The organism is Chitinophaga eiseniae, from assembly GCF_900167135.1.
Lineage (GTDB): Bacteria > Bacteroidota > Bacteroidia > Chitinophagales > Chitinophagaceae > Chitinophaga > Chitinophaga eiseniae.
Window position 1 is genome coordinate 57,672 of the sequence record NZ_FUWZ01000004.1, and the last position, 115,343, is coordinate 173,014.

The window sequence follows — 115,343 nt, forward strand, 5'->3', positions numbered from 1 at the left end:
TCAGCGCGTTGATCATATTGAGGAAAGGGAAACGTTTGCCCTGGATAATATGTTGTTCAAACAACAGCCCGCAGGCGATCATCTCTTCCAGCATTTTTTCGAGGTCCCGGCGGGTCATCTCATCGCGCCCGTTGGAAGAACGCAGCAGGGGAGAAAATCCTACGCTGTGAAAACCCATGCTGATGAATGCCTGTAAGGTGTCGGTCAGTTGTTGCTGTGCAGGCGTTACCGTTACCCGTGCGGATACCTGCATCTGTCGCTGTTGTGTTAGTAACGGCTGAATTTTTTCCAGGATACGCTCGTAAGACCCGGCGCCGTTTTTCATAGGGCGCTGCCGGTCATGCTGTTCTCCGATACCATCGAGACTGATTGTTACTGCGAAACCGTGTTCTTCAAAAAAGGTTGCGTCGTCCGGTTTCAGTAAGGTACCGTTGGTAGTCAATGAGAAGTTTACCTGCACGTCTTTTGTTGCTGCAACGGCAAGAGCGTATAGCGTGGCTTCCCGCAACGATTTCCGGTTGATCAGCGGTTCGCCGCCGAGGAAAGTCACCTGCACCTTATCGCCGGGCGTACAATCTTTCAGTAACAGGTCTATGGATTGCCGGGCGGTGGCCATGTCCATATTTTTCGCCGGACCGCCGAAATCGCCCTGGTCAGCATAACAGTAAGTGCAGCCCATATTGCACTTCTGGGCGATGGCCAGCGAGAGGGCATGTACCCGCGGACTTTTTAAGGGGATGTCGTCGATGAACGGCGTCGTGTCGATACCCATGGCCACCAGCTCCTGCCGGATGGCGGCTTCGTTCTTCCGGGCGATCAGGTGGCGGAAGCGTTGCTCCGCTTCCGGGCCGAGCTTATGCAGCCTGCTGCCGTTGGTGACCAGCAGTTGTGTCCTGCCACCGCCGGATACGAGGTGTACCTGAGAAGAGCCAGGCATGGACTGCCTGGCTATCTGTGACGTTAATTGTGTAGCGATGGTATATAAGGAGGAATGATCTAACATCATGTGGACCTATAAGTTATTAATAGTAGTGTCGCCGTTGCTGGTGAGGGCATCGTTTCCTTTAACGATGAAGTTGAGTTCTCCTTCCCAGTTCTGGAACAGATCATTATAGGAAGCGAGCCGCGTGTCCACCCGGTTGTCGGGGACATATTCACCCGTACGTTGTTTGGACAGCCACATGTCGCCTTTACTGAGCCCGTTCTCCCCGGGTTCCACGTTTACGTAGTCCGGACGGGTAGCTGCCCAGTAGTAGCAGGCGCATTCGCGGTAGTCATTCTGCCACGGGGAACAGAGGCTGCGGGTAAGAAAACCATCGCTCACCAGGTGTGGATCTATTTCGCCGCCCGTGGTGCCTTTGCTGGTGAAGAAATTGGCCATGGTGGTGGCGTATGAAGGATAGGTACTGCCTTTCAGGTCATTTTCCGTTACCAGCACAGGAAAGGTAGCTTTTTCTTTGGTGAACTGCAGATGTACGGTGGCTCCCGGTTGTATGCCCAGTGAGGCGATGAGGTTAGACCATTCCATGAATACAGCGCCGTTGGGGTTGTCGCTGGTGGCCAGCGGCACGTTGTCGCCGCCGGGGAACACAGGGCCCTCTGCGGCTACCATGGTCGGTTTGCCGTTGATACCAATGAGCCGGTGGCCGGTCATGTCTACGTTACTGACTTTTCCACTGATGACGTAGTTGTCATTTTCACTCATCACCAGCCCGGTGAAAACGTTCACCCAGATATTCCGGAAGTCTGATTCCAGACCGGGGAAACAATTGGAAATAGCGGCTCTTGAAATAACGCTGTAGGGGTTGCCCGGAGAGCGGTAATTGAGTTGAGCGATATAGTCGTCTTTATGAATGGTGCCGGTAGCCGGAGCGGGCGGATCGGTGGTGTTATCATTGAAGAGTGCATTGGCGGCGGCCTGTATAACGGTATTGATCATACGCCAGGTGAGCGTTAGTGCGCGTCCGTCGGCGCCGCGCATCAGTCCCGGCATTTTGCGTCTTTCCTTGTCGGACACGTCCCCGATTTTATCTGGCCGGCGCAGTGCATCGGCAAACCATGCGGCCATGCCGGTGCTCAGTCCGTTGAACACTCTTTCGTGCAACATACGCAGCGCCAGGTTATCTACCAGCGAATCGGCCATGATAGGCTCATACAGCCGTCCGAGGTCGTTGGTGTCCTGCCGCACCATGGTGCTGGCCACATTCCATCTGCCGTTGATAGGATTGCCATTCATCACGCTGGTGTTCATCAGCACGATGGATTCCAGCGCGCGGCGTACAATTTCCTCCGCTTCCTCTATCGGCACGGCATCTTGCCGGTCGGGCCCGAGGTATACCTGTTCCAGTTCATCGGCGATGGTACGTACAGGAAGGATATCGGGCGCGAATGCCGGTGGGCCGGCGCAGATGGTGGCCCGGGCCACCAGCGGACTGGCGCTGTTGATGTCCAGTTCCACGTAGCCGTCACACTCATCGTCGATATAGCCCCAGCTGTATTGGTTGCCTTTATCGTCTGAGTAACCGGCGAAGATCTGTGCAGGCATGGTGTAATTGGGATTAAAATCCGGCCCTTCCACGTATTTGGCCCAGGGTTTACTGGGGTCGTAGATCACCTGTGTTTTGGGGTCCGTGATGTTAGGGTCTTTTGTGGCCGTCTGTCCGTAGGCTTTGACGCTGTCCACAGCGCATCCGTATACTTTTCCGGGGCCGGGCGTATAACGCAGCCTTATCTGGGGAAAGTCTGTGGTAGGCTGAATAAACTGGACGGTGCCCAGTGGCAGGGATTGACCTGAGATGAAATTATTACAATGACCGATCACCGGTTTCGGGGTGTAATCACCGCCTTTGATGTCTACGGTGGCGTGGATAGCATCATTGGGATCTCCCGTTCTGCGTTGTATTTTAAGGTTGCCGAGCCTTATTTTCCAGACAAAATCATTGATTTTGATATTGGCGTCGTCCAGCATTTTCTGCGTTAGCGGCACCAGTACGTCCGGTTTGTCGGTAGTAAGGGCGAAAACTTCGAGGAAAGGGGCTACCGGCCGTATTTTCCCCGTTTTATCGGTAATGGTGGTGACGTTGTCTTTAAAGATAACCGACGGGGGAGCGGCGCCCACGCTGATTTTACCGGTAGACGGGTCCACGTCGTAGGAGGGCTGCGGTACCATTTGCCGGAAGCCCACCGGTTTGTCTGCGGCTATCTGCAGATCATAAGGTGTTTGAGGTACAGATGAAGATCCCAGCCGGGCAATGGCAAAGGGGGGTAATATCCTGATAGCAGTGATAGACATGTTCATGATTTTGGGTGAGAGATTAGGCGTTCACGGCGAGCATATCCTGGATGATCTGTTCCAGTTTGGTGTCCGCTTCTTTCAGCGAGTACAGGTAACGATGGTGGCCGATGTCGCTGTCGCTCAGCATGGCATCGATCAGTTTGCCGGAAGCCTGTAGCAGATCGGCATGTACCCTCCAGCGGTTATGCTCGCCGGCAGGTAGCTCCATCGTGTACGGGATGAGAAAGGGTGGTCCCGCCAGTTTATTGTTGGAGCCGGTTTTAAGAGGCAGCTTCACCATCTCGGAGGCGATGGCCCGCAGGTTGTACATCTCACCGAAGGTGGAGTTAATAATCAGTCCCCTGGGAGTAATAGCGCCGGCTACATTGAGTCCGTCTACCAGTACAAAGCTGTGGGTGAGGAAGTTCAGCAGCATACGGTAGCGGAGGTTGAACAGATGGCCCCACTGCTGCGCGGTAGAATTGGTGATCGGATCTCTCGGATCGCTGTTGTCCTTCTGGCCTTCGGAAGGAGAGGCGTTAGGGTCTTGCACGTCTTCCTGTATGTAGGGATTGACGGCCAGCGGGCGGGAGAAAGGCACGCCTGTCATGCCCCGCATTTCTGTGTAAATGGAAAGAAACCGTTCAAAGTGGGAAGGCATGTCGGTGTTGGCTTTGGTATTGTCTTCCCCTTGTTCGGCTATAGCGTTGAGGGCATTGTAGGCGTCGTCGCGACTGGCCAGCGGCATCACCAGCACATCCGGGCTGCCCGGTTGGCTGCCGCCTTTTGTGTTACCTCTGGCGCCACCTTTATATCCGCGGCCCCATTCGTCGAACTTCGCCTGGAAAGGATAAGTATTCGCCTGGAACACTTCATCGCCGATCACCTTCGGGTCCTTTATCAGTTGCAGCAATACAGAGAACAAGGCGCCGACGGTATTTGGATTGGACACATCAGCGTTCACCGTGGCCACAATCTCTTTTGCAATAGGATCTTCGCTTGTCAGGAACGACTCCGGGGCTTCTGCATACACATACTTGGCCAGCGACGCGAGGCTCAGCGGCTCCAGTTTGAAAGGGAACGGGTAGAACGGCGTATCCCACGGATAGTCCTGTCTTTCGAAATGCAGCGGCGCTCCGATCAGCTTCAGTACATTCTGTACAGATACGAAATGCCCCATCTCTTCTTTGGCAATACCCAGGATCATTTCCTGCCATTTGCTGACGGTGGCCTGGTTGCCTTCCGGCACCTGCGGCCCGCCCAGGCTGTAAGCGGCGTAGAGGTATTGGATCATCAGCCCGTGTTCAATCTCTGCATCGATGTGCAACAGGAAAGTAACATAATCCTTGCCGTTGAATTCAGGAGGGATGACAATCTGTGCGGCTTCAGATATAACAGCTTCTTCTGTTCCTTCTGTGATAAATGTTTGGAGTCCTTCTTTACCGCCAATAATATTTTCTTGTCGTGGAGGTACTTCCCGGCGATTTAATGCGCGGGCGCGCGAAAAAACAGGACCCAAAAAACGCTTGTAGTTCGGTTGCATGAGGGTTTTGGATTATGGTTATAATAAAAAAGACTGGAATCTCTTTTGAAGGAAATGGTCATTCAGAGGTCACCACTGGTTACTGTCAGATAAAATAACTTCTTTTTTGTCAAACAGAAAAAAATTTTTACCTGTAATGCGCCGGGAATTTTCCCGGGTCCTGTTCTGATCAACACGCTACAAAGTCTGTTTAACCCCGGTAGAAAACAGCCGGCAGTTGGTAGTTTTGATACATAAAACATCATCCTGCAGCAGTGTTGGTTGCATGAATTCAGGTGCTTTTTTTTGTACGGCATTCAGCTTGGACGCTATTGGCTGATGTACCGGGAGAGAAAGAAACCGGCTTCATCGATCACGAGGCTGCAAAGGACGAAGAAGAAATTACATTGATACCGTACGGATGCACGAATCTGCGGATATCGCAGGTGGGTCAATAAACCGGGGCGATGCCCATAAAAAAGACGTCTCAGCCAATTGTGGGACGTCTTTTTTATGATGTCCTGCTACTACTTTTGCAATACCTGCAATGGAATAAACAACTCGTCTTCATAATCCGGGATATCGGGACAACGATCGTCCTGCCAATGTGCGACATCCGTTGCTGTCCCGGCCCGTATCAGCGCTTCCAGCGGCCCCGTCAGCCCCGCTTCCTGCAGCATCTCAAACATAGGGCGGTTGATAAGTTCGTGCGGAGATAGAAAAGAGGTCTTCACCAGCCATACCAGTCCGAACAATGCCGGCTGATGTAGGTTGACGGCGAACTGCATCGCCTGTTCCATAAAAACATGAGCGAATTCCAGCCCTTTCTGTGGGGTGATATATTTGTGCTGTACTTCAGGATGACCATGGTCTGCCACGGCATTCATCCACCATGCCGGTTCTACAATGCGGGCGGCAGCTTTCAGAAAGTCTCTTCCAAAAGAAACGTCCAAAGCAGGGCGCTGTTGCAGCATTGTTTGCAACAATGCCGCCTGCATGGCCGCGATAGTCATTCCGGTACCATGGATAGGGTCAAAAGTGCAGAAGGCGTCGCCGATGGCCAGCAGCCCGCCGGGCCATGATTCCATCTTTTCATAATGCCGCAGGGTGACGTCTTTGATGCGGTAACCGCGTGGTGCTTCCAGCGGTGTTACCTGTTGGAGCACTTCCTGTAGTGGAGGGATATTCAGCAGCTGCAGCACCGTTTCAAAGCCGTCGCTGTCTGTAGGCGGATATTGCCCGCCGATGTTCCCCAGGATGACTTCGAGTACATTGTTTTCCATGAATGATACCACACAGGTGGGCACCTCGGGCTGCTCGGGGTTTTCGATATGTAACAGGCTCCAGGGAACGGTCGGCGAAGCGGGGAAAGCGTAATGCCGCGTACTATACCCCAGAAGGGTGGTCAGTATTTCCGGTTCAGGAATCGTATAGCCCTGCCTGTTAAGCCACTCACCCAGATGGGAATGGAAGCCGGTTGCCACCACCACCATATCTGCATGTAGTTGTATTGTTTCATTCCCGCGCGTGGCGGTAACGCCATATACCTTGTTGTGGACTTTATCTGTCAGCAGGTCGTTGACCGTTGTTGCGGGAAGTAATTGTATCGTTTCTTTTTTCAGTACCCGTGACCGGATATGCCATTCGAGGAAAGCGCGGCTGCAGGCCGCTTCGTTGGAGGGTTCGGGAATGTGCAGGTCGCCGAAAGGGTAGGAGAACCAGATCTCTTTGCCGAGGCTGGAAGCAGCACCGTTTTGCAGCAGTTCGTCGTTTAGGCCGGGAAACAGCTGCTCCAGGATCATGCGTCCCCGGGGTGTAAGGTGATGCGGATGATATGCCTGCGGCGTGCCGGACCGTGTTACCGGTCCGGCTGGCAGTACGTCTCTTTCAATAATCAATATCTCCGGACAGTAATCCGCCAGCACGTGGGCTGCAGTTAATCCGGCTATACCTCCTCCGATGATGATTACTTTTTGCATAGCGTCTTTTTAGGACTAAGCTCATCTTTTCGGCTGCCTGTCTGTGGTATTGGCGGGATTAACTTTTATACCAGCGGGATTTTTGTTGGATGTGAAAGTTTTAGTGGGCCAGCTCCTGACACGGAAAAATACAATGCGGCTTTGTTCTCCTCTCCCTTAATATTCCGCTTGGAACGGTTGCTGGCATGTATCCACAGTTCCCATAACGAATTGCCGCTCATGGCGGAACCCTTGGAAACATTATACGAAAGTTTGTCCTTGCGGAAAAGGCAGGAAGGCATTGTCGCGCTGATAAAGGACCAGCTGGAGGGTGACCTCGGAAAGCAGGAAAAGCCGCCCCATAGGGACGGCCCTGCATTTATATCTCCAGCAACTGCCGGATAAACCAGCTATAGTCGCTGGTGCTGTGACCAAAGAAATACTGCTGATAGCCGCTTACATACGGAAATTGTACCTGGTAGCCTTTGTCCCACCGGCCGGCCTGCACCAGCACGCCCATCGTGCCGTCGGGATTCAGCTGGCGGATAAACCAGTTTTTGGATGCCATGTTTTGGCCGTAGAAGTATTGTACGCCTCCGAGGGAATACGGGAATTGCGTTTCATACGCTTCCGCCCAGGTGCCTGATGAGAGTTGTTGACCCATTTTTCCTTCCGGCAGCAGTTCCTGGATGAACCATGTTTTTTTAGTCATATTCTGGCCGTAGTAGAATACCCGGCTGCCGATCGTATAGGAGAACTGCACTTCGTAGGGGTTGCCCCATGTGCCGTTAGCCGTTTCCTTTCCCATTTTTCCCGCCGGCAGCAGTTCCTGGAGGAACCAGTACCTGGTGCTGGTGTTCTGGCCGTAGAAGAACACCCGGCCACCAATGGTGTAGGGGAACTGTACCTGGTAAGGGTGTTTCCAGGTGCCGGTGTCAGTGGTATTGCCTACTAGTCCGCCTGGCAACAACTCCTGGATGAACCAGTTGTTTTTTTCGAGGTTCTGGCCATAATAAAATACCCGGTCGCCGACGGTAAAAGGAAACTGTACTTCATAGGGGTTGTACCAGGTGCCCTTGGCGGTTATTTTACCTAAGGAGCCGTCGGGCAACAGCTCCTGTATATACCAGGCTTTGGATGCGGGGTTGTGCTGGAAGGCATAAGTCTGGCCGGCGATGACGAATGCAAATTCTACCGGGTATGGATTTTTCCATTTGCCACTGGCGGTCTGCGGCCCCATAGGTACACGTTGCTGTTGATATAAAGCCAGCATCCCGTTCGGGCTTTTATCGTCGTCAGACAATACGGTGTATCCCTGGTTGTCGCCGGCGCCCAGTTTGATGCTGTTGTCCTGCCGCCACAGCATGGTCCATACCTGCTGGTCGGCCGGATAACCGCCCCAGCCGGTCGCCGGAGCTGGGTAGTGCATTACCGACAGACGGTCATAGGCGGTGAGGTTGTTGCTGAAACGGTCTTTCACAAATTGTGTGTTGGACTGGCCACCATCGATATACTGCCACTGCATATCGATATGATCATCGCGGTCACTTCTGGAATGCTCATGTGCCAGACCGATCACGTGCCCCAGTTCATGCAGGGCCAGATCATGCTGGCTGATACCAACGACCTGTTTACCGCCTTTCATACCAATACTGCTCTCGTCAGTGGTAGCCGCCTGCTGGATGTACAGGTAGTTGGGCTCGTCGGTCCGTTGTACGAAAGTGACGCCGGCAGCCGTTTCCCACTGGTTCATCGCTGCGATGACTTCCTGTTGATAAGGGTATCCGTTTTCGAAGGTGAAAGGAATGGTGCGGTAAGCCCATAACGATACATTTGAGGGTGTAACTGACATGTGATATTTTTTAAAGTGAAAGAATAGGGTATCCGGTTTAGGTGTTTTGAGCAGTTATAAAGTTAGGATGACTAAATATATCTATAAAACGGGAAAATCCCCGGGTATGGCCCCGGGGCTATTGTTCTTTTCCGATCATGATCAGCAGCAATGCCAGCGCCGCACTTACGGCGCCGAAGAGATAGACCGCCTGGTAGCCGAAGCTGCTGGCGATCAGGCCGGCAACGGGCCCGGTGATGCCCAGGGCCAGGTCGGTAAAGGCGGTATAGGCGCCCATTGCACTGCCGCGTATTTCCGGGGACACCTTTTTAACGGCTTCTACGCCCAGGGCAGGGAATATCAGGGAGAAACCGGCGCCGGTGAGGGCACAGCCCACCAGGGCCACAGCAGGGGTGCCCGCGCTGCAAAGGATCAACAGGCCCGCGATCTCAATCACGACAGATATAACAGCAATAAGGTAACCGCCGTATTTGTCGGCAGAGGAGGCGAAGAACAAACGTACAAGAGTATACGTAGCAGCGAAGATACTCAGCGCCCAGGCAGCGCCGCTCCATTGGTTGGCCGTAAACATCAGCGCCACAAAAGAGGAGATGCAGCCAAAACCTGTCACCGACAGGGCAAGGGAAATACCCTGCCTGGAAATCAGGGATACTACCTTGTAGAAGGGTACGCCTGACTTTTTACCGCCGGGCGTTATTTCCGGGCATTTTAAAACAGGAAGGCTGCCGAGTACGGGTAACAGGATGATCAGCACGAACGCGGCCACTATGCCCATATGCTGCAGCACAAAATTACCGATGGGCGCTCCCAGGCCGATACCGGCATACAGAGAGATGCCCACCCAGGCCATGAGCTTACCCGCTCTGCCAGGACCTGCCAACCCAATGCCCAGCGTCAGCGCCCCGGTGATAAGGAAACTCTCTCCAATGCCGTGTAATATCCTGGCGGCGAGCAGCAGGCCCAGTGAAAGCATGGGCGGAAGACCGGTGATAGCCGAGCACACATAAACCAAACCAGCTACGGCGGTGGTGAGGATACCGCGTATTACACCAGAACGGGGGCCGCGGGTATCGGTATGGGTACCGGCATACATACGGGTGATCAGGGCGGTGGCGTTGGCCAGGCCAAGCACTACGCCTACCATCACATTGCCATATCCGAGTTGTTCGTGTACCAGTGCCGGCAATACCGCGTAAGAAACGCCAATCGTCAGGAAAATAGATAGTACGGAAAGTACTACCGGGGTAACAAGAGCACTAAAGCTTGCTGAGGGGCTTGTTCCAATATCGTGTTTAATAATTACACCCATAATTTTTTAGTTTATTATGAATGCAAAGCTAGTACGGGAGACCGGGGCCGGTGTTGACTGTTTAATGGGCATTCTTGGACAATTCATGGTTTTGTGTCCTGAATGCCAATGGTGTAACGCCGGTATGTTTTTTAAAAAGACGGGAGAAATAAGCGGCATCCTCGTAGCCCAGTTCAAAAGCGATCTGCCGGGCGTCGAGCCGCGTATAATATAACAGTCGCCGTGCTTCGAGCAGCACTTCTTCCACAATCCAGTGGCTGGCAGGGTATCCGGTGGTGGCTTTCACACACTCGTTCAGGTAGAGCGGCGTGATATGCAGTAACTGCGCATATTGCTGCACCTGCTTCACCTCGCGGTATTTCTTTTTCACCAGCTTCCTGAATTTTACCGTGATCGTCTTCCGTTGGTTATGCGCGGGGGTATGGGATAAATCATGCTGCAGCGCTTCTGAGGCAAACAACGCCAGTATGGCTTCCGACAGCGAGGAGACTACCTGTTTTTTTAAAGGATGACCGGGAGCATTCAGCACCTGCTGCAACAGCGGCATACTGTTAAAAGCAGCATGCGCCGGTGTAAGGGGAAATTGCTGTTGCGCCCGGAGATGGTTTTCAAAGATGTCGCGGTACTTTCCGCCAACAATCCCCGCATCGGCAAAGAAGAACCAGCCGTCACTGTTGTTGTGCCGGATATAACGGTGTACCTGCCCCGGCATAATGAAACAGAGCGCCGGCGCTTTGACATGCCATTCGGAAAAATCAATTTCCAGCAAAAACTCTCCCCGTTCCAGCACGAGAAATACATAGTGTCCGTCGCGGTGAATATGCCGTATGCTTTCATGCACGTACGTGCCCTGCTTCAGCTCCACGCCGAATTCCTGCAGCTCTTTACCATGGAGCGGAATAGGGGAATTGGATTTCATGCGTTCATTTTTGTAATTTAGTACGCTGCTAAGGTAACGATTGTTCATCCTAAATAAACGTATATGGCTTACAGTGAGCAACTGGCCGTAAAGCTCCGCAAGGCGCTGGAACAGGTAACTGCCGTAGAAGAGAAAAAGATGTTCGGCGGACTGGCATTCATGGTCAACGGTAAGATGTGCCTCACCGCAGGAGCAGACCGGATCATGTGCCGCATCGACCCGGCGCTGCATGAGGCGTCCATTGCCAGAAAGGGTTGCTCCACCGTCATCATGGGCGGTAAGGAGTACAAAGGATATGTACATGTGGCGGCGGACAGCCTGCGCTCTAAGGCCGACTGGGACCATTGGGTGACGCTGGCGCTGAATTTTAACAAGACACTGTAAAAAGAAAGAGAAAGCATGGATTTTGGCGCGAACTGGCAAATGTATGATCGGTTGGACCTGAGCCTGCCGGCCGATGCGTGGCCTACAGAAGCGGTATTGAATGGCGCTGCCGGAAATAGCGTGCTGAGGGTAGGTACCTCCGGCTGGAGCCGCAAGGAATATGCCGGCACTTTGTACAACAAAGGTATCAAAGACCCGCTGGCAGAATACAGCCGGCTCTTTAACTGTGTGGAGCTGAACGCCACACACTATAAAATCTATAGCCCCGACGATATCCGTAAATGGACAGAAAAGACCAAAGGACGTGATTTCCGTTTTTGTCCGAAAGTACCGCAGTCTATCAGTCACCATAGCTCTTTACTGAACGCCGGTACAGAAACGGCAGCTTTCCTGGAGAGCATAAGGGTTTTTGAGACGCAACTGGGACCGGTATTTCTGCAACTCAGCGAATATTTTTCGCCGGTGCGCAAACTCAATCTCTATAAATACCTGGAACAGCTGCCGCAGGACATCCGCTTTTTTGTGGAGATACGGCACCCCGACTGGTTCGAAAAAAACGCGGAGCGGGAAGAGTTCTTTCGCATCCTCCACCAGCTGGGCATCGGCGTGGTAATGACAGATACGCCCGGCAGACGGGATTGCCTGCACATGGCGCATACCATCCCGCACCTGTTTCTCCGGTTCGTGACCCAAGGCGGGCATCCGTTGGACCTTACCCGGCTGCAGGCTTGGAAGAAACGGCTGGATATATGGAAAGGGCAGGGGCTTCAGGACCTGTATTTTTTTCTGCATGTACACGACGGGAAATACGAGGCGGATTTTTACCAGGAAGTACGTACAGTATTCGGACTGGCCGGACAGCCCCAACAAACCCAGATGACGCTTTTTTAAGCAACCGCAACAATAGTGGCTATAACGTACGGATAACATTTGCTCCGCTTAAAAAGTGCGAAATTACAGCATAACCAAACCCCAAATGTTATGCGTACCCTACTCAAAGTCGTGATGGAGGTAACAGCATCCAATGCTGCCATCAAGAATGCCAGGCTCCCCGAAATTATCAAAGCCACTGTCGACAAACTGAAACCGGAAGCGTGCTTTTTCCTTGCCACGGAAGGCTGCCGCACCGGCATGTTTGTCTTTGATCTGAAAGATCCTGCTGAAATCCCGGGCATCGCCGAACCGTTTTTTATGGAGCTGAATGCTAAACTCGAATTTCAACCGGTGATGAACCTGGAGGATCTGAAGAAAGGATTGGCCGCCATCGGTCAATAAATGAATGCCCTTCCTGAGAAAGCATTAAAAAACAGCCAGTGTGAAACAGATCACACTGGCTGTTTTTTTAAGACAGGAAACTGAACTTCTCTTCAAAAAATTTCCCGATACCGGGAACGGGGCTGGTCGATTCATTGGAAGCGGCGATAATGCCGAAAATCATCAGGATCAATGGAAGAAGGCCGGCGACAGAAAGTATTCTGGCCAGGGAAGGGATAACCATACCAATGATGGTCAGGGCTACGGACAACACAACGGAGAAAATAATAATACCTAATGCCTGCTCAAGATGATATTTCACCAACGGGCTTTTTTCATCGCCGTTTTTATACTGGAAGTAGGCAATCAGCCATCCTATCAATGTGATGTAGCTGATGATGGCAATCGTCTTTTTTGTCATAATGCTTCGGTTTTTAGTACAGGGCAAAAGTAGGCCGCAGCGGCACCGTTCACCTAATTTTGCCCTACTACACAGCAACTACGGGTAGTCATCATCACTGTCTACAAAGCGTCTACAAATTTTGTTTTATATTGATTTTAAGTTTTTTATATAGATTTTGTGAATTTAATGTATTGTAGACCATTTCCAGAGAACCATTATTTTTGCAACATGAGGATACGCCACTGGTTCATTATTCTGTATCTGACAGGATGTCTGTTGCCCGCAAAAAAAGGAACAGCTCAGCGCCTGCTGATCGATTCCCTCCGGCATGAGCAGACGAAAGACAGTCGCCCGGAAAGCCGTATCATGACCACCGCCCGCCTGGCACGGGCCCTCTTTTATAAAGACATCCGGGAAGCCATTCAACTGGAGCAGCAGGCGCTGATGGAAGCTGCTCCCCTGAAGGACGGGCAGTACAAAGCCTTCACCTTCGCCACGCTGGCCTATCTGTACCCCGAAGTGAGAGACTATACGGCCATGTATGCGGCCATCGACAGTGCTGTATGGTATGCGGCCCATACACAGGACAAAGTGATAAAGGGGTTTGTGTACCTCCGGAAGGGGATCCTTGCCTTTTCGGCGGAGAAATACGACGAAGCCATGAGCAGCCTGCTGGAATCGCTCCGCTACCTCGAAGGAGAGGAAGCATGGCATTACGAGAACCTGGCCTACTACTACATTGCCGGCACCTACTGGGCCAATCATGACCGGGACAACTACAACCGGTATGCCCGCCTGAGCTGGCAGACAGCCCTCAAAAGCAAAAATCCGGACGACATCTGCCGGGCCTACCAATCCCTGGGCAGCACCTTTCTCGAACGTTATCGCACTGACAGCAGTCAGCGTGTGTTCCTCGACTCTGCGCTGTATTACAACGGCCTTAGCATCGGGGTGGCTGAACAACAGAGGGACCGGCTCGTATTTCGCAACACCGCCGCCGTGGCGGCGCTCAATAACGGTGACATCTACTTTGAATTTTATCCCGCCGCCCGTCGCGACAGCGCCGAAAAATATATCTATCTCGCCCTCAGCATCGCCCGCGAGGTACGGTATCCCGAAGTGGTGGCCAACAGTTATGGCCTCCTGAGCGAGTACGCTATCCGCGAAGGACGTTATGATGAAGCCGAGAAAATACTGCTCATGGGGCTTGCAAGGGCGGAAGAAGACTCCACCACGGCCGATTTTACCAAAGCACGGCTGTTTACCGCCCTGGCCGGTATTGCGGAAAAAAGCGGTAACCCCGCCAAAGCGCTGCGGTATTACAAAGACTATGTGCGCTATGATAAAGCCTACTTTGATGCTGGCAAACTAAATTCCATCCGAAAGCTGGAAGCCCAATACCAGTCAGATAAAAAGGAACAGGCCCTGGCGGCCATGGAAGAACGCGCCGCCTTCAACCGAAAACTCAATTTCTTCTACGCCTGCCTCATCGTCGCCAGCCTGCTGGCGCTCATATTCCTGTTCCGCTCTTACCATTTCCGGCTCAAAGCTTCCATGCGCCAGCAACAATTGCTCACCAAAGAAAAAGAAGATGCCGCCACGCAGGCCGACCTGCAAGCCCGCCTGCAGCAAGAGGAAGCGGCAAGGCTGCTGGCAGAGCAACAACTCATGCAGGAACGCCAGGACCGCCTCGAGAAAGAGCTGCTCGCCGGCACGCTGCGTTCTCAGGAGAAAAGCGGCCTGCTGCTAACGTTGCGGGATAAACTGAGTAAAGAGTCCGGCAACGTGCTCAAACAAATGGACCGGGTCATCCATGAAGACAAACGGCTGGACGAAGACTTCGAAATATTAAAATCCGATTTCACGGAAATACGGCCGGAGTTCGTAGCACGGCTGCAGCAACACGCACAGAACACACTCACCCGCCTCGACCTTAAATACTGTGCTTATATCTTAATGGGCTTATCTGGAAAAGAAATCGCTGCCCGCCTGCATGTAGCGCCAAAGAGTATCCGCATGGCACGCTATCGGCTCAAACAGAAGCTGGGACTGCAAAAGGAAGATAATCTCGACGGCTTCGTCCGCGGCCTTGCATAACTTCAAACTTTTATGATATTACTGTGTCAATACTCACCGTGCTAAGACCTAATTTTGCAGCGAATTGAATCATCAGCCTCTGTAAAATGACTACCAGCACTGTTAAACGCATCAAAGAGGGTAATGTCGGAATAGCCACCGTGCTTGCTTTTGCCATGATACCCATGTCGGGATTCGCTACCGACATTTATATCCCTTCCCTGCCCGGCATGACGACCGCACTGGGCATTTCCAGCAGCCAGGCCCAGTTAACGCTTAGCTTATTCCTGATCAGCTACGGCGTATCCCAGCTGTTTATCGGCGGATTGCTCGACAGCTACGGCCGCTACAGGATCGCACTGGTATCCATGTTGCTTTTCTGTATTTCCTGTGGTATCATCGCCAATACCCATAATTTATACGTGGTATATGCTATGCGGATTGTGCATGGCATCACCATTGCCGCCATGGTGGTGAGTAAAAGGGCGCTCTTCATTGATCTCTACTCCGGCGAAAAATTAAAACACTACCTGAGCTTCTTTACCATCATATGGTCCACCGGGCCCATCATCGCACCTTTCATCGGTGGTTATCTGGAAGAGACTTTTGGTTGGGAATCCAATTTTTACTTCCTCGGAGGATATGCTGCCCTGTTGCTGATACTGGAAGTGTTTTTCAGCGGAGAAACGATCAAAAGCACCACGCCGTTCCATCCGGCAAGGATTGTCTCCATTTACTATGAGATGTTGCGCACCAGCAGTTTTACGCTGGGTATCGGTATGCTGGGACTGGCATACACCATGGTGATGACCTACAATATGTCCGGCCCCTTTATTATTGAACATTATTTTAATCTGTCGCCGGTCGTAACGGGCTACTGCTCCCTCTTCCTCGGCTTTGCCTGGATGGTGGGTGGTTTCATTGGCAAAGGCACCGTTAATAGACCATTTGTACGGAAAATGAATATAAATATCTTGTTTCAGCTCGCGTTCGCGCTGACCTTGTTGGTTACTTTCCTGTTGTTCAACCAACTTTGGACGGTGCTCGTGTTTGCCTTCCTGGTACATGTGGGCGCCGGTTTTACCTATACCAACTACTTTACTTACTGTCTGCAACGATTCCCTAAAAATGCCGGTATCGCCGGCGGCCTTACCGGTGGCCTTGTTTATGTGATCGTATCCCTGCTCAGCGCCGGCATCACGTACGTGTTGCCCGCAAAAGACGGTCAGAACCTGTCTTTCAGCTATATGGCGCTTATCGTGACCAGCGGACTGGTAATGTACCGCGTACTGGTGGTGAACAGGCAGGAAGCCGCTGCGGTGGAACAGGAGAAGATGCAGACTGTGTAATGCCCGCTATTGTGGCAGGCTCTCTCTGTATCCGGAAATATTCACACCGGTGTACATTTTAAAGAACCGGCTGAAGTGCGCGGGGTTCTCAAATCCCAACTCATAGGCTATTTCCTTGGCGGTTTTATCCGTATAGTGGAGATATCGTTTGGCTTCCAGCACAATCCTGTTCTGGATTAGCCGGGAGGGGGCGGGTTGTTCCAGCAGGGCAAAGATATTGCTGAGCGTCTTGGCCGATTTGTTCAGTGCGTCGGCATAAAATTTTACACTATGTTCCTTTCTGAAGGAACATTCCAGCAGCAGCGAAAATTTTCGCACAATATCCATTTTCTCATCGGGGAACTGCAGGTAGCTCTCGCTCTGTTGCTTGGCAATACGGGTGGTTTTAATGATCAGGTATTTCAGTAACGTACGCAGCATTTCTCCCTGGAAACCATCTTTGGCAGGCCATTCCGCACAGAATGTCTGCTCCATGTACCGTATTTCGTCCTGCTGTGTTTTATTCAGCCTGATAAACATCGGGTGATGGATGCCATAGAACAGAAATCCCACACAGCCTACTTCTGCGTCATGGTCCACGATGCAGTAAAACTCGCGGTTAAATTGCCAGGCAATCAGCTGATCGGGCGCTTCAAACGTAAAATGTTGATTGGATACCAGCGGTAATATGGCAGCAGCAGGCATTTCATAGGCGATCTCGTCTATGGTTACCCGCTGCGCTTTACCTTTGTTGTAGACAAAAGTATTGATCGGCACGGTAGGCTTGTGCAGTCCCGCTCCTCTAAACCGGTCATTGTGAACGTGCATAATGAACCGTGCCGATGTTGCCTTTTCTTCGTATTCACATATCATATCTGTTTACTGAAGGGTTACCTTAATGATATTGGGTATTGCCGGCAGTGTGGTAAATGTATTGGGATTGGGGACCTCCATGATGTTTTTGTTTTCAGGTTGGGGAGTGCCGCCAAAGTTAGCCTGTGAGATACCGGCTCCCGGAAACTGATCGACAGCGGTGCCGTCGTCGAAAAGACCGACGGACCCGGAGATATCGCCTGTCTGGCTGGCGTCTGTACCATTCCCTTTGGAGGCAAAGAACCAGTCGTTGGATAAGCCATACATCGTAGCGATGGCTATTCTGTCGCCGGATGTGATACTCAGCTGCTGCGAAACCTTACCACCTGACTGTGTACCGGATTTGGGCAACAATACCGTCGTATTGGGCGCTGGCAACACATATACGTTTTTTACGCCTTTGACGGTTTTCAGGTAAGCCGCCAACTCGCCCGCATCCCCCGTCTGTGCCAGTTTTTTCAGTCCCTGCCCCCGGTCTTTTTCGCCTGTCTGATAAATCGGATTGTCAATGCCGTTGTATACCACCACCAATATAGGGGATAATGGCGTGAAAATACCGGTCTGCCCCTGGATATAATTTCCCAGTACGCTGTTATCGCCCATCTCGGCTATGTTGGTGAGCCCGTTGGCGCTGGGTTTGCCGGATTCATAAAGCGGGTTGGGACTCAACAGGTTGCCGCCCGCAGCATAAGAGACTGCCCACACTCCCGGACTGAAAGGCGTAGGATTGGAGGTGCCGCCGGAAGTGTTGGTGATCGTCAATGTAAAAATAGAGTTTCCGTTGTAATGAAGACTGGCCTTCATCAACGACGGCGCGGGAGCGTAGGTATTGCCCTGGCCGTCAGTACCGTTCACTTCAGTGATATTTTTGGCTGTTGTTTCCGCCGTTCCCGGATGCATAACAGACGCGCCGGGCGCCTGATTGATACGCGTACCGTTATCCCATAGCTTTATCTGAGCAGAAACATCTCCTTCTACCGGTGTGCCGTCGTCTTTGTATACTTTGATGCCAGGATTGTCCGGGGCGAAGAAAAGATCGTTGGACCATCCGTACATGGTGGCAAAAGAGACCGCCTGTCCTTTTCCTGCGGAAAACCGGATAGAGATGGATTCCCCCGGCATAATCACAGGTGAGCTACCGGTGTTCTTAAAAGTACCTGACTCCACCAGCGGTCGGGAATCCAGTACATTTTCGATGGTGATGGTGGGAGAAGAGGGCATATTCATATCGCCGTCGTCCTTATTGCAGGCGACTGCCAATAGGGATATACCTAAAAAAGATGCCCACACCGGTTGTTTGTTTTTCATACTGCTTTTTTTTATTAGGAATCAAAACAAAGGTAACCGGAGAGGCAGGGCATTTTGATATCTGATTTTCCCTGAGAGTTGACGAATTTTCCCGAGGTGGAGATAAAATAATAAACTGCGGCGGACCGGCTGTCTGCCGCAGTTTATTATTTTAAGCTGTACGAAATTTTTCTTCCAGCTGTTGTAACGTATTATTGATTACCGACAGTTGTTCTTTCACTTGCCGGGTATGCGGATATTGTGCCATCAGGTCTTTCAGCAGTTGATAACCTTCGGCCAGCTGACCGGCCTGCAAGGTTTTGGCGGCCTGCTGGAACAAGGCTGCGGCGGCTTCCTGGTCAGGATCGTACACCGGGAAGTTTTTGTAGGAAAATGCTTCCCACAGCTCTTCGCTCCATGGCCAGTGCTGATGCAGCAGGTCTTTGTTCATGCCTTTCAGTACCTGCGGGAACTGTTTATTTTTTACCACAGGGTCCAACTGATGCGTCAGCTGACATATGCCTGCATAGATGAGCGTGGCGGCATCGGCCAGTGCAGGCGGAATCGGCTGACTGTTGAGGCGGTTCACGTAGTCGTTCCATTTTTTCCAGAAGGTATACATCATACGGTCGCCCAGCGGATTGCGGGCGGTGAGCTGCTGATATCCTTTGAAAAGCAGCAGGAGGAACTGTTCCAGCTGCTGGTTGTCGCCGTATAACTGTTTCGCCCATACGCCGTTGCTATTGCGGAACAGGTGCTCCAACACAAGGTAGTGCAGGGTGGCGTTGTTATCTTCACCTGCCGGCAATTGGGAGAACAGCTGTGTGATCAGGTCTCCCGGCGCTATGGCAAATACCAGTTCAGCGATGGGCCATTGCGGGTAAGGGCATGTCCAGCCGCCGGCATATTCCCAGTCGTTGAAGGTCTGAATACGGCGTTTGGAATGTATCTGCGGCAGGCGGTATTGCATGAACCGTGTATATTGTTCGGGTGTAAAAAGGCGAAGCAGCCGTTCCCGGTATTCCAGGTCGATGAAGCCCACCTGTTCGAGGTATTTACGTACCACGTAGATGCCTTCCGTGTCCTGTGACGTGAGGATGTACCGGAGGCTGAGCGTCACCAGTTCGGGATTGACGAGCTTGCCCTGTTGCAGGATGCCGGTCACCTGCTGCAGCAGGCCGGAAGATTTGGGTGTTTGCAGCAGCATCCCGTACAGCGCGATGATCTCCGCTTTTTTGATGGTGCGGCTATTCCATGCGTCGTTGATCAGTCGCTGCGCTTCCATAAAGCTCTGCATGCCATTGTTTTTCATCATGGCATCTTTGAGCGTGGGCAGGAAAGCGCCGGTCTGATCGGTCTTTTCTGCGCCTTTCAACAGCCAGGTGGCGCCGGTGACAGACACTAAATAAGGAAGTTCTGCTCTTAGTGCAGGATGTTGATCGGCTAGTTGACCGATGAGCTGTACCCATTCATCCAGCGGCTGTTGCGGGTACCAGGCGATGTGCCGGTAGAGCGCCTGCAGCAGGGAAGGGGCCAGCTGGCTGAAATCAGCTTCCAGCGTTTTCAGTACGCGGTAGATGCGGTCCACCTCCCGGATATCTTTCGCCTGGTCCAGTAACAGGCCAAGGCTTTTGCGCAAATGAGGATCGTCGCTGTAGGAGAAGGTCTGCAGCCGCTCCATCACCTGTTGTTTGAGGGAGGTGGGATACCATTGTCCTTCCAGGACGTCGCAATACAGCTGCAGCAGCGTGGACTGGAAGCTGTTCTGGATGGTCACCTCACATGCGGCGGTGGCCAGCTGTATTTTCAGGTGATGGTCTGTTTCGGCAACGGCCAGTTCTACCAGCAGTCGGTCTGTTTCGGCCGCTTTACGGCCGGTTTGCAGGAGTGCCTGAACCATGGCGCTGCGCAGCGCTACCAGTGGCTCTTTGCGGATGGCTGCGGCCAGCACGGGTTCCATCTGTTCCTGCCAGGCGGCGAAACGCAGCGTGAGCAAAGGTAACGCGGCTTCTCTTACATACGGGTTGGCGTCTTCCAGTCCGCTGATGATCAGCTGTGGCAGCGCTGCCTGTTGTAATAGCCGGAGCAACCGGATCTTCAGACCTGCGGAAGGGGTGGTGGCGAACAACGCCACAAAGGAGTCCTGTAGTTCAGGATGGGCAGTGAGCCTGTCTGTCACGAGCGCCAGCAGGTCGGGAAGGTCCGGCAGCTGCTGTAACGCTTCGAATATATTTTTGAACAGCGCGGGGTCGACCTGCCGCGTACCCGCCAGCAGGCTGATAATGGCGGTACGCACGGGCAACGATGTTTCCACCGGTATCATGGCCGCCAGCTGTGATAATATATGCGCCGGCAACTGCGGCATCGCAGCGAGGAAACGCAAGGAGGAGAGCCGCAGTGACGTGGCTTCCAGCGGTCCGGTGAAATGTAATGCCATGTCCGCAGCGGCAGGCAACGGCAGTTGTGTTACCAATGCCAGCAGCGCTTCCCGGCAGGCTGCCGGCGCTTGCGGCAGGTAAACGCCTATCTTTTCGATGGTGGCGGTGGACTTACTGACGCTGTTTTGTAATCCTGTTATGCTGGCCAGCTGGATGTCTGTATCCAGGTCATGCGCCATGGTTTCGGCCAGCATCTCCTGTATTTCAGGGACGTGGGCGGCCAGCGCAGCCAGTGTGCTCACGGCCATATAACGCAGCGGACGCTCCGGATCGAGGCAGGCGATCAGTGCCAGCGTTGCTATATAAGCGGGATGTTCTGCTACACGGGCGCTGTCCAGCCCGCATAACTGTTGTAACATGGCCTGTTTTACGGCGGCGGTAGTCTCCGTCTGCACAGCACTGCACAGTTTCGTGATGCCTTCGGCTGCTTCCAGGAAAGGACGCAGCTGCGAGAGGGCCGTCAGCCGCTCTTCTGTACTGCGTTCTGTAGATAATAGTATATCGAATAGTAAGATTTCTTCTGACATATATTGTACGCTGAAGATGATGAAATAAAGTACCAGCCTGTTAATCGGCGAAACCGGGACCGTCTTCCCGGGGTGCAGGCGGCGGTGCGATGCTGCGCAGCAGGTCGTCGATATCTACACCGGCAGCGCGGCAGGCCCTTTGTAGTGCTTCTTTGAAGCTGCTGTCGGACAACATGCCCGGCAGTTGTGCTGCGTCTTTCAGCAGTGCCGGCACAGGTTCCCAGCTGTTGTTGGCTTCCAGGTATTGCAGGTACGGTACGGCGCCCGCAGCGGTGGTCTGTTGCAACAGATGCTGTCGGAAAACGTTTTCCAGCTGATCTTTCCATATGATACGCAGCAGTTCATCCAGCTGTATCATATTCAGATAGCGGCCTCTTTTTTCCAGCAGCTGCCACAGGCCTTCCCGCAGGTCCGCGCTGGCGGGGTTGCTCTTCAGCACCAACAGGTACCATTTGAATTTGGATTCGTTGCCCAGATCGGTGTGTAACAACTGGTTCAGGGCATAGCGGCTCATTTCATCGCTGACACCGGATTTGACGGAAAGGAACTGTAAAACTTCGATGTCGGTGACGCCGGATTGATACAGGCTGCCGCCGTTGGACGGATTGATAGCGGCGAACAGTATTTTGTCGGCCATCGTCGGATTGTCATCGTAGAAAAGCCATATATGCGGGAAAATACCGTTCAGGTCACCGGCTACTTCGGCTTTGTGCAGCCACTGTTCCCAGTTGACCTGCGCGCCGCCGTTATGTGCGATAGCTTTCTCCTGCACTTTGGTGGCGATACTTTGCAGCTCCCCGTCGTTGCTGTGGTCTGCCAGCTGACTGAACACCTGTACGGCTGCCGCCGGCAGCTGCGGGATACAACTGATTTTACGGGCGAGCAGCCGCTGTTGCCGGGGAGGCAGTTCCGGTTGCAATAACGCCGGCGCCGCAGCGGCGATGGTGCTGTTATTATCCGGTGTCAGCGGGAGATAGAGCATGGCTTGTACCGCCCAGCTTCTGATGGCGGCAGATGGTGCTTCCAGCGCGCGGAGATAAAACTGGTTCCAGCTTTCGCCGGTGTTCATAGCGCTGGTGATGGCTTTCAGGATCACCGCCTTGCAGGTATCGTGCTGTTCTTTTTCGTAAGCAGTCATGAACCGCTCCAGCAGCAATGGTTTTACAGGTACCAGCCGGCCGAGTATGTCGTAAATGGTGGCGGCCAGGTCAACGGCGATATCGCGGTCCAGCAGCTGCCAGAGCGCTTCGCTGAGCGCCTCGTTTTTTTCTGTATAGGGCGCCAGCAACTGCAGCAGTTGTAACGCCACAGGTATCTCTTTTTCTGTTTGCAGGCACAGTGCCAGATGTTCAATGGTGGCGGGCGTAAGCGTGAGGCTGTAAGCAAAAACAAACATAGCGGCCTGTCTTACGGCAGGATCGGGATCTTCCCGCAGCGCATGGAGGATGGTGTCCAGTACCTCGTTTTCACTGACGCCGTGTACGGCTAACAGCTGGATGCTTCCTCTGCGTATCGCCGGGTTTTTGTCTGAGCGTACCAGCCCGCAGAGTGCCGCGGGTAGTACGGTAGAGCGGTCAAAACAGAAACGCAGCACCATGTCCTTGATAACATCGGGCGTGGCTGGCTGTAGTTGTTGCGCTATCTGCTCAGGCGTCAGTTGATCACGTAACAGGAGGCGGTTGAGCAGCAGCAGTTTGTCATCGGTATCGGTGCTGTCCAGCAGGCTGTGATAGAACGAAAGGTCTGCTTCGGTGGCATGGACCGGTATCAGCAGCCAGGACAGGACCAGGCGGTTTACGTCGGCGTTGTGTTGTTGCCGGTAAAAAGCAATGAGCCGTTCCCTGGCAGGCGGGTAGGAGAGCGACAGCCTGCCCAGCAGCGGCAGGATGATATCCCGCGACTCGTCCTGTTGCAGCGCGTTGGCCAGCAGATCAGCGAAGGCCGCTTTGTCGGGAATCTGTTGCAGCCCTACGGCGGCGAGGCGTTGCAGCATATCAGCCTTCAGCTGTGTGTCTGTCTCCGCGGCAATGAGCGTTATCCATTGGCTGACCACAGCGGGATCATTCAGGTGATGCGCAGCAGTGGACAGCAGCGTGTATTTGTTGTCTGTATCGGAAAGCGGCACCATATTGAGCATCAGGAGCGCCTGTTCAGTGCCGGCGTTCCTGCGTTCGCGGATGGTGGCGATGGTTTGGCTAAGGTCCATATTGACGGTCTTTTATCAGGAAGTTTTTAACGTGCCGGGTTTCAGCCCGGACAGGGCGTTGGTCAGTGTCTCCTGCTGTTGTTCATCTAAAGAAAGTTTCAGGATGGCGTCCAGCGCTTTCTGCCTGGAAGCGGTGTCTATCAGTTCGTTTTTCACGACGTGAACAAGGACATCGAACTTTTTCTCCACGCCGGGACGCAGGTAACCGTCGAGGCAAAGGCGTACCAGCTCACGCTCGTTGTCATACAGCAGCACGTCTTCCAGCGCCGGTGGTATCTGCGGGTACAGTTCGGCCGCATTGGCGAGAATGCCGGCGCAGGTGACCCTGAAAGGCGATCCGGGTTCGGTGAGCTCGGCACAGAATATGTCCACCAGCTGCGGATGACGGGACACCGACAGGGCCTTGATCTGGTTGAACAGCACTTCGCGCAGCGCTTCATTGTGTTCCTGTGCGAACAGCTGCACCACGGGGTCCAGCATTTTTTCGAGGCTGATTTTTCCGATCAGCAGCTGCAGTATTTTCTGACGTTGGCCAGTGCCGGGCAGTCCTTTGATGCTCTGCAGCAGCAGCTGGCTGATGTTTTCATCACGGCCGGCGTAAGGCGCCAGCATATCGGTGAGCTGGTGAAATTCTTTATCGCTAAATACCCCGGGGTTGCCGGCAAAGGCTGTGGCGACTTTATTTCTGATGTCGGCGATGCGCATCACTGGTTTAAGCTGTTGCAGCAAGGTAAGCCGCACGCCTTCCGAGCGGTCGGATGCCAGCAGTGAGGCTATGCTGATCAATTGTTCGTTGGTGCGTTCGGGTTGTTCGCCCTGCAGCTGTAAAGCCTCGCTGCGGACGCCGGCGTCACCGTCATGGGAGGCGGTCCAGAGCAGTTGCAGCAGAATGGCCTCATTCCACGGTTTGATGCGTGTCAGCGCTGCCAGCGCTTCGTGACGGGCGTCTGTGTCATTATCGGTACGTAGTACCGGTATCAGCACGTCGGCATAGGCTGGTTCCAGCAGCCTTGCTGCCGCCAGCTTTTGCAGAATACGGAAACGGATACCGCGGTCGTTTTTTACATCGAGGTAGGGTTGCAGGCCGGCCACCATTTTTTCTGTCCACGAAGGACATTTCTCTGCGATCTCCACGGCCTGTAACTGTAATATCGTAGGGGCGTTCACGTTTTTGAGCAGTGCTGCCAGCGCAACGTCTTCCGTGATGGAGGGTAACGAGGACAGGGTATCCTGAACGGCTATACGCTCTTGTTCACTCAGTGTCTCCTGTCCGGACAGTTCCACGAAGAACACCGCCAGCCGCGGGTCCTGGTGGATACTATCCCGGAGCCGGTATAAGAGGGTGGTGCGGGTATCGCGGTCTTTCTCCTGCCGGTATACGTCCAGCAGCGCCTGGAACAAAGCACCGGTATCGGCAAATCGGGAGGTGTTCAGCGCGGAGAGGAAACGCAGCAGCTGGTCCCGCGTCTCTTTGTCTTTTGTGAGGGGCAGTACTTCCAGCAATGCGGTGGTCACTTCCGGTACATGCAGGTGCTGGGAAGCCATCTGGATGATCTGCGCTTTGATCACCTGCTCGGAATGAGGGCTGCCCAGTACTTTGCGGATAAGCCCGGGCAAGGCGTGCTCCGGGCGTTGGGTCGTATTTTCCATGCGGTCGTTTTTACGGTTTAAGAAAAGCATCAGCTGCCGCTGACGGCGTCAATTTTATCCAGCCGGACAAGCGTCTCCCGGCCTTCTTCCGTTCTCAGGGTTACACTTCCTGCGTCAATCCGGGACACGATACCCATGACTGAATGACAGGCAAAAAAAATACGGACGGGTAACTGTTCTTGTTTACTACTCTCGAGCATGACAAGGAATACATTCGGATCGGACATATGGTTAACATTTTTATATTGTTTCCCGGAGGGGTAAATATACGGGGTTTCCCGCAAAGACGCAAAGCTGTCACGCAAAGCCGTCACGCAAAGACGCTAAGCAGCGAAGGCGCAAAGGAGTATAAGAATTATAAGAAAGCAAAGGAGCGGAGATCAAATTTGATCTCCGCTCCTTTGCTTTCTTTGCCCGCTTATATTTTATTCTTCGTCTTCGCTGCTTAGCGTCTTTGCGTGATTTGCGAGCCCGAGGTACTGCAGGTATTTATCCAGCACGGCTTTATCAAACACCGGTTCGGGTATACCGGAACCCTGCATAAACTTATCTACGTTGTCGCGGTGCCATACATAGGTGTCCTGATAAAGTTCCACGGTGGAGAGGCCTTCGTGCATATTATCCCTGAAAAGGCTGGTGAGCGGGTACAGCCGGTTGGTGCTGTCGTCTTCCCACTGCTTGCGCCAGTCTTTGTAAGACAACGGTTTCAGGTTGAAACCATAGAGACTGATCAGGCGCTGGAAGAACTGCTCCAGCGTAAGATTGGTGTCCGGGGAGCAGATCAGGTTAAACTTCTGTCCGATGGCTTCCTGGTTTTTAGTGATATGCACAATGGCTTTCACCATGTAATCTACGGTAATGAGTCCTTCGCGCAGCTCGCGGAGGGTGGGGTAGGACGAATACTGTACACAGTTTTTCACCAGGCTGGCCCACCACTGGTAGGGGGCGCTGGCGCCGGACTGGCTGTGGCACATGGCGTAACCGAGGCGGTAGGTGATCAGCGGCACACCTGCTGCTGCTGCCAGGTCGGCCACCGCCTCCATCACCCATTTGCTTCTCACGTAGCCAATGTCTTTGCTTACCGCGAGCAGGTTTTGGGAGATGTCATCGCTCTCCTTCATGACAGTTTTATGGGTGAACACGTGACCCCAGCTGTACACCGAGATAGTGGACAGCAACGACAGGCACTTCATTTTACCGGTGGCAGCAAAACGAATGATCTCCCGCAGGCCGTCTACATTAGGTTTTTTCATGAAAGAATAAGGCTCAATAAAATTCACAGAGCTGCCGGAATGGTAGATCACCTCCACTTTGCCGGCCAGTTCCTGGTAGGCCTGGTCTGCAATGCCGAGGAACGGTTGCCCGAAATCGCCCACTACCGGCACGATACGATGCCGTGTGTTTTCCTGCACCGGGATATGATATGCAGCAAAGGCCTGATGGATTTTGTCGAGCGCATGATGCTCATCCCGTGCCCGTACAAGGCAGTATACGGTGGCGGCGGTATTGTCCAGCAGTTCCTGCAGGAGGTGGATCCCTACAAAACCGGTGGCGCCGGTGAGCAGCACGGCAGACTGACGCTGCAGTACGCTGGCGTCAAACGGTTGCCGGTATTGAATGTCGGGCAGCAGGTACGCATCCTGTTGCAGGGACACATAGGGTTCCACATCTTCTTCGGGGATGCCGGTTTCGCCTGTTTTGATCCTGTTGTCGATCATCGTGGCCAGTGTCCGCAGTTCGGGATACTGGTACAGGTCGCGCAGGTACATCTTCACCCCGAAACGGTCTTTTAATTTGGTCACTACAGTGGCCACCAGCAGCGAATCGCCGCCGATGTCGAAGAAGTTGTCGCTGTGGTGGATATATGGTCTTTCGAGGATATCCGACCATACTTCCGTGATGATACGTTCTGTTTCGCTCACGGGGCCGGCTGACTCCTGGTAGCTGCCTGTCGCCTGTGGAGAGAGTGCTGCCAGCGCAGCCTTGTCTACTTTGCCGTTGGCGTTTATGGGCAGTTCCCGGACCGCAATAAAGCGGGCCGGCACCATATAACCGGGTAGGTCCTGTTTCAACTGTTGCCTCGCCAGGGCGATACCTTGTTGTTCATTGGGATGGTCCTGTACGATAAAGGCCACCAGCTGTTTTTGCTGCCGGTTATTGTCTACCGTGATCACGGCGGCGGTTTTCACATGGGGGACCAGCAGCAGGGCGGCTTCTATTTCCCCCGGCTCCACGCGGAAGCCGCGGATCTTCACCTGGTTGTCGATACGGCCGAGGAACTGGATATCGCCATCCGGCAGGCGGCGTGCCAGATCGCCGGTGCGGTATAGCTTATGACCGGGAAGGAAAGGGTGCGGCACAAACTTGCTGTTGGTCAGCGCCGGATTTTTAAAGTAGCCCTGCGCGATGCCGATACCGCTGATACACAACTCACCTACGGCGCCGGGTACCAGCAGCTGAAGGTCGCGGTCGAGGATATAGGCCTGTGTATTGGCGATAGGCTTGCCGATGGTAGGAACGTACTGCCCGTTTACATCTGCCACCGGGCGATGGGTGGCGTACACGGTATATTCCGTAGGGCCGTAGTAGTCGATCAGCTGGTACGGCAGTCCGTTGGTCAGTACGGGTTTCATTTGTTCACCGCCGGAAAAGAGGTATTGCAGCGCCAGTCCTGGCGTCTGGCGGCTGAGCGCTATCAGCTCCGGCATCAGCACGGCGGGAGTGAAAGCATGCGTGAGCTGGTTTCTCCGGTAAAATTCCAGGAGCAGGCCGGCATGGGTCCTTTCCTCGTTGTCGGCGATAAAGAGGGCGCCTCCGGACAAGAGGGCCGACCAGCATTCCCATACAGAGATGTCGAATGCCAGTCCCGCTACGAGCGACAAACGACTGTTGCTGTTGACAGCATACTGTTGTTTGTGCCAGGTGATCAGGTGCTGGATGGACAGGTGGGTGATCATCACGCCTTTCGGTTGACCGGTAGAACCGGACGTGTAGATGATGTACGCCAGATCTGCCGGTGCCGGCATCTTAGCAGGCGCAGTAACGGGCTGGTCCTGGAGGATGGAGAGGCTGTCGAGGTACACTACGGCCGTGTTGTGCACCTGGAAGAGCCTGGAGCCGAGCGACAGCTGGGTGATGATTACTTTGGCCTCCACTTCTTCCAGGATGTAGGCTACTCTTTTACCGGGATAGACGGCGTCTACCGGGATGTAAGCCGCACCTGTTTTCAGGATGCCCAGTACTGCAATGACCCATTCGGCGCAGCGCTCCAGGTATACCGGTACGTAGCTACCAGTGGTGACGCCCTGCGCCAGCAGGTAATGCGCCAGCTGGTTGCTTTTCTCGTCCAGCTCCCGGTAGGTGAGCGTGTGGTCTTTGAACGATACGGCCAGGTTGCCGGGCGTGCGTTCCGCCTGTTGCCGGAACAGGGAGACCAGGGTTGCGTGGGAGTTGTAATCTTCCCACGCGCTGTGTGTCAATAAATCGGCAGGGTGTTGTGTGCCATCGGTTGCAACGGTATTTCGTTGCTGTCCGTGCGCATCGTGCAGGATCGCGTCCATAGGATTGTGGTTTAAATTGAGGGTGTAAAAAAGGAGTTTCTAAAGACTGGTCGTGTGTTGTGGTTTTAAAGTTCGGCAATAAAGAGGGCCGCCTGTCTGGTGTTGATAGTGACAGGACATACATGCTCACATGTCCGGTAATGGTGTGGTATGAAAGATCAGCAAAAAAGGTTCACTTGTTCTGTGGTGGATAGGTGTCTGTTTCATCGTGGATAGGTGTACGTTTAAAAATTAGCAAAAAGGTTTTCACATCGTAAAATAAATCGCGAATAGGTCAATGAAAGATCAGCAAAAAAGGTGTTCACATGTGCGGCGAGGGCCGGCTAAAGATTAAGAAATTAGGAAAAAGATTTTCTAAAGATATGCGGTTATTCGAAAAAATATACGAACAGGGAAAAGATTTGGATTGGCTACTTGTCGAAAAAAATGGTTACGGTGCTTTCCGGGTTCGAATGAGCAGTAAATTAGTTCCGGTCAACTGAAATACGACCGCAGTGAAAAAAAATGAATGATTGTAATCTAACAGGCTCATAATAAATCTCCTGTATGCCAGACCGGTACAGTTTGCAACGGGGGGCTTCCAGCGGTACCCGCTGGCAGACAGCAGTAAAAAGCGGGGGTGCGGGCATCGGGGATAAAAGGTATGACACCTTATTGGGTGTCATCGGCAGGCCTTCATTGGGTAAAATCCGGCAAGGCTGGCGCCGACGAAAAAGCGGATATTTTTGCCCGGTTGTTGTTGGAGAGCGCGTAGGGCAGCAAGCGGAGGAGCGGCCCTTACATGCTGAGGATGCTGAAGTTTTTTAGGAAGATCATACATTTAATAAAAACTTAAGCGGGGTGGATTGAACCAGTCAGCTTTCCTCTTGTTGTGTTAAAAAAGACGTACATGCGAAAACCGATCGTAGACATTGATCAACTGACAGCCGCGGTGATCAGTCATTATGGGAAGATTGACCATATGGAGCCGGTGCAGGACGGCATGGAATCTTTTGCCTTCCGGCTGGTCATCTCCGGGAAAAAATATGTGCTCCGCGTGAATCATCGGGTGGAAGGTTTTGAAAAAGACGATTTCGTCAACCGGCACCTGGCTGGTCCGGGGTTGCCGGTACCGGAGATAGAAGCCATTGGTTTGTTGGAGAGTGGCATCGCCTGGTGCTTGTCAGCCCTGGCGCCGGGCGTAACATTACAGGACCTGCCCGCAGCTTATCTGCCGGCGGTGACGGCGCCATTGGCCGCTGTCATGCAGGCGATGGCGGCGGCTCCGCTGGACAAAGTGACCGGCTTCGGTCCTTTTAACTCCCGGGGCGAAGGGCAGTATGCCAGTTGGAAGGCTTATTTGGAAAGCATTTGCGGGGACACGACCTACGACTGGCCCACCGCCGGCAAACGAGTGCCGATGAAACGCATCCGGCCTTTGCAGGAGCTGCTATTGCTGGCTATACGGGACATCCCTGAAGTACGGCAGCTGGTGCATGGTGATTTTGGTTCGAACAATGTGCTGACAGACGGGCACGTGATCACCGGCGTGATTGACTGGTCGGAAGCTATGGCGGGCGACAGCCTGTATGATATGGCCAATATTTTTTTCTGGCGCACCTGGTTGAATTGTATGGAACAGCAGGCGCGTTATTTCGAAGCACAGGGAATTGATAAAACGCGGCTGGCCGCTTACCAGTTGCGCATCGGTCTGGAAGAAGTATATCAGACGGCCGTCACCGGCGACATGGACGATATGGACTGGGCGCTGGTACGATGTGAACACCTGGCAGGTATCGCCCGCTGAATTGGGCGGCAAAAAAAATTCGTGTAATATTGTAACTTCATCGGTTTTCCTATTTGACATGCAAGACAAAGAACTTTGGTCCTGGTACAAATCCGGAGAAATCAGTGGCCTGGAAGGGTTGTATAATGCCTATTATATACCGCTTACCAACTATGGATTTAAATTCACGGAGGACAAATCATTTATTGAAGAGAGCATACAGGACCTCTTTCTGAAATTGTGGCGCAACAGGGATTCCATTGCCACTCCGCAGGTGGTGAAACAATACCTGCTTTTATCCTTCCGGCGCATCTTGCTGCGCAAATTGGAATACAGCCCATCCCGGCTGGAGGAAGCGTTTTCCGGAGAACATATTCCTTTTTATTTGGAACTGTCTTATGAGCATCCCCTGATCAGAGCAGAGCGTGCAGCGGAGTTGAAGAAAAAGGTTGATGCCTTAATGGATACGCTGACCCACCGCCAGCGGGAGGCTATCTTCCTCAAATACTACGAAGATCTGTCATATGAAGAGATTGCAGAGATCCTGCAAATCAACACAGGCGGCACCTACAAACTGGTTTACCGCGCATTGGAGCGCCTGAGAGAACAATTCGGCGACTTCTCCCTTCTGGTACTGTTATACCTGCTGCAACGCCGCTACTAAAAATTTTTTCAAATTTTTTTTTTGAAAATGGGATAATCCGGATGTCCTGTTGTGTCTTATGAGGTAATGAACAAAGACTATCGTGATTATCGGATGGAGGATTTCCTGGCGGACGAGTATTTTATCCGCTGGGTGAAGTTCCCCGACGCGGCAGCTAACGCTTTCTGGCAGCAGCTCTCCGCCGACGTGCCGGAGAAAGCCCCGCTGATACGGGAAGCCCGGGAGGTGGTGTATGCCCTGTCTACACCAGTGCTGGTAAAAAATGACCCTGCCCGCGAAAAGATATGGCAGGCGGTGCTGGACAATATTCAACAGACACCGGTGCGCCCCCTGCGGCGTTATCGCCGGCTATGGCTGGCAGCGGCCTCCGTGCTTTTACTGCTGGCGCTGGGCGCCACCTGGTATTTTACTTCCTCCATTACTGTCAGTACCGGTTATGGAGAAACCCGGGAGGTGATTTTGCCCGATCATTCTACCGTGATGCTAAACGCCCATTCCACGGCTACCTACGCCCGCAGCTGGCCCGTCACCGGCAAGAGGGAAGTAATGCTGGATGGAGAAGCCTTCTTCGATGTAAAACATACCGGCGATACTTTCCGTGTGCAAGCCGGGCCTGCACGTGTTACAGTGCTGGGCACCGCCTTCAATGTAAGACACCGGCAGGATATGATCGCCGTGGTGCTGCAACGGGGACTTGTACGCATCGACATGCCGGATGGTGAAGCAGTGCCCGCTTTCCTGCAGCCGGGGGAAGGATGGTCTTATTCCCATCAGCAGCCGCCGGTAGTCATGCAGGCTGTCGATACTTCCGCCGCCACCGCCTGGACGCGGCATGAACTCCTGCTGAATGCCACCAAGGTGAAGGAAGTCATCCACCTGCTCAAGGATAATTACGGCTATACGGTAATATTGGAAGACAGCACTATCGGCGAACGCGAAATTAAAGGAAGGATACCTATGCAAAGGGAGAAAGATCTCCTGTTCGTATTGTCCAGGATTCTGGATGTAGACATTCAACAGAAAAACGATACGCTTTTATTCACTACGAAGTAGTGATCGATTATTTATCAACCAAAAACCAACCAAACATCAATGATGACGAGAGCACAGTTGCGCAAAACTGCGGCGATGGTATGTTCATTCCTGTTCAGTATGCAGCTTGCGCATGCACAGATGAAAACGATGCCGGTCAGTGCAGCGCTGAAGGAAATTACCCGCCTCTATGGTACCAGCTTTGTGTATGAGAACAACCTGTTGGACAAAGTGACCACCACGGTGGATACGGGCGCTTTCCGTGGTAAAACGGTGGAAGCCGTGCTGAAAGAGGTGTTATACCAACGGGGATACCTCTTTCTGTATGTTAACGACAACACCTATACGATTATCAGGGATGTACGCCGGAAAGCTGCACCGGTCCCTGTTGCAGGTCCCGTTGCTGATGCAGACAATGACGGCGCAGCCGCAGACCCGTTGCTGGTCCGCGGCCGGGTGACAAATGAAAACGGTAACCCTTTGCCCGGCGTAACCATCAAACCCGCTTCGGGCCGGGCCGGCGCTTTTACCGACGCTAACGGTTCCTATATCGTTCGTTTGTCAAAGCCGGGTGAAATGGTGGTTTTCACCTTTATCGGTTACCGTATGCAGGCCGCCGCCGGTAAACCACGCCTCAATGTGGTATTACAATCAGACAACATCCAGCTGAAACAGGTGGAAGTATCTACCGGCTACCAGACCATTGCCAAAGAAAGAGCTACCGGCTCTTTCTCCCAGATACAGGAGAAAGATATGGAACGCAAGATCACCACCAACGTGGTCGACAAAATGGAAGGCATGGTGAGCGGTTTGCTGGTGACCAACAATCCGCCGGGTACCGATGGCCGCCCGTCTAAAAACCCGGTGTTCTCCATCCGCGGGCGGAATACCTTCAAAGCGCAGCAGGACCCGCTGATCGTGATCGACGGTTTCCCGTATGAAGGGGAGCTGTCTATGATCAACCCGGAAGACATCGCACGGATCACTTTCCTGAAAGACGCTGCCGCGGCCTCTATCTGGGGCGTGCGTGCGGCCAACGGCGTGGTGGTGATTGAAACGCAAAAGGGAAAACAACAACGCCGGCAGATCACTTTCTCCACCAACTTCACAGTGGGAGGTCGGCCCGACCTGGGTTACCGCCCGGTGGCCAGTTCAGCCGATTACCTCGACTTTGAAAGTGAAGCAGTGCGTAAAAACCTCATTCCCGATCCGAACGGTCGCACGCTGCCCGCTGTGAGCGCCGGCGCTGATATTTTCTACCGCTACAAACGCGGGGAAATCACTGAAGCGCAACGCGACGCGCTGGTAGCGCAACTGGCAGGCTACGACTATAAATCACAGTACCAGCAGTACCTGCTGCAACGCCAGCAAATACAACAGTACAACCTCTCTATGAGCGGCGGCAGTGATTTTGCGCAATACTTTGTTTCCGGCTCCATCAGCGATGAACTGCCGGTCGCCAAAGGGAACCGCAATACCAGGGTGACCATCAACTCCACCAACAGCTTCCGGCTGCATAAAAATCTGGATGCTAACCTGGGTATCATGGCCGTCATGAATACCGCCAAAAACAACGGTCCGGGCCTGTCTCCGCTGGAACCGGGCATCAATACGCTGCTGCCCTATGACCGGATCGTAGATGATAACGGCAAAGCCATCCAGTATGCCCGCGCTTTCAACGGCCGTGCGCTCGATTCCCTGCAACGCCTCGGTTACCTGCCGTGGAGATACGATTACCTGGCTGAACTGGCGAATGCAGACAACACCAGCCGCAATAACCTTTACCGGATCAACGCGGGTTTTAACTACCGTATTATCCCCGGACTGTCGGCCACGCTGAGCGGCCTCTATGAGCGCTCTTTCCAGCGCACCCGCAACTATTACAGTCCCGATACCTACATCGCCAGAAATACCGTTAATAACGCTACATCCACCGTGGCCGGCAATCCCGCCTCCCTGGTGTACGGGCTGCCCAGGGGCGGTATCCTGAACATCGCCAATGCAGAAATGGAGCATTACGATGTACGCGGTCAACTGAACCTGAACCGCCAGTTCGGAAAACGGCACAGGATAGATGCCGTGGCCGGCAGCGAAATACGGCAGGTATGGACCTCCAGCGCTTCCAGCCGCCTGTATGGCTACGATGATCAGACGCTGGCCTCTATGCCGGTGAACTATGATACTTATTATAAGACAGCCGTTTCCGGTAATCAGATCAAGCCGTCTATTCCTAATAGCCTGGGCGATATGAGGGACAGGTTCATGTCCTGGTACACCAACGCCAACTACACTTACAACAACCGCTATGTGTTCTCCGGCAGCGCCAGGCTGGACGATTCCAACCTTTTTGGCGCCAATGATAAATACCGCGCCACCCCACTATGGTCATTGGGAGGTATGTGGAAACTGGGAGAAGAGGATTTTATGCAGCTGGCTTTCCTTAACCGCCTCAATCTGCGTGTTACCTATGGCGTGAATGGCAACGTGGATAAAACGACCAGCCCGTTCCTGATTGCCGCAGTATCATCCTATCCGGGATATTATAACGGTCAGCCTTACGCCACGATCAGTAATCCGGCCAACCCACTGTTGCGCTGGGAGAAAACCAAAACCTTCAACGTGGGCGCTGACCTCTCTTTCTGGAATAGCCGCCTGGACGTAACGCTGGACGTATACCGCAAATACTGTTACGACCTGCTGGGCCCTGCGGAGTTTAATGCCACCTATGGTTTTACCACGCTGACCGTCAACACGGCGGAACTGCGTAACAACGGGGTGGATCTTAATGTCACCGCGGCAGTGATACAACGGAAAAATTTTTCGTGGAAAGCAAACATGAATTTCGGTTACAACGAAAACAAAGTGGTGTCTTCCAACCTGCAGCGGGAGAACGTGACGTACTACAGTAACAGCGGCACCGGCTCCAACCCGGTGAAAGGCAAACCAATTGAAGGCATCTACAGCTACCGTTATGGCGGCCTTGACAGCATCGGCAGACCCATCGTATTGTCCGGCGACGGCAAACGGAACCTGGCGAACGCAGATATTTCCGCCGATCTGTCTACGCTCACTTACAGCGGTACCACCGTGCCGCGGTTCTTTGGCGGGTTGACGAACATCGTCCGTTACAAGCAGCTGGAACTTTCATTCCTCATCACCTATAAGATGGGGTATGTATTCCGTCGCCCTACCGTGGATTACTTCAGCTATTTCACGCAGAAGTCTATCCACAGCGACGTGGCAGAACGCTGGCGGAAGCCGGGCGATGAAGCACGTACAGACGTGCCCGTAGTACCTGCTACCGGTGTCAACTATACGAACACCTGGTATCCGAAATCAGACAGGCTGATAGAAAGCGGTGCGCATATCCGCTTAAGGGAAGTAGCATTGACGTATGACCTGCCGTCGCAGGTGCTGCGCCCGTTGCATATGCAGCGACTATCGCTCATGGCTTATGGCCGCAACCTGGCGCTGTGGACCAAAAACAAGGCGGGCATTGATCCGGACTATATTCCCGGCGCCTACTATTCCCTGCTGCCGCCGGCACGGTCTTTTGCCATTGGCCTGAAAACAACTTTTTAATCTTAAAAATGTAGCCTGATGTTTCGCACTTTGATATATGCCGCCGCTTTGATGACCCTCGCCGGTTGTGGCAGGGACTATCTCGATATAAAACCCAAGGGAAAGGTAATCCCTTCTACGTATAAGGATTACCGTTTGCTGATGAATAACTCCAACGACCTGGTGAGTTCCTACGGAGCAGATGAAATGGCGTCTGACAACGTGGAATATTACGAACAGCAGGGGCTGGACTACCTGGGCACCGCTACCTTCCGGATACATACCTGGCAGGACGATGTCTGGATGTCTACCGACAACGATGCTCAATGGAGTAACCTGTATAAACAGGTGTACCTGGCTAATGTGGTGGTGGAAGGAATGAAGACGGTGACCGACGGTGCTGAAAAAGAACGCAACCAGCTGGTGGGAGAGGCGCTGGTACACAGGGCTTTCGCTTATCTGTCGCTTGTGAACCTGTACGCTGTACAGTATGATGCCTCCTCCGCCGCGTCTGACAAAGGCGTACCGCTGTTGCTGGCACCCACTACCGATGCCAAATTGAACCGAGCCTCTGTAAAAGCGGTCTACGACCAGTTGCTGGCTGATCTCAGTCAGGCAGCATCTCTGCTGGGCATCACCAGCACCAGTGCCTATGAGCCTACGCTGGCTGCCGCCTACGCGCTGCAAGCCCGTGCTTATCTGCTCAGAGGGGAGTACTCCGAAGCGCTGAAAGCAGCAACCAAAACGCTGGAGATCAAAAACAAGCTGACCGACTATAACACGGCGGTGGCGGACCCCCGCAACACCTTCCCGGAGAACAGGAGCAATCCTGAAACGATCCTGATGAAGACGGTTTCCAACAGCTACGCCTGGTTCTCCCTGAGCAAGGATTTACAGGCGGAGTTCAAAGATTCGCTGATCGATCTGCGGTATAAAATACTGTTTACCACGACCACCGATCCATTTAAGGGACACCTCTACTACTATGGTGAGTTCCTGTCGTTCGACGCAAGGCTGGTAGGACCAACGGTACCGGAGATGTACCTGGTCCGCGCAGAATGTAACGCCCGCCTCAATAACGTGGCGGCTGCCATACAGGACCTGGACCTCCTGCGAAAAATGCGTATAGCGACAGCTGCCTACGTGCCATCTGCGGCCGCCACGTCGGAAGAAGCGCTGCGGCTGGTGCTGTCCGAACGCCGGCGGGAGCTGTGTTTCAAAGGCCACCGATTGTTTGATATGAAACGATTGAATAAAGACCCGCGTTTTGCAAAAACAGTCACGCATACTTATAATGGTCAGACCTACACGTTGAAGCCTAACGACTACCACTATGTGTTTCCTGTTGCGCCGAAGCTGATACAACTGAACCCGGAGCTGGAGCCTAATGAAAGAAAATAGCTAACCACGAAGAAAACGGCGGACCTCCTGACAGGGGCCGCCGTCCTGTCTGAAAGCTGTCCCGCTGCGGAACATACACGCCACCGGGACCGTCTTTTGAACCGCTGGTAAAAAAACGGCGGCGCCAGGGATGGTGATATACGGGAAGACATTTAATTTGTAAATGTAAAAACCAAACCAACACATTAACGTATGATGAAAAAATTATTATTAATGCTGGTCAGCTGCCTGCCGTTGGCAGTACTGGCACAGGAAAAGGGTATTCACTTTGAGCATGAGCTCAGCTGGAAGGATATCCGGGCCAAGGCGAAAAAAGAAGGCAAGTTTATTTTTATGGATTGTTACACCACCTGGTGCGGCCCCTGTAAAATGATGAGCCGCGATATTTTCCCGCAGCAGATGGTCGGCGACTTCTTCAATGACAAATTTATTTCGGTAAAAGTGCAGATGGACAAAACCGCCAAGGACGATGATGCCGTGAAAAGCTGGTATAACGATGCCGACGCCATTGCCAAAGAATATAACGTGATGGCCTATCCGACGTTTTTGTATTTCGCTCCCGACGGGAGACTGGTGCACCTGGTGGTAGGCAGCGACAGCGCCGCCGCTTTTATTGCGGCTTCCGCGAAGGCACTGAAGCCGGAAACCCAGTACTACACCCGTATGGAAGTGATGGCCAAAAATGCGGGCAATCAACCGGATACGCTGAAACGACTGGCAGAAGAAGCCATGGAGATGTATGACGGCCGCTACTCCGCCCTGTTTGCCAGCCGTTATCTCCGCGCAGTACCAAGTGTATATACAACGGAAACGCTGCAGTTCCTGGATAAGTTTACCCATAGCAGCAGGGACACCGGTTTTGTTATCTTCCGGAAAAATCCGGCTAAAGTCAATCAGGTAATGGGGGCCAAGTATGCAGAAAAGAAAGTGGAACAGATCATCTTCGGAGAAGAAATCTATGCCAACCTGAAAGAAGGTATCACGCCCGATTTTAAGGTGATAGAAACGAAGCTGCAAAAGAAATATCCCGATCTCTCCCGTAAGCTGATAGATAAGTTCAGACTACAGTTCTACCAGGGCAAAGACTATGATCAGTTTGAAAAGGCGGTGAAAGGATACATCAGACAATATGATAAACAACTGGACCCTTCCGATCTGAGCAGCTTTGCCCGTACGGTAGCCCGTAAGGCTAAAGATACCGCTATGTTACGCACTGCACTTGCATGGAGCGAGCGCGCCGTAAAAGAGAACCCGGGCCCGGACGCTGTGAGCGTGCAAGCGATGCTGGTATACCGGTTAGGCGATACGGCAACGGCTATCCGCTTGCAGGAAGGCGTTATTAGTGAGCTTGCCGCAAAGGAGAAAAAATTTCAGAAGGAATATCAGGAGAAAGTGCTTGATAAGATGAAAAAAGGAGAAAGCCTCTGATAAAGTGAGCGTGGAACATTGTCTTGCCGGTATTTCATTTTAATAGGTTATCATTACGTTGTAAGTAACTAATTTATTAACGAATGAAACATTGTTTTTTCACGGTAGCCCTGATCACATTGCTAAGTTGTAACCAGCATCCGGCAACTACATCTTCACTGCCGGCAGACACCACAGATAGTATGACCAAAGATTCGATACGACTGGCAGCCGGTGAATACCGGCTGCTTCCTTCGTTAATCAGCCACTTGACAGAAAAAGAAACAGGGATCAATGATCCCGTCCGGAATGTACAGGAGCAGGACGATTTTTGTAGCCAGGCTCCGCTGATGGACGGTGGTTCGTGGCAGCAGGCAGATAAAGCCTACAGGGAATACGTCCGTCAGCACGCAGACCACCAATACATCAACGTGTTCCGGCAATATGGCGCCTATATCATTTTGGTGAAGCTGCACCTGCTGGCGGCATCTACGCCGGAAGCACCGGAGAATATCGCCTTTTATGCAGACGAACTGATAACATCCAATAGTATCAATGCAGCCCTGATCTCTTCTGCCCTTCGCCAGTTAGAAGCACATGGTTTTTCAGCAACAAAAATCCGGGAACTGGCTGTTAGCGCCGAAAAACAATTGCAGAACAACAGCGGCTACGCCGCTTTGAAAAAGAGCCTGCAGCAGTCCGTAAACCAGGCTATATCTGCGACCAGAGATCCTAAATACGCAGCTGACGACGAAAATATGATCAGGGTGTACCGGCTTACACAAGAAGGCGAAGCAACCATCCATGCTTTAGCGGCAGCCAGACAGTAGCGGCCAAAGCGGGTTTTGCCCGTTTCGCCGGATTTACCTACATTGCCGGGCTAATAACGTTATTTAACATACGACATGGAACTAACATCACTGGCCCCGCAGTCATTGTGGCAATATTTCAGTCAACTGAACGCCATCCCGCGGGCATCGAAGAAAGAAGAAAAGGTGATCGCCTTCGTGGAGGCATTTGGCCGTCAGCTGGGCCTGGAAACAACAAGGGACGCTGTCGGGAACGTGTGCATCAAAAAGCCGGCTACGGCAGGCATGGAAGACCGGCAGACGGTGATCCTGCAATCGCACCTGGACATGGTACACCAGAAAAACGGGGATACCGTGTTTGACTTTGACACCCAGGGCATCGAGATGTATGTGGACGGCGACTGGGTAAGGGCCCGCGGCACTACCCTCGGCGCAGATAACGGCATCGGCGTAGCCACCATCATGGCCATCCTGGCAGCGACGGACATACCGCATCCTGCCCTCGAAGCCATGTTCACCATCGACGAAGAAACAGGGATGACAGGCGCCATGCAACTGGACCCAGCCCCGTATACCGGCACCATATTGCTCAACCTCGACACCGAAGAGGAAGACGAGATCACCATCGGTTGTGCCGGTGGCCTCGATACCAATACCAAAGGCAACTATCAGCAGACACCCGTGGCAGCTGGCGGCGCTGCTTATGATATTACCATCAAAGGACTGCTCGGCGGCCACTCCGGTATAGACATCAACAAGGGCAGAGCAAACGCCAACAAACTGATGAACCGTCTGTTGTTCAACGCGCGTCAGTCTTTTGACCTGCAGCTGGCTTCCCTCGATGGCGGCAGCTTGCGCAACGCCATCCCACGCGAATCCCGCGCCACGGTAGTTGTGCCTGGTGCCGACAAAGCCCGCTTCGAGGCGGCCGTACAGGCATTTGCCACCATCCTGAAAGAGGAATACAAAACCGTGGAAACGGGTTTGACAGTGGAGGTTAAGCCCGCCGCAATGCCGGCTTCCGTGATGGCGCCCGCTTATTTCGATCAACTGCTGCGCGCCATCTACGCCGCGCCCAATGGCGTGTTCCGCATGAGCCCCGATATGCCGGGCCTCGTGGAAGCATCCAACAATATCGCCAAAGTGACCGTGAAAGATGGTCAGTTTATTACCCAGTCACTGCAACGCAGCAACGTAGACAGCACCAAAGAAGATGTAGCCCTCGCGGTACGTTCCGCCTTTGAAAATATGGGCTGCGAAGTGATACAGGCCGGCGGTTACCCCGGTTGGAAACCCAACCCGGATTCTCCCATCCTGAAGCTGATGCTGTCCCTGTATGGCGATCATTTCAAACATACCCCAAAAGTAGGCGCGATCCACGCCGGACTGGAATGCGGTATCCTCGGTTCACTGCTCAAAGGGCCGGACATGATCTCTTTCGGACCTACCATCCGCGGTGCGCACTCACCGAATGAAAGTGCACAAATCTCTTCCGTAGAGCGGTTTTACAAATTTTTACTGCATATTTTGAAAGAGATACCCAAGCGATAATCCTTTCCAAAAGATAATACCCGGGGCTGACCAACAGGTCGGCCCTTTGTTTTGTCTGTTGTTTGGTGCGATAGCATTCATTTTGCGAAACTGTCAGCCTGTAAGGGCACTCAGGCTGTCAGCGGGGGCAGGTAGCTCTGAGGGTCATTTTCGGCTGTTGCCTGTTGGCGGAACAGCGTAGAAGTACAAATTTTGCTGCTCTCCCGTATTCCAGGGTGCCATTGTTCGTTCCGGAGGCTATACGGGAAACCGTAAAATGTTGCATCATAGGATCGCTATTTTTGTCCGGTATCATCAAATAACCCTTAACAATATGGACAACCAGGTACACTGCCCCAAATGCAATTCCACACAGATTACCGCAAACAAGCAAGGTTTTAGTGTTGGCAAAGCCGCTGCCGGCGTCATTTTAACAGGCGGTATCGGGCTGCTCGCCGGGGGAATTGGAAGAAATAAAGTGATTATCACCTGTCTGGCGTGTGGTCATCAGTTTAAGCCGGGAGCGAAAAAGGAGACAGCCGTGGAAGCATATCAACGATTGAAGACCCATCGGGAGAAGATGGATGCCGAACGAAACAGGCAATTGGATGCGTCAGCGCTGGAAGAAGATCTCAGGAGAGACCTGGAACGACGGAATAACCCCGAAAAAAGAAAGGAGAGCAGAAATGCAGTCATTAAAACGGCAGGTCTCATAATGTTTGCAGGGGCTATCCTATGGCTGCTATGGCCAATCGGTGGGTGGTTCGTTATGGGATTCGGAGCGCTGTTATTTATTGCGGCATTTGTTTAGCCTGGAACAGCGCAGGGTTACGCCGTAAGACATGGTCATCGATGTACAAATTTTGCTGCTCTCTGATTTTATTTATATATTGCAAATAAGGTACTTGTATTAAAGCCGCCTATTGACAATTTGAATCCAAAGCAGCTTAGGTTTATCATCTGTATATCAAAATTTGACCAATCCTTATTGTAACACCCAAAACTGGTGCCCTCGCTGGTTTTTAACGATCATCATCTGAATGTATTATCCCATGTCCCAAAGAGCCGTTTCCTGTTTGATTGCAGCCATATCCGGATATACCCGGAAATTTTCCCCGTTTGATGATAATCGCAGGTTGTCTGTATTTTATGACCGTTAAGGATTCCTTACACGTATGGACGGTCTGACATTTACGACACAAGCTTTTGGCCAGGACTGGGTGGCCTACCTGGATGACTACGGTGTGCCGGTACCGGCGAACGACTGGCTGCAAAAGACCATTACCCAGGCTTTTGAGGCGATGGCACCCGAAGAAAAGGCGCTCTTGCACCAATGGTTTGCATTTCCGTCCCCTCAGCCCGTGGAGGTTATCCGGCGGTTACAGGAGCGGTTGTTCGATGCGATGCTGGAACCGCTGGTAACGCAGCGGCTGTCAGTCTTTTCCACCCGGGAGATATTCACCGGTGTTATCCGGTTCCGGAAGGAGCAGGAACTTTGTTTCCTGGAGGAACAAAGCAGCAGGGAAGCGGTGGTGGACACACCAAATACCGATGATGCTATCATCGATGTATCCGGAGAGCCGGTACCCATTGACTTTAGCACTGACAATGCTCCCTCAGGCCAGGCGGATGGACAGGCTTACGACGACAACTGGAAACTCGGTCATCAATACCAGGAAAAGCTGGGGCTGAATACACAGGAAACAGCATGGCTGAATAAATTCTGGAACCCCTGTAATGCTTTCCTCGAAGTGGAAGGATGTTGTGTACAGACGATCCGGCTTTATCTGCTCTGTTTGAAACAGCTGAATAAGGTGTTCGATAAAAAGGGAACGACCATTGCCCGCCAGGTAAAACAGTTTCAGGACCGATATGTCCAAGGTAATAACAACACCTACACCCTCAGTTATGAACGTCAGAACCTGGAGACGCATATCTACCTCACAATTTTTAAAAGATCGGAAAATACCGTCAGGGAAGTCTACCGGCATAAACGGAAAATCAGTAATGACTTTAACTACCCTGTATTTGCCAATGACTTTGAGCAGACTTTTGGAAGCACTGTTAATGAAATTCTGGCGGGGGCGGCAGCTACCATCGCACCCGCTGACGACGCCACAGAGCTGTTGTTGAACGAAATGAACGTTACCCGTTGGAAAACTTTTTTTGACGAGATCATCCCTGTCCTAAACAACAGTAACGCGCAACAGGTAGCAGAACAACTGGACTGGCTGGGGGCGATGAACGAGAAGAACCCTGCGCTGGAAAACATCTATTTCGAAGCATCCAGGGCTTTTGTGAAAGCAGATAAGGGGATCGCTATCAGTTTCTACCTGAAGTACCTGTACGCGGACCTGCACTCGGAGAAGATTGATAACCGGCAGTTGACAAAGTCCATCCAGAAGAGCCTCTTCGCGGACCAGGAACAGCTCGACGCCTTTGAAAAAATAGCCAACGGGCTGATCGCCACCCGCGATCTCCCTGCTGCACTGGCTGCGGCTGTAAAAATCTATGAAAAGAAAAGAAAGAAAATAGAGCTGAATGAGGGAGATATTGCTGCCGTGCGCTCACAGAGCGCGGAAACGGTAAGTCGTTTGAATGAAATCCTGCAGGACGAAGACGAAATAGCGGAAGGGTCTTCCGCCATCATCACCCTGCAACTGGGTACCGCCACGCCGGCTGCCGCGGTGCCACAGGACCCCGTCTTTATGGCCAGCGTGCAGCTCAGTATGCATCAGCAGGAATTACTATCGCTGTTTAAAGACCATCAGTATCATCTGACCACCACCCAGGTGACCACCTATGCCAAAAGCCGGAACCTGTTCAGAAACCAGCTGGTAGAGAGTATTAATGATTGTTGTTATGAAGAGCTGGATGATAATTTAATTGAAGAAACAGAAGACCGGTATGAGGTGAACGAATTTTATTATCAAAAAATAATTAATCTATGTTAGGTGACATCAAACCGAAAGAAGCTACGGCTGTGATCAATTCCCTCTTAGGCGGCGTCGTGCCTAAAATAGGTGTTCAGCATATTGCCGTAGGTCGTACGGCGGAAGTAAATGCGTTCCTCTCTGCCTTGGAGGATGTGAAAAATGGGCATAGTATGGTGAAGTTCTGGATCGGGGATTTTGGGTCCGGGAAGTCTTTTATGATGCATTTGCTGAATACGGTAGCGATCAAACAGAAGTTTGTAGTGGCCAATGCTGATTTTACACCGGAAAACAGGTTGTATGCCAATGATGGTAAAGCTGTTGCCCTTTACACAGCTATCATGGACAACATTGCTATCCAGACCCGACCGGAAGGTGGGGCGTTGGCGGTGCTGCTGGAAAAATGGATAGAACAGGCTATCGCGGGGGCCGCGCAGGAATCAGGACTGGCGCCGGATGTGGTCCGGCAGCCGGACCACACAGATGTGATCCGCCGGCATATTATGCGTACTATCAATAATATCACGGAAGTGGGTGGTTTTGATTTCGGGTTGGTCGTGACCAAATATTACGAAGGATATATACAGGACGATGAGCAGCTCCGGAAAAATGCATTGCGCTGGCTGAAAGGAGAGTACAGTACCAAAACGGAAGCGCGGCAGGACCTCGGCGTCCGGGAAATCATCGATGACCAGAACTTCTATGATATGCTGAAAAACTTCTGTAAACTGTTTGTCAGCATCGGTTATAGCGGTTTTATGATCAACCTGGACGAGGCCATCAACCTCTATAAGATCTCTACCGGAGCGATGCGGGAGAAAAACTACGAGAAGATACTGTCTATCTACAACGACTGTTTTCAGGGAAAAGTGGCCCACCTGTTTGTAAATATCGCCGGTACACAGGAGTTCCTGGAAAACGAACGGAGGGGGCTTTTCAGTTATCAGGCTTTAAAATCAAGACTCGAAACCAACAAATTTGAAACGGCCGGAGTGCGTGACTTCGCCCAGCCGGTGCTGCGCCTGCTGCCACTGAGCCACACCGAAATTTTTGTGTTGTTACAAAATCTTAAACAGATTTTTGACTTCAATTATAAAACCAGTATTCCGGTGGATGATAATGATATCCGGTTGTTTATGGAAGAAATATTCAACAAGCCCGGCGCCAGTGAATTCCTGACGCCCCGTGAAGTGATCCGGGATTTTCTGCATGTGCTGAGCATCCTTCGTCAGCACCCGGAGACGGATAAACGAAAGCTGATCAATGATATCGAAATCACAGATGAAAGACCGCAGGAATCTCTAAAGCACATTGAAGAAATATAATGGCATACGAACTGTTATCTGAACCGGTGCGCCGCTATATACGGGACAAAAAATGGGAAGCACTCAGGCCTATCCAGGATGCGGCGATAAAAGCGATCATGAGATCGGAAGGGCATTATATCCTGGCATCCCGCACAGCTTCGGGTAAAACAGAAGCGGCTTTCCTGCCTGTATTGTCGAGTGTCGATTTCAGGGAGAAAGGAGTACAGGTGTTGTATATCTCGCCCCTGATAGCATTGATCAACGATCAGTTTCAGCGATGCGAGGCGCTTTGCAGATATATGGATGTATTGGTGACCAAATGGCATGGAGAAGCCAATCAGTCGGGTAAGAAGCGGCTGCTGGCTGATCCTCAGGGAGTGATGCTGATTACACCGGAATCGATAGAAGCGATGCTGGTGAATCACCCCGGGAGGGCGAAATCACTTTTTTCCAATCTTAAATTTATCATCATAGATGAGATACATGCCTTTCTGGGAACGGACCGGGGAAGGCACTTGCAGTCCTTGTTGTCGCGGATCTGCAGCCTTAAAACAGGGGCGCCGGTGAGGATAGTAGGCCTGTCAGCAACGATTGGCGACGAAAATTTCCAGGTGGCGAAGCGGTTTCTTGACAATACGCTTCCGGCTAAAGTGTTAATTGACCGGACTGCAAAGGAAAACCATGTCAGTTTAAAATTCAGCAGGGAAGACGCTGAATTCTCCGTGGGATTTATTGAGTCATTGTACGAGTTGACAAAAGATAAAAAGGTATTGATCTTCCCCAATGCCAGGGGAAGGGCGGAAGAAATCGCTGTAAAGCTTTCAAAAACAGCCGCGAGGAGAAAAGGACATGCGTATTATTTTTCACATCATTCATCTGTGGACAAGGACTTGCGTGAATACGTGGAAAATTTTGCCAAGACCAACGAACGACACCCGTTTTGTATTTGTTGTACGTCGACATTGGAACTGGGGATTGATATTGGTACCGTGGATATGGTGGTGCAGATAGATGCCAGCAACAGCGTGGCGTCGCTGGTGCAACGAATGGGGCGCGCCGGCAGGAGAGAAGGCGCTACAAGTGAATTGTTGTTATATGGCACCCACCCGTGGGCAATGCTGCAATCACTTGCCTGTTGGCAGTTGTACGAAGAAGGGTTTATGGAGCCGATCGTGGTGACGGACAAACCTTATGATCTGTTGTTCCATCAGATACTGTCAATATTAAAAGAAACCAATGGTATCAGTCATGCTGCATTAACAGCGCAACTTACCGCCAATCATGCCTTTCAACAGATACCGGCAGCTACCATCAGCCAGTTGCTGGCGTTCATGATCCAGGCGGAATATGTGGAGGTTTTGGGCCGTGAATTGATTGTTGGTTACGAAGGAGAGAAGCTGACCAACTCCCGGGATTTTTACAGCGTATTTTTCACCGACCGATTGTTGAAGGTGATCCATGCTGGTAACACCATCGGAGAAATCCCTGATTCGGTTTCACTGGCCGAAGATGTCAATATCTATCTGGCGGCAAAAATCTGGAAGGTAAAACTGAAGGATATCCAGGCGGCTAAAATATTGGTGGAGCCGGCCCATGATGGCAAAAAGCCGATATTCGGAGGCGAAGGGCCAGCCGTGCAGCCCCGGGTGAGAGCCAGGATGCTGGAAATCGTTTACCAGGATTTACCCACCGGCATTATGGACGAGAAAGCTATTGCCGCCCTGGAGGAGCTGCGTTTTGAGTTAAAACAGGCAGTGCTGACACCCGGAAATATGGAGCGGCCGTATGTTGCCAAAGAAACCGGCTACCAGTATTATACATTTACAGGTTCTGTAATTAACAGGACGCTGATGGTACTATTGAAACTGGCTGATATCGACTCTGTTTTTGATGACGACAAGAGCATGTTCTCCATTGCCGACAAAACCTGGGAGCCGGCAAAACTGTGGCCGCATCTTGAAGCACAGCTGGCAGTGTTGTGTGGTCTTGATCTTGATAATTTGGAGAAGCTGGGATTATCCTGCGCCTTCTTAAAATGGGGACAATACCTGCCGCCATCGCTGCAGGAAGAACTGATCCGCAGCGCCCTCCTGGATATCCCCGGCACCACTGCCTTCCTGCAGCAGGTCAGATTCGTGACATGCTGATATATTACCCGCTACACATAATAATTCCGGCGTATGTAGCGACCGTTCTAATTAAAAATACTATCTTACCTACGTTTTAAATTTTTTGAAAATGGCTATTAACTTACAAAAAGGACAAAGGATTGATATTGGACTGTCCAGCATCAGCGTAGGATTGGGATGGGAGCCGAACGAAGGAACCGGCGCTGCTTTTGACCTCGACGCCTCTGCTTTTATGATCGATGATAACAGGTCGATCCCGGAAGAACGTTATTTTGTATTCTATGGCAATACCGACTCACCGGACGGCGCCCTGCATCATACCGGCGACGACCCTACGGGCGGCAACAGCGACGGCGGCGATGATGAAACCATCAACGTAGACCTGGCCAAAGTAGATCCCCGCGTGAAAGAAATCCTGTTCGTTGTCACCATCCACGACGCTATCGCCAGAAGGCAGAACTATGGCCAGGTGAGAGATTCGTATATCCGTATCGTTGACAACGCTACCTCACAGGAAATCGCCAAATACGAACTGGGAGAAGACTTCTCCATCGAAACCGGCGTGGAATTCGGCCGCCTGTATATCAAAGACGGTCAATGGAAATTCGAGGCTTCCGGTAAAGGTTACAAGGAAGACCTGGCATTTTTCCTCTCTAAATATTTTAAAGGACAGATCATTAAATAACCTATATATGGCGATCAATCTAGTAAAAGGTCAAACTATCGACCTCCGTAAAAATGATCAGGGAGAAGAGTTTGACCTCTCGACTGTCACTATCGGCCTCGGCTGGGACGTAAAACAGAAAAAGGCAGAAGGCGGCTTCTTCGGAAAAATTTTCGGCGGCGGACAGAAAGAAGAAGAATATGACCTCGACGCGGTGGCTTTCCTGCTGGACAATAACGGCAAAGTGGCCAACCTGGGCCGCACCGTACAAACCCGCGACGGCAGAAGCCAGGGACTGTACGAAGGCGACGTGGTGTTCTTCAACTCACAAAAACACCCTTCCGGCCATATCTGGCTCACCGGCGATAACAGGACCGGCGCCGGCGATGGCGATGACGAACAGATCATCATCAAACTGAACCAGATGGACCAGCGTTACGACAAAATCCTGTTCATGGTGACCATCTACCAGGGGCGCGCCAATAACCAGCATTTCGGGATGATCGAAAACGCGTTTATCCGTGCCGTAGACGCCAGAGGCAAAGAAATCGCCAAATTCAGCCTGTCCGGCGACAGCACCTATAACGGCATGTGCTCCATGACTTTCGCGGAAATTTACCGTAAAGACGGCGCCTGGAAATTCAGAGCCATCGGTAACCCCCACCAGTCAGACAGCTTCGTGGACGAACTGAAGAAAATGGTGTACTCCTGAGTAACCGGACACAAATAACTGTAGCAATGTTGTTAACCCTTATCAACAGCAGCGCTTTAACCAACTTATTTTATGAGAAGACTACCTGTATACCTCTTACTGGACACCTCCGGCTCTATGAGCGGAGAACCGATAGAGGCCGTGAAGAATGGCGTCCAGATAATGATCAGCTCATTACGACAGAATCCGCAAGCCATCGAAACCGCATTTATCAGCATTATCACCTTTGACAGCACCGCCAGGCAGGTCGTGCCCTTGACAGACCTGGCCTCCTTCCAGATGGCGGATATCCGCGCCACCGGCACCACCGCGCTGGGCGAAGCCCTGCAGCTGGTCAGCCAGTGCATGGACAAAGAAGTGGCCAAAACCACCGCCGAACAAAAAGGCGACTGGAAACCGCTGGTGTTTATTATGACTGACGGCGTGCCTACGGACAGCTGGCAGAGCGGCCTCGCCGCCTTCAAACAGCGCAAAACGGCATATACCGTCGCCTGCGCTGCCGGCCACGGCGCCGATACCTCCGTACTCAAACAGATCACCGAAAATGTGGTCAGCCTCGATACGGCCGACAGCGCCACCATTTCCCGCTTCTTCGCCTGGGTCACCGCCTCCATCGGCGTAACCTCCACCCGCGTGGAAGATTCCGGTAAAGAAGTCACCGGCCTGTCTGAACTGCCGCCACCACCCTCCGAATTGAATATTGTAGTGTAAGCCTTTAATGCACCTATATGCGACGACTACCGGTATACTTCCTGCTGGACACCTCCGGTTCCATGTATGGGGAACCCATTCAGGCATTGAATAATGCCCTGAGCGGGATGGTCAATAATCTTCGTATGGATGCCCATGCCCTGGACTCCCTCTGGCTCAGCATCATCACCTTCGACAGGGAAGTAAAGGAACTGGTACCGCTCACCGAACTGGTGAGCTTCCAGTTGCCCGAAATCACCTGCCCGCAGAGTGGACCCACCCATACCGGACAGGGACTGGAATATCTCCATGGCAAAGTAATGAACGACGTACAACGCGGAACATCCACCCGGAAAGGAGACTGGCGGCCGCTGTTATTCATCTTCACAGATGGAAAACCATCCGACCAGTTACTCTACCGGGAGATGATCCCCAAAATAAAAAGCCTCAACTTCGGCGCCATCGTAGGATGCGCCGCCGGTAAAGCGGCCGACAACGATATGCTCAAAGAACTGACCGATACCGTGGTGCACCTCGATACCGCCGACAGCGCCACCCTGCGCCAGTTCTTTAAATGGGTGTCCGATACCATCGAACAGGGCAACAAAAGCATGGGCACCACCTCACAGGTGGCCCTGCCTCCGCCACCCCAGGAAGTGAATTTAGTGATCTGATCAACAAATTATGAACGTAAAACTTATAGGGCACGACTTTAAAAGCCTGCAGGTAGAATTAACCCACAACGAGAAATTTTACTGTGAGAAAGGAGCCCTGATCTACTACGAAGAAGGTATCCATTCTTCGATCAACGTATTCGATAAAGGCATTGCCGGCGTACTGAAAAGAAAACTCACCGGCGAAAGCATTTTCCAGGTGGAACTCTGTAACACCAATATTAACCCGAAGAAACTCATGGTGGCCGGCAAGGTAGGTATGTTGCCGGTCAACCTGAAAAACATCTCCGGCGGCATCATCTGCAGGGCCGGATACTATGTGGCCTCCTCCGATAAAGTCGATATCGACGCGAAGCTGAACCTTACCTCACTCATCGGCGGCACCGGCCTCATTATGCAGAAAATCACCGGCTTCTGCACGGTGTTCCTCGATGTGATCGGCACTGCCACCACACTGGACCTGGCCGCCGGTCAAACGGTTTTTGTGGATGAGAAAAGTTTTATCTGTATGAATGCTGATATGCAAAACAGGATGTCGTCACACTTCTCCGGCAGTAACATGCTCGGCGGGGAAGGGCTTTCCATGCTCAAAATCACAGGGCCGGGCACCGTATACATCACCTCCGTAAACTTCAGATAATGAGAAGACTCCCCATTTATTTTCTGATAGACGTCTCCGAATCCATGGTCGGAGAACCGGTACAGCAGGTGGAAGAAGGCCTGTCACAAATTATTCAGGCGCTCAAAGCCGACCCCTACGCTATTGAAACCGTCTGGGTTTCTATTATCGTCTTCGCAGGACAAGCCAAAACACTGGTGCCCCTGCAGGAAATCATCAACTTCTACCCACCCCGTTTCCCCATCGGCGGCGGCACCTCGCTCAGCAAAGGCCTCGGACATCTGATGTACGAACTGCGCAAAAACCAGGTGAAAACCACCTACGAACAGAAAGGCGACTGGAAACCTATCGTGTTCCTGTTCACCGACGGAGTGCCCACAGACGATACCCGTGCAGCCATCGCCGAATGGAAACAGCACTGGCAACGCACCGCCAATATGGTGGCCATCTCCTTCGGCAACGAAGCAGATGTGCATGTGCTGAAAGAACTGACAGAGAACATCATCCACTTCAAAAACAGCAACGCCGCGGCATACAAGCAGTTCTTCAAATGGGTGACAGACTCCATCAAAACCAGCAGCGAAAGCGTAGAGAAAAACGCTTCCGGCTTTGAGCTGGCTAAAATATACGGAGATGATACCCTCAGCAAGGTAGACCTTACCAATCCCATCCCGCCACAGTCCTATATGGACAGCAATTACGCCGTGCTGGTAGGCAAATGCCAGAACCTGAACAGGCACTACCTGATGAAATACCGCCGCTCGGAAGAAGAAGCCAGGATCTACGGGCTGGATATCAACCGGCTGTCGTACAGACTGGTAGGCGCTTTCCAGGTAGACCAGACCTACCAGGAGCTGTCGGACGAGAGCGCCGGCCCTTCCCGCATCAATAGTGATGAACTGATCGGAAACCCTACCTGCCCGTGCTGCGGCAACCAGGTGGCCTTCGCCATGTGCGTCTGCGGCCAGATACACTGCATCGGAGAGGAGCAGATCAGCACCTGTCCCTGGTGCGGCAACAAAGGGACGTATGGCATCGGTGAGGGCGGTTTCGATGTTAACCGCGCCCAGGGCTAAAAAGGAACCAATAGCATGTCAAAAAAATATATCCGCGAACTGTTTGCCGCTAAAAATATTACCATTGCCGGCAGCAAACAACACCTGTTCGACGCTTTTGTAGATGATGAACAACATCAGCAAATAGCCCGGCAGATACTGGAAAACCAACAACGACTCATGGACATATGGCAGTATAAAAACAGGCTGGCCGATATCCAGCAACAGCCGGTCAGCATCCCGAACGCTACGGTGGGCAAGCCTTACCAGGCCACGCTCGATTTCCGGCAGCTGAACTGGTCCGACGTTACATGGACAGCCATCGAAGGACTGGAAGAATACGGGCTGCAATACGATCCTGCTACCGGCGGGATACAGGGTATCCCGGTGAAAAGCGGCGATATCCGCCTGAAACTGCAGTTCCGCCTTGCCGGCGGCGACGCCAGCGCTGCGGCGCACGAAAAGCTGCTGCCGCTGGTCATTAACCCTGACCCCCGCTCGCTCTGGAAAAGCATCCCCAGCGATATGGCCGGTCCCTTCTGGAAAGCAGACGACGTGGCCGAATTTGCCCCGCTGGGCGACCGCTTCGTGACCGTCGCCTCCAAACGCGGACGCTCCCACGCCAATGTGGGCTCCTTCCGGGATGACGACTATGCCTTCCGGCATCTTGAACCCTCCGGCTGGAGCGTGCTGGCCGTATCCGACGGCGCCGGCAGCGCCAAACTGTCCCGCGAAGGCTCCCGGCTGGCCTGCAACGGTATCGCCGACTATTTCGAGCAGTTCTTTAAGACCGCACCCACAGCCGATATCGATACCCTCTTCCAGGAACATGCCGCTGGTACCGGCACCGACACCCAGAAGAAAATCAACCGCCTCGTGTATGACACACTGGGCAAGGCTGCCTTCGCCGTGCATAAAAAACTGGAAGAATTTGCCGCCGCTCAACAGGTTTCCATAAAAGATCTTCATTCCACCCTTATCTTTGTGCTGCTGAAAAAGTATGCATTTGGCTATGTCATCATGAGCTTCGGGGTGGGAGACTGCCCCATCGGACTGTTAAACAAGGACTGCTCCGCTATCACGCTGATGAACCGGCTTGACGTAGGAGAATTCGGAGGCGGCACCCGGTTCATCACCATGCCTGAAATCTTTACGAGCGACAAATTCCCTACCCGCTTCGGTTTTAAACTGATTCCGGACTTCGCTTATCTCATGCTGATGACCGACGGTATCTACGATCCCAAATTCGTGGTGGAGGCTAACCTGGAGAAACTGGAGACGTGGAAAGCGTTTCTGGCGGACCTTAACGGTAACAACCCGGAAAACGTGGCCCTGCCACTGGGTGCCCACTCCCCGGAAAGCGCCGGCCGCCTGTCGGCCTGGATGGATTTCTGGAGCCCCGGTAATCACGACGACAGGACCCTGATGATCATCAGTTAATTGCATATTGATTAGGTAACACCATAACACCATGAACACTAAAACTGTCCATTCCGTCATTAACACAGGCAAGTCGTATCAGTATATCGATAACGGCGAACCGATGCGTGGTGGAATGAAAGACGTGTATTTCAGCCCCGATAAATCATATGTGGTGGCGTTTTACCGGGATGAACAGGATTTTAGCTCCCGCGAACGCCTGCGCAAAATTGTGACCGAATACTATAACAGCTTCTTTAACCGCGAAGGCGGCCAATACTACAAAGACCTGTACTGCTGGCCTACCGACATGGTGGAACTGGATAAAAAAGTAGGGCTCATCGTTCCCTGCTATAATCAAAACTTCTTTTTCAAAAAAGGATACGCTTCCAACGACCTGATCAAAGGCAAGGAAAAAGAAGGCAAATGGTTCGCGTCTCCCAAATTCAGGAACAGGCAGTTTGCCCTGCGGCTCGATGAAGCGGAACTGGGCAACTGGCTCAGCTATTTCCAGATCTGCGTCAATATCGCCCGCGGCGTAAAACGCCTGCATGCGGCAGGTCTGGCCCATTCCGACCTGTCTTATAAAAACGTGCTGGTAGACCCGGTCAGCAAATCGGCTGCCATCATCGATATAGACGGCCTCGTAGTGCCCGGCCTTTTCCCGCCGGACGTCATCGGCACCGCCGATTTTATTGCACCGGAAGTGCTGGCCACCAAACATCTCGACGTAAAAGACCCTAACCGCAAACTGCCCAACCGGTTGACCGACCTGCACGCACTGGCGGTGATGATCTATATGTACCTGCTGTACCGCCATCCCCTGAAAGGAGGTAAAGTACATGACCTGGACACCGAAAAAGACGACCTGCTGTCAATGGGCGAAAAAGCCCTGTTCATCGAACATCCGCAGGATACGTCCAACCGGCCGAAGCTGAACCAGCTGAATCCCAAAGAGCTGCCCTGGGCCGATATCACCAAACTGCCGTACACCATCACCGGCCCATACCTGAAGGAGCTGTTTGACCAGGCTTTCGTTACCGGCCTGCATCAACCCAATAACCGCCCGCCGGCGGAAATGTGGGAACAGGCGCTGCTGAAAACCACCGACCTGATGCAACCCTGCAGTAATACGGCCTGCGAACAGAAATGGTATGTATTTGATAATACCATTTCCCCGAAATGCCCGTTCTGCGGAACCCCGCATAAAGGCACCCTGCCGGTGCTGGACTTGTACTATGAATTTAAACCGACCGTCTGGAAACCGGAAAACCACCGGTTGATGGTCTACCATAACCAATACCTGTTTCAATGGCATGCCAACCGGAACATCATCCGCAATGAAAGGCTGACACCCGAACAGAAAGTGCCCGTAGGATATTTTACCTTCCATCAGGACAAATGGGTGCTGGTTAACCAGAAACTGACCTCTCTCAAAGATCTGACGGAAGACAAAGAGATACCACCCGGTACCATGGTGGAACTGACAGACGGTAAAAAACTCCTGCTCTCCCGCGAAGAAGGCGGCAGGGTAGTGGTGATCACAATGGCGAACAAATAAGAACCTATAAAAAACACACTGAAATGAATTTTGCAGAACTGTTCCAACAAATTCTTGACAATCCCATCCCTTCCCTGATCGTAGTGGGGAACCTGATTATCATCGAAAGTTTGCTTTCCGTTGATAATGCGGCGGTACTGGCCACCATGGTAATGGACCTCCCCGAAAAACAACGTGACCGCGCGCTCAAGTACGGTATCTTTGGCGCTTATTTGTTCCGTGGCCTTGCCATGCTGTTTGCTTCCTTCCTGATCCAGTTCTGGTGGCTGAAAGCGCTCGGCGGCCTCTACCTGCTTTACCTGGTGTTCAGCTGGGCAAAAGAAAAACGTGCTAAAGCGAAGGCGGCAGAAGAAGAGGAAGATGAGTCCATTGACAAGGAAAAAAACTGGCTGTATAAAATGACCGTAGGCGCTATTGGTCCCTTCTGGGCCACGGTGGCGCTGGTAGAGCTGATGGACATGGCCTTCTCTATTGACAACATCTTTGCGGCGGTAGCCTTCACAGATAATATTCTGCTGGTATGCTTGGGCGTGTTTATAGGTATCCTCGCCATGCGTTTTGTAGCACAGGCTTTCGTGAAACTGATGACGAAATTCACGTTCCTGGAAACGGCTGCCTATATCGTGATCGCTATCCTGGGACTGAAACTGTCGCTGTCGCTGTGGGAACACTATAACACAGAATCTCCGATCACTAAATTCCTGGAAAGCCACATCGCGGACGTATGGACTTCCATCCTGACGGTGAGCGTGTTTGTGGTGCCCATCGTGACTTCTGCGCTGTTCAATGTGCCCAAAAGAGGCGCTGCCCAGCTGGAAGGTGAGAAAGCATAAATTATTATATAAGTAAATACATCAGGATTGCATCAGTCTTCGGGCTGATGCAATTTTTTTTAGAAGGTATCGGTATTGAGCATCGTGCGCAGGATGTTGGTCTGCACATCGTAGTTGCCGATTTTCTGGAGGAAGTCCACTTCGGAAATTTTGTCATAATACTCCTGTAGCAAGGTGCGCACAGTGTCGGGGATGGCGGTTTTCAGGATGTTGGCCCTGCTTTCGAGCTGATCGTTTTTGTCGGTCATTTCCTGTATGATCCGCGCTTTTTTGGATAGGGAGTTGGTCCAGTCGATATCCGGGATCTCAGAAAGATCACAGAGGAGGAACAGGCTTTTGGAAGGGAAGAAAAGGTAGTGCCGGTCCACATCAAGGAAGCGGTATACCTCGGCGATCATGCCGCCGGTTTTGAGACCGCAGAAGAATTCGGTACGGAACTCATGTTTGCACAGGAGTCCCATGAGTTTTTTCTGGATGATGGCGTAGCTGTTCCTGTAAACGTCTGCCGTTTCATACTGGATGAGGTTCATCATCTGATCGGCGGAAATATCGTAATAAAAATCCTGGGAGAAGCGGCTGCTGAAGGTATTGATGTTTTTGGAAAACGGGTATTCGTCTGTGTTGTCAGACAGGGTCTGGTACAGTCTGCGGAGCGACAGGTTTATTTTCAGCGACTGTTTTTGTTTGTCGAGATCGTAGTTTTTTTCTGAAAAGACGGAGCTGTTCAGCTTCTCCATCATTTCCTTGTTGAGCTGCATTTCGTCATAGATCAGGCTTACGTTTCTTTCGTTGGAAGCCTTGATTTTTTTTAGCAGTTCGATGGCAGACGCGGTGTATTGCAGGTGGAACAGCTCCAGCTTATTGATGTCCAGTTCAGGATTGGTTTCGAATAATTTATGGACAACCTGGCTTCGGAGATATATTTTGTAAATAATCTCTTCTTCAAAAAAAGCGGACAGCAATTGCAGTTTGCTGTTGGTTTTATTTGAGTCATTTAATATAATCGCCAGGTTATCCTCCATTATTTATTGACGGTTAGCGCACGTTAGTTACATTTTTCTTCAGCTCTGTTTCCAGGTTTTGCAGTTCACCGTTGAGCACTTTACGGCTTTCGGCGCCCTGTTCGTGGATTCTCTTCACTTCATGCAACGTTTCGATCAGCGACTGGGTGGTGCGTTTGAGTGTTTCTACAGACACCACGGTTTTTTCGTTTTCCCGTGCCACGTCGATACTGTTCTGTTTGAGCAGGTCTGCATTTTTTTGCAGGATGGTGTTGGTGGTATCGGAAATTTTGCGCTGCATTTCCACGTTGGCCTTCTGGCGTTGCAGCGCCACCGCGATGGTGAGCTGGTTTTTCCAGACGGGGATGGTGGTGGAGATGATAGACTGCGCTTTTTCAGCGATAGAGGTGTTGTTGTTTTGCACCAGTCTGATCTGTGCCAGGGATTGCAGCATGATAAAGCGTACAATCTTCATGTCTGCCAGCCTTTTATCCAGACGTCCTACGAAATCCCGGAGGTCCGCAATCTCATAGTCGTTATAGTTGCCGGCGTTGGCTTCCATTTCGGCCAGTTTCTGTGTCAGTTCATTATACTTCAGTTGACCGGAGATGATCAGGTCTTCCATCTGTTTAATATAGTTGACATTGCTGTCGAACATGGTCTGCAGGGAGCTGTTGTCTTTCAGGGAGTTGATACGGCCCGCTTTGATCTTGTTGGTGATCTTGTCGATATTGGCCACTACGGTATCGTATTTCTGGAAGAGTTTCTGCGCATCCATGACGAGTTTCTTCAGGAACGGGACTTTGGAGAGAAAGCTCTTAAAGCCGCCCTGGTTCAGCTCATCCACGTCGATGTAGTTCAGTTCGCTGAGCAGTTCATTGATCAGGCCACCTACTTCTCCGGAGTTGTAGGTACGCACAGAGGTCAGGAACTCGTTGCTGTAGCGCTCCATAGAGCTTTGTACTTCAGCGCCGTAGTTCAGGATAGAGTTCACGTCGGTGGTGAGCAGCGACTTGTTGAGCTCATTATATTTCTGCGTTTCTTCGGGGGTAATGCGGGCGAGGTCGGCATTGCCGTCCTTGTCCAGTCTTACCACGGGAAGCGCCTGATCAGTAACATTCGGATTAGATTCCATAAGGTATCATGATTAGTGAGTGATAACATTACAAAGGTAAGGGCTACAGGTATTGCCTGGACACAGTGTCCACGGTTTCCTGTAATTTCCTGTCCCGGGTAGGTTCACCGATGGCGTTGAATTTCCACTCGCCGTTTTTCTTATAGAAAACACCCATCACCATAGAGGTATGGCCTGCGAAGCTGGTGTCGCCGGCAATATCGTAGGTGGCAAATACTTCATTCACACGGGAAGGGGTGCCTTCATAGATGCGGATGGAGGCGAAGGGGATGGTGCCGAAGTCGTGGCCACGGAAGCTGTTGAGCACAAAAGCTACATAGTTTACGTTCGGGTTCAGGCGGGACAGGTCTACGGTGATCACTTCGTTGTCGAGGCCGTCATTGCCGTTCATATCGCCGGTCAGGTCATCGCCGCTATGGTGGATGGAGCCGTCCTGGGAGCGCAGGTTACCAAAGTAAACGACCTCCTGCAGTTGTTTCTGCTCGCTGAACAGGGCGCAGCTGCCGTCCAGGTCTACGGCTTCCTTGGTTTTGGACATGCCAAAGAGGCCTTTCTTTTCGATGGCGCCCCAGTTGATGCCTACACAGATATTTTGCAGTTTGGTACCGTTGCTTTTCTCGAGGCTGATACGTTGGCCTTTTTGAAGATTGATTGCCATTAGTCGGGTAATTTATGGAATGGGTATGGAATAGGTCCGTTTAAATTAGTTGTATTTGTTCAGATAGTCCTGCAGACCGCCTTTCATGCCTACGCCTACTGCTTCGAACTTCCATTCGTCGCCACGTTTGTAGATACGGCCGAATTCCACAGCGGTTTCGATGGAGAAGTCTTCTTCCAGCTCATACTTCAGGATCACTTCGTTGGTAACCGGATCGAATATACGTACATAGGAATTCCTCACCTGGCCGAAGTTCTGTCTTCTGGTTTCAGCGTCGTGGATGGTCACTACCACGCATATTTCGGTGACCCTGGAATCTATTTTGGAAAGGTCGATTTTAACCTGTTCGTCGTCCCCGCCGCCTTCACCGGTGAGGTTATCGCCGGTGTGTTCCACACTGCCGTCCGGAGAAACGAGGTTATTGTAAAACACAAAGTGCTGATCGGACAGGAGTTTTTTGTTGTCACCCATCACAAAAATGGAGGCATCGAGGTCGAAACTGGCGCCGGTAGAGGAGGAGTTTACATCCCAGCCTAAGCCAATGGTGAACTTGGGTGCATTGATCGCCTGCCGTTGTCCTTTTTGCAAATTAATCGCCATGTTGTATGCTTTTATGTTTTCTATGAAAAATATAGTGTTTAATATACTGAAGATTTTGCTGATATGCCTCGATGGTGTGATAACCGTTGCCGATGGCCATATCATATAAAACATTCATAAACTGCTCTGACTGATTTTGCAGGAAAATACAAAATGAATCGAAATCGTAGTTCAGAATATATTTTACGATGCGGGTATTGATGGCAAACCGTTCCTCCCGGATGATTTTTTCGAGGTGGAAGATCGATTTGACAAAGTGATAGTTGAGGTAGTTCTCAAAGTTGGGATGGATACCGGTATTCTGCAGCTCCGCATAATACAGCAGGTACATCTCGTTGGTGAGGCCATAGGTGTTCACCATTTTGAGGATCATACGCTCGTGGCCGCCGGTGATGCGGATATCGTCCAGGAACACGACCGTTTTGCCGGCGAGAAATTCCCGGTCAATATGAAACGAATCGTTGCCGATCAGTTTCATCCGCTGTTCGGCGTCCAGTTCCCCGTAATCTTCTTTATAGGTGATGGTACGGTGTACTTTCGTTTCCTGTACGATCGGATGGCCATTGGCCGCCAGCCACCGGTTGAGCCGGAACACGAAGTGGTTCTTCATGGAGAAGGTGGCGGTGGGAATGAACGCATATGGGCTGGATACTACCACCAGTTGCGGCACGGTACGGCCTTTCAGGTGGCGATCAATAAACCCGTCGGCCAGTGTGGCACCGAACTTTTCCGCGACAAGGTCGTCACCGAATTTAAAACGGCTGTAGTCATCCGGGCAAAACCCGAACTGGCTGGTATCTGTGATTTTATGCAGGGAGTAAGTTGTTGTCATCAGTTAAGCAGGCTTGAAATACATTGATTGTTGGAATTGACCAGTAAAGAATGAATGCCGGCCTCGCTGGCGCCTTTGATATCTGCCTTTACGTTATCGCCTATATGTATGATCTGTTGAGGTTGGACGGCCTCCCCGTTCCTGGTGTTGGCAACGGAGCCCAGCATGAGCCGGAACATTTCAGGGTTGGGTTTGGACATGCCGGTTTCATCTGAATACAGCTGAAAATGCAGGTATTGGTCCAGTTCCAGTTCCTGTAATACTTTCCTGAGGGTGCGCCCTTTAATGAACGCGGTGTTGCTCAGGAGGCTGAGCGTACAGTTCTGCCGCTGGTGCAATGCACGCAGCACGCCTGCTGTGGCGGAGCAATATACCACTGGCCGGTGTTGAAGCACCAGCGCTTCCATTTCGTCGTACAGCGCCTGTAGGTCCACCGTGTCAAAGTCGTACTCATGATCGTTCATTTCACTGATCACCATCAGATGCAGGGTGTCCGTATCAATGTTGCCGCCGGTTTTTTCGTTGATGGCGTTGGTCATCACGTCGATCCGGCGGAAGATACGTTCCACTTCTTCGAGCGTTTTTTGCCGCTGGTTAAAATGATCGAAAAAGAATTTTGTCCGCTCCCGCTTAAAGGAAGGGTTGGACCTGATCAAGGTTAACCAGAGGTCAAAGGAGTAATGCTGGTATTTATTCATCAGTTGGTTATGGTGTATAATGCTCATGGACACCGCATATGACGGGATCCGCACAAATCAGGGTTAAACCTATTTATGGTCGCATAGTGTGAATATAAGTTTTGTTTACAAACAGGACATTCCTTTTTTAGTTACGCATGACTGAGCCGGGATAATAACAAAAAGCCTGCCGTAGTGTTCGCCGGCTAATATAACATATAATCCTGCACGGAGATGAAAAAATTGCAGTGTTAAAGGAAGGATAACGGCCTGTTTACCGTTTGGATTGCTGTCAAAATGACAACTTATCTAGTGGGAGGGCAAAAAGAAAGGCGCCGGGTTTACCGGTGCCTCCCTGGTGTTTCCTGCTTTCCTACGCTGGTATTATCCAGTTCAGGTTGTAAGGGTATATTCTCAGGTGTTGTTTTACCAAACCACCCCTTTTCAGAAACATCTTGCTGACCATAGTTAAAGAATCATGCCGGAAGATCGCCGGAAAGAAAAGCACTGATTTTCAATGAAAACCGCTATGGGCAATGTCTTTCATTGTAGCACCGATTGCACATTCCGGGGTACGTTCCGGGGGGATAATTGCCTGTCCGCTATCGGTGCTTTCCGGCTGTAATCCGCTGCAGTACATCGATAACCAAACCGGTAGGTTGTTTGTTTCCTGTATACACGCCGTATTGTTTCACCATTTAAAACTTTTATTATGGCTATTGTTAAAGTGATTGAGGTGATTGCCTCCTCCGAAAAAGGTTTTGAAGATGCTGTACAGAATGCAGTGCAGGAAGTCAGCAAAACCATCCACAACGTAGACTCCGTATTTGTAAAGGATTTTAAGGTGCATGTAAAGGATGGCAAAATCACTACCTACGGGGCAATCTGTAAAGTGTCCTTCCGGCTTGATGATAAACGTTGACCAGCGAACAGGGATTGGATTTGTCGGGGGGAACTCCTGGTAGGTTCAATCCCTTTTTCACCACAAGTAAAAGAAGATGATATGAAATCGATACTTATTCTGACAGACTTTTCCGATGCCGCCTTCCGGGCGGCAGAATATGCTACCAGCCTGGCGCCGGCGCTGGGCGTGGAACGCATGATCCTCTACCATGCCTACCGTACCATGGTGCAGGGCTCCGATGTGCCCGTACCTGCGCCTCAGATGGAAAATCTTGTATATGTGGAAAATATGGAAAAGCTGGCCGCTATACAGGACCAGCTGCGGATGATGACCGATGCCGATCCCAAATACGAGCTGCTGGCAGAAGATGCCTTTCTGCCCGATCAGCTGAACAAACTCTGCCGGGAAAAAGAAGTGGGGCTGGTGGTTATGGGCGTTGCAGGAAAAACAGCGCTGCAAGAGTTTTTTATGGGCAGTAACACCTCGCAGGTGCTGAAAGTAAGCGAATACCCTGTGCTGGTAGTGCCCAAAGACGCGGTAGTAGGGAAGGGGATCAGCAGCGTCGTCTTTTCCACAGATCTGCAAAACATCTCCAAAACGTCTCTGGAGCAGCTGTATCGCTTCCTCGACCTGTTCCACCCGGAAGTGCATGTGGTCAACGTGGAACCGCCAACGGCAGATAAATATTCCGACGACACTAAAAAACAGATCACTGCATTGCATAATGTCCTGGAACGGTATACGCCGGCTTTCCACTATATGACCGGTACTCATATTGCCGACAGTGTGTTGGAGTTTGCCCGGGAACACCACGCCTCTCTGGTCATCACCGTGCCCCAAAAACATTCCTTTATCTCTTCGATCTTCCATAAAAGCATTTCCAGGGAACTGGCCTATCATTCCCCGGTACCTCTGCTCTCAATACCGGTGCTGCCGGAATAGATCCGGAAGATGTTGAGGACAAGCCCTGGGGGACCGGAAAAAGGAAACCGCGCCGTTATGCTTTCACGGTATTCACCACCCCTTTAAAATAGCCAGCCGACTCAGCGATGCCCGGCAGGGGATCTTTCATGTCTTTTTCATATTCAATGCTGCAGATTCCCTGGTAGCGCACCTTGTCCAGCGCACGCACCAGGCTGGCGAAGTCGATAACGCCCCTGCCTATCTCGGTGGGCTTGCCGTCTTTGGAGGCGGCCGTAACATCCTTCAGATGCAGGTCAAACACCCTTTCCTGATAGGCCAGCACAGCCCTGGCCGGGTCTTCGCCGGCGCGGGTAGCGTGACCGATATCGATACACAGCCCCATGCGGGCGTCGCGGTGCCTGATATGCTCCCATGCATTGCGCGGACCGGGATACAAGGCGTCTTCCGGGCCGTGGTTATGGATGGCGAGGCGTATGTTGTGTTGTTTTACCTGTTGTTCGGCGTCATCCAGCAGTTCAGGCGTAGGTACGCCGACGATCATGGGAACCCCCACTTTTTTGGCGTACGCGAAAGCTTCTTCCACCGCCTGCCGGGTTTTCATGTAGATAACGCCTACCGCATAAACGTTAATGTCCGCATCGCGGAATTGTGAGCGCACGGCTGCTATCTGTTCAGGGCTGCTCTGCAGCGGCAGGTGTATATCTTTTACGGAGATATGGCGGATGTTGGCCCGTTGCATCATCGCAATGGCCTGGTCCAGCTTGAACCGGGCGAAGGTATATCCTGCTACGCCAACGGACAGACGGTCTTTCGCCGGCGGCGGTACAGCGGGACGTGCCGCAGCGGACAGCAAAGGAGAGAGGCCGGTAGCTGCCAGTCCCAGTGAGGCTTGCAGCAGGAAATTTCTTCTCGAAGACATAAGCATACGATTGGTATAAGGGCCAAGATCTTTAAATTTTCCGGCATTTTTGCCGCAAATATTACCTGCGGCTGGTGTTTTCTGAAGCGGGATGATTATTGGCCGGAATGTTTACTTTTGTTGGGCGGCCACATAGGTTGGAGTGCCGGTCGCACCATTAACCTATAAAACGAGGAAGATGAAACCACGTATGAAAGCCTATGCGCCACACCCTGCCCTGCGGGATTTTATCGCCAGCATCGGCGTCTATGAAGCCGATTTCTCGCAGCTGCCCGGGCTATCCAACATTTATCGGTTTGTGCCTACTTTCCAGCGGTACATCATGTTTTATGTCAAAGACCCGATTAAAGTGCTGCGGGTATACAACGATACTTATGAGACCAAGTCGGTGTCCCTGACGGTCGGACCGCTGGAGCGGGCCGTGACGCTGGACATGGGACGCCATCATATCGCCCTGGGCGTGGCTTTCAAGCCCGGAGGCCTGTTCCGCCTACTGAACATCCCTATGACCGAACTGCATGAACAGGATTTCGATACCAGCCTGCTGCTGGGCAGTGAGATAAAGGACATCAATGAACAGTTGCAGGAACATACGCACGACTGGGACAGGATGGTCCGTATTGTGGAGACTTACCTGCTCAAAAAAGTGTCCCGCCTGAAGCCGGTGCTGCCGGTCGACCTGGTGATGAGCAACCTGGTGGCGCATACCGGGAATATCACCATCGAGCAACTGGCTTCCGACGCCTGCATCAGTGTAAGGCAGTTTGAACGGAAAGTGGTGGAGCGCACCGGCATGTCCCCGAAACGGTATGCCCGGCTGATCCGCTTCTGCAAAGCCTATCACCTGAAAGAACTGCATCCCGAAGCCACCTGGACACGCATCGCCCACATGAGCGGCTACTACGACCAGATGCACTTTATCCGCGATTTTAAAGAGTTTGCAGGGATCACCCCTTCCTTTATCGACGAGGCATCACTGGTGAACACCATCCGGCTGCACCGGATGATGGCCCAGTAAAAAAGATGTCGCATTTGTACTATTCATCTACCGGTAATCACGATAATTTTGAAACCGGAAGAGGGGGTTCCCTTTGTCTGTCCTTTACCTAACCGTATGACTGACAGGGGTTCTCAGATAGCATCTTCTTCCGCCATTCTAATCTACGTCGTCTTAATCAGTATGTGCCATTGTTTGTTGTACCCCTCCCTTTTTGAAAGGTCCCGGATTCCCGGCCTTGCCATATAGTAGTAATTGGTTTGAAGTGAAAAAAGCCGCGCAGTCACCTGATTGCTGCGGTTCTTTTATTTACCAAAAAAGACAACGGACCTTTCCGGTCGTCCCATTTCTGTTAGGTTTATATAGATATTTTACTATTTTTCGGCCTGCCAGTAAATTCCGTGGAATGATCAATTTGAACCTGAAGGCCGAAGCGGCCAATACGTACGACGCAATAGTAGTAGGCTCCGGTATTACCGGAGGCTGGGCAGCCAAAGAGCTGTGTGAAAAAGGGCTGAAAGTGCTGATGATAGAAAGGGGCCGTCAGCTGGAACATGTGAAGGATTACGAAACCGCTACCGCCGCCCCCTGGGAAGTACCTCACCGCGGCGTGTTGACCAACGAACTGAAAAAAGGTCACCAGTTCCTGGTCCGCGAAAAAGTATATACAGAATTTAACCACAGCTACTGGATGAAAGACGGCGACAGTCCATATACCGAAGAAAAACGGTTCGACTGGCAGCGCGCCGACATTGTAGGCGGTCGCTCTATCATGTGGGGCCGCGGGTCATTGCGCCTCAGCGACCTGGACTTTGAAGCCAATGCCAAAGAAGGCATCGGCATCGACTGGCCGATACGCTATAAAGACCTGGCGCCCTGGTACTCCCATGTAGAAGCTTTTGCCGGTATCAGCGGTCAGGCTGAAGGACTGCCGCACCTGCCGGACGGCGTGTTTCAGCCACCGATGGAGATGAACTGTTTTGAGAAACATGTGAAAGGAAAGCTGGAAGCAGCTTTCCCCGAACGCCGGATGACCATCTTCCGTACGGCCAACCTCACGCAGGCTATCGGCGACCGCAACAAATGCCAGTACCGTGACCGCTGTTCCCGGGGATGCCCTTTCGGCGCTTATTTCAGCACACAGGCGTCTACACTGCCGGCAGCGGTGAAAACAGGCAATCTTACGCTGCTGACAGATTCACTGGTCAACAGTATCATTTACGACGACAACAAAGGCAAAGCTACCGGCGTGCGCGTCATCGATAAACATACCAAAGAGATGACCGAGTACCATGCCCGGATCATCTTCCTCAACGCTTCCGCGCTGGCCAGTACTTTTGTACTGCTCAATTCCACGTCGGCCCGCTTCCCGCAGGGGCTGGGCAACGACAGCGGCGTATTGGGCCATTACCTGATGGACCACCATTTCCACGCCGGCGCCAGCGGCAGCTCTGAAGAATTTGCAGATAAATACTACCACGGCCAGCGGCCTGCCGGCTTTTATATCCCGCGTTTTGCCAATGTAGGCAATGATAAAAGGGGCTACCTGCGGGGCTTCGGCTATACAGGCTACAGCAGCCGCACCGGCTGGGCGAGGGGTATCGCTGAACTGGGCGTAGGTGGTGCCTTTAAAGACTACATCTCCGAACCAGGGCCATGGCAGATGGGGCTGATGGGCTTCGGCGAGTGCCTGCCTTACAAGGAGAATATGGTCAGCCTGGACACCAGCGTAAAAGATGCATGGGGCCAGCCGGTACTGAAAATGAACTGCGAATTCAAGGAAAATGAAATGAAGATGCGCAAGGACATGGCCGCGGAAGCCGCCGCCATGCTGGAAGCGGCAGGATTGAAAAACGTGCAGGCTTTCGATCGTGCGTCCTATCCCGGTATGGCCATCCATGAAATGGGCACCGCCAGGATGGGCAGAGATCCCAAAACATCGGTGCTCAATGAATGGAACCAGGTGCATGCCGTGAAAAACGTGTTCGTGACCGACGGGGCCTGTATGACATCGTCTGCCTGCCAGAACCCGAGCCTCACCTATATGGCGCTCACCGCAAGGGCTGCCAATCATGCCGTGGAAGAACTGAAACGGCAATCCTTATAACGAATTTATTTTCATTAACTTTAAAGCGCACACAGCGCATAGAGGTGCTTCATCGGCCGATGAGGCACCTTCTTCTTTTTTTGTGTCAGATTTTTATAAGCCGGCCGGCGCCTGGCTGTCAACCTTAACTAAAACGCCTATGCATCCTTATTCTGAATGGACAGTAATATTGGTTTTTCTCGTCATTGAAGTGGCACTGATCGTGAAATATGGCGGGAGAGTGGTGGAGACCTACCGTCAATACCGGGAAAATGAGGTCCATGGCGTGATACTGGCCTTCAGGATCATTCTCTTCATGCTGCTGCTCACGGCTGCAGTCCTGCTGGACATCGTTTTGTGGCCAACCGGAAAAGAAACGCCATGATGCAGCCCGGGCATGAAGGCCGGGTATGCTTGATAAGCCAATTTTCGCGGTATATTTGCAGTCCTATGCATAAGGGTCCTTCTGGCTATCTATACCAACTTACACTGCGAGCGTGGAATTCCATCGTCAATGTTGGCGTAAGTCCGCTGATGCCCTTTATTGAGTCCAGGCGTACCCGGTTGTTAAATCTGCTGGCCATTCCCTGCATTCCTTTTATGTTGTTTTTTGCGGTGCTGAACTGTTACCAGGGGCGCTATCTTTTATCTGTCTTTAACCTGCTGACCAGCGGGATCAACGTATTTGTATTATGGCTGCACCGGAAACAGCGCTACCTGAGCGCCCGCATGGTGGCCATCCTTTGCAGTGTGCTGATATATACCTTTACAGGGCTTTTCTTTCATAACGGCGCAGAATATTTCCTGCTCAATATCCTGATCTGCTGCTTGCTGGTATACGACAATAAATGGCTCAACGCCGGACTGGGCGTACTGATCATTACCGCTTTCCTGCTGATCGTGTTCATGCCGCAACACTGGCGCTTTGCCGATCCCGTGCCGCAAAGCAGGGTATGGGCCAATGTGGCCACTTCCCTGCTGTTTATCATCATTGCGCTGAGTTTTTTCAAACATATCCAGTCAGATTACCAGCGGGAGATAGAAAAACAACGGGAGGCGCTGGCAACCATGAACAAGGACAAGGAAAAACTTTTCTCGATCGTGGCGCATGATATCCGCAGTCCGCTCGCTACACTGGAAATTCTGCTGGATATGTTCCAGAAAGGAGAGTATCCGGAAAATGAAATGGAAGAGGCTGCCGCAATGCTGCATAAAAAGATATCGCAGTTGGGAGGGTCGCTGGACAATGTGCTGCGCTGGAGCTCCCGCAGTATGAAGGGCATTCAGGCACAGGCCGTTAATTTTTATCTCGGGGTCCTGACAACAGAAGTATTGTATTTTTTTGAGATGACTATCCAGCAGAAGGGTATCCGGATGGAAACCAGCATCCCGGAGGACCTGATGTTGTATGCCGATAAAGACCAGGTGTCTGTGATCCTGCGTAATTTTTTGAGCAACGCACTCAAATTCAGCTACGCCGGCGGCGTGATTGAACTAAAGGCCCAGGCTGTGGGTGCTCAGGTGGCCATCAGTATTACCGACCATGGCACCGGTATGCCGCCTACCCAGGTGCTGCACCTGTTTTCCTACAACCAGAGCCCCGGCTACGGTACCAACGGAGAGCGCGGGACCGGCCTCGGACTCATTCTCTGTAAGGAGTTTGCCCAGCAAAACGGAGGGACCATCACCGTAGAAAGCAACGTTGACAAAGGCACCCGTTTCACTGTGTATCTGCCCATCGGCATCACCGCCGGCGGAGACGCGCCCTCTTCCTAAACAGCTTTGGCCAGCGTGCGGCGGCCCCGGATCACAGGCTTATCTTTTTTTATCTCCACACACTCACCGTCGGTATGCATGGTTTTCTGTTTGTTTTCCATCAGTTGACGGAAGGTTTCCATGTACTCCGCCCCCCATGTTTCCATAGAAGCCACAACAGGCAACATCGATTCGCCGAAAGGCGTCATGAAATATTCCACTTTGGGCGGCATCTCCGGATAAATCACCCTTTTGATGATACCATGAAATTCCAGCTCCCGCAACTGCAGGTCCAGTACCCGGCGGCTGGCGGAAGGAATAGCGCGCTGTAGTTCAGCGGGCCTCCGCACATTATTGGCGATCAGGTAGATGAGATAGGATTTCCATTTCCCGCCGATAATTTCCATCAGAATGGCCATGCCGCAGCTGAAGTCTTTCGGAATTTTCTTTTCGTACATCGTCGTCAGTTTTATACACGGACAAATTTATCCCTATTTCCCCAAACGGAGAATACGGAAAAAATTATCCGTATCCGAACATTATCGCCGTTATTGATGCTTTCATTTTATCTCCGTCCCTTTGTGTTGTCAAAAAAATGAACAACATCCACAAAAAAATCATCAACATGAAACAGGGAAAATACGAAGGAAAAAAAGCGGTAGTGACCGGAGGAACACACGGCATCGGACTGGCCACCGTAAAGATGTTACTGGCAGAAGGCGCTGAAGTATTATTGACTGGCCGTAATCCCGCCAACGTGGAACAGGTACGCCGGACACTGGGCGACCGTGCCCATGCCGTTGTTTCCGATGCTGCCAGCATAACGGACATCAAAGCGCTGGGCAACATCGTCAGGGAGAAGCTGGGAAATATCGACCTGCTGTATATCAACGTGGGGATCTCTTCCCTGACATTACTGGAGACCGTCACCCCGGAAACCTATGACCAGGCGTTTGCCGTCAACACCCGCGGCAGCTACTTCACCGTACAGCAGCTGGTGCCGCTCATCATTCGCGGAGGGTCCATCGTTTTCACCACGTCCGTGGCCGATAATTCCGGTTATGCCGGCATGAGCGTGTATGCGGGCACCAAAGCGGCGCTGCGGGCCTTCGCCAAAAACTTTGCGGCGGAACTGCTGCCAAAGGGCATCCGGGTGAATGCGGTCAGCCCCGGCTTCATAGATACCCCCACCATGGGCGTGACAGACGCCACGGAAGCGGAAAGGGACGCCTTCCGCAAGGCCGGCGACCTACTCACGCCGATGGGCCGCCACGGTTCCCCCGAAGAAGTAGCCAAAGCCGTACTGTTCCTGGCTTTCGACGCTACCTTTACCACCGGCGAAGAGCTGCTGGTAGATGGCGGTATCGGGCAACAGCTGACACCGGCTGAAAAGCTGGCCTGACAGCTCAGGGTCTTTTTTCCTCAACTCGAGGGAAATTCGTTTGCAGTAGCCTCCCGCTACTGCATTTTTGTGTCCGGTAATAAGCGTAAAGAAAACGGAAGCTGTTTTGATTACTTAAAGCCAACAATCATATGCAACCTACAAAGTACACGTTGATTACGGGAGCCAGTTCAGGATTGGGAAAGGAATTCGCCAGGCAATGCGCCGCCGGCGGCAGAAATCTTATCCTGATGGCGCTGCCGGGCAGCAATATGTTTTCCCTCGCGGAAAGCCTCGAGCTGGAATATGGAGTGGATGTCCGGTTTTTTGAATTCGATATGACCAATACCGTCCTGCTGCAACAGACGCTGGAAGAGGTGATGTCGCAATACCAGGTCAATTTCCTGATCAACAATGCCGGGATCGGCGGTACATCGGCCATTACGGACACCTCGCTGGAACGGATTGACAGCATTATCCAGCTGAATATCCGCAGTACGGTGATCGTTACCCGAATGCTGATTCCGCACCTGCTGCAGCATAAAGAGAGTTATATCATGAACATCGCGAGCATGGCGGCCTTTACGCCTATCGCTTATAAAACAGTGTACCCCGCTTCCAAAGCGTTCATCTCTTCCTTTTTCCTTGGCTTGCGGGAAGAGCTGGCAGGCACCGGGTTGTTTGTAAGCGTGGTGTACCCGGGGCCTATCATGACCAACTCGCATACTTCCCGCCGTATCATCGGACAGGGCTTCAAAGGCAAAATGGGACTGCTGAACACTTCGGAGATAGCGGCCATTGCACTGAAAGGCACGTTCAGCAAATGCCGGGTGATCATCCCCGGATTGATGAACCGCATCAATCATACGCTGATGCAGTTGCTGCCCTTGTCTTTCAAGCTGAAACTGGTGTCGAGGGAAGTAAAAAAGGAGATACAATTTACCATCTGATCAAATACATGAAGACAGTACTAGTGACAGGCGCCAATGGCTTCCTGGGCTCCAATCTCACCCGGGAGCTGTACCGGCAGGGATATGACATCAAAGCGATGATCAGGCCTACGGCCGATCTGAAAGGTATTGCCGATATTCCCTGTGAAGTGTACTATGGGCATATCGACAACCCGGACGATGTGATGGCAGCAGTAGCCGGTTGCAGCATTGTGGTGCATACCGCCTGCATTACGGACCAGTGGGATATTCCCTTTGAGGAATACGAACGGATCAACTATACCGGCACCCGTCATATTGTGCAGGCCTGCATCCGGCACCAGGTGGAGCGTTTTATTTATGTAAGTACGGCCAATACCATCGGTCCGGGCAGCCGGCAACATCCGGGCAGCGAGTTGAATGGCTTCACCCTGTTTAACGCCAATTCGGGGTACATCAACACCAAATACCTCGCCCAGCAGTATGTGCTGGAACAAGTGGCGGCAGCACGCCTGCCGGGCGTGGTGGTCAATCCCACCTTTATGCTGGGCCCCTGTGATGTAAAGCCCAGTTCAGGTAAACTGCTGCTGTACGGTTTGGGTAAGAAAGTGTTGTTCTATCCGCCGGGAGGAAAAAACTTCGTGCATATCCAGGATGTGTGCCGCGGGATCATTAATGCGATCGCCTATGGTAAAACGGGGGACTGCTATCTGCTGGCTGGCCACAACCTCAGTTACCGTGAGTTTTTTGCCCTGGTAAACCGGGTGGCGGGAGAGAAGAAGCTGATGGTGCGTATCCCGAAGGCTGTGCTGAAAATAGCCGGGATGACGGGTTCACTGCTGCAGCGTTTTACGCGGTTTCGCAGCAAACTGAATTATTCCTCGGCCTATCTGTTGTGCATCGATAATTATTACTCAGGAAAAAAATCAGAGCGGGAGCTGCAGGTAAGGTATACGCCGATTGAAGACGCTGTCAGCGGCGCATTTAACTGGTTCCGGGAAAATAACTATTTTTAGGACTAAGGCATACTATGAATTTCCAGGAAAACGAACCTTTATTCTCCAGCAAACTGTTCCTGTATCTTTCCAGGATACTGGTACTATTCACTTTCAGCATCATCTTTAAGTCCTTCGATCATACGTTTGTCAATGATCTGCGGGTGATGGATGTCAGGGGGTGGACTTTCAGTGTGGTATACGTGGTGTTCGGGCTGTTGGTATGGGAAGGGGCGGTATGGCTGGCGCGGGTGCTGGAAAAAAGGATAGGCGGCGGCAGCGCTTCCCGCCGGCTGACGGTGCTATGCTGTGCGCTGGTGCTGTATGGTATGCTGGCGGCGGTGGGTTTCGGTTTTCTGTATGCCATCACCGATATCCTGCTGTTTCACCGGTATGAGGCGTGGGAAAGCTTTAAGCGGCTGAGTTACGATCTCAACTTCGGGATCTTTATGTTTTACCTCCTGATATTGACGTTCAACGGTATCATCTATTACTATACCGCGTGGAAAGAATACCAGGTGCAGGCCGAGCGGCTGAAGCGGGAGAATATACAGGCGCGGTATGATGCGCTGCGTAACCAGATAGACCCCCATTTCTTTTTTAATTCGCTGAGTGTGCTGACGAACCTGGTGTATAAAAGCCCGGACCTGTCGGCAGACTACATCACCCAACTGGCGAAGACCTACCGTTATATTCTCGATAAAAAGTTCGAGAACCTGGTCACCATACAGACAGAACTGGACTTCCTGGAGTCTTATCTCTTCCTGATGCGCATCCGGCATCAGCAGAGCATACAGTTCCGGATAGATATCGATGAAAAAATACGCAGCAAAGGCATGATACCGCCGGTATCGTTGCAGCTGCTGATCGAAAACGCGATCAAACATAACCGCTTTTCTTCCGCCGATCCGCTGGTGATCACCGTTAACAGTGAAGACAGCTGCCTGGTGGTGTCAAATCACATCCGCCGCAAAGCCAGCACAGAAATATCGTCCGGCATAGGACTGGAAAATATACAGAAGCGCTATGCGCTGATCAGTGAGCAGGGAATCGAAGTATTACAGGCCGACGACATGTTTATTGTAAAAATTCCCATTATAACTGTCACATGAAGATAGTCATATTTGAAGACGAAATGCATAATGCCGAACGCCTGATGCAACTGTTACGCCAGTACGATCCGCGGATAGAAGTGGTGGCAGTGATAGAGTCGGTGGCAGAGGGCATCAAATGGCTGGAGCAGGGCATCACCGCGGACCTGATGATGATGGACATCCAGTTGTCCGATGGCAACTGCTTCGAAATGTTCAGCCAGGTGAAGGTAAACACGCCTATTATTTTTACGACGGCCTACGACGGTTTTGCCTTGCAGGCTTTTAAGGTGAACAGTATCGATTATCTGATGAAGCCGATAGAAACCGGGGAGCTGAACCGGGCATTACAGAAATACGAACACTTCCGGCCCTCTGCCGCTACCGCTATCAGTATCGAGAAGCTGGCCGAAGAGTTTATGAAGCGCAACAGCACCCGCTTTATCGGTAAGATCAACAATCAGCTGGTATATGTGAAAGCACAGGATATTGCCTACCTGCATTTTTCCAAGGGTATGACAGTGGCAACTACGGTCACGAACCAACGTTTTCCGCTGGACTACTCGCTGGACCAGATAGAGAAGATGCTGGACCGCAATGTGTTTTTCCGGATCAACCGGCAGTTTATTATCCATATTGATGCCATCAGGAAAATAACGACCTATTACAATAGCAGATTAATTCTTCAATTAGCGCCTTATGTTGATACTGATGTTATTATTAGCCGTGAGAGGGTGGCGGAATTCAAGAGCTGGCTTGAAGGCAAAAGCTAACGCCGTCAAGCAGTGAACAAGAGATGTCCTGCTGTACCGGGCCATCTCCGAAGCCTTCCTGTACTGATGCTTGTCCGTACGCTTCGAATCTTCCATTACAAGTCGGGAACGAAATTCCCGGCTTTTTTTTATTATGTTTGCGACTGGCTATTTAACCCGATATATGAAAAAAATATCCCTTTATTGTAAGTTAACTGTGTTAACCTTTTTCGTGGCTTTTTCTTGTGTACGTGCTGAAACTGTTGATCAATATACAACAGCGGTTACATTTCCTGCCGGCTATGCCGTGGGCGACTATGTGGAATTTCTGAAGGCCAGTCCCTCCGCCGTGGGTGCTTCGGGCTATTACGAAGTATCTATTGCGTATACCCGTAGCGGTATTGCTGCTGCGGCCACTTTCCTGGTGGGCGTTACCCATGCCAATCCTGATAAGTGGAGAGAAGCGGGCCGTATCAACAAGAGTGGCTTTCTGGCAGCCATGGACGAAAGCTTCACTGTGGATGTGAATGGTCAGTCCGGTAATGTGCGTTTCCGCATACGGGCCATCAATACTTATGGATCGCCTACCAATGCTGTGGGCGTAAATGTGAAAGTACGTGCCATTAACTTCAACGACAGTTGGACAGCCCTGGATGTGAGAGGCAATAACACCTCTCCCGTGGGACTGATGCCCATGACCAACGAATGGAACCTGTTTGTTGGTAACCCGCGAGATACGGCGACGGCTAATGTAGCGCTGACAGCCACTACCAACGGCAATGTTGGCATTGGTACCCGTGCACCACAATCTAAGCTGGCGGTAGCAGGTACCATCACCGCGCAACGGGTAAAAGTGACGGCCACCGGTTGGCCTGACTATGTGTTTCACGGCGATTACCGCCTGCCTTCCCTGCAGGAAGTGGGCGAATATATCCGGGCCTATGGCCATCTTCCGGAGATACCGGCAGCGGCAGTAGTGGAGAAAGACGGGCAGGATGTAGGTGAGATGAACAAGGCGCTGTTGAAAAAGGTGGAGGAACTGACGTTGTACCTGATGGAAGAAAATCAGCAACGTAAAAAGCTGGAAGCGGAAATGAACGCACTCAGAAGCAAACAACAGGTGCTGGAGCAACAGTTACAGGCGTTGCAGCGAAAGTAATTCCCCCGCTGCTTGCTTTCCTTTACCCTTTTGGGTAATTTCGGGAGGAATCAAAGCTCTTTTCCCGGGATCTCTATGGCGGTACCTGGAAGCTGGCGCCGCAGGAATGTTACCTGGCGGAGAGAAGTCTTAAAACACTGGCATTGCGGGTACAACAGCATAACGCCAACGCGCTTGCATTGGCGGACTACCTGGCCTGGAAAGCCTGATTTGTCAGCCGTCCACCTCCTCGCACAGGGCATTATCAGCTGCCGCACGCCAGGAGCCGGGCATCGCTGATAACCTGCTGCGGCTTTCTGCCGGCATCGAAGAGGTAAGAGATCTGAAAGCAGACATCGAACAGGCGATACGCCGCGCAGGCATCTGAGATATGTTGTACCTTGCAGCCCATGAGCAACACTTTAGTTAACCTGACCGATACTTTGTTTGCCGAAAAGGATGGCAGCAAATTCGCCACCCTGAAAGATAAACTCATCCGCAGTTACGCCGGCAAAGACCGGCAGGCAGTGATAGCAACGCTGGTGCGCTATGCCCGTGAAGGGCAGCTGTTGCACTGGCGGGGATACCTCATGGCAGATATTGTCCGCCTGATGGCCCCAGGAGAAAGTGCATGGCGTCCTTTTTTCGAATGGGCGGTATCACAGCCGGCGCTTGCCTATTGGGCGACCGACGGTCTGCTGACAACAGCCGGCCGCGACGCTTATCCTGTACTGGTAGCGCTGGCACTGAACGAAGACCGGTCGCCGGAGCAACGTGCCAAAGCGATGAAGAGCCTGGCCATGTACAGCCGTCAGCCTTTCGACCGAGCATTACCCGGTGACCCGGGCTATTGGAAGCCGGAGCAGCTGCGGCTCACTGAGCTGCAAGCCTGGCAGGAGCAAGGATATCCGGATGGAGCTGGATACGCGCCACCACAGGTGCATCCGTCGTTATTGCATCCCGGTAATGATTTCGAGAAACTGATGGCCAGGCTGGACAAACAACTGGAGAAAAAACGACGGAAAAATAAAGATCACGCAAACCCCTCCGACTGGCTGACCGTGGCCGATGAAAAAGATATGGCGTACATCCGTGAACGTTGGACGCTGCCGGATGTTTATCTTACTTTCCTGCAAAATTATTCCCCGCTGAAAGTGACCTTCTCAGGCCCGCATTTTACCGAGGGACTTTCCCTGTACGGTGCGCATGAACTGGCGGCACGGCAAGGAGGCTACGCTTTCAATGGTATCAGCGGCGAACCACTGACGGATTGGCCTTCCGACCTGCTGGTCATTGGCGATGATGGCGCCGATCCCTATTGCCTGGACCTGTCGGCCATTAAAGACGGAGACGCGCCGGTGCTGATGGCGCTGCACGGGCAGGGGGACTGGGATTTTGAAGTGTATGCGGAAAGTTTTGCGGAACTTATCAGGAAATTGGTGGCTGTAAAGTAATCACTTTTAGAGGATATAAAAATTTGATCACCCCATGATAAATCTGCAGCTACTCGTCATCAAAACGCACCAGCCTGAAGTACTGGCAGCGTTCTACACGCTGCTGGGAATCGAGTTTGAATACCACCAGCACGGTAAGGGCCCTTTTCACTATGCCAGCAAAAATGGCCTGCCTGTAATGGAAATTTATCCATTGCCTGCGAATGTGCCAACTGCGGATAACACCACGCGTTTGGGTTTCGGAGTGACACAGCTGGATGAACTTATTAGACGCCTGCAACAACAGCAGACGCCCATTTTTGCAATACCGGGGCAAAGCGAGTGGGGCTACCGCGCCATAGTACAAGATCCTGACGGCCGAAAAGTAGAACTAACGGAAATGCCTACTTGAAATCGTATACTGTTACTCCAATACCTTTGGTCATCAGTTCCTGCTGAAGAAGAGGTGCTATCTTATCCCAGGTGCCGCCGGCGAGGCCGCAGCCTATGCGGGGCATATGTACGGTGGCATTATGTGCCGCGGCAAATGCCGCTACCTGCCGCAGGCCTTCCTGTATGGCTTCATAACGAACGGGAGGGAGGCCGTCTTTGCCATTGGTGATTTTATGCTGGCCAATAACATTGGCTACCCACAATTGCGGTTCCACCGCCACCAGCTGTGCGTTCCCCAACGCGAAATTTTCTCCGGAGGCATACCAGTCGCGGAACTGTTTTTCCGGTTGCGGCCAACGGGCAGACAACGCCAGTACAAATCCTTTTCCCCAACGCCCAATATCATTACAGATATGGACAATTATTTTTTCGCCGTCGCCAACGGGTTGCGTAGCATCTCCCTGCATATACCTGATCTCGCTCATCCTGGTTAATATTTACTTTGCGTCAAAAGTACGTTAACGTGGTTGCATTACCAAATATCTGATCAGGCGTGAAACATAAAAAATCAGCCCTGTCGGGAGACAGGGCTGCAGCTCATTTCACGCGACTGACAACTTCGATGGGTCTTTTTCCTTCAATCTTTTGTGGTGATAGATATAAGAGCCGGCAAGTACCGCAAAGAAGATGAGGAACATCCAGGAGGTTGCAGCGTCACCAACAGCAATGCCGGAGTAGAGTGCGCCGGTAAGGTCATACACCAGGCCGGCGTATGCCCATTCTTTCAGGCGCGGATGGCCGGGAGTGACGATAGCAATGACAGCCAGCAGTTTGGCGACGCCCAGGAATGGGAGCAGGTACATCGGATAGCCGAGGTGCTGGAAGACATCCCTGGCTTCTTTTACAGACAGCGCATCCGGTATGGCAGACATGGTAATTCCCACAGCAAGTAAACCGGTGAAAATCCAATAAAGAACAGTTGTTTTTTTCATGTGATAGCTATTTATGGGTGTTTCATGATAACAGTGTTTATAAATAGCCGCGTGGCTCACGTGGTGACATTCAGGGGGAAATGGTCATCGTCTGTATTGCTTCCTTTCTGCCCGGATGAACAGCTCCCGTCTCATTAATACGCAACCTTTTGGTTGTATAAAGATAGGGAACCTTTGGTTTGTATATTGATTTTTTCCGGGAGACGTAATTATGATTTCCAAAGATGCTTTGATAGTTTTGTAAAGACAGCTACGCGCTATCCTTTCACGTTAAAAACGAATACATCCTTTGAAAAAGAAATTCCGGTTGTTATGTCTGCTGGCAATGGGCATCAGCCAGCTGCTGTCTGCGCAGCATTACTACTTGTTTGTCGGGTCCTATAACCAGGATAAAAGCAAGGCAGGCATCTATATTTACCGTTTTAATCCCGATGGAGGGACGTTACAGGCGGTCAGCTCCGTCAGCCAGGTGCTGAACCCCGCTTACCTGGTGCCTTCGGCCGACGGCCGCTACCTATACGCCTGTACGGAGGCGCAGACGCCGGGGGGTGGCAGCGTGACCAGCTACACTTTTAACCCGGAAACAGGGGAGGCAGCCTGGCGCAGCAGCCAGTCTGCCGGTGGCGAAAACCCGGTATACATCGCAGAACATAACAGCGGTCACTGGCTGGCAGTGGCGAATTATACCGGCGGCAGCGCCGCAGTGCTCCCGGTAAAGGATGGTTATATAGGCAAAGCAGGACAGGTGCTGGTATTCAAGGACAGCAGTCTCACGGACCGGCAACGCAGCTCGCACGTTCATTCGGCGGTACTGGACCCGGCAAACCGTTTTCTTTTCCTGCCGGACCTCGGGGCGGATAAAATCCGTTGTTTCGCTTTTAATGCAGATAATGCGCAGCCATTGCAACCGGCCTCGCCGCCCTTTACCACAACAGTGCCAGGCAGCGGTCCGCGGCACTTCACGTTTCATCCCCGGCTGCCCCTGGCTTATAGTATAGAAGAATTGTCGGGCATGGTCAGCGTATACCGGTATGGCAACGGGCGGCTCGATAGCTTGCAACGGATAACGGCGCACTATACACGCAAAAAAGGAGACAACTACGGCGGCGCAGACATCCACACCTCGCCGGATGGCCGTTTCCTATACGTCTCCACCCGTATGGATGAAAATATCATCGTAACCTACGCCATCGATCCGGCGTCGGGGCTGCTCAAAAAAATCGCACATCAGTCTGCCGGAGGTAATCATCCGCGTAACTTCGTGATCGATCCTACCGGAAGATACCTGCTGGTGGCCAATCAAATGAGCAATAACATCGTGGTGTTTGAACGCAACGCAAAAACGGGGCTGTTGAAGAAAACGGGTACGGAGCTAACCATGCCGGCGCCTTCCTGCTTACAGATCAAAGCTTATTAAACGTTACCAGAGAAAGGGTATCAATACCCGCCGTTGTGAAGGATAGTCCGGGAACCGCTGACGGTACCACCGCTGGTTGGCAGCGGCCCTTGGTACAAGGTTGGCGCAGGTCCAGATAAAGAAAGCCAGCGCAGGCGCACTCCACGTCAGCAGCGCATAACCACCCCATTCCAGGATTTCTCCCATAAGGTTGGGGGAAGTGACGTATTCAAACAGTCCACCCTGCGGCAACTTGTAACCGGTGTCATGTTTGCCGCGCAGCCCTATCAGGTGATAATCCGCCGACCAGTTGATCAGCATACCGGCAAAAAAGCAGCAGGCGCCTGCTATGAAAGGGGGACTGGTACACCAATCGTCAGGGTATGTTGCGTAATGCCCAAACCAGGCACCCAGCAAGGAACCATTCACGGTATTAAAAAGAACAGCCGATAACATAATCACCAGCGGCATCTTCTTGCCGCGGGTGCGTATCATAAACGGATATACGAAGCTGCGGTGCAGGTAATGCAGCAGGAACATGCCGGTCATCACACCGGCCGGCGAGGTCCATTTCACCGCCGTTGGCGGCTGCCATATAAAGAAAGATACCAGCACGGTGGTCTCCATGAATATCCATCCCAGTTTATTACTGATCATCGGGCCCCATTTCTCAGAGGTGAAGCGTCCGTACGGCGCCTCGCGCCGCAGCAGGTACAGCGCGGCGATAATGCCGATGGCGGACCAGCCGCCGATAAAAAGGTAGTATTGCTGAAGGGAAGGGTATGCATTCATGGGAGCATCTTGTTTTCTTTAAACCATACGATTGTGTCCTGTAAAGTGCCGGCGAGACTACCGGGACGAAAGCCCAGTTCCCGCGCTGCTTTGCTGCTGTCTATTTTGCGGTTGCTGCGGATAAGGTTGTATATCGATTGCCGGGTGTAAAACGGCGCGCCGCCGGTGAGCCGCCCAAGGGCACGCACCAGCGGCAGAAGCCCCATCACCAGCCACAGGGGCAATACGGGAAGGAATATACGTTTTCCTTTGGTCTGTGCAATATGTGCCGATAGTGTTTTCAGCGTCATCCACTCGCCGCTGAGGATATAGGCCTGACCGGGAGTGCCGGCTGTCAGCGCCCGGGAAACAGCCTGCGCTACCTCCCTGACATCCACAAAGTCCACGCCGCCGGGAAATATCGCGGGTATCTTTCCCTGGTAAATACGTACTACAGCGTCCCCAATCAAAGAAGGGCGCCGGTCAAACGGACCGATAACTGCCGTAGGCGCCAGCGCGATCACCTCCAGCTGTGGCCCGTTACAGGCCATCGCCGCCTCCTGGGCTACCGCTTTGGAATGATCATAACTGTAACGCATCGCCTGTGTGTATGGACGGGTTTCGTCCATCGGCATATCGTAAGGGGCCTGCTCGTAGGCGGTGATAGAGCTGATGTATAAAAAACGACGGACGCTGGCCTGTTGCGAAGCTTCGGCCAACAGCCGGGTAGTGGTGGTATTAAAGTGAAAAGCTTCCATATCCGGCGTATCGCTCACCGAGATAACCGCCGCCATGTGAATGACTGCATCCATACCTGCTACAAACGTAGCGACAAAATCAGGATCTAACAGGGAACCATATACGTAGGTAACACCGTTGGCGGGTGGCTGGGTTTTCCGGACGTGAATGCTCAACTGGTGTCCCTGGGCCAGCAGCAAGGGTGTGAGGACGGTGCCTATGTAACCCGTTGCGCCGGTGATTGCGATTTTCATGCATCGAATATAATATTTTATTTGATGCATTATTGTGCCCGGAGCTTCAGCCCCGGGCTACCACGATTAATAGGATAATGTTATCCCTGCGCCCAGGCCCATGTCGCTGTCGTAGTGGGTAGAAAGGGCGAAGTTGCGGGTGAAGATGTACCGGAAACCGGCCATATACTCCTTATCGGTGTTCACCATAAAGTTGAACCTTAATCTTCTCGTGATGGGCACGTCGTCGCGCATCAGCTGTACACGCAGCCTGCCGTCGGTATCGATAGAGGCGTCTGCCAGGATGAGCATGGGTAGGGTGTATTGTACACCGAGGTGCAGCACCTGCCGGAAGTCTTTCGTGCTGCGCTGGCCAAACAGGTTCTTTTCGTCGTCATCGCCCATTTTGCGGTAACGTACGTCCCAGCCCACATAACCCAGCAGCCATTGGTTTTTACCGAAGTAACGGCCAAAGTGCGTCTCGTTTTCGTAACCATGCCTGTCGTTAAGGCCTATACGCCATTCGGCGGAGAGGCGGTAACGGGTGTTGGAGAGCATGATCTCACCGTCACTGCCGTTGCTTTCCAGTCCTACCTGGCCCATGAGATGCAGCATGCGGTCGTCGCGTTTCAGCATCCGGTATGCTTTCACCGGGTCTGGTACCTGCGGATTGGGAGGGGAGTCTTCATAACTGAACACACGGCCCATCCCGCTCATCATATGGTATAAGATGTGACAGTGGAAGAACCAGTCGCCGCTCTCGGTAGCGGCAAACTCGATGGTATCTACCTCCATCGGCATGATGTCCAGTACGGTTTTCAGCGGGGAGTATTCCCCCTGGCCGTTGAGTACCCGGAAGAAATGGCCATGCAGGTGCATGGGATGACGCATCATGGTGTTGTTGTACAGGACAATGCGTACGTTCTCTCCTTTTTTGATCAGTATCTTGTCGGTTTCTGAAACAGTTTTGTTGTTGATGGTCCACACATAACGGTTCATGTTGCCGGTCAGCTCAAACCGGAACTCCCTGGTGGGGCCTGCCGGCAGCGTGGTTTTTGCCGGCGCTTTGAGCATGCCGTAGTTGAGTGTTACAATATCGCCGGTGGTGGAATCAGGGTTGGTGATCTCCGGATACATGACGGTGTTCATGTCCATGGTCTGGTTGGTCATCATCATGCCGCCGCTGGTATCGAGGTTGCCATCCATGCGCATCATGTCGTTCATCATTTTCATCCCTTCGAAGTATTTGAGTTTAGGGAGATGGCGGGCGGCTACTTTCTCACCGGCGCCTAACCACAGGGAGGTGCTGTTGGTACGGTCTTCTGCAGTGGCCAGGAATTCGTAGCTTTTATTATCCGGGATGGTCACGATCACATCATATGTTTCGGACACGCCTACCAGCAGACGGTCTACTTCCACAGGCTCCACATCGGCGCCGTCGTTGGCTACCACGGTGAGCTTACCACCGCCGTAGTTGAGCCAGAAATAGGTGGAGGAGCTGCCGTTAATGACCCGCAGCCGTACTTTATCGCCAGCCTTGTACGCCGGCGCAGCGGCCTGTGGCTGGCCGTTGGTGAGGAAACGTTCGTAGTATACGTCACTCACGTCCATGGCGTTCATCCGTTTCCATTCGTTGGTGACTTTCGTGCCGAAATAGCCTTTTTTGATGGCTTCGGCGTAACTCTGGGTAGAACCTTTTTTGATGGCGAACCAGTCGCTCGCATTGTGCAGCATACGGTTCACCTGGTGCGGGTGGATGTCGGTCCAGTCACTGAGCAGTATCACCTCTTCCTTTTGCGGGGCGGCGTTTCTTTCATGGAAAACGATGGAGCCGTACATGCCGCTTTGTTCCTGGAACATGGTGTGACTGTGGTACCAGTAAGTACCGTGTTGTACAACAGGAAAGCGGAACTTATGGGTTTGCCCGGCTTTGATAGGTTGTGTGGTCAGGTAGGGGACGCCATCTTCCTGGTTGGGCAATATCAGGCCGTGCCAGTGGATGGACGTTTCTTCATTCAGGGTATTATGAACATATATTTCGGCGGTATCCCCTTCGGTGAAGTGCAGCACAGGGCCGGGGATGGTGCCGTTGATGGCCAGTGCATGTTTCATTTTACCGGAATAGCGGACCATGGTATCGCCCACATAAAGATCGTAACGGATGGTTTTTTGTGCAAAGACAGTGTAACTGGCAAAGAGCAGCAGAAGCAGTGAGAGGAGCTGTTTCATAAAAGATATTTATCGACGGAAGGCAGGAGGACAGGACGGGAAAGTGGCGTGGGGAGCGGGAAGAGGGCCCGGCTCCCCTGCCACGGCTGTTACTTGATGGTATCGTTTACTTTACCGCAGGTCAGCATCTGGCTGCCGTAGTAAGGGTTTTTGATGGCGCTGCTGTTGCTGAGCCAGGAGGCCTTTTTCATCGGGCAGTACTCCTGGTAGATCGGCTGGTCAGACAGTTTGGATGACTTGGCCAGCTGATACAGATCGTCAGACAAGGTTTTGAAGGCTTCCCGCTGGCGGGCCAGGTCTTTGCTACCGGTGATACCAGATGCGTCAGCAATCAGTTTGTCTTTTACGGCTGCATCGGATGTTTTGGCGGCCTGCACAAAAGAGGCGGCGGCACGGGCTGCATTATCAGCATTACCGCTTACCAGTGCATCTTTGATGCTGTAGTAATTGGTCAGGAGTGGAGATTGTCCTTTGTCCTGGGCTTCACCGCGGAATTGGAAGAGGGCGGTGAGCATGGATGCGGCAAAAATAAACTTTTTCATATCTGTAATTTTTTTAGGCGATGTTTTCGGCTTTGTAACCGGCTGTTTCAACTGCTTTGCGGATAGCGGCTGCATCTACGTTGTCAGCGGAAACGGTGAGTACTTTGTCTGGTGATTGCAGGTCTACCTCCCAGTTGTCGGCGCCGGCGGTTTCGTTTAATCCGGCAGTTACTTTTTCGAGGCAACCTGAACATTTGATATTGGTTTTGAACTGTACTGTTTCCATTTTATTTAACTTTTAATGTGGTGAATGTTTTTGTTTTTGTTGATGATGTAAAATTACATCCGATGAGGTGCTGTACTGTTATACAATTGAGTAATCGTTTTACATAATTATGAGGTGTTATTCCTCAATGGTTACCGTTACTTCATTGTTGAGCGGAAACGCCTGGCAGAGCAGCACATAGCCGGCGTCTACATCTTCTTTGCGGAGGGCGAAGTTCTGTTGCATATGTACGGCGCCCTGGGTAAGGAGGGCGGCGCAGCGGCCGCAGGTGCCCGACTGGCAGGAGTGGGGAAGCGGTATCCTTTCTTCCAGTGCTGCGGCGAGTATTGTTTGCCCGGGCTGCACTTCCAGCAGGTTGCTTTGCTCGTAGTAATGCAGCAGTACTTCCTGGGTGCTGCCGGGCAGCGCAATGGCCGGGGTAGTTGTTTCCGGTGAAAATGATTCCAGCCGTATATGCGTTTCCGGTATACCCAGCGATGCCAGCGATTCCTCGTGCAGCTTCATCAGTTCGGTGGGGCCGCAGACGAAAAAATGTGCGGGGTCCGTGGTGTCACCGATCGCCTGTTTGACCAGTTTTTTGATGATGATCCTGTTGAGCCTTCCGGTCATGATGTTGACCGGGTCGTCTGCTGCGGCGGTATGTTTGGATAAAACATATTGTATGCGGATATTGTTGTGCCGGGCTTCCCAATCGTCCAGGGCATTTTTGAAGATGGTCTCGGGGATGCTGCGGCTGGCATAGAGCAGCGTGATACGGGTGTCGGGCTGCTGAAGGGACAATGTACGGATGATGGAGAACAGCGGGGTGATGCCGCTGCCGCCGGCCAGCAATACGATATGGCGGTAGTTGCTGGTGTCGTCGTCCAGGGTGAAGGCGCCGTAGGGGCCGTCGATGTCCCAGCTGCGGATGTTCTCCGCGTTTTCGGTAATATACCCGCTCATCAGGCCGCCCGTAACTTTCTTGATGGTGATTGCCGGTGCGGCATCAGTGCCGGGAGCGGAGCTGAGGGAGTAGGAACGGGTGACCGGCTGTCCATCAATCCTCAGGGTGAGATTGATGAACTGGCCGGCCAGGTATTGAAAGGTTTCCCCGCGTGTATCGAAAATAATGGTGACGGTGTCTGTTGTTTCCCGGACCACCTGTTGCGTGTACCAGGTATATGATAAAGGCATTGCTGTGTGATAAAATAGTTTTAAAAGGTAAAAGATCAGAGTTTAGCTGTTTTAAGGCGCAGACTGTTGGATACTACGCTGACGGAGCTGAGTGCCATGGCTGCGCCGGCGATCATTGGGTCGAGCAGGAAACCGTAGGCAGGGAAGAGGATGCCGGCGGCCACCGGTATACCGATGACATTATAGATAAAGGCCCAGAAAAGGTTCTGTTTGATGGTGGCCACTGTTTTGCCGGACAGTTTCAGCGCTTTCGGGATGCTGTTCAGATCGGAGGTGATCAGTGTCATTTTGGCTACGTCCATGGCGATGTCGGAGCCTTTGCCCATCGCGATGCTGACATCTGCCTGTGCCAGCGCCTGGGAGTCGTTGATACCATCGCCTACCATCGCCACGGTTTTGCCTTTTTCCTGCAGTTGCTGTACAAAAGTGGCTTTGAAGGAAGGCATTACTTCTGCGAAGTATTGGGTGATACCTACCTGTTGGGCTACTGCGGCGGCTGTCTGCTGGTTATCACCGGTGAGCATGTATACTTCGATGCCCCGGCGTTGCAACGCTGCGATCGCGGCGGCTGAACTTTCTTTAATGCGGTCGGCGATGGCTACCACGGCCAGAATTTGTTTGCCGCGGGCGAAGTAGATCACGGTTTTAGCGGCTGCCTGCAGGCTTTGTGCGAGGGTGACGGATTTGCCGTCCAGCACCACGCCGTTTTCCTGCAGGAGTTTTTTATTGCCGGCGAAATAGGTTTCACCGTTATAGCTGCCTTTCACACCCTGGCCGGTAACGCTTTCGAAAGCGGAGAGGGTGACCGCTCTGGTGCCGGCCTGCTGGAGATGCTGTGCGATGGCGGCTGCCAGCGGGTGTTCGGACTGTTGTTCGAGGGCGAAAAGCACGCCCTGGTCTGTTTCTTTTTGTTGGTCATCTACATATAAAAGATCGGTGACAACAGGTTTACCTTCTGTGATGGTACCGGTTTTATCAAGGATGATGGCATTTACTTTATGCGCCAGTTCCAGGCTTTCCGCGTCTTTGATGAGGATATTGTTTTCTGCGCCTTTACCAACACCTACCATGATGGCGGTGGGGGTAGCGAGGCCAAGGGCACAAGGGCAGGCGATCACCAGTACGGTCACGGAAGTGAGCAGGGCATGGGTGAAGGCGTTGTCGCCGCCGAATACCATCCAGGTGATGAAGGTCAGGATGGCGATGCCGATCACGATGGGTACAAAGATACCGGCGATTTTGTCGACCAGTTTCTGTACCGGCGCTTTACTGCCCTGGGCTTCCTGTACCATTTTGATGATATGGGCCAGCAACGTGTCTGCCCCTACTTTGTCGGCTCTGAAGCGGAAGCTGCCTTTCTGGTTGATGGTACCGGCGAAGACGGATTCTCCTTCTTTTTTCAGCACGGGCACTGGCTCGCCGGTGATCATGCTTTCGTCTACATAGGAGTCGCCGGCGCTAACGGTACCGTCTACCGGTATTTTTTCTCCTGGTTTTACCAGTAATATATCGCCCACTTTTACGGTGGAAATAGGTACTTCACGGGTGTCGCCGGAGGCGTCTACCAGCAAAACGGTCTTAGGTTGCAGGCCGATCAGTTTTTTGATGGCGGAAGAGGTATTGGATTTCGCTCTTTCTTCCAGCAGTTTTCCCAGCGAGATGAAGGCGATCACCACGGCAGCGGCCTCGAAGTACACGTGTGCGTGCAGGCCGCGCTGGTGCCAGAAGTCAGGGTAAATGGTATTAAAGGCGCTGAATACCCAGGCGATGCCGGTACTGAGGGCTACCAGCGTGTCCATATTGGCTTTACCGTGACGGGCCTGTTTCCATGCGTTGATAAAAAAGCTGCGGCCGAGGAAAAATACCACCGGGGTGGACAATGCCATCATGATCCAGTTGCCATAGGGCATGTCCATGAAAAACATACCAATGATGACGATGGGGAGCGACAGCACAGAAGCCCAGATGGTACGCTGTTTTACCGCTTTGTAATGCGCCTGTTGGGCGGCTTCTTTGATTTCGTCCTGATTTTCTTTCTCGATCACGATGTCATATCCCACGCTTCTCACGGCGTCGCGTAGCTTTTCGGGAGAGGTAACGGCAGGATTATATTCCACCCAGGCGCTCTGGTTGGCGAAGTTCACGCCGGCGGCGTTTACTCCTTCTACGGAGCCCAGCATGGATTCTACGCTGACAGCGCAGGCGGCGCAGGTCATTTCCAATACAGGGTAAGTTTCTTTAATCAGTCCTTTTTTATGTTGATGGCTGCTGGCCCTGGATGTATCGTTTAGTGTCAAGGTGGTCATAGCGGTCTGTTTTATAATTTTTACAAAGGTACCGACGGTGCGGGGCGGCGTTGTTATATGATTAAGGATGATTTGTATATAATTTTAAGATGATTTTCCGGGCATGGCCTGAATAGACTGCCTGGACTTCCGGATTTCCTTGAAATAGCCCGGATTCAGCCCCGTAGCGGCCTTAAAATGGGCCGATAACTGGCGGGCGTTGTGGTATCCCAGTTTGACTGCTATCTGTTGCAGGGGGATGTCGGTATATACCAGCCATTCCTTCGTCTTCTCAGTACGCAGGTTTTCTATATATTTTTCTAATGTAATATTTTCAGTCGCCAGGAAAGCCTGGCAGACAGTGGCGTAGTCCAGCTGAAGGGACTGAGCGATAGCTGTGGGCAGACTGAAATGGTCCGGGAAAACAAAATCGCCGCCGTAGATTTTTTCTGTCAGCTGTTTTACGGCCAGGGTAATGGTTTCGGATGTGGACGTAAGCGGTTGCATGTCATCAGTGTTTTTTATGATGACAAAATTGGCGGACTTAAGGGGCGGAATCGTTACACAATTACGGGAAACACTTATAAAATTTGGAAAGTCCCTGCTATTTACCTTCTTTCATCAGTTCACGGTGGATGGCGTTTTGCAGGTCGGGCGCGGTAAGCTCCTGCCGCTGATCGCTGATGAGTTTAAGGCAGCAATGGAAAGCAATGTTATTGATATTGGAGCCGGTAAGTTCGTGGTGTTGGGATATTTGTTCCAGCGAGATGGAAGGAGACAGGGTGACTTTGTCGGGGAAGGCGCGGTTCCACAGGATATGTCTTTCCGGCGCTGCTGGTACCGGGAAATAGATGACGCTCTGCATTCTGCGCAGGAAGGCTTCGTCCATATTGCCTTTGAAATTGGACGCCAGGATAATCAGCCCGTCATAGGCTTCGATGCGTTGCAACAGGTAGCCGACTTCCTGGTTGGCGTATTTATCGTGCGCATCGCGGATCTCTGTTCTTTTACCGAAGAGTGCGTCGGCTTCATCGAAGAACAGTATCCAGTTTTTTCTTTCTGCCCGGTCGAAAATGCGGGACAGGTTTTTTTCGGTCTCACCGATATATTTAGACACTACTTTAGACAGGTCTATCCGGAATACATCGCGGCGGGTGTATTTGCCCAGCAAGGTGGCGGCCATGGTCTTACCAGTGCCTGGCGGGCCATGGAATAAAGCACAGTAGCCTCGTTTTACTTTCCGGATCATTTGCCACTCATCCAGGAGGGTGCGGTGATGCATGACCCACTGTTCGATTTCCCTGATCTGTTGCAGTGTGTTTTCCTGTAGCACCAGGTCGCTCCACAACAGGTCTGTCGTAATATATTCCGCTGCAAATTCCGGTGAGAAGCGCGGATGGATAACGTGGCCGGTGAGCCAGTAGTCCAGCGTTTCCGGCGCCAGTACCAGTTGACCGGACATGACCGGTTCTCCCGGGCTTACGGCTTCTATGCTCAGGGTGCCCTGCCGGAAAAAGCGGCTTTGTTGCAACAGGTTGTTTTGCAGGTCTACCCGTTTGTCGGGATCATTACCGGCCAGCACAAACAGCAGGGTTTCGCCGGTGGGCAGCATACCACGGTGATGCAGCGACTTAATGCCGCCGAACGGAATAAAATCCCCGCCTTCGGGAATATATTCCCGAAGCACGTCCTCGAAGAATCCAGGCTGTAAATGAGGGGCAAGCGCCAGCAGGAGGGCGATAAACTCACCGGCGTCGGGCTGGGCTTCTTCCATCCACCTGGCAAAAGGGGAGCTGTCATGCACATAGGCGTCGGCGTTGATGGTTACGCTGGCAGCTTTGCCGAAATGCAGCGACAATCGCCCAAGAATATATTCACGGAGGTATTGCAGGGGAATATGAAAAGAGGTGTTCATGGTCAGAGTTGTGACAGGATGATCAATTGTTCTTTGTATTTCACGCGTTGTATGTTGTTGATGTCTTTATCTCCGCCCATGGCGAGGGCGGGCACAAAGGCATAACATTCATCGAGCTCCGGCGCTCCAAGTGTATCGACGGTCTGCTGGTAGAGGTCCATCAGAAGGTTATCGATGAGCATCCCTTCGTCTATCACCAGGTCATTCATGATATAGTTAAAATCATCGTCATCACCGATGATCTCCACGACGTTGATCACCGGGTCCATGATCCTGAATTTGGTATCATGAAAAAAAATCAGCTGCCCGAACGCGAATTTCAGAAAAGGAAAACATTGCTTCGGAGGGAGGTTCCACAATTCAAGCACGTCGTTATAATCTACCGGGTTTACCAACGTCACAAACCCTTTGTTGTACCCGGTGACCTTTCTGCCTTGCAGCGTTTCCCGCATGTCTGGCGGTACAGCCGCGCCGGCGGGTATCTGTATGTCTTCGGCGTATGTTTTCCATTCAGGGTGAACGGTGAGAAATTTTTCCATAGTCATGGTTTTAGGTAATGACGGTATTAAACCGGAAGTTCATATATATCTTTGACTGTTTCTCTTTGGGTATTTTACCCTTCAGCGTAACGCTATACCCTTCCAGCGTGGCACGGTGCCTGGAGCCTACGGAGCCCACATAACTATTGTATTTTCCGACTTCCATAGAGTGGAATACATTCACGTCACCACCGAGGATAAAGTCGGCGCTATGGGAAGCATGGGTGCCGGATTGTTGTGCCTGCGCAATGGCGAGTGCGTCTTCTTCCTTCATGGCGATTCCTTTTGACTTGGCGTCTTTTAGGATGGCTTCCGCTTTTTTCTTCAGGTCATGTTCCCTGTAGGTGTCGCGGTAGGTACGTTTTTCTTTCACGGTAAAACTCTTGAAAGAGTCGATGTTATTGATCCACCGTTCGACTGTCAGGCTATTGAGATAATCCTGATGATGTGATACTGCCAGTATCAGTGCAGACCTGTCGAATTGGGTTTTGGCAGTTTGCACCTGCATGGCGAAAGTCAGTGGGAAGGGGTCTAACTTCACGGCGTCATCTGTCGGGACGGCTGCATCCACATATTCCACATCGGTGCCAACCACTTTCCATGGGTTTACCACGCCTTTGATGCTCCACTTGTTGCCCTGTCTGATGGCTTCGAGCGACTGGAAGCCGTACCGTACCTTGATCGCGGCGAACAGTGGGTCGAGCACCAGTTTACCGACTTTTTTGCCGGCGAAGCGGTTGGCGGCGGCCTGGGCTTTTTGCAGCCCTACTTTCAGCCGTTCTTCCGGATCTTTGGGCACGCCTGTCTGTGCTATTTTGCCCAGCAGTTTTTTACCATTGGTCACGAGCCAGTCCACCAGTTTGTCCATGGCTTTGTCTACCGGTGCGCGTAGTTTTTTGATGATCGCCACGATTTTGTCGGCTATTTTGCCCAGGCCGAGGAAGTTGGCCAGGAAGCTGATGGCCAGTTTGAGCAGTCCGCCCAATACATTTTCCACCGCATTGGCGGCTTTACCGATATTGCCGCTGGCGATTTCCACGATGCTGTTCACTACCGCCAGGCCTACCTGCGCAATCTGCCGGATCTTCTGGATCACAAACATGATGGTATCATAGATGGCGATGATGGCCTGTATGAACGCGCCGACGGGGTTGAGGCTGGAGAGCAGTTTGGTAATGGCTTTCTGTACTACCGTTACCGTTACGTACATAGTGACTTCCTGGAAGAATTGTGCTTTCAGTTCTTCTATCTTGTCCTGTATCTTGTCCCATGCGGCAGCGGGGCCTTCTGTGACCAGTGTTTTCAGGATGTCGAAGCCTGTTTCCAGTGCGGCCACGGCTGTTTCACCGAGGGCTTTCACCAGTTTCACGCGGAGGTTCTGCCAGGTGAGGCCGAAGACCGAGAGGCCCAGTTTCAGCAGTTCTTTGGGTGCAAAGGACTGCGGGATATAGATGTTGGCGCCTTCCAGGGAGCCGAGCAGCCAACCGACGATCGCTTTTTTGAACCAGGTGCCGATGCGGTCTTTGAACTGGTTGAATCCTTTCTTTACGGCGTTCATCAGGTGCCTTACGAATACCATCGGCTTTTCCAGGATGCTGCGGAAAGCGCTGCGCGCTTTGGCCAGGTAAGGCATAGCGCCCGGGGCCACTACGGAGAAGATGATCTCCAGGAGGTCGAAGATGGTGTTGAGCGCCCAGTTAAAGAAGGCGGTGGCAAAGCTGCCGAATACGCCGAATACTTTCTTGAAGAGGTTGGGCAGTATGATGAAGTCCATCACTTCGAGCGACTTCAGCATGGCGATGAACTGTGCGGGAAAGCTGGTGACCAGTGTTACCAGTCCTTTCATCGCATTCTGGAACCAGGCGAAAGCTTTCTGTATAGCGTTGCCTTTTTTGATATTGTCCCAGATGTCCTGCCGTCCGATCATCTTCATGAAGCCGCCGATGAGCGTATCAGCGTTACGGGGCACTGTTTCACCGGTGATGGGGTTGGTGCCCAGTACGGCGCAGAGGAGGTCAAATCCGGGTGCTTTGGCGGCTAGTTCTCCGAGGGGTTTCAGTACCGCATCACGGATGAACTGCATAATGGCCTGGAAGATACTTTTGATAAAGTCGATGATATCGTTCACCGGTTTGGTGAAGATGGCGACGGCTCTTTCCCAGGTGCGTACGGGGTGGAGGATGATATCGAGGAAGTCCAGGTCGTCCATGAACTGGCTGACGGCGGATTTGACTTCGCCCATCAGGCCGGAGAAACGTTTCAGCTGTTGTTCCACCCAGCTGCCGGCTTTTTCGAAGACGTTGTATTTATCCAGTGCTTCCGTGATCAGGTGGCCGCCCGGCAGGAATTCCACGATGGCCCGCAGGATATTGGCGGCACTGCGGTCGGCCGATTCGCCGTTGATGGGGTTAACGCCGATCACGATGGTGAACATGCGGTAGCCGGGGATGTGATAGGCTTTTTCCGCGAGCCAGTCGAGCACGTCCTGCCAGGAGGGAATATCTATGCCAAGGAAACGTTGTATCTGCGGCGCCATTGCGGTGGCCATGGGGCCTGCCGGCTGGGCGGCCGCGCTGCGCTGCACGCTCTGTCCCTGTTGTATGGTATGCGTCAGCTCGTGGGCCAGCAGTTGTTTGCCTGCCGGTGCTTCGGGCTGATACTGGTTGTTGTTGAAGAAGATATGGTTTTGATAGGTGAAAGCTTTAGCGCCCAGTTGGTTATTGAGTTGTGCCGATTCCGGCCCGGTATGGATGCGTACATTGCTGAAGTCGGCATTGAACCGGCTCTCCATGAAACTACGGGTATCGTCGGAGAGGGTGAAGCCGCCGGCGCTCTGTTGCCGGATACCTTCACCGATTTCGTTGGTGACGGTAATGGGCGTGCCTTCTCCTTTGCGCTGAACGGTAGTGTCTTCTTTCTTCTGTACTTGCTGTTCTTCCTTTTTCTGTACTTGTTGTTCTTCTTTCTTCTGTACCTGTTCTCCTTTTTTTTGTATTTTCTGTTCTTCTTTTTTTTGTACTTTTTCTTCCGGTTTGGCCTGTACTTTTTGCCCTTCCTGCGCTTTAGCCTGTACTTTTTTAGGGTCTTTATGTTTAGCCTGTAGTTTGCCGTCTTCTTTTTTTGTCTGTATCTTTTTCCCCGCAGGTATTTTGGCGGCCGTTGTTGCCGCGGGCATACGCATTACTTTGTCTGCCATGCTGTCCGCTTCCTTTTCCGAAGGGTCATTGGGGGAGCCTACTTTGAGCTTGGTTTGTACCGGCGGCATAGCAGGCGCAAAGAAAGGCTTCTCTTCATTTTTCAATGAAGGCGCGCTTTTGGGGGCCTTTTGTGCGGCAGACGTTTTTGGGGCCGCATCTGCACCTGCTTTCATTCCTTTTTGGTTTAATCGGTTATATCCATTCCACCCAGATCATTTTGTGCGGGGTATAAGGCAACAGTATCATGTTATAGCTCCAGGGAATGTCGGGCAACAGCCATTCATCATAGCTTTCCCGCTCCACCTGCAGCAGCCAGTTGTCATCGTTTTCCCGGACCGACAGTTTTCCCGGCCGCCGCAGGAAGCTGGACTGCAGCCCTTCCGGGCTGGTATTTTTCAGCGAAGGCCAGTGGCTGATCACCATGGTAAGCAGACTGGCAGCTTCATCCTGGTGGGCCGGTTCAATAGTAGTCACCCTTTCGATAGTTTGTGACAAGGGAATGCCACAGAGTATTTTGTTCAGCACCATTTCTTCTTCTCCGATGTCTGTCCGGCCCGTTGCCAGCCATTCCAGCAGGGCGGCGGCATAACCGGGTCGCAGCAATTTCTTTTCATTGGCAGCTTCACAATATTGCAGGAAACGGCTGATGAAGGGAGACAGTAATACCAGCCCGGCGTTATGTACATAATATCCGTCGGAGAGGGGAGCGCTGCGGTGTTCTTCCTCCCGAAGGGGACCTGTGTTTGTTTTTTCTTTGGGGGAGATGCCTGCTTGTTGCGCCAGTTGCTCTTGTAACCGGGCCTGTAGCGGGCCCGGAAGGTACGCTTTCACCAGCGCCTGAAGCTGTGGCGGTGTGACAGGCAGCAGCCTGGTCAGCGCGCCGGCCAGCAGTTTTTCCGCTGCTGGCGTCGTATGCTCCTGCAGTACTGTTTCGAGTTGCCATTGGCGTATAGCTGTTTCCGTTATATGTCGTGCATCAGGAATATACTGTTGTAACGTGATGACCGCCGATATTGTAGCAGCATACATATCCGGCGTTATCTGGTGCAGCAGCTGTTGTTGCCAGGCGGCGGAGAACTGTGCTGTCAGCCGTTCGCGCGCCATGGGCGAAGTACGTAATATATGCAGCAGCTGAATTGTCTGTGGGGAGGAGGCAAAAAAAATGTTGAGCATAACACCCTTCCATTCCGGTATCCTGTCCTGCGACACCCACCAGGGATATACGCCATGCAGAAGGAAATGGAAGAGCATTTGCTCAACATTCCGATGATTGGCACTTTGTGCTTCTCTTCTTTCTCTATTTTCTATCCTTATTACGTCGAAGGGAGTGGCAGATACTTCCCGGGAAGCGGGTGGTATCTTTTGCGCAAGCGTTGCTTTCAACTGCTGCGCTACAGCGTTTGTAAACAACTGCGAGAGATTGTTGCTCCGCAGGTCTTCAACGCTGATACTAAGATAATCAAAAATCAGATCATCTTCTAAAAAATCATAGGGCGCCAGCACTTTTTCGAGCGCCGGCAGCAACTCATTTTCGCACAGGGCAGCCACCTCACGCTGCAGTTGCAGCGCCTGTGATTCCGGACCGTTGAAGGTCACTTCCACCAGCTGTTTTTGAATGAGATGCATATTGATCTGATAGTTTTTGGTGATTAATTATCAGTCTCCGAATAATTGAACGGGTCCTGTGGGGTACGCTGTTCCTGTCTGCAATACCTTTTGCACGGGGAGCCGGATATGAACTATGATTTATGCTCTTCGCACGAGATATTCAGCGTACGCCCAACAGCCGTTTTTGTCGATCGCGATGGCCCTGATTTTTTCGGGCAACAGGTCTACACTGTCGAGGTGGAATTCAGGCCCCGTGCCGAAGCCGGGTATTCCACCTTCTGCAATCCAGTAAATGGCTTTAAACTCGCCCGTCACAAAGTAAAAGGTGTCAGTTTCCCGCTTGATAACCAGCGAATCACTCGAGCAGGGTTTCTGAATATTAACGCCTTTGCACCGGTCGTCAATATTACATCCATATTTAGGCAACCGTGTCTGATTGCTGTTCTGATTGCGGATTTGCAATTGTGCGTCGACACCTGTTTTTGTATAACGGTAATCGTAATAGTATCCATCGATGTCCATACGTATCCGCAAGTCAAATGACTGGCAAGGGAAAGACGTGATCATGAACTGTCCGCTGAGTTTGGCATCTTTTACCACATACCCGATCTTCAGACTGCCTTTGGCCACTTTATCTATCCGCTGGTTAATGATCTCTGTTACCGCCTTCATGAAATCATGGTAATTCGCGTTTTTGATACCACCTACTTGCTGGAGATAGTCGGTGATGTCTTTAACAAACTGTTCGTCCATCAATATCATCCCGTTTTCATCGGTGATAGTGAGGTAAGCCACTTCCATGCGGATCAGTTTAGCAGGGAATACTTTCTGTTCCGGCAGCGCCATCCATACCGGATACAGGCATTGGGTGACGAGTCCCTTGCAGGGGAGGTCACAGGGTGGTTCACAGGTTTTAGCGGGCACCTGAACGGTTACGCTGCCGCCTTTGCTGTCAGTAATAACAACGGTCCCTGACTGATTGCTGCCAAACTGCAGGTCAAACCGGCTGTTGACGTTGTTGTTATTGGCTTTATAGGGAGGTGTGCCACCCGTAATGAGAAAGTGTACCACCTGCTGGCCATCCTTACATTCGGAGCCGGTAATATCCACGCCCAGTGGTTGTGCGCTTTCATTGATCGTATACTGGACGGTGCTGCCATCGCCACAACATTGATACGGCAGATAGAAGTCTGCAAACACAATACCTTCGGCGATGCTCACCGGTACGCCGGTGGCGAAACCGGCGACGACGCCTCTGCCAAACGGTGGTTTCCGCGTTCCCGATTTGTATTTACCCAGCATGGGCTGAAATGTTTTTTCGATGAACTCCCCGGCCTGCGGATCGTTGGCGTCTACCTGTCCCAGCAGGGTGCTGATCACGGACGCTGTTCCCGCATCTGGCTGATAGAACTTAAAGGCCTGTTCATCCAGCTTGTATTTGTTGGTGACGGCATCCAGGTAAATGAGATCGCCGAAGTACTTTCCGGGTTGCGAGGTGGTAACGACTTCTCCGTGATACACGATCACAAACGTACCGCCAGTGGGCACGCCGGCTTTATGCTGCAGGCCCGCATGTTTTTCCGCATAGTTGCTAAGCAGGAACTGTTGCTGCAGTTTCGCCATTCGGTTATTATAGATGTCCAGCAGTTTCACCAGCTCGGACACGTCGCAGGGAATACCGCCGATGGTCAGCGCTTTCAGCATGACCAGCATGGTCTGGTTGTTGGGCGGCACCGGATCGTTGAGCTGTGCCAGCTTGGTTAGTTTCTTAAATGCTTCGATCGTGGGATGCGTACCTCCTTTGCAGACAATGTCGGCCTGTATCAGCAGGAATGCGCTTTCGAGATCGGCAAACTGTGCTTCGAAGGTATTGCCCGTCAGGGCATCCGGCTTGTTACCGGTTTTAACAGCCACAATATCGAAGGGCAACCGGTTGTTATTGATGATGCCCTGCAGGTAGTTCACGACTGACTTGTAGTTTTTGCCCACATGACCTTCTATCCGGAAGAAGTTATACGGCTCTATATCATACCGCAGCGGATTTTTTACAAAATCTTCCGTAGCGGGATATTCGATAGCGCGGTATGATAAATTCTGATTGGCCTTACCGGCTTTGGTGAGATGGTAGTTCCAGTATTCAAACAATTGCCGGTTGTTGCTTTGTTTGTCCTCGCTGTAATAGTGAGGGATGGCTTTGCCTGACAGAACGCTGCCCAGATAGCTGGGCGTCACCCGCAGATCGCTATTGCTGACGCCGCCGCCGGCGATGATCGTCGGCGCCGCTATTTTCGGGAATGTCAGCAGCATCATATAAAGGCGGTTGAGCAGCTGCACTATTTCTTCTGTTCGTTGTCCTTCCCGCGCCACTGCAGGTGATGGTGAAAAATAGTGACGATAAGCGCTGGGGGACGGGGGATTTACGGCCTCCTTCAGGAAGAGATGCCGTGGAAACCACGTGGGGTCGGGGCAGCAGGTGGCCAGTACTGCACCGGATTTGGTCTTTATCTCGTTGTAGGTGTCTACCAGGTCGCTGACGAAATCAAAATAATACTGATAGTAATATTCCACCGGCAGTTTAATGGTGCTGTCGTTGTCATAACTAAAAATAGTGTTGTTCTGAATCAGGTTACCTAATGCTGTGGCATTGCTGTTCAGGAAGGCAAAAGTATCTGACAGCTTTTTCAGATTGGCGAGCACCTTATCGATAAAGGCTTTGGTCAGAATGATCTTGTAGGCCCTGATCACGTCCGGGGTGGTATTGAGGGCTGTTTTAGAGACGTCGAAGCGGGGCATCCGGATATCCGGTAAGGCAGCCTTGTTAGGATAACCGGGGATGACCGCCTTGATTTTGTCCGCATCGCTTTTGCGTATCAGCAATGGTTGTATGGTGACGCCCACGGTGGAGCCTTTATCATCACAGGAGTTGGGCAGACAGTTTTTGTTGCCGGTTTTATTCAGTTCCACAAACAGCATCACCACTTTGTCCTGCAGGAAAGGAGTGTCGAGGTTCCGGGCGGAAGGATCGGGGTTGCTGATAGGGATCTGCGGCAGCAGCTGCCAAAGCGGGTATAAATTGGCGCCCGCATTGTTTTGCAGCACAGGGTAAGCTACCTCTTTCGGCAGGGCATAATTCTGCGACGCGGCATATACGAGGTCTGTCTCCTGGATGACGAGGTACCCGGCCGAGGTGACGCCCACCCCTTTGGTAATGGTCACTGTTTTACCATCTGCCGCGGTAATAGCGTCCAGCCCGCAAATGATACCGATGCCGATCAGATGGCTTCTGGTCAGCCGGGTTTGTTCATCATTGTACCCGAACAACAGGTTCAGTTGTTCGTTGGTGAGTATCTGGTTCGCCTCAAACTGAGGGTACTTTTGGATGGAAGGTATCATAATGATGATAATGACTTCTTTGATTTAACAATAGCTTTATCCTGTTCTGCCGGTTTTATCCGATGGCGGTGGCGCCAAGCCGGACGGGGTTCACATCATTGCCGTCTTCGCAGTCGTGCAGCGTTGCCGGCGGGTAGATGCTTTTCAGGGCCGACATCACCTGTATCAGCGTGGCATGTGTTTGCAGCAGTTGTATTTTGTCCGTATCGTAAAAAGTGGTGAAAACAGTGTTGACAGGCGTGGTGACGATACCATTGCAGACCGGAGCCACGGCGTTGATCATGGTATCGAAGGCCGCTTTTTGAAGTCCTCCGGCCAGCTGGGACACTACCCACAGGCGGATGGTTTCTCCATACTGTTCCATCAGGCTGTGCACACAAGGACAGATATCCTGTTGTTGTTTGCCGGGGTTTGCCTTGAGCAATGCATCTGTCAGTATATTTTCAAGGTAATTGTCTTTTGCGGTGAGTTTGGCGTTGGCGGTCAGCCAGGCGCACCAGGCCAGTTCCAGCCGGGTGAAGATGAAACAGTCAGTATGTGCGAGCCAGTAATCTACGATCCATATTTTTACTGTCGCCACACCTGCCGGTGTGATACCGGTTACCCCGTTGACGATGCCGTCTTTCACCTTGTCTTCGAAAAACTGTTCGACTTCGGCTTTTACCGGGAATACATTGTTGCCAGTAGCCAGCGCCTGCCGGTAGGCGTTGTTCATGGCAGCGATGGCTGCCTGGGCTACGAGACACAGCTGACGCAGCGTCTCTTCATCCCGGGTAGGGGGCAACGGTACCTGCAAGCCCCAGAGCAGGTCTGTCAGGTCGCACAGCAGCGTATTATCGCAGGCTTTGTTGTCTACCCAGCATATCTTCGGTAAAAGGTGGGCAGGCGTCTCCTGCCGGATGGTTTTCTCCGCATACCGCCGGTAGTCGATCTTCATGTTTTGCTCCAGCCATCCCGGCATCACGAAAGTGAGGCGGAAAGAGTAGGGGTCGTTATCGTAGCAGGTGTGACAGCTGCCGTCGAGACAGATGGGCAACAGTGCCTGCCCGGGTATGCGGGGCCGCAGCAGCAGATGTTCTATGATAACGAAGCTGGTAGCGGCGTCTATGTTAAGCAGGCTGTTAAGTCGCCGTTGCAATCCTGCGATATTCCCGGGAGTACAGGGGGCGATGATGCTGTAGTCGATCGCACGGGCACGGTTGTAACTGGCTTCCGGATAGTTGCTGAGGAAGTCTGTTTTTAGTTGCAACAGTGCTGTCTGCATGGCGGTTTGTTCGGCCGGAATGCTGCTATATCGGGCCAGCGCATATTCGCTGAAGCTTTCTGCAAACCGCGCCAGCAGATGGTCGAGAAAACGGTTGCGCCTCGTCAGTCCGCCATTGGGCGGTTCAGTGAGCGCTTGCAACGACGGGGGAGTGAGACCGTTATAGAGCGCTGTAACACCTTTGATGTCGCTGTCGGACAGCCAGTGCGTAAAATAGCTTTGCAACTGGCTGCTGTCTACCAGGAACAGATCACCGGCATGTTGGAGTTGTGCGAGATAGTTGACCAGCAGTTGTTCGAAAAACAACAGGTAGGTTTTGAGCTGCCGTGCCTGTGCCTTGCGCAGTGCGGGTTCGGTATCTGAAAGCCCGAATTCGCCGATGCCATAGGTAAGCGGATAGGAGTATTGTACCGGGTAATAATCCTCCATGTTCCTGATGGTGGCGGCAGGTATTTCCAGTTCGTTGCTGATACCTGTGGCTTTGAGGTATTCGTTGCTGCTGCGCAGCTCCTGCAAAATGCTATTCAGCTCTGCTTCGCTGGCGGCGAGGAAGGGAAGTCCGTTTTTATAAAAAAGGAATTTACTGCGCTGTACGTATAGCCGTGGCTGATGATCCGGCGTTATGGGCAGTATCCAGGGCTGGCTATGGTAAATTACCTCTCCGCGATCATCGTAGCTGGTCATCAGGAAATTGGTGATGCTCACCACTTCCGGTATATCCATGATGAGATTGATCATGTCTGAGGCATGTATCTCCTGTTTGATGTCCGTTTTGTCCAGGTCTTCATTTTTGATAAACCCGTTGTGTAGTCTTGGCCCGTTGAATATTTCCGTAATGTCGGTATCTTCTTTCAGTAGCTGTGCCAGTGAATATATCGGGATATTGGGGTTCAGGTATTGTTCTATTCTTACCATGATCTCCGCCTGTACCTTTTCGATGTCCGCGTCCGGTGTCAACTCCGCGTCCATGCAGATGCTGACGTCTTCCATGGGTACGAGAGAGATGTGACAGAAAGCCTCGTCCAGGTTACGGTGTGCGTTCAGGTTGGCCCTGGTGGCGTTGATCAGTGCATGTGTTTTTTCCAGCCCGTTTTTATAAGTGCTGATAATGCCTGGTACCTGTTGCAGGGCGCTGGTGATATCTGCTACCGCCAGGGCGCCGGCGTCGGAAAAGGACAGATATATGTTCAGCACAGCGTTATTGAAGGTGATGACCACGGCATTGCTGAGCGTCAGTTGCAGATCGATGAAGATAGCGCGCTGCATGGTTTTGGACAGGTTACTGTCGGTGACGGGCGTACCGTTGTTGTCCACCATTTTGTTCAACGCTACCGTGGTGACCGTGATGGTGTTGTCTATCAGATCTTTCCAGTCGTTCCATTTTTTGAGGATGTCTTCGTAGGCGGGCAAGCGGAGCTCTATGGTAGCGCGGCTGCTGCCGTAGGTCAGGGTTTGGTACACCCTGCCATCGTTGATGTCGCCAAATACGGGATCGTCATCGAGGGCAATCTGCACATCGTACAGCCCTTTGATATTTACTTTTTCAAAAGCCTGTTTCCCGTCGGGCGTATGACTTTTATACGTCAGCTGCCCGTTTTTTTCATCGGCATAGATCTCTGTTTCGCAGTTGCAGTCGTCGGCGCATTCATCAATGGTTCCTGTAGCGGTGGTATCATCGCAGCTGCAGTGGCGGGGCGCCAGCCAGGCGTTGTGGATGCCTTCCTGATCGATCATGAGCTTACGGTAGTCGTTGATCGTCAGCGGGTTCATCGTCAGGATTTCGTGGGCCGGGAAAAAAGCCTGTTTGTGCAGTTGGCTTTTGTCCATGTAGGCAGCGAAGAGGTCAGCTGTCGGGAAGCCGGTACGGTAGGCCAGGTCCGTGATGGCAAAGCACAGCAGCTCCAGTGTGGTGATACCCGGATCGTGAAGGTTGTAGTCTGTCCAGAACCGGCTGCCCAGCTGCTGGATGTATTGCATGCCCTGTTGCCGCAGGAAGTTGAAGTCTTCCGGTGGTTTCAGTTTGCTATTGCGGAGTATGACGCGCTGTTTTTCCATGATAGAATGACTTATGCTTTATGCGCACCCGCAGTTCTCCGCATTGTCAACCGTAGCGGCTGCCGTGGCGGGGATAGGGGTGATCACGTGATCGGTCGCCTTTACCGGCACAATGATGGCCGATTGCCGGTCGGGCGTGATAATATCTTTGAGTATGCCGGCGTGATAGAGTTTGACGTCTGTCACATAGTCGACATAGTATCTTTTTTCCATGAAGTTGACGATCATCGCGTTGGTGATCCTGTTCTCGAACCGCAGGTCTGCCTCTTCGGTATAGGCCCATGGCGCGAGAAAACGGGTAATTTCTTCCCGTAGCTGGTGGGTGAACAGTGTTTCGTCGTATTGCGGGAAGAAACATACTTTGGCTTCCACCCTTACCTGTTCGTAGTCCGGATTGCAGACGTGCAGGTGCACAAACGGAGATACCAGTTTTTGGAGGTATTCTTTCACCCGTTGCAGGTCGCTCATATAGGTGAACGGGCGTAGCGGGTCGATTCCGTTGCGCTGCAACAGTGAAGGGATGGTGATGACTGTCACATGTCCCGGCGCCATTTCGTTGTAGATACCGTTTTCGAAGCGGGTATGCGGAATACATTTGGCACGGTAGAGGTTGGGGAACTGCTGTAACACGAGGTGTTCATAATCCCACTTGCTGACGCTGCGTCCTTTGTGCCGCAGTTGTTCACTGCAGCGGATATAGAATTGCGTGTCTGATTCCTGCGGTGTGCCGCCAAAGGAGGAAAACGGTTGGGTGACCGTTTTGATCTCCGGTTGTGGTGTAGCCAGTTTGGCAATGGTACCGGCGGGCAATGGGGAAGCAAGCGTTTGTGTGGGTACGGCGCCCGGCACGAATGTGGCGGATACTGCTTGTGTAACGATAGACACGGTTTTGCAAACAGCTTCGTCTGCCTCCGCAATAGTGGCTTTCACCCAGTACTGCTGGTCGGGCATAATGTGGTGGCCCAGGCCTGCCTCACGAGGGATGTTAAAGGCGATAATGCCACTGCGGATGAGATTGTCGGTACCATCTGCTATGGCTGCGTCGTTAAAGGGAATCCATTCATCGCCTTTGAGGTAGTGCCACTTCACCTGGTGCTCCGGTTTGCTTACCAGCGGGTTGGCGGTACTTTCATCGATCTGGAACAGCAGGGTCACCTGCCTTGGCGGTGTGAACTGCTGCAGGCCGAGGTAGAATTCTGCCAGACTGGGCGTATTGCCCGTGGTATCGTGCAGGAACTGCGGCAACAGGTGTTGACCGATGGTGGTTTGTTTCTCCCCGAACGGATATACGTGAAAGAAGGCGGCTTCCGTTTGGGTATCGGCCACATACTGAAGGTATATCTCCTGCAGGGTGGGCGGGGTAAACAGCCCGGTGGCCACACCGGTGAGACTAAGCCCGTTGGCGGCCCTGGTGAGGTAGTTCATGCGTTGTGCCAGGCTGGTCTGGTAGCCAAGATCGTTGGTAAGATTGTAGCGAACGAAGCCGGTCACGCTGGCAGGAGAGTAAGGTGTATTCAGGTTACTGTAAACCGGTGCTATTTGGGTTTTATCGTCGATGTAAAAATGTTCTCTGGGTTTGTTGTGCAGCATCCCGTCGATGTCTGCATCGAAGATATCCAGCGGGTAGCGGATGATTTTCCATCCGTCGTTATGCCGCAGGATGTATAGTTGCGGTGAGTCGCCGAAGTCATGTTCCGTGCCTTGTTTCCACATAAACATGGGCGTTACGCGGGCGTTGTTTTTCTGGAAGATCTCATCGCAGCCTACCAGGAGCATGGCGCCGGGCACCGGTACCGCGCTGAAAGGCAGGAATGGTTTCGACGGGTCCATGACACCGGTGTCTGTCTGTACGTGGATATTTTTGACTTTGTCTACGCTGACGGTGAGCGTATACCCGGTGATGACAGTGTTTTTCAGCTTCGCCCATGCGGAGGTTTGGCTGGTGTTGTCACTGAGCAGGACGCGGAGCACGGGGGCATTGGTGTTGTAGGCTGCTTTGTGAACGGCTTTGCTGAAAGGCGTGGTGCCGGGAAGGGTGGACGCCATGGTGCAGGTCAGCACAAAGCCGCCCGTAGGTACGGCTGCCAGTCCGGTAATGGTAACAGGCGTCCAGCCGGCGGCGGTGGTCACGGCAGCGGTGAAATCGGCCGCGTTGAGGTTCGTGACCGGGCTGCTGGTAGCGACGCTGATGGTGATGGTGCGATTGCCTTCCCGCAGAAAGAGATAGTGGGAGGCAAACGCAAATCCTATGGCGGCAGCCGGCATGTTCACCCGTTGCACTTTGGTATAGTCTGCGAGTGTTTTATTGGCGAATGGGTGCCAGGGTGTCAGCGGTTCGTCGAAAGGTAGTCCGGCGCCGTCTTTGCTGGCGGGAAAAGAAGAGGCATATACGCGGTCTTTTGACATGGCCGGGTCGGCGTCTTCTGTGGGACAAACATACACGCTGCGCATATCGCTGATGGTGGCGGTATTGATCGCCAGGTCTGCATCGGTAGCATAATAGGCGTCGCTGCCATCGGGGAATTTCCCTGCTTTCAATTTGGTGCCTTTTGGCAGCAGGTGCTCTTCCGTGAACCGGGCGAGGGTAAAGGTCATAAACGCTTTGTCCGGCACGGGCTGTTTCTTCCGCAGGCGCAGGATCTCCTGGTAGTACAGTTCAAGATGCCTTTGTGTGAGCTCGTTGAGCTGCGTGCGGGAAAACTGCAGCAGTTTCAGGAAGGCGAGGAACAGCGCATTATGCGGTTCGTGGCTGTCCCACTGGCCGAGCGTCTCCTGCAGCTCCTGTGCCGCCGCCGCGGTTATTTTAACGATGGCTTTGATAAAGACATCGATCGCGCTTTTGAAGAAATTGTGATTGGCGGCGAAGTACAGCTTTTTGATTTTGGTGGTGGCAGGACTGTAGATGTCCGGGTCTACCGTGATGGCGCTGTTCCAGATAGCTGGAAAGCTATGACCGGCTGCCATGTCCGCATCATCTGTTGCGGCGCCGAAAATGGTCGTATAGATGTTGGCGTTAGGGTTGATCAGTCCATCAGTGACGGCTTTATTGTAGTAAGCCAGCAATTTTTTGAGTTGATCTTTGAGGCGGGTAGTGATCAGTGACTGTACCACTGCTTTCAGCAGTAAGGTATCGGGTAGCTGGTCCCGCATTTTTTCTATTTGCCAGGCGAGGGAAAAGAGGGCACTGAATATTTTACCATAGTAGTTTTTGGCTTGTGCAAGGGTGGCGGTGCCTTCCTGCAACGGTAGCAGGAATTTTTTCAGGGTATCGGCGAAGTCGCTGGTCTGCTGGGTAACGATGAGTGACAGCTGGGTGGAAATGTCTTTGTTAAAGAAATTCTCCCAGGTGGTGCCGTCGCTGTTGTTGTCGTTGTTGATGAACAGGAGGAAAGCGGATAATTTTTGGGTGAACACGAGATGGTCTGCAATGTTGTGTTCATCCACCGGGGCATAGGCAGGCCCGAGCGCGGGCAGCTGTCTGTCCTGCTGGGAAGTGCCGCTTCCAGGCACAAATAAGGGGTCCAATACCAACGGGCAATCCTGTGACATAATAGTGGTTTACAAAGTATCAGTGATATTGGGGGTAGTGTATAAGAAGTTCGGTATTTCCGTTCCTTCTTTGATATAGAACGGGAAGACATAGTTAAACCGGGAATTGGATGTCTTCACGATGAAATCTATTTTGATATACACAACGCCCTGCCATTCGTTGCTGCCGTCAATTTCGAGGTTTTCGAGTTTGATGCGGGGTTCGTAGAAGAGGATGGCTGTTTCCACTTTTTCGAGCATCAGCGTTTTCTGCCCGGTGTCCATCGGTTCGAATACAAACTCCTGCATGTCGCATCCGTAGCGGGGCTGCATGATCCGTTCGCCGGTGGCGGTGGTGAGCAGTATATGCAGGCTGCTGTAGATGTCTTCCACATCTTCCAGCATGGCTACGGTGCCGTATTTATTGAAGGCGGGCGGGAAGCTCCAGCCTCTGCCCAGAAAGCTGTTGTTGTCCATGGGGTTGTCAGTTTATTTTTACCAATCCTCCTTTGACGCTTGTCATACCGTTGCCGGCCGCCAGTTCGCAACCGCCGCCGCCATCGGCTTTAAAGCCCATCGTGGCTTTTACATCGGCTGTTTTGCCTTCTACGGTCATGGCGCCTGTAGCTTTGATGGTGATGTCTTTGGGGCTTTCGATACTGATGCCGTTGCTGTTCATCGTGATTTTATTACCATGTTCGTCCTCCAGCTGCAGCACATCGGCATCTTCTGATACCAGGAATTTTTTGCCTGCCGGGGTGTCGAGCTGGAAGCTTTTTTTCTCGTCGTTGAAAATCATTTTCATTTTACTGCGGGTGACAAATCCTTTTTCGTCGTTGGCGTCGGCTGCTTTCAGTGGTGCGGGTAAAGCGCTGCTGTTGAGGCCTCCCAGCACCACGGGATAGTTGGGGTCGCCATCGATGAAGCTGACCAGTACTTCATCATTTTTCTCCGGCCGGAAGAAGGAGCCTCTTTCTTTGCCGGCGTCGAGTGTGCTGACGCGGGCCCACACACCTTCTTCTTTACTGTTGATGAATGGGAGGGTGACTTTAATACGGTCTTCTCCTTCCGGATCATTTTCCAGTTGTGTAACGATGCCTACCTGCAACGCTGTGATACGGGATGCGGCCGCTTGTGCGCCGGGGGGTACCGGCGGCTGAAAGCCGATTTGTATATCTGTGGTCCAGTTGCCTTTCACGATCTGGTGACGGACGCCGGAAACAAAGGCGTTGCCTTCGAAGCGTTTACCCACTCCTTTGAGGGCCACGAGGTTACCGGGTTTTATTTTCGGGGTGCCCTGGAAGTTGGCGCGGCCGGTGATCCTCGATAGCCGGGCATGTTGCAGCAGCCCGTCAGCGGCCGGTTGCAGTTCCGCGCTGTTGATCCTGTTATTGAATTTCAGTTCCGTGTCTTTGGTTTTGATGCTGGCAGCGAGGTCTGTGCCGTTGATGTTACCGCCCAGGGTGCCGGTGGGTTCCTTTGCTTCCACGGAAGTGAGCTGTTGACCGGAATAGTCCCACAGGTAACTTTTAAGCCCTGGTGGCTGAGTGCGTGCGTCCATTTCAAGGTCCAGTTCCAGCAGGGAAGAGCCGTACTGGACTGTTTCCGCCGGCTGTTGACTTAGGTCCGGCGCCTTGATGGTGGCCTTGCCGTCATCTATTACTACGAGCAGGCCATTGGCGGCGGCTCTTTCCAGCAGGAAGTCCCAGTCGCTCAAATGGTATTGTACCAGTCCGGGATGTTTATAGCTGGTAGCATCCACGGTTTTCTGCATATCCCAGGCGGAGAGGATGTCTTCCATGACTTCTTTATCTTTCTGGTCTTTGTAGTATTTCTCCTGTGGGGTAACGGAGGCGGCAAATACTTTGTCCCTGCATTCGATCGTGAGCAGGGAGACGTTTTTGCGCACTTTGATGCTGTTGCGTATGACCACGCCTTTGAAGATCGTTTCGTCTTTACCACCATAGCCGGTTTTGATTTCTATCTCTTTACCCGGAATAAAGAGATCGGTGTCGGAGAGGGCAAATGTTTGTTTCGCGGCTTCTCCGTCCTGGTAAATCAATGTGGCGGCGGGAATGCGGTTCACTTCCTTGTTGACCATCACCGATGCGATCGGGTAGGAGCGTGGCACTTCCTGGCCGCCGGAGAGGACGGTGACGGTGGTCACGGAGGGTGTTCCGTTGGTTTGTATGTCGCGGTTATCGGGCATCTTCCAGTGGTAAAAAGTTAATAACGGTACCAGGTGTCAGTTTCCTGAAATTGGTGAGGTTGTTGGCGCGGGCCAGTTGAAAGTAATACGCCGGGTCTTCGTACTGGCGAAAGCTCATGAGCGACAGATGATCGCCGTTGGCCACGGTGCGTTGGTGCGTCAGATCGGGCGACAGCGGATCTTCTTTGGCCACACGTTTCTTGTCATCGATACTGCTTTTGAACGTTACCTTGGCGAGTGCACGGATGGGGCGGCCATCGGGTTTAAACAGTTTGAAGTTGATGTTGAGGGAAGTGAGCCTGCCGGCAAAAGCCATGGGGCCCCATATTACGCGGAAGTGCCGTGGCTCGTGTGCATCCCCTTCATAGTCTGTCAGCAGTTTTTTGAACTTTTTGATATCGTCCCATATATCGGCTCTGGGCTGCTCGTCAGCAATACCGGTTGAATCAAAGAGCAGTTCGAGGGCCAGTTCATCCGGTGCGATGGCTTTGAACTTCTGTTGTTTGCCGCTGGTACCTTGTCCCTGTCCTTCGGCGTATTCGATCTTATAGTTTAACTGGTAGCTTTCGGGGTTGATGAACGCATCGAAGTCGCCTGTTTTGGACCCGTCGTCCATTTCAGGTTTCTTGTATGCGATGATCTTTACTTTCTCCAGTTTTCCTTTATCAACGCTCATGGGGTTATTGTTTTACGCGGGGTTATTTTTCCAGCTTATCACGCAACACAGACATTACCTGTTCCACGCATTCGGCGATGATGAGGTCTTTATCGGCGTCCGCTTTGTCGGCCGGTGGTGGCTGATTGCCGCCGCCGCCGGTGTTGGGGGTGCTGCCGGGCGGGCTTTCAGCGGCGTTGACCACCACCCGGATATGTAATTCCCGTATTTGGATGGGCATAGCAGTATTTTTTAGCTGACAGTAAAAAACCGGTACCGGAGGTCCAGGCTTTCAACTACAATGGAACTGGTTTCTGCGTTCAGTTCCGTAATGGACCACTTTTTGGGCCAGGCCTGCGAAATGTTCCAGGTACGGATTGGTTCGTGCTCATTGTTGAGCAGGGTGATGACGACATCGGAGGGGGTGAACTCTCTGTCCTGAAAGGCTTTCATGCACCACTCGAATATTTTCGAGTCAGTCAGCAGCATACCTCTTTTGAGGGTGAGGTCGGGGTATTTGGTCCTGACCGGCAGGGTATGTTCAAACCTGTTTTCGCCGCCTTCCTTGACCGTTTCGGTTTCGTATTCCACCGTGAGACCTGCGACGGCCTGGAAGCGGGTGTCGTTATCACTTTTGCCGAGCCCGGTAAATTCCACTTTGAAGTGAAATCCTACCGGCGGGTAGTAACCAGCCATAGTCAACTGTTTATTTAGCCATTGTGGTTATTGGTTTATTTAACCAGGCTGATGCCTTCGTGTGCGATTTCTATTGTTTCTACCGCCACTTCGTTGGCATCTGCTTTCAGGTCGCTGGCCTGCACTTTCACGGGGAAGGCGTTGAGCACGGACCAGGTAAATACCGGCTGATGCACTTCATTCAGCAGTTTGATGGTGATGGTGCGCCTTTCTATTTTGCCGAGGTTGTTGACTTCCTTAAACCAGTCGAAGTATTCGGTTTTATTGGGGAAGGTGCCGCGTTTCATGGTGATGTTGCTGCTTTTCTGCAGGCCCGGCATTTTCACCTTGTTATAGTCTTTGCTTTGTCCTTCTCGGTATTCGATGACATCCACCTGTCTGTCGAGGCCTGTTACTTCTGTGAAGCCGATGGTAGTATCTCCCCATTTGACTTCAAAATGAAATTTAGGAATTGGATATTCAGCCATTGTGATAAAGTTTTATTGGTGAAAAAGATGGATTACGCCTGTGGCAGGATATGGGAGAAGCGCAGGATGATGAATTCCGCGGGTCTCACGGCAGCCATGCCTATTTCGACGATCATGAAGCCGTTGAGGATGTCCTGGGCGGTCATTGTTTTGCCGAGGCCTACCGCTACATAAAACGCCTTATCGGGTGTGGCGCCTTGCAGGGCTCCCTGGCGCCAGAGGGTGAGCAGGAAATTCTCGATCATGGCCTGCACCCTTACCCAGGTATTGGCATCGTTAGGTTCGAACACAAACTGCAGTGTGGCCTTTTTAGTGCTTTCTTCCACCATGTTGAAGAAACGTCTTACGCTGACATAGCGCCATTCGTTGTCGTTGCCGGCGAGGGTACGGGCGCCATATACGAGGGTGCCTTTGCCGGTGAAGGCGCGGATGGCGTTGATGGATTTGCCGGACACCACGTCCACGTTGAGCTGGTTGAGTTCACTGTTGGAGTAGATGAAGTCCGGTGTGCCGAGGATGCTGACGTTGGCCGGCGCTTTCCAGACACCGCGGGCGTTGTCCACCTGGGCGTATATGCCAGCGATAGAGCCGCTGGGAGGCAGTGCCATGCTGGTATTGTTGATACCTGCGATGATGCTTTTGAACAAGGGGAATCCGGCGGAGAGGGCATCGTTTTTTGCTTTCTCCAGGATAGCGGCGGCGTCGAGGATACCTGCCTGTATGGTGCTTTGGATGGCGTAGAATTCATTTTGCACCAGCGGGATGACGCTGAGCATTTTCGCTTTTTCGGTAGGGCCGGTGAGCACATTGTTGGCGGTGCCGGCGGCGCCCAGTACGCCGCCCCAGTTGGCGGTGGCGGTGCCGGAAAAAGTTTGAGTGGTGTATCCTGCGGTGGGGAGTGCTTTCAGGTCAGCCTGATAGTTGATCAGGTTGGTGTAACGGTCTTTGAGTGCGATCACTGTATTTTTCAGGTTCGTCACCATATCCGCATTTTTAAGCGTAGTGGCGGTGTCGAGGGTGTTGACGGTATTGGCGATGTCCAGCAGGTATTTAAAGACATCCTGCAGGTCGGCGGCGGTGCCGCTGAGGACGAACTTATTGACTTTTTTGTTGAAGAGGCTGTCCAGGCTTTCTGTGGCCAGCAGTGTGGTGAATTCCTGTTTAATTTTTTTGCTGTCGGCCGCGAGGTTGTCCAGGTCGTCGATCACTTTCTGTACGTTGGTGTCGGGCGTAAAGTTTTTGAGGGAGGCGATGAGTACGCCGGCTTTTTTGATTTTACCGACCATATCGGCATACAGGATGTTTTTGTCGAGCGCTACTTGTACCCACGGCGTATAGGCCATCCCGTATTTGAGGTTGTTGATACCTATTTTATCGCGGAATTCGGTGCCCTGTACATCGTTTCTCTTGAGGTCGAAGAGGCCTACGCGGTCTTTCAGGTCTTCGCACTGTTTCAGTGCGGACACCTGCAGGTCATAGAGGGCGGTGCCGGCGAGGGTGGCGGCATCGGGGAAGAGGAGGATGGTAGGTTCATCGTATTTAACGAGGGCATCGATGCCTTTCTGAATATCGTTTTGTACTGGTGCGCCGGCGGTATAAAGGCCTACGGACACGATGTAGCAGTCGCCACCGCCGTTGGCGTAGAACAGTCGCAGCGAGTCGTAGAGGAACCACTGGTAATCTACCTTTGCGCTGGAGAACTGGTTGTTGAGGTCGAGTTGTACTTCCGTGACGACGGGTTTGGCGGCGCCACCGAAATACAGCTGGTAGTCGGCGATAGAGCCGATGCGGGTCGGTGTATTGAGCAGGTCGCCGGGGCTCAGCATGTCTGCTTTTTCCGTATACCCGATAAATGCCGGGATCGCTGTTTCCACCGCTGCAATGGAAGGCGGAAACTTGGGCACTTCGTCTATATAAACGCCGGGTGTTTTGATGGCAGTTAAATTGAGCATGTGATGGGGTTTAAGATGTGATGGTTATAAAAAGTTTATTGTTCGAATAGCAGGGTGAATTTGCTGTTGGGCGTTCCTTTCTGGTATTTGAGTTTACCGCCGGGGTCCAGCAGGTCGTAGTTGCCGGGGCCGCGGATGATATTGATCTCGATGTACCCGAAGAGCCTTTCGTTGTCGGTGGGGGCGGCCACGGTGACCGTTTGTTTGGAAATATCAGGATAGGTGCTGCCGTTTGCTTTGGCCACGGCGTTACCGAATACATATCTTCCTTCCTTTGTGCCCACCAGGAAATGGGCGTCCAGTTTGGTATGCGCTGCAACGACCGGAATAAATGTAAACCCTATCCTGATGTTTGTATAGCTGAGATCACAAACCGGGTCTTTGTCGGCCTTGACGGCGGTGGCCAGCCGCAGGCCGCCATTGAAGGGGCGTACGACTAGCTTTTTATCGTCGAGTTGCCGGAGCGTGTCGTCGTCGGGGTACCACTGCATCCATTCCATCACCGGCAGGGAGGGCTGTGCGGCGGTCACATACTGGTGTGACAGGGCTATTTCGCAAACATGCTGATAAGCTACGGAAATGTTTTCCATCAGAGACAATCACTTTTTAGGGTCAATAACACTGAATTTTCCGGTGATGGTTTCGATTACGCCATCGCCTGTCACCACATTGCTGTTATGTAATTCAATCACGCGCATCACATACATAATGCTGGGGTATACCTTGCCGCCGAGGATGGCCCACAGGTGGTTCATCTCCTCGAATGACGGGGAGTACATGTTGAGTACCACCCGATAGTCTGTACCGTTGTAGTTGGTAGAAAACTGGTTTTGTCCGTGAATGAAACGGATGATTTTCCCTATGTCAGATACTGCATCCTTATAAGCATTTTTCCGCGAACTGAAAAGGATGTAGGCATTGAGGAATACATAGGGGTTAAAATATTCTGTTTTCAGCGTAGCGTTGTTCACCCGGGAGTAAGCCGTGTTTTTTAAGGACGGCTCTTCTTTCAGGTTCACCAGCGTGAGCATTACGGACGGCGCGGCATTGCCCGGGCTGGCAATGTTGCCCAGATCGAAGTCACCGCCCCCAAATAGCGGTTTAAGGCTATCACTGATAATAGTCAGTATTTCGGTCAGCATACGTATATTTTAAACTGTATCCTTTATAACGAAATAGCAATAACAATCCACTCCCGGTCGGTCATCTGCCGAAGGCAAACCACCAACGAAAAGAAAAAGCAAACCTGTTCCGTTTCATTACCTGCCATGCAGATAATGATCAAAAGGGAACGTAGTCATCTGTGAAATCAGCCAATCAGGACATTCATGGCGCCTGTTGTTACGGCACCTCCGTGGGCTGTACTATCGCTTAATCGCGCTGCCGGCTTACCACCTATCAACACTGTGGCAGATCCGGTAATGATGGCATCAGGTGCTATAGGACAAACACAACTGTCTCCTATAACAGCCGCAGGTTTGCCGCCAATTAATACGGTCGGGCATCCCGGGCCAAGGACAGGTCCTCCTCCATGTGAACACACATGAAGATCCCCAATAGTCGCCGCTGGAAATGACATAAAGCAACAATGAAATTACTTCTCTTCTGAACTGCTCGTCTTAAACAAATTGAAATACTAGTCTCGAGTCTTCCTCCTGGCGTATTTGGGGTATTCACTAATCTTTGAGGTTCAATAACAACGCTGCCAGGAAAAAAGAGCATAGTAGAAATCCGACAATTAAGGTAGAGATTAATTCCTTTACAACCAAATTATTTTTCAGCAAGGAATAAAAAAGCTTCCCGGTGAACGGGAAGCGCTACAGGGTGACATAGTATATTTATTAGTTAGGATTCCTTATTAATAAGAAGATTTCATGCCTTTTTGTTCCCGGTAACTGATCACCGGGCGGAAGGGGCCATACTTGTGCTGCCGCGCGGAAAACGTATCTGCGAAAGGCCCTTTGTCATAGTCAATGGCCTTCTCTGCTACATGAGGATAGTCATAGTTTTTGACATCCGGACGGGCATGCAGGCTGTCATTATTCACAAAAGCAGCAATATCCAATGCTTCTTCGTCGGTGAGGAAAGGCTTGTTCCACGTCGCTTTATCGTACGGCATATTGGCTTTCAGCCACTGCGCCTGCTTAATCACCCGGTGCATACTGGAGCCAGGCTGGTAGCTCTGGGGGCCCCACAACGGCGGATAAGTGTACGTGACGCCGGCCAGCTGGCCTTCTCCGTTTTTGCCGTGACAACGGGCACAGTAGTCCTGGTATAATGTGCTTCCTTTCTCGGGATCGGCAGCAGTATCCGGCAGCTTCACCGCCAGGTTGTGACTGCCCTGGTGCGGCTTGTCCTTCGGAACAAAACTATTAATCCACCGGAGATACGATAGGAACGCTACCATCTCCTTGCTGTCCAGCGGCAATGGTTTACCGTTATGAGGGCGCGTTACACAGTTGTTGATCCGCTCGGCCAGCGTCAGCACCTTGCCTTCCCGTGCACGGTATTGCGGGTACTGCTGGTGGGAAGTCATCAGGTTAAAGGAAAAGGCTTTTGTGCCTCCGTCCTGGTGGCAGTTGGTGCAATTCATGCTATTGCCCAGGTAACGGCCATTGACGCCGTCCGGACCAATATAATAAGCCGTGTTCAGCATCAGCGCACGGCCATAGCGGACCAGTTCACCGTATTGGTCGTCCGGGATTGCAGTGGTGTCCACCTTCAACAGCACGGGTGCATCTGCGACGGTACCAGCAGGCGCCTTCGCGCTGCTGCCGGTATTGCAGGACCAGATCGTCACGGCGGCAGCTGCCGCCAGAAAACAACCGGTGCGGATATATTGTATTGTCGTCATAAACAAAAGCTTTGCATGTCATTCTGCAATGACATAGGGTAATAACTGTGAGGGAGAAATAAATTCCGCCCGGTACGGAATGAAAGTGGTACGCAGTGTCCACAGCGGATGGCCATTGCGGGTGGTCAGTATCACCGTGTTGCGTTTGGAGCAGCATTGCACGACGTGGCCATGCCCCACGAGATAAGCGCTGCCCATCCGCTCATTGAAGAGATAAGGCGGCAGTACGCTCTTCATGGTCACGCTAACCTGGCGGGCGCTGTCGTTCAACCGGAAGGCCAGCGTCTGCGACTGCTGCCGGGAAACGCCGTTGTCGAACAACATCAGGTCGTTGTCTGCATTGATATGTACGGCATGGCCCATATCAAACGCCGCGGAACCGGGAATGGCAAAATCGCCGCCCCTGCCAAATTTCCACATCACCTGGCCGCTTTGGGCATTGACTTTCCATATCTGCCCGTTGTTATAAAATGAAACCAGGTAATTGCTGTCTTTGTCGAAACTCAGGCTGTTGGCGTGCATCCAGTCGTGCCGCGTACGCAGGATACCCGTATCCGCGGTTGGCTCCAGCGCGTCAAACACGCTCCACTGCCAGCGGCGGCGGCCTTCCCGATCATAGACCACAATGCCATCACTTTTGACGGTATCCTGCTCACCGCCGCCTTGCAGCGACAGGTCCACTATCTTTTGCACGCTGGTGAGCGCCACTATTTCGCCGGCGCTTTTACGCAGTACTTCATGATGCACATCCGCCAGGAAGTCTTGTTGCCCTTTTTTCAAATGCAGCAACGTATCGCCCCGCAGGCCGATCTCCAGTATCTCATCGCCGTAACTGGTCGGGAAATTTTTATCGCCGAGGATGCAGAGGAAAGTCTGCTGCTCCGTCAGGTGGGCGGTTTTGAAGCCGGTACCGTGTACCTGGTGGTACCAGACAATGCGTCCTCCGGCATTGACCAGGTAAATCATACCGGGATCATCGCGCTGGTTGAGCAGCAGGAACCCGGTCCGGAAATCCGCCGGCAGTGTTGCTCCGGGTGCGGTGGTGGCTTTCAGCTGGTCCTGGAGGGCCGGCGGCACCTCCATCCTGATACGGATGGTGCTGGCGGTACAGCTGCAGAAGAACAGCAGCAGGCAAAGCAGGCGTGTGTGCATGGCAGTTAGTTTGGCCCCGGGCTTTCAGCCCCGGGAGAGCAGAATAGCCCCCCGGGTTTTTAAGCCCGGGGGCGATGATTATTATTTCCACAGATCGTTCTGTGTGGCTTTTGGATTGGCATTCAGCTCCCTTGCAGGGATAGGCAACACATAATGTTTCGCCTTGAAGGTGTTAGCGCCTTGTTTCTGGCGGGTGGTAAGGATGGATGCCAGTTGTGCGGCGGACTTGTTCCAGCGGCGCAGATCGTAGATCCTGTTTTGTTCGTAGAAAAATTCCAGCAGCTTCTGGTGGTCTATTTCCGCCATCAGCTGATCGGGACCGGGCAGTTGCGTTGCGGTTTTAGGAGCCAGGCCGGCACGGGTGCGTATCTGGTTAATGTCTGCCAGTGCCACGCCGGTGTGGCCGTTACGGGTGGCTGCTTCTGCGCGCAGGAGCAGCACTTCGGCGAAACGCATCACGCGGTAGTTGGCGGTAGATGGCGTGGCCCCCCAGTAGTTATCGGCATTGGCTACGTTGCGCCAGGCGCCCGTGTATTTTTTGATCAGGAAACGGCCGTTGGTAGTAGTGTCCAGTTTCGTGTCCGGATAGAGCCGCACGATTTTGGAGCGTGCGGAGCTCCATAGCTCATCGAACGTTTTGCTGTCGTAAAAAGTGGTGTCGTTTTCACCGAGGGTGGAACGTTTCCACATCAGCGTAGCGTACATGCGTTTGTCGAATTTGGAATCTGCGCCGGTAGGCCGCTGTTCTTTTACAAACTGGGACACCAGGTAGTTGGACGGTACATATTTAAACCACCCGCCGCCGGCCGGGGGACCGATGAACTGCGGGATATAGTTAAACATTGGTGAATTGGCCGTTTCAGCGCCCCAGGGACCGTAAGGGTCGCCGAGGGGAGCGCACACCCATTCGAAGATGGATTCTTTGTTGAACTCTTTCTGATCGGTGAAATTGTCTTCGAAATTATCCATGAGGCCATAGTTGTAGGGCGCCTGTGTGAGCAGTGTCAGCGTGGCTTCTGCCTGTGGATAGTTCTCCATATAGAGGTAGGCCTTCCCCAGGAAAGCAGTGGCGGCGCCTTTGGTGGCCCT

97 protein-coding genes and 1 riboswitch (2 of these 98 cut by a window edge) are annotated in these 115,343 nt (G+C 52.2%); of the genes, 43 read left to right on the plus strand and 54 right to left on the minus strand.

Translation table 11 applies throughout. The features are described 5' to 3' along the window. The 7 genes from B5D63_RS24025 to B5D63_RS24060 form a co-directional block, all read right to left on the minus strand. Positions 1 to 1,006, minus strand: partial view of a radical SAM/SPASM domain-containing protein gene (locus B5D63_RS24025; RefSeq protein WP_078671421.1) — the 5' portion only. The gene continues 362 nt to the left of window position 1, outside the view; only the first 1,006 of its 1,368 coding nucleotides appear in the window; it begins with the start codon at positions 1,004 to 1,006; its stop codon lies beyond the left edge, outside the window. A gap of 6 nt (positions 1,007 to 1,012) precedes the next feature. Then, positions 1,013 to 3,292: a hypothetical protein gene (locus B5D63_RS24030; RefSeq protein ID WP_078671422.1), complete on the minus strand. Its 2,280-nt coding sequence runs from the start codon at positions 3,290 to 3,292 to the stop codon at positions 1,013 to 1,015. 22 nt (positions 3,293 to 3,314) lie between these two features. Then, positions 3,315 to 4,817, minus strand: a complete 1,503-nt coding sequence (locus B5D63_RS24035; RefSeq protein ID WP_078671423.1) for a ferritin-like domain-containing protein — start codon at positions 4,815 to 4,817, stop codon at positions 3,315 to 3,317. A 506-nt stretch (positions 4,818 to 5,323) separates the two neighbouring features. Then, a complete protein-coding gene (locus B5D63_RS24040; RefSeq protein WP_078671424.1) occupies positions 5,324 to 6,775 on the minus strand; it encodes an NAD(P)/FAD-dependent oxidoreductase in 1,452 nt (483 codons plus the stop codon). Positions 6,776 to 7,133: 358 nt separating this feature from the next. Continuing rightward, positions 7,134 to 8,606 (minus strand): M12 family metallopeptidase, encoded by a 1,473-nt coding sequence (locus tag B5D63_RS24050; protein ID WP_078671426.1) that lies wholly within the window; start codon positions 8,604 to 8,606, stop codon positions 7,134 to 7,136. A 118-nt stretch (positions 8,607 to 8,724) separates the two neighbouring features. Further along, positions 8,725 to 9,915 (minus strand): MFS transporter, encoded by a 1,191-nt coding sequence (locus tag B5D63_RS24055; protein WP_078671427.1) that lies wholly within the window; start codon positions 9,913 to 9,915, stop codon positions 8,725 to 8,727. A 61-nt stretch (positions 9,916 to 9,976) separates the two neighbouring features. Next, positions 9,977 to 10,834 carry a helix-turn-helix domain-containing protein gene (locus B5D63_RS24060; protein ID WP_159456138.1) on the minus strand — a complete coding sequence of 286 codons (858 nt, stop codon included), beginning with the start codon at positions 10,832 to 10,834 and terminating at the stop codon, positions 9,977 to 9,979. A 63-nt stretch (positions 10,835 to 10,897) separates the two neighbouring features. Here B5D63_RS24060 and B5D63_RS24065 point away from each other — a divergent pair, with 63 nt between their 5' ends. The 3 genes from B5D63_RS24065 to B5D63_RS24075 all read left to right on the plus strand — a co-directional run bounded on the left by B5D63_RS24065 (position 10,898) and on the right by B5D63_RS24075 (position 12,493). After that, positions 10,898 to 11,218, plus strand: a complete 321-nt coding sequence (locus tag B5D63_RS24065; RefSeq protein ID WP_078671429.1) for a TfoX/Sxy family protein — start codon at positions 10,898 to 10,900, stop codon at positions 11,216 to 11,218. A gap of 15 nt (positions 11,219 to 11,233) precedes the next feature. Further along, a complete protein-coding gene (locus B5D63_RS24070; RefSeq protein ID WP_078671430.1) occupies positions 11,234 to 12,109 on the plus strand; it encodes a DUF72 domain-containing protein in 876 nt (291 codons plus the stop codon). 90 nt (positions 12,110 to 12,199) lie between these two features. After that, complete coding sequence (locus tag B5D63_RS24075; RefSeq protein WP_078671431.1) at positions 12,200 to 12,493, plus strand: hypothetical protein; 294 nt, start codon at positions 12,200 to 12,202, stop codon at positions 12,491 to 12,493. A gap of 67 nt (positions 12,494 to 12,560) precedes the next feature. Here B5D63_RS24075 and B5D63_RS24080 read toward each other — a convergent pair whose 3' ends face one another. Continuing rightward, positions 12,561 to 12,893, minus strand: a complete 333-nt coding sequence (locus B5D63_RS24080) for a magnetosome magnetite crystal formation protein family (RefSeq protein ID WP_078671432.1) — start codon at positions 12,891 to 12,893, stop codon at positions 12,561 to 12,563. Between the two features lie 210 nt (positions 12,894 to 13,103). On the opposite strand from B5D63_RS24080, the gene B5D63_RS24085 reads away from it, so the two are divergent. Further along, the gene (locus tag B5D63_RS24085; protein WP_078671433.1) at positions 13,104 to 14,972 is read left to right on the plus strand and encodes a tetratricopeptide repeat protein; all 1,869 of its coding nucleotides are present in this window, start codon (positions 13,104 to 13,106) and stop codon (positions 14,970 to 14,972) included. 86 nt (positions 14,973 to 15,058) lie between these two features. After that, entirely contained in the window at positions 15,059 to 16,300 is a 1,242-nt protein-coding gene (locus B5D63_RS24090; RefSeq protein ID WP_078671434.1) for an MFS transporter, read from the plus strand. Positions 16,301 to 16,306: 6 nt separating this feature from the next. On the opposite strand, the gene B5D63_RS24095 is transcribed toward B5D63_RS24090, so the two are convergent. The 7 genes from B5D63_RS24095 to B5D63_RS24130 form a co-directional block, all read right to left on the minus strand. Next, a complete protein-coding gene (locus tag B5D63_RS24095) occupies positions 16,307 to 17,107 on the minus strand; it encodes an AraC family transcriptional regulator (protein ID WP_235021619.1) in 801 nt (266 codons plus the stop codon). Between the two features lie 51 nt (positions 17,108 to 17,158). Beyond that, positions 17,159 to 18,460 (minus strand): spondin domain-containing protein, encoded by a 1,302-nt coding sequence (locus tag B5D63_RS24100; RefSeq protein WP_078671436.1) that lies wholly within the window; start codon positions 18,458 to 18,460, stop codon positions 17,159 to 17,161. A 151-nt stretch (positions 18,461 to 18,611) separates the two neighbouring features. Beyond that, complete coding sequence (locus B5D63_RS24105) at positions 18,612 to 21,404, minus strand: hypothetical protein (RefSeq protein WP_078671437.1); 2,793 nt, start codon at positions 21,402 to 21,404, stop codon at positions 18,612 to 18,614. A 40-nt stretch (positions 21,405 to 21,444) separates the two neighbouring features. Continuing rightward, complete coding sequence (locus B5D63_RS24110; RefSeq protein WP_078671438.1) at positions 21,445 to 23,610, minus strand: hypothetical protein; 2,166 nt, start codon at positions 23,608 to 23,610, stop codon at positions 21,445 to 21,447. 15 nt (positions 23,611 to 23,625) lie between these two features. After that, positions 23,626 to 25,260, minus strand: coding sequence for a HEAT repeat domain-containing protein (locus B5D63_RS24115; protein WP_078671807.1), 1,635 nt, complete (start codon positions 25,258 to 25,260; stop codon positions 23,626 to 23,628). A 29-nt stretch (positions 25,261 to 25,289) separates the two neighbouring features. Next, positions 25,290 to 25,487 carry a hypothetical protein gene (locus B5D63_RS24120; RefSeq protein WP_078671439.1) on the minus strand — a complete coding sequence of 66 codons (198 nt, stop codon included), beginning with the start codon at positions 25,485 to 25,487 and terminating at the stop codon, positions 25,290 to 25,292. Positions 25,488 to 25,685: 198 nt separating this feature from the next. Continuing rightward, positions 25,686 to 28,820 carry a non-ribosomal peptide synthetase family protein gene (locus B5D63_RS24130; protein WP_078671441.1) on the minus strand — a complete coding sequence of 1,045 codons (3,135 nt, stop codon included), beginning with the start codon at positions 28,818 to 28,820 and terminating at the stop codon, positions 25,686 to 25,688. 889 nt (positions 28,821 to 29,709) lie between these two features. Between B5D63_RS24130 and B5D63_RS24135 the strand changes: the two genes are divergently transcribed. From B5D63_RS24135 to B5D63_RS24170, 8 genes are all read left to right on the plus strand, one after another. After that, complete coding sequence (locus tag B5D63_RS24135; protein ID WP_078671442.1) at positions 29,710 to 30,606, plus strand: phosphotransferase family protein; 897 nt, start codon at positions 29,710 to 29,712, stop codon at positions 30,604 to 30,606. A 58-nt stretch (positions 30,607 to 30,664) separates the two neighbouring features. Next, positions 30,665 to 31,249, plus strand: coding sequence for an RNA polymerase sigma factor (locus B5D63_RS24140; RefSeq protein ID WP_078671443.1), 585 nt, complete (start codon positions 30,665 to 30,667; stop codon positions 31,247 to 31,249). A gap of 51 nt (positions 31,250 to 31,300) precedes the next feature. Further along, positions 31,301 to 32,302, plus strand: a complete 1,002-nt coding sequence (locus B5D63_RS24145; RefSeq protein WP_078671444.1) for a FecR domain-containing protein — start codon at positions 31,301 to 31,303, stop codon at positions 32,300 to 32,302. Between the two features lie 39 nt (positions 32,303 to 32,341). After that, the gene (locus B5D63_RS24150) at positions 32,342 to 35,863 is read left to right on the plus strand and encodes a SusC/RagA family TonB-linked outer membrane protein (RefSeq protein WP_078671445.1); all 3,522 of its coding nucleotides are present in this window, start codon (positions 32,342 to 32,344) and stop codon (positions 35,861 to 35,863) included. A gap of 18 nt (positions 35,864 to 35,881) precedes the next feature. Further along, positions 35,882 to 37,243 (plus strand): RagB/SusD family nutrient uptake outer membrane protein, encoded by a 1,362-nt coding sequence (locus B5D63_RS24155; protein WP_078671446.1) that lies wholly within the window; start codon positions 35,882 to 35,884, stop codon positions 37,241 to 37,243. 192 nt (positions 37,244 to 37,435) lie between these two features. After that, positions 37,436 to 38,671 (plus strand): thioredoxin family protein, encoded by a 1,236-nt coding sequence (locus B5D63_RS24160; RefSeq protein WP_078671447.1) that lies wholly within the window; start codon positions 37,436 to 37,438, stop codon positions 38,669 to 38,671. Between the two features lie 83 nt (positions 38,672 to 38,754). Further along, complete coding sequence (locus B5D63_RS24165; protein WP_143313068.1) at positions 38,755 to 39,480, plus strand: hypothetical protein; 726 nt, start codon at positions 38,755 to 38,757, stop codon at positions 39,478 to 39,480. Positions 39,481 to 39,555: 75 nt separating this feature from the next. Next, a complete protein-coding gene (locus B5D63_RS24170; RefSeq protein WP_078671449.1) occupies positions 39,556 to 41,010 on the plus strand; it encodes an aminoacyl-histidine dipeptidase in 1,455 nt (484 codons plus the stop codon). A gap of 118 nt (positions 41,011 to 41,128) precedes the next feature. Here the strand turns inward: B5D63_RS24170 and B5D63_RS35490 are convergent, their stop codons facing one another. Beyond that, complete coding sequence (locus tag B5D63_RS35490; RefSeq protein ID WP_235021620.1) at positions 41,129 to 41,278, minus strand: hypothetical protein; 150 nt, start codon at positions 41,276 to 41,278, stop codon at positions 41,129 to 41,131. A gap of 45 nt (positions 41,279 to 41,323) precedes the next feature. Here B5D63_RS35490 and B5D63_RS24175 point away from each other — a divergent pair, with 45 nt between their 5' ends. The 13 genes from B5D63_RS24175 (at position 41,324) to B5D63_RS24235 (ending at position 55,585) form a co-directional block, all read left to right on the plus strand. After that, positions 41,324 to 41,800, plus strand: a complete 477-nt coding sequence (locus B5D63_RS24175) for a hypothetical protein (protein ID WP_143313069.1) — start codon at positions 41,324 to 41,326, stop codon at positions 41,798 to 41,800. Positions 41,801 to 42,164: 364 nt separating this feature from the next. Next, positions 42,165 to 43,943 (plus strand): tellurite resistance TerB C-terminal domain-containing protein, encoded by a 1,779-nt coding sequence (locus tag B5D63_RS24180; protein WP_078671451.1) that lies wholly within the window; start codon positions 42,165 to 42,167, stop codon positions 43,941 to 43,943. Beyond that, a complete protein-coding gene (locus B5D63_RS24185; RefSeq protein ID WP_078671452.1) occupies positions 43,937 to 45,247 on the plus strand; it encodes an ATP-binding protein in 1,311 nt (436 codons plus the stop codon). Before B5D63_RS24180 ends, B5D63_RS24185 begins: the two co-directional genes overlap by 7 nt. Continuing rightward, on the plus strand, positions 45,247 to 47,376 hold the full coding sequence (locus B5D63_RS24190) for a DEAD/DEAH box helicase (protein ID WP_078671453.1): 2,130 nt from the start codon (positions 45,247 to 45,249) through the stop codon (positions 47,374 to 47,376). Before B5D63_RS24185 ends, B5D63_RS24190 begins: the two co-directional genes overlap by 1 nt. A 91-nt stretch (positions 47,377 to 47,467) precedes the next feature. Continuing rightward, positions 47,468 to 48,043 carry a TerD family protein gene (locus tag B5D63_RS24195; RefSeq protein ID WP_078671454.1) on the plus strand — a complete coding sequence of 192 codons (576 nt, stop codon included), beginning with the start codon at positions 47,468 to 47,470 and terminating at the stop codon, positions 48,041 to 48,043. A gap of 7 nt (positions 48,044 to 48,050) precedes the next feature. Beyond that, positions 48,051 to 48,734 (plus strand): TerD family protein, encoded by a 684-nt coding sequence (locus B5D63_RS24200; RefSeq protein ID WP_078671455.1) that lies wholly within the window; start codon positions 48,051 to 48,053, stop codon positions 48,732 to 48,734. A 72-nt stretch (positions 48,735 to 48,806) separates the two neighbouring features. After that, positions 48,807 to 49,445 carry a vWA domain-containing protein gene (locus B5D63_RS24205; protein WP_078671456.1) on the plus strand — a complete coding sequence of 213 codons (639 nt, stop codon included), beginning with the start codon at positions 48,807 to 48,809 and terminating at the stop codon, positions 49,443 to 49,445. A gap of 17 nt (positions 49,446 to 49,462) precedes the next feature. Further along, positions 49,463 to 50,098, plus strand: coding sequence for a vWA domain-containing protein (locus B5D63_RS24210; RefSeq protein ID WP_078671457.1), 636 nt, complete (start codon positions 49,463 to 49,465; stop codon positions 50,096 to 50,098). Between the two features lie 10 nt (positions 50,099 to 50,108). Continuing rightward, positions 50,109 to 50,738, plus strand: coding sequence for an AIM24 family protein (locus B5D63_RS24215; RefSeq protein WP_078671458.1), 630 nt, complete (start codon positions 50,109 to 50,111; stop codon positions 50,736 to 50,738). Further along, positions 50,738 to 51,793: a TerY-C metal binding domain-containing protein gene (locus B5D63_RS24220; RefSeq protein WP_078671459.1), complete on the plus strand. Its 1,056-nt coding sequence runs from the start codon at positions 50,738 to 50,740 to the stop codon at positions 51,791 to 51,793. Before B5D63_RS24215 ends, B5D63_RS24220 begins: the two co-directional genes overlap by 1 nt. 15 nt (positions 51,794 to 51,808) lie before the next feature. Further along, complete coding sequence (locus tag B5D63_RS24225) at positions 51,809 to 53,212, plus strand: PP2C family serine/threonine-protein phosphatase (RefSeq protein WP_078671460.1); 1,404 nt, start codon at positions 51,809 to 51,811, stop codon at positions 53,210 to 53,212. Between the two features lie 31 nt (positions 53,213 to 53,243). Continuing rightward, positions 53,244 to 54,752: a helix-hairpin-helix domain-containing protein gene (locus B5D63_RS24230; RefSeq protein ID WP_078671461.1), complete on the plus strand. Its 1,509-nt coding sequence runs from the start codon at positions 53,244 to 53,246 to the stop codon at positions 54,750 to 54,752. Between the two features lie 23 nt (positions 54,753 to 54,775). Then, positions 54,776 to 55,585 carry a TerC family protein gene (locus B5D63_RS24235; protein WP_078671462.1) on the plus strand — a complete coding sequence of 270 codons (810 nt, stop codon included), beginning with the start codon at positions 54,776 to 54,778 and terminating at the stop codon, positions 55,583 to 55,585. A 59-nt stretch (positions 55,586 to 55,644) separates the two neighbouring features. On the opposite strand, the gene B5D63_RS24240 is transcribed toward B5D63_RS24235, so the two are convergent. The 6 genes from B5D63_RS24240 to B5D63_RS24265 are packed head-to-tail and all read right to left on the minus strand — an operon-like array spanning position 55,645 to position 60,536. Beyond that, positions 55,645 to 56,607, minus strand: a complete 963-nt coding sequence (locus B5D63_RS24240; RefSeq protein ID WP_078671463.1) for a hypothetical protein — start codon at positions 56,605 to 56,607, stop codon at positions 55,645 to 55,647. 13 nt (positions 56,608 to 56,620) lie between these two features. Beyond that, positions 56,621 to 57,721: a toxic anion resistance protein gene (locus B5D63_RS24245; RefSeq protein WP_078671464.1), complete on the minus strand. Its 1,101-nt coding sequence runs from the start codon at positions 57,719 to 57,721 to the stop codon at positions 56,621 to 56,623. Positions 57,722 to 57,764: 43 nt separating this feature from the next. Then, a complete protein-coding gene (locus B5D63_RS24250; RefSeq protein ID WP_078671465.1) occupies positions 57,765 to 58,379 on the minus strand; it encodes a TerD family protein in 615 nt (204 codons plus the stop codon). Positions 58,380 to 58,424: 45 nt separating this feature from the next. Then, a complete protein-coding gene (locus B5D63_RS24255) occupies positions 58,425 to 58,979 on the minus strand; it encodes a TerD family protein (RefSeq protein ID WP_078671466.1) in 555 nt (184 codons plus the stop codon). Next, complete coding sequence (locus B5D63_RS24260) at positions 58,969 to 59,811, minus strand: phosphoribosyltransferase family protein (RefSeq protein ID WP_200817091.1); 843 nt, start codon at positions 59,809 to 59,811, stop codon at positions 58,969 to 58,971. The genes B5D63_RS24255 and B5D63_RS24260 overlap by 11 nt, the downstream gene beginning before the upstream one ends. Further along, positions 59,811 to 60,536, minus strand: coding sequence for an HAD family hydrolase (locus B5D63_RS24265; protein ID WP_200817092.1), 726 nt, complete (start codon positions 60,534 to 60,536; stop codon positions 59,811 to 59,813). The genes B5D63_RS24260 and B5D63_RS24265 overlap by 1 nt, the downstream gene beginning before the upstream one ends. Before the next feature lie 305 nt (positions 60,537 to 60,841). Beyond that, positions 60,842 to 60,941: riboswitch (TPP riboswitch) on the minus strand. 259 nt (positions 60,942 to 61,200) lie between these two features. Between B5D63_RS24265 and B5D63_RS24270 the strand changes: the two genes are divergently transcribed. Together B5D63_RS24270 and B5D63_RS24275 are read left to right on the plus strand one after the other, a co-directional pair. Next, a complete protein-coding gene (locus tag B5D63_RS24270) occupies positions 61,201 to 61,410 on the plus strand; it encodes a dodecin family protein (protein ID WP_078671468.1) in 210 nt (69 codons plus the stop codon). Positions 61,411 to 61,491: 81 nt separating this feature from the next. Continuing rightward, positions 61,492 to 62,334 carry a universal stress protein gene (locus B5D63_RS24275; protein WP_078671469.1) on the plus strand — a complete coding sequence of 281 codons (843 nt, stop codon included), beginning with the start codon at positions 61,492 to 61,494 and terminating at the stop codon, positions 62,332 to 62,334. A gap of 55 nt (positions 62,335 to 62,389) precedes the next feature. Here B5D63_RS24275 and B5D63_RS24280 read toward each other — a convergent pair whose 3' ends face one another. Further along, on the minus strand, positions 62,390 to 63,235 hold the full coding sequence (locus tag B5D63_RS24280; protein WP_078671809.1) for a sugar phosphate isomerase/epimerase family protein: 846 nt from the start codon (positions 63,233 to 63,235) through the stop codon (positions 62,390 to 62,392). 178 nt (positions 63,236 to 63,413) lie between these two features. Between B5D63_RS24280 and B5D63_RS24285 the strand changes: the two genes are divergently transcribed. The 4 genes from B5D63_RS24285 to B5D63_RS24300 all read left to right on the plus strand — a co-directional run bounded on the left by B5D63_RS24285 (position 63,414) and on the right by B5D63_RS24300 (position 68,094). Continuing rightward, the gene (locus B5D63_RS24285; protein ID WP_078671470.1) at positions 63,414 to 64,253 is read left to right on the plus strand and encodes a helix-turn-helix transcriptional regulator; all 840 of its coding nucleotides are present in this window, start codon (positions 63,414 to 63,416) and stop codon (positions 64,251 to 64,253) included. 385 nt (positions 64,254 to 64,638) lie between these two features. Next, a complete protein-coding gene (locus B5D63_RS24290; protein WP_078671471.1) occupies positions 64,639 to 66,339 on the plus strand; it encodes a GMC oxidoreductase in 1,701 nt (566 codons plus the stop codon). A gap of 139 nt (positions 66,340 to 66,478) precedes the next feature. Beyond that, positions 66,479 to 66,703: a hypothetical protein gene (locus B5D63_RS24295; RefSeq protein ID WP_078671472.1), complete on the plus strand. Its 225-nt coding sequence runs from the start codon at positions 66,479 to 66,481 to the stop codon at positions 66,701 to 66,703. Positions 66,704 to 66,768: 65 nt separating this feature from the next. After that, a complete protein-coding gene (locus tag B5D63_RS24300; protein ID WP_159456139.1) occupies positions 66,769 to 68,094 on the plus strand; it encodes a sensor histidine kinase in 1,326 nt (441 codons plus the stop codon). On the opposite strand, the gene B5D63_RS24305 is transcribed toward B5D63_RS24300, so the two are convergent. Then, positions 68,091 to 68,531, minus strand: coding sequence for a winged helix-turn-helix transcriptional regulator (locus B5D63_RS24305; protein WP_078671474.1), 441 nt, complete (start codon positions 68,529 to 68,531; stop codon positions 68,091 to 68,093). The two genes, B5D63_RS24300 and B5D63_RS24305, sit on opposite strands and share 4 nt — an antisense overlap. A 167-nt stretch (positions 68,532 to 68,698) precedes the next feature. Here B5D63_RS24305 and B5D63_RS24310 point away from each other — a divergent pair, with 167 nt between their 5' ends. The 10 genes from B5D63_RS24310 to B5D63_RS24350 all read left to right on the plus strand — a co-directional run bounded on the left by B5D63_RS24310 (position 68,699) and on the right by B5D63_RS24350 (position 76,204). Then, a complete protein-coding gene (locus B5D63_RS24310) occupies positions 68,699 to 69,475 on the plus strand; it encodes an SDR family oxidoreductase (protein ID WP_078671810.1) in 777 nt (258 codons plus the stop codon). 131 nt (positions 69,476 to 69,606) lie between these two features. Beyond that, complete coding sequence (locus tag B5D63_RS24315; RefSeq protein WP_078671475.1) at positions 69,607 to 70,404, plus strand: SDR family NAD(P)-dependent oxidoreductase; 798 nt, start codon at positions 69,607 to 69,609, stop codon at positions 70,402 to 70,404. 8 nt (positions 70,405 to 70,412) lie between these two features. Beyond that, entirely contained in the window at positions 70,413 to 71,399 is a 987-nt protein-coding gene (locus tag B5D63_RS24320) for an NAD-dependent epimerase/dehydratase family protein (RefSeq protein WP_078671476.1), read from the plus strand. A gap of 14 nt (positions 71,400 to 71,413) precedes the next feature. Next, positions 71,414 to 72,490 (plus strand): sensor histidine kinase, encoded by a 1,077-nt coding sequence (locus B5D63_RS24325; RefSeq protein WP_078671477.1) that lies wholly within the window; start codon positions 71,414 to 71,416, stop codon positions 72,488 to 72,490. After that, entirely contained in the window at positions 72,487 to 73,242 is a 756-nt protein-coding gene (locus B5D63_RS24330; RefSeq protein WP_078671478.1) for a LytR/AlgR family response regulator transcription factor, read from the plus strand. Before B5D63_RS24325 ends, B5D63_RS24330 begins: the two co-directional genes overlap by 4 nt. A gap of 211 nt (positions 73,243 to 73,453) precedes the next feature. Continuing rightward, entirely contained in the window at positions 73,454 to 74,380 is a 927-nt protein-coding gene (locus B5D63_RS24335; protein ID WP_143313070.1) for a tail fiber protein, read from the plus strand. Positions 74,381 to 74,493: 113 nt separating this feature from the next. Beyond that, complete coding sequence (locus B5D63_RS35825) at positions 74,494 to 74,589, plus strand: hypothetical protein (RefSeq protein WP_449384858.1); 96 nt, start codon at positions 74,494 to 74,496, stop codon at positions 74,587 to 74,589. Then, entirely contained in the window at positions 74,589 to 74,747 is a 159-nt protein-coding gene (locus B5D63_RS35830) for a PLP-dependent transferase (RefSeq protein WP_394333856.1), read from the plus strand. Before B5D63_RS35825 ends, B5D63_RS35830 begins: the two co-directional genes overlap by 1 nt. A gap of 22 nt (positions 74,748 to 74,769) precedes the next feature. After that, complete coding sequence (locus B5D63_RS24345; RefSeq protein ID WP_078671480.1) at positions 74,770 to 75,813, plus strand: SMI1/KNR4 family protein; 1,044 nt, start codon at positions 74,770 to 74,772, stop codon at positions 75,811 to 75,813. A gap of 34 nt (positions 75,814 to 75,847) precedes the next feature. Continuing rightward, on the plus strand, positions 75,848 to 76,204 hold the full coding sequence (locus B5D63_RS24350) for a VOC family protein (RefSeq protein ID WP_200817093.1): 357 nt from the start codon (positions 75,848 to 75,850) through the stop codon (positions 76,202 to 76,204). Here B5D63_RS24350 and B5D63_RS24355 read toward each other — a convergent pair. Together B5D63_RS24355 and B5D63_RS24360 are read right to left on the minus strand one after the other, a co-directional pair. Continuing rightward, complete coding sequence (locus B5D63_RS24355) at positions 76,197 to 76,670, minus strand: macro domain-containing protein (protein ID WP_078671481.1); 474 nt, start codon at positions 76,668 to 76,670, stop codon at positions 76,197 to 76,199. The two genes, B5D63_RS24350 and B5D63_RS24355, sit on opposite strands and share 8 nt — an antisense overlap. A 117-nt stretch (positions 76,671 to 76,787) precedes the next feature. After that, positions 76,788 to 77,177 (minus strand): DoxX family protein, encoded by a 390-nt coding sequence (locus B5D63_RS24360; protein ID WP_078671482.1) that lies wholly within the window; start codon positions 77,175 to 77,177, stop codon positions 76,788 to 76,790. Between the two features lie 289 nt (positions 77,178 to 77,466). Here B5D63_RS24360 and B5D63_RS24365 point away from each other — a divergent pair, with 289 nt between their 5' ends. Beyond that, the gene (locus tag B5D63_RS24365; RefSeq protein WP_078671483.1) at positions 77,467 to 78,594 is read left to right on the plus strand and encodes a lactonase family protein; all 1,128 of its coding nucleotides are present in this window, start codon (positions 77,467 to 77,469) and stop codon (positions 78,592 to 78,594) included. A gap of 3 nt (positions 78,595 to 78,597) precedes the next feature. On the opposite strand, the gene B5D63_RS24370 is transcribed toward B5D63_RS24365, so the two are convergent. The 28 genes from B5D63_RS24370 to B5D63_RS24505 form a co-directional block, all read right to left on the minus strand. Further along, positions 78,598 to 79,365 (minus strand): phosphatidylethanolamine N-methyltransferase family domain-containing protein, encoded by a 768-nt coding sequence (locus tag B5D63_RS24370; RefSeq protein ID WP_078671484.1) that lies wholly within the window; start codon positions 79,363 to 79,365, stop codon positions 78,598 to 78,600. Next, on the minus strand, positions 79,362 to 80,336 hold the full coding sequence (locus B5D63_RS24375; RefSeq protein WP_159456140.1) for an NAD-dependent epimerase/dehydratase family protein: 975 nt from the start codon (positions 80,334 to 80,336) through the stop codon (positions 79,362 to 79,364). The genes B5D63_RS24370 and B5D63_RS24375 overlap by 4 nt, the downstream gene beginning before the upstream one ends. Before the next feature lie 66 nt (positions 80,337 to 80,402). After that, positions 80,403 to 82,544 (minus strand): multicopper oxidase domain-containing protein, encoded by a 2,142-nt coding sequence (locus B5D63_RS24380; protein WP_078671486.1) that lies wholly within the window; start codon positions 82,542 to 82,544, stop codon positions 80,403 to 80,405. 89 nt (positions 82,545 to 82,633) lie between these two features. Further along, positions 82,634 to 83,086 carry a DUF3347 domain-containing protein gene (locus B5D63_RS24385; protein ID WP_078671487.1) on the minus strand — a complete coding sequence of 151 codons (453 nt, stop codon included), beginning with the start codon at positions 83,084 to 83,086 and terminating at the stop codon, positions 82,634 to 82,636. Between the two features lie 13 nt (positions 83,087 to 83,099). Continuing rightward, positions 83,100 to 83,312 carry a heavy-metal-associated domain-containing protein gene (locus B5D63_RS24390; RefSeq protein ID WP_078671488.1) on the minus strand — a complete coding sequence of 71 codons (213 nt, stop codon included), beginning with the start codon at positions 83,310 to 83,312 and terminating at the stop codon, positions 83,100 to 83,102. Between the two features lie 117 nt (positions 83,313 to 83,429). Continuing rightward, positions 83,430 to 84,485, minus strand: coding sequence for a ferredoxin--NADP reductase (locus B5D63_RS24395; RefSeq protein ID WP_078671489.1), 1,056 nt, complete (start codon positions 84,483 to 84,485; stop codon positions 83,430 to 83,432). A gap of 35 nt (positions 84,486 to 84,520) precedes the next feature. Then, positions 84,521 to 86,791: a heavy metal translocating P-type ATPase gene (locus B5D63_RS24400; RefSeq protein WP_078671490.1), complete on the minus strand. Its 2,271-nt coding sequence runs from the start codon at positions 86,789 to 86,791 to the stop codon at positions 84,521 to 84,523. Between the two features lie 84 nt (positions 86,792 to 86,875). Further along, positions 86,876 to 87,277 (minus strand): helix-turn-helix domain-containing protein, encoded by a 402-nt coding sequence (locus B5D63_RS24405; RefSeq protein ID WP_078671491.1) that lies wholly within the window; start codon positions 87,275 to 87,277, stop codon positions 86,876 to 86,878. A 97-nt stretch (positions 87,278 to 87,374) separates the two neighbouring features. Continuing rightward, positions 87,375 to 88,685: an ATP-binding protein gene (locus tag B5D63_RS24410; RefSeq protein WP_078671492.1), complete on the minus strand. Its 1,311-nt coding sequence runs from the start codon at positions 88,683 to 88,685 to the stop codon at positions 87,375 to 87,377. Between the two features lie 2 nt (positions 88,686 to 88,687). Next, positions 88,688 to 89,224, minus strand: a complete 537-nt coding sequence (locus tag B5D63_RS24415; RefSeq protein WP_159456141.1) for a T6SS immunity protein Tdi1 domain-containing protein — start codon at positions 89,222 to 89,224, stop codon at positions 88,688 to 88,690. A 10-nt stretch (positions 89,225 to 89,234) separates the two neighbouring features. Beyond that, the gene (locus B5D63_RS24420) at positions 89,235 to 92,594 is read right to left on the minus strand and encodes an eCIS core domain-containing protein (RefSeq protein WP_078671494.1); all 3,360 of its coding nucleotides are present in this window, start codon (positions 92,592 to 92,594) and stop codon (positions 89,235 to 89,237) included. Between the two features lie 19 nt (positions 92,595 to 92,613). Further along, the gene (locus B5D63_RS24425; protein WP_078671495.1) at positions 92,614 to 94,047 is read right to left on the minus strand and encodes a contractile injection system tape measure protein; all 1,434 of its coding nucleotides are present in this window, start codon (positions 94,045 to 94,047) and stop codon (positions 92,614 to 92,616) included. 120 nt (positions 94,048 to 94,167) lie between these two features. Continuing rightward, positions 94,168 to 97,422 carry a 3'-5' exonuclease family protein gene (locus tag B5D63_RS24430; RefSeq protein ID WP_078671496.1) on the minus strand — a complete coding sequence of 1,085 codons (3,255 nt, stop codon included), beginning with the start codon at positions 97,420 to 97,422 and terminating at the stop codon, positions 94,168 to 94,170. A 55-nt stretch (positions 97,423 to 97,477) separates the two neighbouring features. Beyond that, positions 97,478 to 100,741: a hypothetical protein gene (locus B5D63_RS24435; protein WP_078671497.1), complete on the minus strand. Its 3,264-nt coding sequence runs from the start codon at positions 100,739 to 100,741 to the stop codon at positions 97,478 to 97,480. An 18-nt stretch (positions 100,742 to 100,759) separates the two neighbouring features. Next, the gene (locus tag B5D63_RS24440) at positions 100,760 to 104,290 is read right to left on the minus strand and encodes a baseplate J/gp47 family protein (RefSeq protein ID WP_078671498.1); all 3,531 of its coding nucleotides are present in this window, start codon (positions 104,288 to 104,290) and stop codon (positions 100,760 to 100,762) included. A gap of 9 nt (positions 104,291 to 104,299) precedes the next feature. Beyond that, complete coding sequence (locus B5D63_RS24445; protein ID WP_078671499.1) at positions 104,300 to 104,746, minus strand: GPW/gp25 family protein; 447 nt, start codon at positions 104,744 to 104,746, stop codon at positions 104,300 to 104,302. 7 nt (positions 104,747 to 104,753) lie between these two features. Beyond that, the gene (gene vgrG / locus B5D63_RS24450; RefSeq protein ID WP_078671500.1) at positions 104,754 to 106,478 is read right to left on the minus strand and encodes a type VI secretion system tip protein VgrG; all 1,725 of its coding nucleotides are present in this window, start codon (positions 106,476 to 106,478) and stop codon (positions 104,754 to 104,756) included. Beyond that, positions 106,468 to 107,154, minus strand: a complete 687-nt coding sequence (locus B5D63_RS24455) for a CIS tube protein (protein ID WP_078671501.1) — start codon at positions 107,152 to 107,154, stop codon at positions 106,468 to 106,470. The genes vgrG and B5D63_RS24455 overlap by 11 nt, the downstream gene beginning before the upstream one ends. Positions 107,155 to 107,176: 22 nt before the next feature. After that, positions 107,177 to 107,374 (minus strand): DUF5908 family protein, encoded by a 198-nt coding sequence (locus tag B5D63_RS24460; RefSeq protein ID WP_078671502.1) that lies wholly within the window; start codon positions 107,372 to 107,374, stop codon positions 107,177 to 107,179. A gap of 11 nt (positions 107,375 to 107,385) precedes the next feature. Then, entirely contained in the window at positions 107,386 to 107,829 is a 444-nt protein-coding gene (locus B5D63_RS24465) for a phage tail protein (protein WP_078671503.1), read from the minus strand. Between the two features lie 35 nt (positions 107,830 to 107,864). Then, positions 107,865 to 108,296 carry a phage tail protein gene (locus B5D63_RS24470; RefSeq protein ID WP_078671504.1) on the minus strand — a complete coding sequence of 144 codons (432 nt, stop codon included), beginning with the start codon at positions 108,294 to 108,296 and terminating at the stop codon, positions 107,865 to 107,867. Positions 108,297 to 108,328: 32 nt separating this feature from the next. Then, positions 108,329 to 110,248: a phage tail sheath C-terminal domain-containing protein gene (locus B5D63_RS24475; RefSeq protein ID WP_078671505.1), complete on the minus strand. Its 1,920-nt coding sequence runs from the start codon at positions 110,246 to 110,248 to the stop codon at positions 108,329 to 108,331. Positions 110,249 to 110,283: 35 nt separating this feature from the next. Continuing rightward, positions 110,284 to 110,838 (minus strand): hypothetical protein, encoded by a 555-nt coding sequence (locus B5D63_RS24480; RefSeq protein WP_078671506.1) that lies wholly within the window; start codon positions 110,836 to 110,838, stop codon positions 110,284 to 110,286. Between the two features lie 9 nt (positions 110,839 to 110,847). After that, positions 110,848 to 111,390, minus strand: coding sequence for a Pvc16 family protein (locus B5D63_RS24485; RefSeq protein WP_078671507.1), 543 nt, complete (start codon positions 111,388 to 111,390; stop codon positions 110,848 to 110,850). Positions 111,391 to 111,557: 167 nt separating this feature from the next. Then, positions 111,558 to 111,827, minus strand: coding sequence for a PAAR domain-containing protein (locus tag B5D63_RS24490; RefSeq protein WP_078671508.1), 270 nt, complete (start codon positions 111,825 to 111,827; stop codon positions 111,558 to 111,560). 279 nt (positions 111,828 to 112,106) lie between these two features. After that, the gene (locus B5D63_RS24495; protein WP_078671509.1) at positions 112,107 to 113,102 is read right to left on the minus strand and encodes a c-type cytochrome; all 996 of its coding nucleotides are present in this window, start codon (positions 113,100 to 113,102) and stop codon (positions 112,107 to 112,109) included. Between the two features lie 18 nt (positions 113,103 to 113,120). Then, entirely contained in the window at positions 113,121 to 114,254 is a 1,134-nt protein-coding gene (locus tag B5D63_RS24500; protein ID WP_078671510.1) for an aryl-sulfate sulfotransferase, read from the minus strand. Between the two features lie 81 nt (positions 114,255 to 114,335). Continuing rightward, positions 114,336 to 115,343, minus strand: the 3' portion of a protein-coding gene (locus B5D63_RS24505) for a RagB/SusD family nutrient uptake outer membrane protein (RefSeq protein ID WP_078671511.1). It continues 633 nt past the right edge of the window; 1,008 of the gene's 1,641 nt are visible here — the last part of the coding sequence; its start codon lies off the right edge, out of view; its stop codon occupies positions 114,336 to 114,338.

Bases quoted from the DNA above. Each gene is read 5' to 3' on its own strand.
- B5D63_RS24370 (WP_078671484.1), bottom strand. From the start codon at position 79,365: ATGAATGCATACCCTTCCCTTCAGCAATACTACCTTTTTATCGGCGGC.
- B5D63_RS24240 (WP_078671463.1), bottom strand. From the start codon at position 56,607: ATGGAGGATAACCTGGCGATTATATTAAATGACTCAAATAAAACCAAC.
- B5D63_RS24460 (WP_078671502.1), bottom strand. From the start codon at position 107,374: ATGCCCATCCAAATACGGGAATTACATATCCGGGTGGTGGTCAACGCC.
- B5D63_RS24105 (WP_078671437.1), bottom strand. From the start codon at position 21,404: ATGTCAGAAGAAATCTTACTATTCGATATACTATTATCTACAGAACGC.
- B5D63_RS24470 (WP_078671504.1), bottom strand. From the start codon at position 108,296: ATGGCTGAATATCCAATTCCTAAATTTCATTTTGAAGTCAAATGGGGA.
- B5D63_RS24360 (WP_078671482.1), bottom strand. From the start codon at position 77,177: ATGAAAAAAACAACTGTTCTTTATTGGATTTTCACCGGTTTACTTGCT.
- B5D63_RS24095 (WP_235021619.1), bottom strand. From the start codon at position 17,107: ATGCACGTTCACAATGACCGGTTTAGAGGAGCGGGACTGCACAAGCCT.
- vgrG (WP_078671500.1), bottom strand. From the start codon at position 106,478: ATGCCCGATAACCGCGACATACAAACCAACGGAACACCCTCCGTGACC.
- B5D63_RS24380 (WP_078671486.1), bottom strand. From the start codon at position 82,544: ATGAAACAGCTCCTCTCACTGCTTCTGCTGCTCTTTGCCAGTTACACT.
- B5D63_RS24445 (WP_078671499.1), bottom strand. From the start codon at position 104,746: ATGGACAACAACAGCTTTCTGGGCAGAGGCTGGAGCTTCCCGCCCGCC.
- B5D63_RS24035 (WP_078671423.1), bottom strand. From the start codon at position 4,817: ATGCAACCGAACTACAAGCGTTTTTTGGGTCCTGTTTTTTCGCGCGCC.
- B5D63_RS24395 (WP_078671489.1), bottom strand. From the start codon at position 84,485: ATGCCTTTATCATATACCTGGTACACGCAACAGGTGGTCCGGGAAACA.
- B5D63_RS24210 (WP_078671457.1), top strand. From the start codon at position 49,463: ATGCGACGACTACCGGTATACTTCCTGCTGGACACCTCCGGTTCCATG.
- B5D63_RS24030 (WP_078671422.1), bottom strand. From the start codon at position 3,292: ATGTCTATCACTGCTATCAGGATATTACCCCCCTTTGCCATTGCCCGG.
- B5D63_RS24430 (WP_078671496.1), bottom strand. From the start codon at position 97,422: ATGATACCTTCCATCCAAAAGTACCCTCAGTTTGAGGCGAACCAGATA.
- B5D63_RS24300 (WP_159456139.1), top strand. From the start codon at position 66,769: ATGCATAAGGGTCCTTCTGGCTATCTATACCAACTTACACTGCGAGCG.
- B5D63_RS24055 (WP_078671427.1), bottom strand. From the start codon at position 9,915: ATGGGTGTAATTATTAAACACGATATTGGAACAAGCCCCTCAGCAAGC.
- B5D63_RS24245 (WP_078671464.1), bottom strand. From the start codon at position 57,721: ATGGAATCTAATCCGAATGTTACTGATCAGGCGCTTCCCGTGGTAAGA.
- B5D63_RS24330 (WP_078671478.1), top strand. From the start codon at position 72,487: ATGAAGATAGTCATATTTGAAGACGAAATGCATAATGCCGAACGCCTG.
- B5D63_RS24040 (WP_078671424.1), bottom strand. From the start codon at position 6,775: ATGCAAAAAGTAATCATCATCGGAGGAGGTATAGCCGGATTAACTGCA.
- B5D63_RS24165 (WP_143313068.1), top strand. From the start codon at position 38,755: ATGAAACATTGTTTTTTCACGGTAGCCCTGATCACATTGCTAAGTTGT.
- B5D63_RS24410 (WP_078671492.1), bottom strand. From the start codon at position 88,685: ATGAACACCTCTTTTCATATTCCCCTGCAATACCTCCGTGAATATATT.
- B5D63_RS24385 (WP_078671487.1), bottom strand. From the start codon at position 83,086: ATGAAAAAGTTTATTTTTGCCGCATCCATGCTCACCGCCCTCTTCCAA.
- B5D63_RS24320 (WP_078671476.1), top strand. From the start codon at position 70,413: ATGAAGACAGTACTAGTGACAGGCGCCAATGGCTTCCTGGGCTCCAAT.
- B5D63_RS24480 (WP_078671506.1), bottom strand. From the start codon at position 110,838: ATGGAAAACATTTCCGTAGCTTATCAGCATGTTTGCGAAATAGCCCTG.
- B5D63_RS24375 (WP_159456140.1), bottom strand. From the start codon at position 80,336: ATGAAAATCGCAATCACCGGCGCAACGGGTTACATAGGCACCGTCCTC.
- B5D63_RS24305 (WP_078671474.1), bottom strand. From the start codon at position 68,531: ATGTACGAAAAGAAAATTCCGAAAGACTTCAGCTGCGGCATGGCCATT.
- B5D63_RS24400 (WP_078671490.1), bottom strand. From the start codon at position 86,791: ATGACCACCTTGACACTAAACGATACATCCAGGGCCAGCAGCCATCAA.
- B5D63_RS24270 (WP_078671468.1), top strand. From the start codon at position 61,201: ATGGCTATTGTTAAAGTGATTGAGGTGATTGCCTCCTCCGAAAAAGGT.
- B5D63_RS24280 (WP_078671809.1), bottom strand. From the start codon at position 63,235: ATGTCTTCGAGAAGAAATTTCCTGCTGCAAGCCTCACTGGGACTGGCA.
- B5D63_RS24235 (WP_078671462.1), top strand. From the start codon at position 54,776: ATGAATTTTGCAGAACTGTTCCAACAAATTCTTGACAATCCCATCCCT.
- B5D63_RS24350 (WP_200817093.1), top strand. From the start codon at position 75,848: ATGATAAATCTGCAGCTACTCGTCATCAAAACGCACCAGCCTGAAGTA.
- B5D63_RS35490 (WP_235021620.1), bottom strand. From the start codon at position 41,278: ATGATGCAACATTTTACGGTTTCCCGTATAGCCTCCGGAACGAACAAT.
- B5D63_RS24495 (WP_078671509.1), bottom strand. From the start codon at position 113,102: ATGACGACAATACAATATATCCGCACCGGTTGTTTTCTGGCGGCAGCT.
- B5D63_RS24500 (WP_078671510.1), bottom strand. From the start codon at position 114,254: ATGCACACACGCCTGCTTTGCCTGCTGCTGTTCTTCTGCAGCTGTACC.
- B5D63_RS24175 (WP_143313069.1), top strand. From the start codon at position 41,324: ATGGACAACCAGGTACACTGCCCCAAATGCAATTCCACACAGATTACC.
- B5D63_RS24135 (WP_078671442.1), top strand. From the start codon at position 29,710: ATGCGAAAACCGATCGTAGACATTGATCAACTGACAGCCGCGGTGATC.
- B5D63_RS24185 (WP_078671452.1), top strand. From the start codon at position 43,937: ATGTTAGGTGACATCAAACCGAAAGAAGCTACGGCTGTGATCAATTCC.
- B5D63_RS24310 (WP_078671810.1), top strand. From the start codon at position 68,699: ATGAAACAGGGAAAATACGAAGGAAAAAAAGCGGTAGTGACCGGAGGA.
- B5D63_RS24150 (WP_078671445.1), top strand. From the start codon at position 32,342: ATGATGACGAGAGCACAGTTGCGCAAAACTGCGGCGATGGTATGTTCA.
- B5D63_RS24295 (WP_078671472.1), top strand. From the start codon at position 66,479: ATGCATCCTTATTCTGAATGGACAGTAATATTGGTTTTTCTCGTCATT.
- B5D63_RS24200 (WP_078671455.1), top strand. From the start codon at position 48,051: ATGGCGATCAATCTAGTAAAAGGTCAAACTATCGACCTCCGTAAAAAT.
- B5D63_RS24390 (WP_078671488.1), bottom strand. From the start codon at position 83,312: ATGGAAACAGTACAGTTCAAAACCAATATCAAATGTTCAGGTTGCCTC.
- B5D63_RS24140 (WP_078671443.1), top strand. From the start codon at position 30,665: ATGCAAGACAAAGAACTTTGGTCCTGGTACAAATCCGGAGAAATCAGT.
- B5D63_RS24425 (WP_078671495.1), bottom strand. From the start codon at position 94,047: ATGCATCTCATTCAAAAACAGCTGGTGGAAGTGACCTTCAACGGTCCG.
- B5D63_RS24220 (WP_078671459.1), top strand. From the start codon at position 50,738: ATGAGAAGACTCCCCATTTATTTTCTGATAGACGTCTCCGAATCCATG.
- B5D63_RS24265 (WP_200817092.1), bottom strand. From the start codon at position 60,536: ATGAGCATTATACACCATAACCAACTGATGAATAAATACCAGCATTAC.
- B5D63_RS24440 (WP_078671498.1), bottom strand. From the start codon at position 104,290: ATGTCACAGGATTGCCCGTTGGTATTGGACCCCTTATTTGTGCCTGGA.
- B5D63_RS24485 (WP_078671507.1), bottom strand. From the start codon at position 111,390: ATGCTGACCGAAATACTGACTATTATCAGTGATAGCCTTAAACCGCTA.
- B5D63_RS24090 (WP_078671434.1), top strand. From the start codon at position 15,059: ATGACTACCAGCACTGTTAAACGCATCAAAGAGGGTAATGTCGGAATA.
- B5D63_RS24415 (WP_159456141.1), bottom strand. From the start codon at position 89,224: ATGGAAAAATTTCTCACCGTTCACCCTGAATGGAAAACATACGCCGAA.
- B5D63_RS24475 (WP_078671505.1), bottom strand. From the start codon at position 110,248: ATGCTCAATTTAACTGCCATCAAAACACCCGGCGTTTATATAGACGAA.
- B5D63_RS24230 (WP_078671461.1), top strand. From the start codon at position 53,244: ATGAACACTAAAACTGTCCATTCCGTCATTAACACAGGCAAGTCGTAT.
- B5D63_RS24250 (WP_078671465.1), bottom strand. From the start codon at position 58,379: ATGGCAATCAATCTTCAAAAAGGCCAACGTATCAGCCTCGAGAAAAGC.
- B5D63_RS24435 (WP_078671497.1), bottom strand. From the start codon at position 100,741: ATGGAAAAACAGCGCGTCATACTCCGCAATAGCAAACTGAAACCACCG.
- B5D63_RS24275 (WP_078671469.1), top strand. From the start codon at position 61,492: ATGAAATCGATACTTATTCTGACAGACTTTTCCGATGCCGCCTTCCGG.
- B5D63_RS24155 (WP_078671446.1), top strand. From the start codon at position 35,882: ATGTTTCGCACTTTGATATATGCCGCCGCTTTGATGACCCTCGCCGGT.
- B5D63_RS24205 (WP_078671456.1), top strand. From the start codon at position 48,807: ATGAGAAGACTACCTGTATACCTCTTACTGGACACCTCCGGCTCTATG.
- B5D63_RS24065 (WP_078671429.1), top strand. From the start codon at position 10,898: ATGGCTTACAGTGAGCAACTGGCCGTAAAGCTCCGCAAGGCGCTGGAA.
- B5D63_RS24325 (WP_078671477.1), top strand. From the start codon at position 71,414: ATGAATTTCCAGGAAAACGAACCTTTATTCTCCAGCAAACTGTTCCTG.
- B5D63_RS24170 (WP_078671449.1), top strand. From the start codon at position 39,556: ATGGAACTAACATCACTGGCCCCGCAGTCATTGTGGCAATATTTCAGT.
- B5D63_RS24120 (WP_078671439.1), bottom strand. From the start codon at position 25,487: ATGTCCGATCCGAATGTATTCCTTGTCATGCTCGAGAGTAGTAAACAA.
- B5D63_RS24490 (WP_078671508.1), bottom strand. From the start codon at position 111,827: ATGTCATTTCCAGCGGCGACTATTGGGGATCTTCATGTGTGTTCACAT.
- B5D63_RS24420 (WP_078671494.1), bottom strand. From the start codon at position 92,594: ATGAAAGCAGGTGCAGATGCGGCCCCAAAAACGTCTGCCGCACAAAAG.
- B5D63_RS24285 (WP_078671470.1), top strand. From the start codon at position 63,414: ATGAAACCACGTATGAAAGCCTATGCGCCACACCCTGCCCTGCGGGAT.
- B5D63_RS24100 (WP_078671436.1), bottom strand. From the start codon at position 18,460: ATGAAAAACAAACAACCGGTGTGGGCATCTTTTTTAGGTATATCCCTA.
- B5D63_RS24080 (WP_078671432.1), bottom strand. From the start codon at position 12,893: ATGACAAAAAAGACGATTGCCATCATCAGCTACATCACATTGATAGGA.
- B5D63_RS24355 (WP_078671481.1), bottom strand. From the start codon at position 76,670: ATGAGCGAGATCAGGTATATGCAGGGAGATGCTACGCAACCCGTTGGC.
- B5D63_RS24465 (WP_078671503.1), bottom strand. From the start codon at position 107,829: ATGGCTGGTTACTACCCGCCGGTAGGATTTCACTTCAAAGTGGAATTT.
- B5D63_RS24290 (WP_078671471.1), top strand. From the start codon at position 64,639: ATGATCAATTTGAACCTGAAGGCCGAAGCGGCCAATACGTACGACGCA.
- B5D63_RS24225 (WP_078671460.1), top strand. From the start codon at position 51,809: ATGTCAAAAAAATATATCCGCGAACTGTTTGCCGCTAAAAATATTACC.
- B5D63_RS24455 (WP_078671501.1), bottom strand. From the start codon at position 107,154: ATGAGCGTTGATAAAGGAAAACTGGAGAAAGTAAAGATCATCGCATAC.
- B5D63_RS24215 (WP_078671458.1), top strand. From the start codon at position 50,109: ATGAACGTAAAACTTATAGGGCACGACTTTAAAAGCCTGCAGGTAGAA.
- B5D63_RS24180 (WP_078671451.1), top strand. From the start codon at position 42,165: ATGGACGGTCTGACATTTACGACACAAGCTTTTGGCCAGGACTGGGTG.
- B5D63_RS24345 (WP_078671480.1), top strand. From the start codon at position 74,770: ATGAGCAACACTTTAGTTAACCTGACCGATACTTTGTTTGCCGAAAAG.
- B5D63_RS24060 (WP_159456138.1), bottom strand. From the start codon at position 10,834: ATGAAATCCAATTCCCCTATTCCGCTCCATGGTAAAGAGCTGCAGGAA.
- B5D63_RS24405 (WP_078671491.1), bottom strand. From the start codon at position 87,277: ATGCAACCGCTTACGTCCACATCCGAAACCATTACCCTGGCCGTAAAA.
- B5D63_RS24160 (WP_078671447.1), top strand. From the start codon at position 37,436: ATGATGAAAAAATTATTATTAATGCTGGTCAGCTGCCTGCCGTTGGCA.
- B5D63_RS24070 (WP_078671430.1), top strand. From the start codon at position 11,234: ATGGATTTTGGCGCGAACTGGCAAATGTATGATCGGTTGGACCTGAGC.
- B5D63_RS24260 (WP_200817091.1), bottom strand. From the start codon at position 59,811: ATGACAACAACTTACTCCCTGCATAAAATCACAGATACCAGCCAGTTC.
- B5D63_RS24115 (WP_078671807.1), bottom strand. From the start codon at position 25,260: ATGGAAAATACGACCCAACGCCCGGAGCACGCCTTGCCCGGGCTTATC.
- B5D63_RS24195 (WP_078671454.1), top strand. From the start codon at position 47,468: ATGGCTATTAACTTACAAAAAGGACAAAGGATTGATATTGGACTGTCC.
- B5D63_RS24255 (WP_078671466.1), bottom strand. From the start codon at position 58,979: ATGGCGATTAATTTGCAAAAAGGACAACGGCAGGCGATCAATGCACCC.
- B5D63_RS24085 (WP_078671433.1), top strand. From the start codon at position 13,104: ATGAGGATACGCCACTGGTTCATTATTCTGTATCTGACAGGATGTCTG.
- B5D63_RS24130 (WP_078671441.1), bottom strand. From the start codon at position 28,820: ATGGACGCGATCCTGCACGATGCGCACGGACAGCAACGAAATACCGTT.
- B5D63_RS24110 (WP_078671438.1), bottom strand. From the start codon at position 23,610: ATGGACCTTAGCCAAACCATCGCCACCATCCGCGAACGCAGGAACGCC.
- B5D63_RS24050 (WP_078671426.1), bottom strand. From the start codon at position 8,606: ATGTCAGTTACACCCTCAAATGTATCGTTATGGGCTTACCGCACCATT.
- B5D63_RS24190 (WP_078671453.1), top strand. From the start codon at position 45,247: ATGGCATACGAACTGTTATCTGAACCGGTGCGCCGCTATATACGGGAC.
- B5D63_RS24075 (WP_078671431.1), top strand. From the start codon at position 12,200: ATGCGTACCCTACTCAAAGTCGTGATGGAGGTAACAGCATCCAATGCT.
- B5D63_RS24315 (WP_078671475.1), top strand. From the start codon at position 69,607: ATGCAACCTACAAAGTACACGTTGATTACGGGAGCCAGTTCAGGATTG.